At 72.8% G+C, this 115343-nt stretch carries 87 protein-coding genes, 5 tRNA genes and 4 pseudogenes (1 of these 96 running past the window's edge); 47 read left to right on the forward strand and 49 right to left on the reverse strand.

The genetic code is table 11. The annotated features are described in order from the left end of the window. Positions 1–513: 513 nt before the first annotated feature. From AB0J08_RS05620 to AB0J08_RS05635, 4 genes are all read right to left on the reverse strand, one after another. On the reverse strand, positions 514–1188 hold the full coding sequence (locus AB0J08_RS05620) for a nucleoside/nucleotide kinase family protein (RefSeq protein ID WP_360627372.1): 675 nt from the start codon (positions 1186–1188) through the stop codon (positions 514–516). 34 nt (positions 1189–1222) lie between these two features. After that, positions 1223–2179 carry an LD-carboxypeptidase gene (locus tag AB0J08_RS05625; RefSeq protein WP_360627375.1) on the reverse strand — a complete coding sequence of 319 codons (957 nt, stop codon included), beginning with the start codon at positions 2177–2179 and terminating at the stop codon, positions 1223–1225. Between the two features lie 100 nt (positions 2180–2279). Continuing rightward, positions 2280–3425 carry a tryptophan--tRNA ligase gene (gene trpS, locus AB0J08_RS05630; RefSeq protein ID WP_360627378.1) on the reverse strand — a complete coding sequence of 382 codons (1146 nt, stop codon included), beginning with the start codon at positions 3423–3425 and terminating at the stop codon, positions 2280–2282. A gap of 120 nt (positions 3426–3545) precedes the next feature. Next, on the reverse strand, positions 3546–4004 hold the full coding sequence (locus AB0J08_RS05635) for a hypothetical protein (protein ID WP_360627381.1): 459 nt from the start codon (positions 4002–4004) through the stop codon (positions 3546–3548). A 194-nt stretch (positions 4005–4198) separates the two neighbouring features. Between AB0J08_RS05635 and AB0J08_RS05640 the strand changes: the two genes are divergently transcribed. Continuing rightward, a complete protein-coding gene (locus AB0J08_RS05640; protein ID WP_360627384.1) occupies positions 4199–5299 on the forward strand; it encodes an iron-siderophore ABC transporter substrate-binding protein in 1101 nt (366 codons plus the stop codon). Positions 5300–5636: 337 nt separating this feature from the next. Continuing rightward, positions 5637–6695 (forward strand): hypothetical protein, encoded by a 1059-nt coding sequence (locus AB0J08_RS05645; RefSeq protein WP_360627387.1) that lies wholly within the window; start codon positions 5637–5639, stop codon positions 6693–6695. 138 nt (positions 6696–6833) lie between these two features. Here the strand turns inward: AB0J08_RS05645 and AB0J08_RS05650 are convergent, their stop codons facing one another. Continuing rightward, positions 6834–7364 (reverse strand): NUDIX domain-containing protein, encoded by a 531-nt coding sequence (locus tag AB0J08_RS05650; protein WP_360627390.1) that lies wholly within the window; start codon positions 7362–7364, stop codon positions 6834–6836. 127 nt (positions 7365–7491) lie between these two features. Between AB0J08_RS05650 and AB0J08_RS05655 the strand changes: the two genes are divergently transcribed. Next, on the forward strand, positions 7492–8523 hold the full coding sequence (locus AB0J08_RS05655) for an ATP-grasp domain-containing protein (protein WP_360627393.1): 1032 nt from the start codon (positions 7492–7494) through the stop codon (positions 8521–8523). Positions 8524–8597: 74 nt separating this feature from the next. Here AB0J08_RS05655 and AB0J08_RS05660 read toward each other — a convergent pair whose 3' ends face one another. After that, entirely contained in the window at positions 8598–12560 is a 3963-nt protein-coding gene (locus AB0J08_RS05660; protein WP_360627791.1) for an ABC transporter ATP-binding protein, read from the reverse strand. A 582-nt stretch (positions 12561–13142) separates the two neighbouring features. After that, positions 13143–13781: a TetR/AcrR family transcriptional regulator gene (locus AB0J08_RS05665; protein WP_360627396.1), complete on the reverse strand. Its 639-nt coding sequence runs from the start codon at positions 13779–13781 to the stop codon at positions 13143–13145. A gap of 133 nt (positions 13782–13914) precedes the next feature. Between AB0J08_RS05665 and AB0J08_RS05670 the strand changes: the two genes are divergently transcribed. From AB0J08_RS05670 to AB0J08_RS05685, 4 genes are all read left to right on the forward strand, one after another. Beyond that, positions 13915–15648, forward strand: a complete 1734-nt coding sequence (locus tag AB0J08_RS05670) for a carboxyl transferase domain-containing protein (protein ID WP_360627399.1) — start codon at positions 13915–13917, stop codon at positions 15646–15648. A gap of 381 nt (positions 15649–16029) precedes the next feature. After that, complete coding sequence (locus AB0J08_RS05675) at positions 16030–18366, forward strand: biotin carboxylase N-terminal domain-containing protein (RefSeq protein ID WP_360627402.1); 2337 nt, start codon at positions 16030–16032, stop codon at positions 18364–18366. After that, positions 18363–19352, forward strand: a complete 990-nt coding sequence (locus AB0J08_RS05680) for a hydroxymethylglutaryl-CoA lyase (protein WP_360627405.1) — start codon at positions 18363–18365, stop codon at positions 19350–19352. Before AB0J08_RS05675 ends, AB0J08_RS05680 begins: the two co-directional genes overlap by 4 nt. A 189-nt stretch (positions 19353–19541) precedes the next feature. Beyond that, positions 19542–20732 (forward strand): acyl-CoA dehydrogenase family protein, encoded by a 1191-nt coding sequence (locus tag AB0J08_RS05685; RefSeq protein ID WP_360627408.1) that lies wholly within the window; start codon positions 19542–19544, stop codon positions 20730–20732. 154 nt (positions 20733–20886) lie between these two features. Here the strand turns inward: AB0J08_RS05685 and AB0J08_RS05690 are convergent. Then, positions 20887–21318 (reverse strand): annotated as a pseudogene (locus AB0J08_RS05690) (universal stress protein); the annotation flags it as partial. 120 nt (positions 21319–21438) lie between these two features. On the opposite strand from AB0J08_RS05690, the gene AB0J08_RS05695 reads away from it, so the two are divergent. After that, positions 21439–21597, forward strand: a complete 159-nt coding sequence (locus AB0J08_RS05695; RefSeq protein WP_360627411.1) for a hypothetical protein — start codon at positions 21439–21441, stop codon at positions 21595–21597. 729 nt (positions 21598–22326) lie between these two features. After that, on the forward strand, positions 22327–23232 hold the full coding sequence (locus AB0J08_RS05700) for an HAD family hydrolase (protein WP_360627414.1): 906 nt from the start codon (positions 22327–22329) through the stop codon (positions 23230–23232). Positions 23233–23575: 343 nt separating this feature from the next. On the opposite strand, the gene AB0J08_RS05705 is transcribed toward AB0J08_RS05700, so the two are convergent. Continuing rightward, the gene (locus tag AB0J08_RS05705; protein WP_360627416.1) at positions 23576–24379 is read right to left on the reverse strand and encodes a GNAT family N-acetyltransferase; all 804 of its coding nucleotides are present in this window, start codon (positions 24377–24379) and stop codon (positions 23576–23578) included. A gap of 1069 nt (positions 24380–25448) precedes the next feature. On the opposite strand from AB0J08_RS05705, the pseudogene AB0J08_RS05710 reads away from it, so the two are divergent. The 5 genes and pseudogenes from AB0J08_RS05710 to AB0J08_RS05730 form a co-directional block, all read left to right on the forward strand. Further along, a pseudogene (locus AB0J08_RS05710) lies at positions 25449–26429 on the forward strand (helix-turn-helix domain-containing protein); the annotation flags it as partial. An 851-nt stretch (positions 26430–27280) separates the two neighbouring features. Beyond that, entirely contained in the window at positions 27281–27883 is a 603-nt protein-coding gene (gene orn, locus AB0J08_RS05715; protein ID WP_360627419.1) for an oligoribonuclease, read from the forward strand. A 166-nt stretch (positions 27884–28049) separates the two neighbouring features. Next, positions 28050–28125, forward strand: a tRNA-His gene (locus AB0J08_RS05720). A 125-nt stretch (positions 28126–28250) separates the two neighbouring features. Then, entirely contained in the window at positions 28251–28697 is a 447-nt protein-coding gene (locus AB0J08_RS05725; protein WP_360627422.1) for a DUF4442 domain-containing protein, read from the forward strand. Positions 28698–28843: 146 nt separating this feature from the next. Beyond that, positions 28844–29869 carry a hypothetical protein gene (locus AB0J08_RS05730; protein WP_360627426.1) on the forward strand — a complete coding sequence of 342 codons (1026 nt, stop codon included), beginning with the start codon at positions 28844–28846 and terminating at the stop codon, positions 29867–29869. A 136-nt stretch (positions 29870–30005) separates the two neighbouring features. Here the strand turns inward: AB0J08_RS05730 and AB0J08_RS05735 are convergent, their stop codons facing one another. Both AB0J08_RS05735 and AB0J08_RS05740 read right to left on the reverse strand, forming a co-directional pair. Then, positions 30006–30935, reverse strand: coding sequence for a fused MFS/spermidine synthase (locus AB0J08_RS05735; protein ID WP_360627429.1), 930 nt, complete (start codon positions 30933–30935; stop codon positions 30006–30008). 185 nt (positions 30936–31120) lie between these two features. Beyond that, positions 31121–31645, reverse strand: coding sequence for a hypothetical protein (locus AB0J08_RS05740; RefSeq protein WP_360627432.1), 525 nt, complete (start codon positions 31643–31645; stop codon positions 31121–31123). A gap of 514 nt (positions 31646–32159) precedes the next feature. Between AB0J08_RS05740 and AB0J08_RS05745 the strand changes: the two genes are divergently transcribed. Continuing rightward, positions 32160–33800 carry a tetratricopeptide repeat protein gene (locus tag AB0J08_RS05745; protein ID WP_360627435.1) on the forward strand — a complete coding sequence of 547 codons (1641 nt, stop codon included), beginning with the start codon at positions 32160–32162 and terminating at the stop codon, positions 33798–33800. Between the two features lie 109 nt (positions 33801–33909). Here the strand turns inward: AB0J08_RS05745 and AB0J08_RS05750 are convergent, their stop codons facing one another. Continuing rightward, a complete protein-coding gene (locus tag AB0J08_RS05750) occupies positions 33910–34560 on the reverse strand; it encodes a histidine phosphatase family protein (RefSeq protein ID WP_360627438.1) in 651 nt (216 codons plus the stop codon). Positions 34561–34909: 349 nt separating this feature from the next. Between AB0J08_RS05750 and AB0J08_RS05755 the strand changes: the two genes are divergently transcribed. The 6 genes from AB0J08_RS05755 (at position 34910) to AB0J08_RS05780 (ending at position 40815) form a co-directional block, all read left to right on the forward strand. Next, positions 34910–36193: a hypothetical protein gene (locus tag AB0J08_RS05755; protein WP_360627441.1), complete on the forward strand. Its 1284-nt coding sequence runs from the start codon at positions 34910–34912 to the stop codon at positions 36191–36193. After that, positions 36190–37851, forward strand: a complete 1662-nt coding sequence (locus tag AB0J08_RS05760; RefSeq protein WP_360627444.1) for a hypothetical protein — start codon at positions 36190–36192, stop codon at positions 37849–37851. Before AB0J08_RS05755 ends, AB0J08_RS05760 begins: the two co-directional genes overlap by 4 nt. Positions 37852–37859: 8 nt before the next feature. Beyond that, positions 37860–39215, forward strand: coding sequence for an AAA family ATPase (locus AB0J08_RS05765; RefSeq protein WP_360627447.1), 1356 nt, complete (start codon positions 37860–37862; stop codon positions 39213–39215). A 212-nt stretch (positions 39216–39427) separates the two neighbouring features. Next, the gene (locus tag AB0J08_RS05770) at positions 39428–39835 is read left to right on the forward strand and encodes a hypothetical protein (protein WP_360627450.1); all 408 of its coding nucleotides are present in this window, start codon (positions 39428–39430) and stop codon (positions 39833–39835) included. Positions 39836–39933: 98 nt separating this feature from the next. Then, positions 39934–40665, forward strand: coding sequence for a bifunctional DNA primase/polymerase (locus AB0J08_RS05775; RefSeq protein WP_360627453.1), 732 nt, complete (start codon positions 39934–39936; stop codon positions 40663–40665). A gap of 76 nt (positions 40666–40741) precedes the next feature. Further along, a tRNA-Lys gene (locus AB0J08_RS05780) sits at positions 40742–40815 on the forward strand. A gap of 126 nt (positions 40816–40941) precedes the next feature. Here AB0J08_RS05780 and pgi read toward each other — a convergent pair. Then, positions 40942–42603: a glucose-6-phosphate isomerase gene (gene pgi, locus AB0J08_RS05785; RefSeq protein ID WP_360627456.1), complete on the reverse strand. Its 1662-nt coding sequence runs from the start codon at positions 42601–42603 to the stop codon at positions 40942–40944. Between the two features lie 232 nt (positions 42604–42835). Continuing rightward, positions 42836–44419, reverse strand: a complete 1584-nt coding sequence (locus AB0J08_RS05790; RefSeq protein ID WP_360627459.1) for a Na+/H+ antiporter — start codon at positions 44417–44419, stop codon at positions 42836–42838. Positions 44420–44708: 289 nt separating this feature from the next. Between AB0J08_RS05790 and AB0J08_RS05795 the strand changes: the two genes are divergently transcribed. Together AB0J08_RS05795 and AB0J08_RS05800 are read left to right on the forward strand one after the other, a co-directional pair. Next, positions 44709–45617: an NADP-dependent oxidoreductase gene (locus AB0J08_RS05795; RefSeq protein WP_360627462.1), complete on the forward strand. Its 909-nt coding sequence runs from the start codon at positions 44709–44711 to the stop codon at positions 45615–45617. Between the two features lie 104 nt (positions 45618–45721). After that, positions 45722–45795: transfer RNA gene (locus tag AB0J08_RS05800), tRNA-Lys, on the forward strand. Between the two features lie 93 nt (positions 45796–45888). Here the strand turns inward: AB0J08_RS05800 and hemC are convergent. Further along, a complete protein-coding gene (gene hemC, locus AB0J08_RS05805) occupies positions 45889–46824 on the reverse strand; it encodes a hydroxymethylbilane synthase (protein ID WP_360627465.1) in 936 nt (311 codons plus the stop codon). 152 nt (positions 46825–46976) lie between these two features. Next, a complete protein-coding gene (locus tag AB0J08_RS05810) occupies positions 46977–48635 on the reverse strand; it encodes a glycosyl hydrolase family 18 protein (RefSeq protein WP_360627468.1) in 1659 nt (552 codons plus the stop codon). Between the two features lie 212 nt (positions 48636–48847). Between AB0J08_RS05810 and AB0J08_RS05815 the strand changes: the two genes are divergently transcribed. After that, complete coding sequence (locus AB0J08_RS05815) at positions 48848–52249, forward strand: S41 family peptidase (RefSeq protein WP_360627471.1); 3402 nt, start codon at positions 48848–48850, stop codon at positions 52247–52249. 127 nt (positions 52250–52376) lie between these two features. Here the strand turns inward: AB0J08_RS05815 and AB0J08_RS05820 are convergent, their stop codons facing one another. The 5 genes from AB0J08_RS05820 to snpA (AB0J08_RS05840) all read right to left on the reverse strand — a co-directional run bounded on the left by AB0J08_RS05820 (position 52377) and on the right by snpA (AB0J08_RS05840) (position 57274). Further along, positions 52377–52643, reverse strand: coding sequence for a hypothetical protein (locus AB0J08_RS05820; protein ID WP_360627474.1), 267 nt, complete (start codon positions 52641–52643; stop codon positions 52377–52379). A gap of 124 nt (positions 52644–52767) precedes the next feature. Next, positions 52768–54840: a phosphocholine-specific phospholipase C gene (locus AB0J08_RS05825; protein ID WP_360627477.1), complete on the reverse strand. Its 2073-nt coding sequence runs from the start codon at positions 54838–54840 to the stop codon at positions 52768–52770. Between the two features lie 191 nt (positions 54841–55031). Further along, positions 55032–55688: a pentapeptide repeat-containing protein gene (locus AB0J08_RS05830; RefSeq protein ID WP_360627480.1), complete on the reverse strand. Its 657-nt coding sequence runs from the start codon at positions 55686–55688 to the stop codon at positions 55032–55034. Positions 55689–55809: 121 nt separating this feature from the next. Beyond that, the gene (snpA, locus tag AB0J08_RS05835) at positions 55810–56436 is read right to left on the reverse strand and encodes a snapalysin (protein WP_360627483.1); all 627 of its coding nucleotides are present in this window, start codon (positions 56434–56436) and stop codon (positions 55810–55812) included. Between the two features lie 214 nt (positions 56437–56650). Continuing rightward, positions 56651–57274, reverse strand: a complete 624-nt coding sequence (gene snpA, locus AB0J08_RS05840; protein ID WP_360627486.1) for a snapalysin — start codon at positions 57272–57274, stop codon at positions 56651–56653. 177 nt (positions 57275–57451) lie between these two features. Here snpA (AB0J08_RS05840) and AB0J08_RS05845 point away from each other — a divergent pair. Continuing rightward, positions 57452–58444 (forward strand): annotated as a pseudogene (locus AB0J08_RS05845) (LysR family transcriptional regulator); the annotation flags it as partial. Positions 58445–58536: 92 nt separating this feature from the next. On the opposite strand, the gene AB0J08_RS05850 reads toward AB0J08_RS05845, so the two are convergent. Together AB0J08_RS05850 and AB0J08_RS05855 are read right to left on the reverse strand one after the other, a co-directional pair. Next, the gene (locus AB0J08_RS05850) at positions 58537–59751 is read right to left on the reverse strand and encodes a low temperature requirement protein A (protein ID WP_360627489.1); all 1215 of its coding nucleotides are present in this window, start codon (positions 59749–59751) and stop codon (positions 58537–58539) included. A gap of 618 nt (positions 59752–60369) precedes the next feature. Beyond that, on the reverse strand, positions 60370–62076 hold the full coding sequence (locus AB0J08_RS05855; protein WP_360627492.1) for an ABC transporter family substrate-binding protein: 1707 nt from the start codon (positions 62074–62076) through the stop codon (positions 60370–60372). A gap of 319 nt (positions 62077–62395) precedes the next feature. On the opposite strand from AB0J08_RS05855, the gene AB0J08_RS05860 reads away from it, so the two are divergent. From AB0J08_RS05860 to AB0J08_RS05875, 4 genes are all read left to right on the forward strand, one after another. Beyond that, positions 62396–63376: an ABC transporter permease gene (locus AB0J08_RS05860; protein WP_360627495.1), complete on the forward strand. Its 981-nt coding sequence runs from the start codon at positions 62396–62398 to the stop codon at positions 63374–63376. A gap of 19 nt (positions 63377–63395) precedes the next feature. After that, positions 63396–64553, forward strand: coding sequence for an ABC transporter permease (locus AB0J08_RS05865; RefSeq protein ID WP_360627498.1), 1158 nt, complete (start codon positions 63396–63398; stop codon positions 64551–64553). Further along, positions 64550–66685 (forward strand): ABC transporter ATP-binding protein, encoded by a 2136-nt coding sequence (locus AB0J08_RS05870; RefSeq protein ID WP_360627501.1) that lies wholly within the window; start codon positions 64550–64552, stop codon positions 66683–66685. The genes AB0J08_RS05865 and AB0J08_RS05870 overlap by 4 nt, the downstream gene beginning before the upstream one ends. A 192-nt stretch (positions 66686–66877) precedes the next feature. Beyond that, positions 66878–66951, forward strand: a tRNA-Lys gene (locus tag AB0J08_RS05875). 103 nt (positions 66952–67054) lie between these two features. Here AB0J08_RS05875 and AB0J08_RS05880 read toward each other — a convergent pair. Both AB0J08_RS05880 and AB0J08_RS05885 read right to left on the reverse strand, forming a co-directional pair. Further along, a complete protein-coding gene (locus tag AB0J08_RS05880) occupies positions 67055–67900 on the reverse strand; it encodes an alpha/beta hydrolase (RefSeq protein WP_360627504.1) in 846 nt (281 codons plus the stop codon). Between the two features lie 62 nt (positions 67901–67962). Continuing rightward, positions 67963–68889, reverse strand: coding sequence for a DUF998 domain-containing protein (locus tag AB0J08_RS05885; protein ID WP_360627507.1), 927 nt, complete (start codon positions 68887–68889; stop codon positions 67963–67965). A 144-nt stretch (positions 68890–69033) separates the two neighbouring features. Here AB0J08_RS05885 and AB0J08_RS05890 point away from each other — a divergent pair. From AB0J08_RS05890 to AB0J08_RS05900, 3 genes are all read left to right on the forward strand, one after another. Continuing rightward, a tRNA-Lys gene (locus tag AB0J08_RS05890) sits at positions 69034–69107 on the forward strand. 225 nt (positions 69108–69332) lie between these two features. Continuing rightward, positions 69333–71825 carry a transglycosylase domain-containing protein gene (locus tag AB0J08_RS05895; RefSeq protein WP_360627510.1) on the forward strand — a complete coding sequence of 831 codons (2493 nt, stop codon included), beginning with the start codon at positions 69333–69335 and terminating at the stop codon, positions 71823–71825. Positions 71826–72048: 223 nt separating this feature from the next. Beyond that, positions 72049–73152, forward strand: coding sequence for an EamA family transporter (locus AB0J08_RS05900; protein ID WP_360627513.1), 1104 nt, complete (start codon positions 72049–72051; stop codon positions 73150–73152). A gap of 57 nt (positions 73153–73209) precedes the next feature. Here AB0J08_RS05900 and lepB read toward each other — a convergent pair whose 3' ends face one another. Beyond that, complete coding sequence (lepB, locus tag AB0J08_RS05905) at positions 73210–74049, reverse strand: signal peptidase I (protein ID WP_360627516.1); 840 nt, start codon at positions 74047–74049, stop codon at positions 73210–73212. A 357-nt stretch (positions 74050–74406) separates the two neighbouring features. After that, positions 74407–74742, reverse strand: coding sequence for a chorismate mutase (locus tag AB0J08_RS05910; RefSeq protein ID WP_360627519.1), 336 nt, complete (start codon positions 74740–74742; stop codon positions 74407–74409). Positions 74743–75068: 326 nt separating this feature from the next. Here AB0J08_RS05910 and AB0J08_RS05915 point away from each other — a divergent pair, with 326 nt between their 5' ends. Continuing rightward, the gene (locus tag AB0J08_RS05915) at positions 75069–75494 is read left to right on the forward strand and encodes an OsmC family protein (protein ID WP_360627522.1); all 426 of its coding nucleotides are present in this window, start codon (positions 75069–75071) and stop codon (positions 75492–75494) included. 546 nt (positions 75495–76040) lie between these two features. Further along, a complete protein-coding gene (locus AB0J08_RS05920; protein WP_360627525.1) occupies positions 76041–78302 on the forward strand; it encodes an EAL domain-containing protein in 2262 nt (753 codons plus the stop codon). 230 nt (positions 78303–78532) lie between these two features. Here the strand turns inward: AB0J08_RS05920 and AB0J08_RS05925 are convergent, their stop codons facing one another. Next, positions 78533–79636 (reverse strand): LLM class flavin-dependent oxidoreductase, encoded by a 1104-nt coding sequence (locus AB0J08_RS05925; protein ID WP_360627528.1) that lies wholly within the window; start codon positions 79634–79636, stop codon positions 78533–78535. A gap of 495 nt (positions 79637–80131) precedes the next feature. Between AB0J08_RS05925 and AB0J08_RS05930 the strand changes: the two genes are divergently transcribed. Together AB0J08_RS05930 and AB0J08_RS05935 are read left to right on the forward strand one after the other, a co-directional pair. After that, complete coding sequence (locus tag AB0J08_RS05930) at positions 80132–80734, forward strand: hypothetical protein (RefSeq protein WP_360627531.1); 603 nt, start codon at positions 80132–80134, stop codon at positions 80732–80734. A 420-nt stretch (positions 80735–81154) separates the two neighbouring features. Continuing rightward, complete coding sequence (locus AB0J08_RS05935) at positions 81155–82429, forward strand: hypothetical protein (protein ID WP_360627534.1); 1275 nt, start codon at positions 81155–81157, stop codon at positions 82427–82429. 66 nt (positions 82430–82495) lie between these two features. Here AB0J08_RS05935 and AB0J08_RS05940 read toward each other — a convergent pair whose 3' ends face one another. The 6 genes from AB0J08_RS05940 to AB0J08_RS05965 all read right to left on the reverse strand — a co-directional run bounded on the left by AB0J08_RS05940 (position 82496) and on the right by AB0J08_RS05965 (position 88514). Then, a complete protein-coding gene (locus AB0J08_RS05940; RefSeq protein WP_360627537.1) occupies positions 82496–83413 on the reverse strand; it encodes an alpha/beta hydrolase in 918 nt (305 codons plus the stop codon). Continuing rightward, a complete protein-coding gene (locus tag AB0J08_RS05945) occupies positions 83410–84498 on the reverse strand; it encodes a branched-chain amino acid ABC transporter permease (protein WP_360627540.1) in 1089 nt (362 codons plus the stop codon). Before AB0J08_RS05945 ends, AB0J08_RS05940 begins: the two co-directional genes overlap by 4 nt. A gap of 167 nt (positions 84499–84665) precedes the next feature. Beyond that, a complete protein-coding gene (locus tag AB0J08_RS05950) occupies positions 84666–85532 on the reverse strand; it encodes a branched-chain amino acid ABC transporter permease (protein WP_360627543.1) in 867 nt (288 codons plus the stop codon). Then, complete coding sequence (locus tag AB0J08_RS05955) at positions 85532–86308, reverse strand: ABC transporter ATP-binding protein (RefSeq protein ID WP_360627794.1); 777 nt, start codon at positions 86306–86308, stop codon at positions 85532–85534. Before AB0J08_RS05955 ends, AB0J08_RS05950 begins: the two co-directional genes overlap by 1 nt. A 149-nt stretch (positions 86309–86457) precedes the next feature. Next, complete coding sequence (locus AB0J08_RS05960; protein ID WP_360627546.1) at positions 86458–87234, reverse strand: ABC transporter ATP-binding protein; 777 nt, start codon at positions 87232–87234, stop codon at positions 86458–86460. A 5-nt stretch (positions 87235–87239) separates the two neighbouring features. Beyond that, positions 87240–88514 (reverse strand): substrate-binding domain-containing protein, encoded by a 1275-nt coding sequence (locus tag AB0J08_RS05965; protein ID WP_360627549.1) that lies wholly within the window; start codon positions 88512–88514, stop codon positions 87240–87242. A 384-nt stretch (positions 88515–88898) separates the two neighbouring features. Between AB0J08_RS05965 and AB0J08_RS05970 the strand changes: the two genes are divergently transcribed. From AB0J08_RS05970 to AB0J08_RS05985, 4 genes are all read left to right on the forward strand, one after another. Continuing rightward, positions 88899–89660 (forward strand): CoA transferase subunit A, encoded by a 762-nt coding sequence (locus AB0J08_RS05970; RefSeq protein ID WP_360627552.1) that lies wholly within the window; start codon positions 88899–88901, stop codon positions 89658–89660. Positions 89661–89665: 5 nt separating this feature from the next. After that, entirely contained in the window at positions 89666–90439 is a 774-nt protein-coding gene (locus AB0J08_RS05975) for a CoA transferase subunit B (protein ID WP_360627555.1), read from the forward strand. Between the two features lie 634 nt (positions 90440–91073). Further along, positions 91074–93158 (forward strand): cellulose synthase catalytic subunit, encoded by a 2085-nt coding sequence (locus AB0J08_RS05980; protein ID WP_360627558.1) that lies wholly within the window; start codon positions 91074–91076, stop codon positions 93156–93158. Positions 93159–93271: 113 nt separating this feature from the next. Next, positions 93272–95131 carry a galactose oxidase-like domain-containing protein gene (locus AB0J08_RS05985; protein WP_360627797.1) on the forward strand — a complete coding sequence of 620 codons (1860 nt, stop codon included), beginning with the start codon at positions 93272–93274 and terminating at the stop codon, positions 95129–95131. Between the two features lie 119 nt (positions 95132–95250). Here AB0J08_RS05985 and AB0J08_RS05990 read toward each other — a convergent pair whose 3' ends face one another. From AB0J08_RS05990 to AB0J08_RS06005, 4 genes are all read right to left on the reverse strand, one after another. Next, complete coding sequence (locus AB0J08_RS05990) at positions 95251–96411, reverse strand: glycoside hydrolase family 6 protein (protein ID WP_360627561.1); 1161 nt, start codon at positions 96409–96411, stop codon at positions 95251–95253. A 127-nt stretch (positions 96412–96538) separates the two neighbouring features. Beyond that, positions 96539–97216: a uracil-DNA glycosylase gene (locus AB0J08_RS05995; RefSeq protein WP_360627800.1), complete on the reverse strand. Its 678-nt coding sequence runs from the start codon at positions 97214–97216 to the stop codon at positions 96539–96541. A gap of 186 nt (positions 97217–97402) precedes the next feature. Further along, positions 97403–98653: a low temperature requirement protein A gene (locus AB0J08_RS06000; RefSeq protein WP_360627564.1), complete on the reverse strand. Its 1251-nt coding sequence runs from the start codon at positions 98651–98653 to the stop codon at positions 97403–97405. 96 nt (positions 98654–98749) lie between these two features. Next, complete coding sequence (locus AB0J08_RS06005; protein ID WP_360627567.1) at positions 98750–99529, reverse strand: HAD-IIA family hydrolase; 780 nt, start codon at positions 99527–99529, stop codon at positions 98750–98752. 414 nt (positions 99530–99943) lie between these two features. Here AB0J08_RS06005 and AB0J08_RS06010 point away from each other — a divergent pair, with 414 nt between their 5' ends. Further along, positions 99944–101047 (forward strand): Gfo/Idh/MocA family oxidoreductase, encoded by a 1104-nt coding sequence (locus AB0J08_RS06010; protein WP_360627570.1) that lies wholly within the window; start codon positions 99944–99946, stop codon positions 101045–101047. Between the two features lie 130 nt (positions 101048–101177). Here AB0J08_RS06010 and AB0J08_RS06015 read toward each other — a convergent pair whose 3' ends face one another. Beyond that, positions 101178–101600 (reverse strand): type II toxin-antitoxin system VapC family toxin, encoded by a 423-nt coding sequence (locus AB0J08_RS06015; RefSeq protein ID WP_360627573.1) that lies wholly within the window; start codon positions 101598–101600, stop codon positions 101178–101180. After that, positions 101593–101877, reverse strand: a complete 285-nt coding sequence (locus tag AB0J08_RS06020) for a type II toxin-antitoxin system prevent-host-death family antitoxin (RefSeq protein ID WP_360627576.1) — start codon at positions 101875–101877, stop codon at positions 101593–101595. Before AB0J08_RS06020 ends, AB0J08_RS06015 begins: the two co-directional genes overlap by 8 nt. 172 nt (positions 101878–102049) lie before the next feature. Between AB0J08_RS06020 and AB0J08_RS06025 the strand changes: the two genes are divergently transcribed. Both AB0J08_RS06025 and AB0J08_RS06030 read left to right on the forward strand, forming a co-directional pair. Beyond that, positions 102050–102343 (forward strand): DUF6412 domain-containing protein, encoded by a 294-nt coding sequence (locus AB0J08_RS06025; RefSeq protein WP_360627579.1) that lies wholly within the window; start codon positions 102050–102052, stop codon positions 102341–102343. A 90-nt stretch (positions 102344–102433) separates the two neighbouring features. Beyond that, positions 102434–103132, forward strand: coding sequence for a YidC/Oxa1 family membrane protein insertase (locus tag AB0J08_RS06030; RefSeq protein ID WP_360627582.1), 699 nt, complete (start codon positions 102434–102436; stop codon positions 103130–103132). A 57-nt stretch (positions 103133–103189) separates the two neighbouring features. Here the strand turns inward: AB0J08_RS06030 and AB0J08_RS06035 are convergent, their stop codons facing one another. Continuing rightward, positions 103190–103744: a TetR/AcrR family transcriptional regulator gene (locus tag AB0J08_RS06035; RefSeq protein ID WP_360627585.1), complete on the reverse strand. Its 555-nt coding sequence runs from the start codon at positions 103742–103744 to the stop codon at positions 103190–103192. Between the two features lie 106 nt (positions 103745–103850). On the opposite strand from AB0J08_RS06035, the gene AB0J08_RS06040 reads away from it, so the two are divergent. Next, on the forward strand, positions 103851–104282 hold the full coding sequence (locus AB0J08_RS06040; RefSeq protein WP_360627588.1) for a DoxX family membrane protein: 432 nt from the start codon (positions 103851–103853) through the stop codon (positions 104280–104282). A gap of 142 nt (positions 104283–104424) precedes the next feature. Then, the gene (locus AB0J08_RS06045) at positions 104425–105195 is read left to right on the forward strand and encodes a CDP-alcohol phosphatidyltransferase family protein (RefSeq protein WP_360627591.1); all 771 of its coding nucleotides are present in this window, start codon (positions 104425–104427) and stop codon (positions 105193–105195) included. A gap of 58 nt (positions 105196–105253) precedes the next feature. Here the strand turns inward: AB0J08_RS06045 and AB0J08_RS06050 are convergent, their stop codons facing one another. After that, a complete protein-coding gene (locus tag AB0J08_RS06050; RefSeq protein ID WP_360627594.1) occupies positions 105254–105814 on the reverse strand; it encodes a hypothetical protein in 561 nt (186 codons plus the stop codon). Positions 105815–105845: 31 nt separating this feature from the next. Between AB0J08_RS06050 and AB0J08_RS06055 the strand changes: the two genes are divergently transcribed. Further along, complete coding sequence (locus AB0J08_RS06055) at positions 105846–106271, forward strand: DUF397 domain-containing protein (protein WP_360627597.1); 426 nt, start codon at positions 105846–105848, stop codon at positions 106269–106271. A 50-nt stretch (positions 106272–106321) separates the two neighbouring features. Here AB0J08_RS06055 and AB0J08_RS06060 read toward each other — a convergent pair whose 3' ends face one another. From AB0J08_RS06060 to AB0J08_RS06085, 6 genes and pseudogenes are all read right to left on the reverse strand, one after another. Beyond that, positions 106322–107341, reverse strand: coding sequence for an adenosine deaminase (locus AB0J08_RS06060; protein WP_360627803.1), 1020 nt, complete (start codon positions 107339–107341; stop codon positions 106322–106324). Positions 107342–107455: 114 nt separating this feature from the next. Next, on the reverse strand, positions 107456–108751 hold the full coding sequence (locus tag AB0J08_RS06065) for a DUF445 domain-containing protein (protein WP_360627600.1): 1296 nt from the start codon (positions 108749–108751) through the stop codon (positions 107456–107458). 343 nt (positions 108752–109094) lie between these two features. Beyond that, positions 109095–109397 (reverse strand): annotated as a pseudogene (locus tag AB0J08_RS06070) (glycosyltransferase); the annotation flags it as partial. Between the two features lies 1 nt (position 109398). After that, positions 109399–110358: an ATP-binding cassette domain-containing protein gene (locus AB0J08_RS06075; protein WP_360627603.1), complete on the reverse strand. Its 960-nt coding sequence runs from the start codon at positions 110356–110358 to the stop codon at positions 109399–109401. Positions 110359–110408: 50 nt separating this feature from the next. Continuing rightward, the gene (locus AB0J08_RS06080) at positions 110409–111173 is read right to left on the reverse strand and encodes an ABC-2 family transporter protein (RefSeq protein WP_360627806.1); all 765 of its coding nucleotides are present in this window, start codon (positions 111171–111173) and stop codon (positions 110409–110411) included. Between the two features lie 127 nt (positions 111174–111300). Further along, complete coding sequence (locus tag AB0J08_RS06085) at positions 111301–112101, reverse strand: ABC-2 family transporter protein (protein ID WP_360627809.1); 801 nt, start codon at positions 112099–112101, stop codon at positions 111301–111303. 378 nt (positions 112102–112479) lie between these two features. On the opposite strand from AB0J08_RS06085, the gene AB0J08_RS06090 reads away from it, so the two are divergent. Beyond that, the gene (locus tag AB0J08_RS06090) at positions 112480–114876 is read left to right on the forward strand and encodes a transglycosylase domain-containing protein (protein WP_360627606.1); all 2397 of its coding nucleotides are present in this window, start codon (positions 112480–112482) and stop codon (positions 114874–114876) included. A gap of 21 nt (positions 114877–114897) precedes the next feature. Here the strand turns inward: AB0J08_RS06090 and AB0J08_RS06095 are convergent, their stop codons facing one another. Continuing rightward, on the reverse strand, positions 114898–115343 hold the 3' portion of the coding sequence (locus AB0J08_RS06095; protein WP_360627609.1) for a hypothetical protein. It continues 295 nt past the right edge of the window; only the last 446 of its 741 coding nucleotides appear in the window; its start codon lies beyond the right edge, outside the window; its stop codon occupies positions 114898–114900.

Raw genomic sequence — 115343 nt, forward strand, 5'->3', positions numbered from 1 at the left:
GCGTCGAGCGGCACGGCAACCACCGGAATAGGGCGGTCCCGCGCACTGCGTCCTCGCTAGTGTTTACTTCATAAAGGAATCTCCAACCCCGATCAAACGATCGAGGCCGGGGATGTCAACATATCTGGCGTTGACTTTTGGCACGCTGTTGAGTTCTCAAGGAACGGACACTTCCTTCGGACCGCCTTCCAGCGGGCCCTCCGGGCGCTTCGTTCTTTCGTGTTCCCAGCTTACCAGATGTTTTCCGCCCCGTTTCCGGCGCTTCGTTCATCCAACTCGCTGGTGTCTTCTGCGGCTTGACGCCCCGTCCGACGTTTCAAACTCTAGCCGATCCCCGCCCCGAAAGGCGAATCCGGCCGCAATCCATATAAACAGGCACGCCGAATAAGACCCGAGCCGCACCGTCGAAATGACAAAGCGCAACCCAGCCCGAACCGGGAAGTGGTGTTTCTAGGGATTGGCCGCCCCGGGACCGTCCGCGCAGATGCGTGTCCGGTGCTCCCAGCCGAGCGACTAGAGAACACTACGCCCGTTCGGGGCCGCAGGCAAACCGGTGCCGGGCACGACCCGCGTGCAGAGCGAGCGGCCGGCCTTCACGTACTCACCGTTCGGATGGTCGTTGGTGGTGACCCACTGCCGGGCCGCTGCCTCGTCGCGACCACCGGCCCGGTGGCGCCGCAGCAGGCGCTCCTCGCGGACCATGTCGTCGGCGTCGACGTACCAGAGCTCGCGCAACAGTCGCCGGGCCTGCGGCCACGGTTGTTCGGCGGCGGCGAGGTAGTTGCCCTCGGTCACGACGAGGCGGGCGTGCGGCGGGACGACGTGCCGGGCGGCGACGGGTTCGTCGAGGTCACGGTCGAAGTCGGGGACGTAGATGGGCTGGAAGCGGTCCGAGGCGACCCGGCGCAGCAGGGCGACGTAGCCGTGCGCGTCGAAGGTGGCGGGCGCGCCCTTGCGGTGGGCCAGGCCGAGGCGGTCTAGCTGGACCGCCGAGAGGTGGAACCCGTCGAGCGGGAGGTAGGCGGCACTGCCGGGACCTTCCCGGCGCTCGACCTCGGCGACCAGGTGCCGGGCCAGGGTGGACTTGCCGGCCCCTGGCGGGCCGGCAAGTCCGAGGATGGCGCGGGCACTGCTGCCCGGCCCCCGGAGGAGGCCGAGAGCGAGGGTGGTGAGGGTGTCCTCGTTCATGGCCGCACCCTACTGACCGCGGGCGGCCCGGAGCTCAGCGTCCGGCGAGAGCGGGCGTCTCCAGGGTGAGGGTCCCGGTATCGGCATCGAGCAGGGCGGGCACGCCCAGCGGGACGGTGAGGCTGGAGGGGCCGTGGCCGAAACCCAGCTCCCAGATGACGGGTACGCCGAGCGGGCCCAGCCGGTCGAGCATGACCTCCCGCACCCGGTCGAGGCGGCCGCAGCCCTCCCAGGAGCCGAGCGCGATGCCCGCGACCCCCTCGAAGGCGCCGGAGCGCAGGAACTGGGTGAGGAGGCGGTCGAGCTGGTACGGGTGCTCGTTGACGTCCTCCAGGATCAGGATGCTGCCGGCGAAGGAGGGCCGGGCCGCGGGCGTGCCGCGCTCGGCCGCCAGGACGTGGGCGCAGCCCCCGGCGGTGATGCCGCGGGCCCGGCCGGGGACGAGCGCGGAGGCGGTGGGCGAGGTGAGGACCGTCGTGGCCGAGGGGTCGAAGAGGGTGCGGCGCAGGTGCTCGGCTGTCGGTCCGTCGGAGATGAAGGTGGCGCCCGCGCTCATCGGTCCGTACAGCGTGGCGATGCCGAGTCGCTGGGCGACGGCCTCGTGCAGGGAGGAGACGTCGCTGAAGCCGACCAGCACCTTGGGCGGGACAGCACGCATCGCGTCCCAGTCGAGCAGGTCGACGATGCGGTGGACGCCGTATCCGCCGCGGGCGCAGATGACGGCGTCGACGGTGGGGTCGAGCCAGGCGGCCTGGAGGTCCGCAGTGCGGTCCGCGTCGGCGCCCGCCAGGTGGCCGAGGGTGGGATGGGTGTCGAGAACGTGCGGGGCGACGCTGACCCGCAGCCCCCAGGAGCGCAGGATCGCGCACCCGGCGGTGAGCCGCTCGGGGTCGATCGGGCTGCTGGGGGCGACCACGACGACGTGGTCCCCCGGGCGGAGGTGCGGCGGGCGTGTCAGCCCTCGGCCGGGCGAGGTCGGGCGCTGGTCCATGGCCGAGATCCTTCCAGGGGTGCGGGCGGCGGTGTGCGCGGGGTGGAGCGGTTCCAGGAGCTCGGTCGGTCCGCCCCGGGGAAGGTATGCCCCGCCGGCTTCAGACCGACCCCATCACCGTCCTGACCTCGGCGAGCGTGGCCTCGGCGACGGCGTTGGCCCGCTCGGCACCCTCCCGCAGCACCTGCCGGATGTAGCCGCGGTCGGCGGCGAGTTCGGCCCGGCGGGCGCGCATCGGCGCGAAGTGTTCGTTGACCGCCTCGGTCACCGTACGCTTCAACGCGGCGGCGCCGCCGTCGCCGATCTCGTCCGCGACCGGTTCCGGTGCGCGGTCCTGGCAGAGCGCGGCGAGAAGGACCAGGCTGGAGACCTCCGGCCGGGTGGCCGGGTCATAGGTGATCCGGCGGTCGCTGTCGGTCTTGGCGCCCCTGATGAGGCGGGCGGTGGTGTCCGCGTCGGCGGAGAGCCGGACGGCGTTGCCGCGGCTCTTGCTCATCTTGCCGCCGTCGGTGCCGAGCAGTAGCGGGGCGGCGGAGAGCAGCGCCTCCGGTCGGGGGAAGACGCCGGTGCCGTCCGGGTGCGGGTAGCGCTCGTTGAAGCGGCGGGCCACGGTGCGGGCCACTTCGAGGTGGGGCAGCTGGTCCTGGCCGACGGGAACGACGTTCGCCTTGCAGAAGAGGATGTCGGCGGCCTGGTGGACGGGGTACGTGAACATCAGCCCGTTCACGGCCGACTGGCTGGAGTGGGCGATCTCGTCCTTGACGGTGGGGTTGCGGCCCAGCTCGGCCACGCTGACCAGACTGAGGAAGGGCAGCAGCAGCTGGTTGAGGGCGGGGACGGCGCTGTGGGCGAAGATCGTGGCACGGTCCGGGTCCAGCCCGGCGGCGAGGTAGTCGAGGACGAGGCTCTCGCTGTGCTCGGCGAGGCGGTCGGCGATGTCGCGGTCGGTGATGACCTGGTAGTCGGCGACCACGACGAACATCTCGACGCCGAGGCGCTGGAGACGGACCCGGTTCTGCAGGGTCCCGAAGTAGTGGCCGAGGTGGAGCGGGCCGGTGGGGCGGTCGCCGGTGAGGACGCGGTGGGCGCCCGGGTCCCGGCGGATCAGCTCGTCCAGGTCGGCGCCGGCGCGGCCGACGGCCTTTGAGGCCGGGGCGGCTGAGGCGGCGACATCGGCCGGGTGAGCGGGAAGAGGGCGGCCCGCGGGAACGGCGGCGGGAACGGTACGGCCTGCGGGAACGGTCATCGGGACTCTCCTCGGTACGGCGGTGGTGATGGCCGTCCGGGGTTCCGGGCCCGTCCCGTCGGAGAACGCGACAGGGCCGTCCATCCGGACGGCCCTGGTCAGGCGTGGCTGGTGGCCGTCCTAGGACGGCCACCAGTCGAGACCTGCGAAGCGCTTCATGCGTTCGAGGGTAGCGTCAGTCGTCCACGACCTGCGCGGGGGTTTCCCCGCGCAGAGTCTCGCCGCGGAAGAACTCGTGGTGGTCTGCAGGCGGACGGCGGCGCTGGCGGCGACGGCCAGGAAGAGCAGGATGCTCCACGGCGAGCCGAGTACCGGCCGGGCCAGCGCGGAGAAGACGTTGTCGGCCGTGGCCGGGTTGCCGACGCCGGTCCCGGCGGTGCCGACGCCGGCGAACATCCGGGCGGCGATCACGACCAGTAGGAACGAACCCACCAGGGTGACCATGGAGATCATCGCGGCCCGGCCCGGGGTCTTGGCGCTGCCGAGGGTCTCCTCGTTCAGGGTGAGGCAGGTGTCCCAGCCCCAGGACATGAAGATCGAGAGCGACAGCCCGCCGGTGAAGGCGCTGAACGAGCTCATCTGGGAGGGGGTCGAGCCAGGAGGCGGCGAAGCCGACCGAGGGCGGCAGGTCACGGCGGCGGCCTTGCTGACCGCGATGACCGCGATGAGCACCAGGACGGCCAGGTGGAGGCCGACCAGGCTCGATCGGTCTCCCGTCAGACTTCAGATAGGTTTGCCTCACCTAACATCGATCGATCGAGAAGGAGCGTCGCGTGGTCCCCCACCCCGCCGACCGGACCCTCGTCAGCCGCACCCCCTCCCGCCGGAAGTTCCTCGCCGCCGGGCTCACCGGGGGTGCCGTCCTCGGCCTCGGCGGGCTGCTCACCGCCTGCGGCAGCTCCGGCGGGTCCACGAACGGGTCGGCCCAGGCCTCGTCCGGCTCCTCGCCGAACCAGAAGTCGGTCAAGCAGGGCGGCGACGACTACGCCGCCGTGATCGAGAAGATGAAGGACTTCGGCACCGACGCCGCCCCCGGCGTCTACCCGCGCACCGTCAAGCACGCCATGGGTGAGACCGTCATTCCCGCCAAGCCGGTCCGGGTCGTAGTGCTTGACACCGGCGAGCTCGACAACGTCGTCTCCCTGGGCATCCAGCCGGTCGGCGTCGTCCACGCCGACGCCTCCAAGAACATGCCGCCCTACCTCAAGGGCACAGCCGGCGACCCGGCGAGCGTCGGCACCATCAACAGCCTCAACCTGGAGGCCATCGCCGCGCTGAAGCCCGACCTGATCCTCGGAAGCCAGCTGCGCGCACAGGACCAGTACGCGCAACTCTCCAAGATCGCGCCGACCGTCTTCTCGCTGCGCCCCGGCTACCCCTGGAAGCAGAACTTCCAGCTCAACGCGGCTCCGTTCGGCCTGGAGGCGGAGGCCAGGGCCCACCTCGACGCCTACCAGGCCGCGGCCGCCGCGATCGGCGCCAAGCTGGGCGACAAGCGGCCCACCATCACGCCGCTGCGCTTCATGCCCGGCAAGACCCGGCTCTACGCGGAGCTCTCCTTCATCGGCACCATCCTCACCGATGTGCCGCTGCCGCAGCCCAAGATCGAGCAGGTCAAGGAGCTCGCAGTCGAGATCAGCCCCGAGCAGATCGACAAGGCCGACGCCGACTGGATCTTCTACGGCGTGTACGGCACCCCCAGCTCCACCAACCAGGACGCGGTGCTCGGCGGCGCGCTCTGGAAGACCCTCGGAGCGACCAAGTCCGGCCAGGCGCGGCCGGTTTCGGACGAGACGTGGTTCCTCGGCCTCGGCGTCCTCGCCGCCAACGCCGTACTGGCCGACCTGAAGGGGTTCGTCGCCCCGGGCGCCTGAGCCCGGCGACGGGGGCAGACACGGCGCGGCACGGGACGGTGTCCTCGCGCACACCTGCGGGAAAGGCGCTTGGAGCTGGTCCCGGGGTGCGGGAGGATCATCGGGACCGTACCCCGAAGGGCTCATGCCGATGACCGCGCTCGACCAGACCGCTACCGACCTGCCCTCGTGCGGCACGCCCGTGAACGGCGTGACCACGGTCGGCGTGACCCCGCCCGGTACCTCCGACAGCGCGCCCGTGGTCGGTGCGTCCGACAGGGCCTCGTCGCCTGCGTCCGTGTGCGCGCGGGACGGCGGAGCACCGACTCCGGCCGGGCCGGCGGACTCGCGCTGCTCGATGACGGAGACTGTCGGCGACCTTGCCGCCGCCGGGTCGGCCCGCGGCGGCTCCGTTCCGCAGCCGCGGGGCGGCGAGGCCGCCGGAGAGCGCGACCGGGACCTCGGCGGCGGTGTCGACGCCGGCGGTGACGGCGGTGACGGCGGCGGCGGGGCGGTCCGCGGGGTCTCCGGCGGTGCCGCGGATGCCTTCGACGGGTGCGGGCAGACGGCCGCCCGGATCCGGGCCGGCCTGGCCGACCGGCTGCGAACGGCCCACAGTCAGGGCCGCTCGCTCGCCGAACTGGCCGCCGCCTGCCGTCGGCCGGTGGCCGAGATCCGCGCGCTGCTCGCCGAAGGCCTCGCGGGCGTCGAAGCCGGTTCTCGGGCCGCCTCCGAATCTGTTTCCGAATCAGCTTCCGCGTATCCTTCCGCATTTCCTTCCGTCTCGGACACGGAGCCGTTCGTACCGCTCCGGGCGCCGGCAGGAGAGCGAGCCGTCCCCGTCCTGCGAGCCGCGCAGGCGGAGCTGCGGACCGTCCTGTCCAAGCGCCCCTCCCCCTCCCGGCGGCTGCGCCGCATGCACCCGGCCGCCACCGGCCCGGACCGGCCGCAGGACTCCCCCGGCACCGAGGTCGCCCCGTCGGCGTTCGTGCTGCTACCGCTGACACCCCATGGGTCGCAGACCTCGGACCCCCTGATAGACACCGTGGAACCGGCGGCCGGCGACGGTACCGGCGGGACTGCCGAGACGCCGCTGGGCATCCTGATCGGCGGAACCCCCCATCTCCCCGAGGCGGTGGGCCGCCCCGACGAACGACAGCCGGTCCGGGTTGCCGCCGAGCCCGTACGCATCGGACGCGGCACCAGCCTGGTGGTCCTGCCCGCCTGGCGGCCCGCCATCGCCGTCTCGGTGTCGACCGACCAACTGCTGTCCGCGACCGGTCTCACCGTCGACCAACTGGCGGACGCACAGCTGTCGGTGCTGATCAACCCCGGCGCGCTGCACGACCGGGAACTCGACCTGCACGGCTGGCGGTCCGGACGGGCCGGACGACGCGGCGGGGGACAGTCCTCGTAGGGGCGGAAGGCCGGGTCGTCAGGGCTACCTGGGCCTTCGGGTATCGGGAGTGTCGGGCGCCTCAGCCGCGTCCGGAGTGTGGGCGTCCGGAGTGCCCGGGGCGCCGGCGGCGTCGCGGGCCTCGGGCTGTCAGGGACGTCAGGCCGTCGGAGCGTTCGGGATGTAGCCGAGATCGACGGGCACCGGCTCGCGCCGGCCCGCCGCCCAGCCCTCCCGGACATCGGCCAGCAGGTCCGGGAGCCGAGGCGGCCAGAGGGCGTCCGCGTGCTCGTCGGCGAGGTCGTCCACGGTCCACCAGCGCCAGTCGAGAATCCGGTCGGCAGCGTGCACCGCGCTGACGTCGCCGACCGGGCCCCGGTGCGGACCGCTGGTCAGGTAGATGTGCTCGTGCTGGCGGACGGGTGTGCCGTGCCAGGTGAAATCGTGTTCCCAGGTGCAGAGCAGCGGACCGGGTTCGAGGTCGGTCCAGCCGGTCTCCTCCCAGAGTTCCCGACGGGCTCCCGTCCACGGTGTCTCGCCCTTCTCGATGCCACCGCCGGGCATGGTCCAGTGGACGCCGACCTCGCTGTTGTCCGAACGGAGGAGGAAGACCGACCCGCTCTCGTCCAGTACCACCGTCCTGGCCGCCTGCCTCGGGATTCGCTTCGCGCGCCGCAACAGATTTCGCATCGGGTCACTCTCCCAGCGCAGGCCCTGGGGCGTCGAGTGGATTGTCACCCGCGGGGAAGGGCACCGCCCCTGCGGAGATGCGGTGCTGGCATCGCCGGGAACGGCCGGTGGACGTACTCTGACGCCCATGCCCGCACCCGCGCTCCTCTTCCCGGCCGACCCGCTCAACCCCCGCCGGCCCGACCCGCACTTCGCCTGGGAGGCACGGGTGCTACGGGACGTGGGTGGCGAGCGGTACCTCGTCGACCACGACGCGCTGCTCGCGGGGCATGCGGAGGAGGCGGTCCGTCAGGTGCCGCAGGACTGCGGCCCGCTCTGGTACCGGGGTTGGATGATCCCGTCGGCCGATTACGCGGCCTTCGCCCGGGCCCTGGCCGGGCGCGGCGCCAACCTGCTGACCAGCGCGGCCGGTTATGCCTCGGCACACGAACTGCCCGGCTGGTACCGCGTGTTCGAAGGGGCGACCCCGCCGAGCGTCTGGATCCCGGTCCGAACGGCGGCCCAGCCCGGGCCGGAGGAGCTGGCCGCCGCCGTCGAGCGGCTCGGTGGACGCGGTCCGGCGATCGTCAAGGACTACGTCAAGTCACGAAAGCACGAGTGGCACGAGGCCTGCTACGTCCCCGAACTGGCCGACCTGGCCGCCGTCGGGCGGGTGGTGGCGCGCTTCGTCGAGCTGCAGGGCGAGTACCTGGCCGGCGGGGTGGTGCTGCGGCGGTACGAGGAGTTCCAACGGGCCGGGCGTGACGAGACCGGGCCTGACGGGACCGGGCCGGCCCGGAACGCGAGCGGGCAGGACGGGAGCCCGCAGGGTGGGAACCGGCGAGACGGGAACGGAGGGAGCGAGGGCGGGGTCGGTGGCGCGGCCGGGGGTCGTGGTGGCGGGGACGGGCGGGCCGTGGAGGCCCGGGTCTGGTGGCTGGACGGCGAACCCGTGCTGGTCGGGCCGCATCCGGACATGCCCGGCCAATCCGCCGAACCCGACCTCACCGAGATCCGGCCGCTGGTCCGCGCTCTCGGCTGCCGCTTCGTCACCACCGACCTCGCCAGCCGGGCCGACGGCTCCGGCTGGCGGGTGGTGGAGGTGGGCGACGGGCAGGTCAGCGACCTGCCACGCGGAATCGACGCGTCCGGGCTGCTCACCTCACTGATCGCCGCCTGATCACCGCCGCGCCCAGCTGATCGGCGGGGCGGGGCGCGTCAGTGGAGTGGCGGGCCGGCGGGCGGCAGGTGGGCTCAGCGGCCGGCCACCACGTCGGGCGCCGGATGCCCGTCGGCGACGAACGCCTGCCAGAGCCGCGCGTACACACCTCCCTGAGCGAGCAGTTCGGTGTGCGTACCGTCCTCGACCACCGTGCCGTGGTCCAGGACGACGACCCGGTCCGCGCGTTCCGCGGTGGTGAGGCGGTGGGCGATGACCAGTGTGGTGCGGCCGCCGCTGAGCCGGTCCGCCGCATGGTTGACCGCCGCCTCGGTGGCCAGGTCGAGCGCGGCGGTGGCCTCGTCGAGGAGCAGGATGTCCGGATCGACCAGTTCGGCCCGGGCCAGCGCGATCAGCTGGCGCTGCCCCGCCGAGAGGTTCCGCCCGCGACCGGTGACCTCGTGGTCGTAGCCGTCGGACAGGCGGAGGATCATGTCGTGCGCACCGACCGCCCGGGCCGCCGCCTCCACCTCGGCCGCCGAGGCCGAGGGCCGACCGTACGCGATCGCCTCGCGCACCGTGCCCGCGAACAGGTACGCCTCCTGCGGCACGACGCCGAGCCGGTGACGGTACTGCGCGAGGTCGTACCGGGTCAGATCGACACCGTCCACCCGGACGGTGCCGGCGGTCGCGTCGTAGAACCGGGCGACCAGCTTGACCAGGGTCGACTTGCCGGCACCCGTCTCGCCGACCAGCGCCACCGTCTGGCCCGCGGGGATGCGCAGATCCACGCCGGTGAGCACGTCCCGAGCGCCGTCGGCCCCGCCGTTGTAGGCGAAGCTGACTCCCTCGAACTCGATCTCGCCGCGAAGCTCCGCCCGCACCGGCACCGGGTCGGCGGCCTCCGCGGTGGTGGTCGGGGTGCGCAACAGCTCACGGATCCGGCCCAGGCCCACCGCCGCCTGCTGGTAACCGTCGAACACCTGCGAGAGCTGGTTGACCGGTGCGAAGAAGAGGTCGATGTAGAGCAGGTACGCCACCAGCGCGCCGACGGTCAGCGTCCCGGAGTCGACCCGCGTCGCCCCCACGATCAGCACCAGGGCCGCGGCGACGCTGGAGAGGAACTGCACGAACGGGAAGTACAACGAGATGTAGAACTGCGCCCGGACCCTGGCCTCGCGGTAGGCCATCCCCCGGGCGACGAAGCGGTCGGTGTTGGCGTCCAGCCTGCGGAAGGCCTGGACGATCCGCATGCCCGCGACGTTCTCCTGGAGATCGGCGTTGACCGTGCTGATCAGGTCCCGGGAGATCTCGTACTGCGTCTTGGACTTCCTGCGGAACACCAGCGTCGCCACGACCAGCAGCGGCAGCACCGCGAAGACCACCAGGGCCAGGCCCGCATCGATGATCAGCAGGGCGGCGAAGATGCCGAGGAAGGTCAGCAGGCTGACCACGGCCGTGACCACTCCGGTCTGCAGGAAGGAGGTCAGCGAGTCCAGGTCCGTGGTCATCCGGGTCATGATCCGGCCGGACAGCTCGCGCTCGTAGTAGTCCAGGCCGAGCCGGTTGAGGTGCGCGAAGATCTTGAGCCGGAGGGTGTAGAGCACCCGTTCGCCGGTGCGGCCGCTGACCCGGCTCTCGGCGCTCTGCACCACCCAGTCCAGCAGAACGATCACCAGCGCCACCAGCGCGGCGACGGCGACACCCGACATCAGGGCCTTGCTCACGCCGTCGTCGATGCCGTGCCGGATCAGGATCGGCAGGACCAGCCCCGCGCCCGCGTCCAGGGTGACCAGGAGCAGGGCGAGGGCGAGCGGGCCGCGGAACGGGCGCAGCAGGCGGCGGAGGCTGAAGTCCGGGTCGCCGGCCTCGGCGTCGGCCCGGGAGACCGCCGGGGTGTCGACGGCCGGCGGGAGGGCGGCCACCTTGGCGAGGAGCGCCGGGTCCGCAGTACGGGCCGCCTTGGAAAGGGCCGGCGTCGCCAGAGCCGGCGTCGCCAGGCCCGGGGCGGGCGATACGGGGGCGTCCCCGGACAGGGTCTCGGGGGCGGGTGCCCCTGCGGTGTCCGCGGGGGCGGTTGTCGCGGGAGTCGCCGCAGCTGCGGAAGCCGCCGCGACTACGGGAGCCGCCGTGGCCGCGGGAGTGGCCGCGGCTGCGGGAGTGGCCGACGGCTGGGTCCGGCCGGCCTCCGGGTCGGAGATCAGCGCGCGGTACTGGGGACATCGGACGTCGAGTTCCTCGTGCGTACCGATGTCCAGCAGGCGGCCGTGATCCAGAACGGCGATCCGGTCGGCCAGCTGGAGGGTCGACCGGCGGTGGGCGATCAGCAGCGTGGTGCGGCCGGCCATCACCGAACGCAGGGCGTCGTGGATCTCCGCCTCGATCTGCGGGTCGACCGCCGAGGTGGCGTCGTCGAGCAGCAGGATCCGCGGGTCGGTGAGGATGGCCCGGGCCAGGGCGATGCGCTGGCGCTGACCGCCGGAGAGGGTCAGGCCCTGCTCGCCGACCTTGGTCGCGTACCCGTCGGGCAGCTCCCGGATGAACTCGTCCGCCTGGGCGGCACGGGCGGCCGCCACGACCTGCTCGTCGGTGGCGTCGGGCCGCCCGTACGCGATGTTGGTGCGGACCGTCTCGGAGAACAGGAAGCTCTCCTCGGGAACGATGCCGACGGCCGCCCGCACCGAGTCGAGGGTGAGATCGCGCAGGTCGTGACCGTAGAGCCGGACCGCGCCGGCCGCCGGGTCGTAGAACCGGGGCACCAGCTGCGCCACCGTCGACTTGCCCGACCCGGACGCGCCGACCAGGGCCAGCGTCTCGCCGGGGGCGAGCTTCAGATCGAGCCCGTGCAGAACGGGCGCCGGGTGCTCGGGGTCGTAGCGGAACTCGACCTGGTCGAACTCCAGCGCCACCTCGGGCGTACGGGGGCCGGCTGGCCGACCGGACCGGTCCTCGGCCGCGCCCTGACCGGGTTCGACGGCTCGACCCGGTTCGGGCTCCGACGGGCCGGTGCCGCCCCGGGCGGGATCAGAGCCATTGTGCGTGGGGTCGGTACCGGCGTGCGCGGGGTCGGTGCCGGCGTGGGTGAAGTCGAGGGTGAGCGCATCCGGGCGCTCCTGCACCAGCGGGCGCTCGTCGATCAGCTGGAGCACCCGCTCCACGCCCGCCCGGGCCTGCTGGCCCACGGTGATGACCATGGTCAGCATCCGAACCGGGCCGGTCATCTGCGCCACATAGGTGGAGAAGGCGACGAAGGTGCCGAGGGTGACCTGGCCCTCGACCGCCAGCCAGCCGCCGAAGGCCAGCACCGCGACCTGCGCGAGCGCCGGGATCGCCTGCATCGCCGGGTTGTAGCGACTGTTGAGCCGGATCGAGCGCTGCCGGGCCGCGAAGAGGTTGCGCGAGGCCGCCTCCAGCTTGTCCAGCTCCTGGGCCTCCTGGCCGAAGCCCTTGACCACCCGGACGCCACCGATCGACTCGTCGACGACGCCGGCGACCGCAGCCGCCTCCTGCTGCGCGGCCCAGGTCGACGGGAACAACCGCTTGCGGCTCAGCACGGAGACCCACCAGAGAGCCGGTCCCATGACCAGCGCGACCAGGGTGAGCGGCGGGGACAGCCAGAGCATCACGGCCAGCGACATGACGAACATCAGCAGGTAGCCGGTCATCATCGGCAGCATCGAGAGCAGGCCATTGATCAGCTGGAGGTCGGACGTCGCACGGCCGACCACCTGGCCGGTGTCGAGACGGTCCTGCCGGTGGCCGTCGAGCCGGCCGAGCGAGCGGAAGAGGTCGCTGCGCATGTCGTGCTGGACGTCGAGGGCGAGTTGGCCGCCGTAGTAGCGGCGCACCTGGGTGCAGGCGAACACCAGAGCGGCCGCCAGCAACAGCACCACGGCCCAGGGGGCCAGGGACCGGGTGTGTGCGGTGATGACGTCGTCGATGATCAGCTTGGTGACCAGTGGCACCAAGGCCGTGACGGCCATCCCGACGATCGAGGCACCGAAGGCCAACAGTACGCTGCGCCGGGAGTGCCAGCAGTAACCGATCAGCCGGCGCAGCCAGCCCGCGCCGGTTGCGCCCCGGTAGGCCTCGACCTTGCCCGGGTTTCTGCCGCCGCCGTTCGACGCGCCGGCACCGCTCTCCTGGTTTCCGTGCCCGTGCTGCCTGTCGTCCTTGCTGCTGGGCACGCCCGTACCGCCCCGCTCGCCCTTCCTGCCCCGGGGGCCGGTTCGGGTGCCGCTCGGGGAAAGCTCCACCGTAGATCCATGAGTCTCAGGCATATTTAGGGATGCTAACCATTCTGTCGAGTGGCCGCCATGGAGTTTCAGGCCAGAGCAGGCCGGATGATCCGACCCGGCTGAGGGGCCAACAGCCTGCGGCCTGCGGTGATTCCCGACCGGCCCAGGCCCGGCCTTCACTGTCCAGCGTGGACGACATCGCGCCGGATGCCCACCGGCCGCCGACGCAGCCGGCCGCCGTCCTTTGGACCTAGGGCGAACGGCCGACCCCCGGCCCCTTCGACGTTCGGCCCTGCGCTTCTTCAGCCCTTCGCCTCGCCGGCCCCTCGCCTCTTCGCTTCTCGACCCTTCGCCCGCCGGCCCGGTCGACGTGCCGGGCGCACGGGTGGGCGGCGCCCCGCCTCAGCCGCGCGCCGCGGCGTCGGCGGCCGCGGAGAAGGCGCCGTGCGCCAGGCTGTGCAGCAGGGCGGCCATGCCGTCGCGCTGGAGCGCGACGCGGTCGTCCTGGGCCGGACTCGGGCCGAGGCTGTGCGGGGTCGAGTTGATCAATCCGAAGACGGCGTGCACGGCGGCTCGCGCGACCGGCTCGGCGTCGGGGCCGGCCAGCGGTGGATGGGCTCGCCGGACCACGTCCACCCACAGTTCGACATAGCCGCGCTGGAGGCGGCGGACCGTCCGGCGGTCCTCCTCCTTGAGGTTCAGCAGCTCACGGTCGTGCAGGGTGATCAGGTCGCGGTCGTCGAGCGCGAAGTCGACATGGCCGCTGATCAGCGCGTCCAGCGCGTCGGCGGCGCCGTCGCCCCCGTCGGCCCGGCGACGACCCTCCTCCAGGAGGCGCTCACTGATGCCGATCAAGAGGTCGGCGAGCATCGCGTCCTTGCCGGCGAAGTGCCGGTAGAGCCCTGGCCCGCTGATGCCGACGGCTTTGCCGATCTCGTCCACGCCCACACCCAGGAAGCCCCGGGCCGCGAACAGTCGCGCGGCCTCCCTGCGGATCTGGTCACGGCGTGGGAGCGCGGAGGCGGCTGGGACGTTCGGCATGCTGCCCATCGTAGACAGTCGGGTTATCGCCCGTTAACCTGGGCGGCACGAGTTAACGCTCATTAACGTGGGGGTCGCAGGCTCACCCAGGCTCTGCTGCCCACCTGGTGCCGAGGGCAAGGGAGCTCTTGGGATGATCATCTCCACCGCCGGTGTACCCACCGGCGTTCATGGCATCGCAGCGGTCGGAGCCACGACGGGCGGCACGGCGTCCGGCGCCGCAGCCGGAGTCGTTCCACCGGGAGCCGCTGCGCCCGCCCCCCGGCTCGGCACCGCCGCCGACCCGGGCTCCGAGGCCTACCGGGCCAACACCGAGGCACACCGTGCCCTGGTCGCCGAACTGCGTGAGAAGCTCGGCGCGGCCGCTCTCGGCGGCGGCGCCAAGGCCCGGGCCCGCCACACCGCCCGCGGCAAGCTGCTCCCCCGCGACCGGGTGGACACGCTGCTCGACCCGGCCTCGCCGTTCCTCGAACTGGCGCCGCTCGCGGCCGACGGGATGTACGACGGAGCCGCACCGGCGGCCGGCGTCATCGCGGGCATCGGCCGGGTCGCCGGGCGCGAGGTGGTCGTCGTCGCCAACGACGCCACCGTCAAGGGCGGTACGTACTACCCGATGACGGTGAAGAAGCACCTGCGCGCCCAGGAGGTCGCGCTGGAGAACCGCCTGCCCTGCGTCTACCTGGTGGACTCCGGCGGCGCCTTCCTCCCGATGCAGGACGAGGTCTTCCCGGACCGCGACCACTTCGGCCGGATCTTCTACAACCAGGCCCGCCTCTCCGCCGCCGGCATCCCGCAGATCGCCGCTGTGCTCGGCTCCTGCACGGCCGGCGGCGCGTACGTGCCGGCGATGAGCGACCAGGCCGTCATCGTCCGCAACCAGGGCACGATCTTCCTCGGCGGACCGCCCCTGGTGAAGGCCGCCACCGGTGAGGTGGTGACCGCCGAGGAACTGGGCGGCGGTGAACTCCACTCCCGCACCTCCGGCGTGACGGACCACCTCGCCGAGGACGACGCCCACGCCCTCGCCATCGTCCGCACCATCGTCGCCGGGCTCGGCCCGCGTCCGGCCAGGCCATGGCCACTCACCCAGGCCGAGCCGCCCGCCGTCGACCCGGCAGGCCTGTACGGAGCCGTCCCGGTCGACCCGCGCACGCCCTACGACGTCCGCGAGGTGATCGCCCGGCTGGTCGACGGCAGCCGGTTCGCCGAGTTCAAGTCCGAGTACGGCGCGACCCTGGTGACCGGATTCGCCCGGATCCACGGCCACCCCGTCGGGATCGTCGCCAACAACGGCGTGCTCTTCGCGGAGTCCGCCCTCAAGGGCGCCCACTTCATCGAGTTGTGCGACCAGCGGGGCATCCCCCTCCTCTTCCTTCAGAACATCACCGGGTTCATGGTCGGCCGGCAGTACGAGGCGGGGGGCATCGCCAAGCACGGCGCCAAGATGGTGAACGCCGTCGCCAGCACCCGCGTCCCGAAGCTGACGGTGGTGATCGGTGGCTCGTACGGAGCCGGCAACTACTCGATGTGCGGCCGGGCCTACTCGCCTCGCTTCCTGTGGATGTGGCCGGGCGCGAAGATCTCCGTGATGGGCGGCGAGCAGGCTGCCTCAGTGCTGGCCACCGTCCGGCGCGACCAGCTCGAAGCACACGGCGAGGCCTGGCCCACCGAGGCGGAGGAGGAGTTCAAGCGCCCCGTCCGCGAGCAGTACGAGCAGCAGGGCAACGCCTACTACGCCACCGCGCGGCTCTGGGACGACGGAGTGATCGACCCGATGGACACCCGCACCGTCCTCGGGCTCGCTCTCACCGCCTGCGCCAACGCCCCGCTGCCGCCGCCCGGCCCGTACGGCGTCTTCCGGATGTGACGTCCGCCCGGGTACGGCTGCCCGTCCGAGCTTCTCCGGGCGGGCAGCCGTACCGGGGCCGGACACCCGTCTGACCTGTACGCCCGACCCGGCCGACCCCGGTCCCGCTCGGTCCCGCTCGAACTCTCGCATCACTCCGCTCGGGTCGGTTCGGCTCATCGGTTCGGCTCGGCCCATCGGTTCGATTCGGCTCATCGGTTCGGCCCATCGAATCGGCCCATCGGCCCGGGTTCGGCTCCACCAGCGGACCGGGCACGGACTCCGCCCCGACCCGCAGGCCTTCCGATCCGGCGGCCGGCCCGGCCGCACACGACGCGTCGCTGCTACCGCCTCCCACCACCTCCTTCATACGGCTCCCCTCGACCCGGAGGATCGCCTCCCATGTTCGACACAGTTCTGGTCGCCAACCGTGGCGAGATCGCCGTCCGGGTGATCCGCACCCTGCGGCGGCTCGGCATGCGCTCCGTCGCCGTGTTCAGCGACGCCGACGCCGACGCACCGCACGTCCGCGAGGCCGATGTCGCGGTGCGGCTCGGCCCGGCCGACCGCAGCGACAGCTCGGCCACCGAGACCTACCTGCGGACCGACCAGATCCTCGCCGCGGCCCGACGCACCGGCGCCCAGGCCGTTCACCCCGGCTACGGCTTCCTCGCCGAGAACTCCTCCTTCGCCCGCGCCTGTGCCGACGCGGGCCTGGTCTTCATCGGGCCTCCTCCCTCCGCGGTCGAGCTGATGGGCGACAAGATCAACGCCAAGGAAGCCGTACGGGCCGCCGGCGTTCCGGTGGTTCCGGGCAGCCAGGCTTCCGCGCCCACCGACGGGGAGCTCGTCGCGGCCGCTGACGAGATCGGCTTCCCCGTACTGCTCAAGCCGTCCGCCGGCGGCGGTGGCAAGGGCATGCGCCTGGTCCGGGACCGGGCCGAGCTGCCGACCGAGATCGCCGCCGCACGGCGGGTCGCCCGCACCGCCTTCGGCGACGACACCCTGCTGCTGGAACGGTGGGTCGACCGACCCCGGCACATCGAGGTCCAGGTGCTCGCCGACGCCCACGGCACCACCGTCCACCTCGGCGAGCGCGAGTGCAGTCTGCAGCGCCGTCACCAGAAGCTGATCGAAGAAGCACCCTCCGTTCTCCTCAATGCCGAGACCCGCGCCGCCATGGGACTGGCGGCCGTCCGAGCCGCAGAGTCCTGCGGCTACACCGGGGCCGGCACCGTGGAGTTCATCGTCCCCGGCCTCGCCCCGGACTCCCCCGTCCCCACCGAGGGGGTGCGGGACTTCTTCTTCATGGAGATGAACACCCGCCTCCAGGTGGAACACCCCGTCACCGAACTCGCCATCGCCATCGGCGGCACCACCGACGACCCCGCCGGGCCAGGAGCCGCTCGGCCGCAGCGGCTGGACCTGGTCGAGTGGCAGCTGCGGATCGCCTCGGGCGAGCGCCTCACCTTCGCCCAGCCGGACATCTCCTTCCTGGGCCACGCCATCGAGGCCCGAATCTGTGCCGAGGATCCGGAACGGGAGTTCCTCCCCACCGGCGGCCGCATCCTGGTCCTCGACGAGCCGCGGGGCGAAGGCATTCGGGTGGACTCGGGTGTCGCCCCGGGCACCGTCATCACCAGCTCCTACGACCCCATGCTCGCCAAGGTCATCGCGTACGGGCCCGACCGCCCGACCGCGCTGCGCCGACTCCGCGCCGCGCTGGCCGACACCCGGATCCTCGGCGTGACCACCAACACGGGCTTCCTGCGGCGACTGCTCGCACACCCCGACGTCACCGCAGGCCGGCTGGACACCGGGCTGGTGGAGCAGACGGCCCAGCAGCAGCCCGCCCTGCTCGCCTCGCCCTATGCTCCGGCCAACGCCGCCTCCGCCGCTTCGGCGGCCCCCGTTGCCGAGCCCGCCGAGTCCACCGAGGCTCCGACGCCCACCCACCTCCTTTACTATGCGGCCGCCCTCGCACGGCATCTGAGCCTCACCCCCACCGCCGACAGTGGCGGCTGGACCGACCCCTTCTCCCTTCCCTCCGGCTGGCGCATCGGCGGCGACCCGGCCTGGACCACCCATCGACTCCGTACCCCCGGCCAGGATCCGGTGTCGGTGCGCATTCGCCCGATCACTGCGGGCAACGTAGTCGAGCCCACTGACATTCCCCCGGGCGTCACTCCTGAGGTGGACATCCGGCTCGACTCCGGACCGGTCCACCGCGCCCGGGCCGTCCGGTCGGGCGACCGGCTGCACCTCACCGCCGACGGCCTGCAGACGACGTTCGCCCTGGCCACCGACGACGCCCCCGGCCATGCCACCGGTCCGGTGACCTGGCTCGGGATCGACGGTGACGCCTGGCCGGTGCACGGCCACGACCCGGTCGGCGAGAGCAGCGCGGCCGGCGCGGCCCACCACGGCGCCCTCACCGCCCCGATGCCCGGCACCGTCACCGTCGTGAAGACCACGGCCGGTGAGCAGGTCCGGAAGGGCCAACCACTACTCGTCCTGGAGGCCATGAAGATGGAACACGTGATCGCCGCCCCGCACGACGGCACCGTGAGTGAGCTGCGGGCCACCGCCGGAGCCACGGTGGCGATGGAGGAAGTGCTGGTCGTGGTCACTCCGGCCGAGGACGGACCGGCCGGGGCGGAACCCACCGGGGCGGAACCGGAGAACGGCGGATCGGTCGGCCGGACGCTCGGCGCGGTCTCCGCCGAGGTGCGGTCATGACCGCCGCCCCCGCGCCGGAGCCGGACGCGCTCGACCTGGGCCTGCCTGCGGAGGTCCGCGCTCCGGGCCTGCCCGAGGAGGTCCGGATCCACGAGGTCGGGCCGCGCGACGGCCTGCAGAACGAGGGCGCCCTCGTCCCCGTGGAGGTCAAGGCCGAATTCATCGCCCGGCTCGCCGCCGCCGGACTGCGCACGGTCGAGGCCACCAGCTTCGTTCACCCGAAGTGGGTACCGCAGCTCGCGGACGCCGAGGAGCTCGTGCCCCGGCTCGCCGGGCTGCCCTCCCGTCACCCGGGCCTGCGGTTGCCGGTCCTCGTGCCCAACGAGCGCGGGCTGGACCGCGCGCTCGCCCACCACTCCACCGACATCGCGGTGTTCGCCAGCGCCACCGAGACCTTCGCCCGTCGCAACCTCAACCGCTCGGCGGACGAGGCGATGGCGATGTTCCGACCGGTGGTGGAACGCGCCACCGAGGCCGGGATCCGCGTGCGCGGCTACCTCTCGATGTGCTTCGGCGACCCGTGGGAGGGCCCGGTGCCGGCCGAGCAGGTGATCGGCTTCGGCGTGCAGCTGCTGGAGATGGGCTGCACCGAGCTGAGCCTCGGCGACACCATCGGCGTCGCCACCCCGGGCCAGGTCTCCGCGCTGCTGGACGGCTTCGGCCGGGCCGGAGTACCGGTGGACAGGCTCGCGGTGCACTTCCACGACACCTACGGCCAGGCGCTCAGCAACACCCTGGCCGCCCTGCGCAGCGGCGTGACCACGGTCGACGCCTCGGCGGGCGGCCTGGGCGGCTGCCCGTACGCCAAGAGTGCCACCGGCAACCTGGCCACCGAGGATCTGGTCTGGATGCTGCACGGCCTCGGCATCCGGACCGGCGTCGATCTCCGTGCCCTGGTCTCCACCAGTGGCTGGATGGCGCGGCAGCTCGGCCGGCCGAGCCCGTCACGCACCGTCCAGGCACTGCTCGGCGACGGCCGGGACTGACCGCTCGGCACTGCCCCGCAACGCCACAGCCCCACAACGAACCGGCGCCGGCCGCGACCCGGCCGGCCGGGTCCCCACCGCACCACCCGCCCCGCTCAACACACCGCATGCCCATCACATCATCGGATTGACATGCGGTCATCCCGATCACGCCCGCGGCCACCCCGGCCGGGCCCCAGGAGGATCACCATGCTCGATCACCGACTGAACAGCGAGTACGAGGAACTGCGGCGCACTGTGGCGGAGTTCGCCCAGGACGTGGTCGCGCCGAAGATCGGCGAGTTCTACGAGCAGGGCGAGTTCCCCTACGAGATCGTCCGGGAGATGGGACGGATGGGCCTCTTCGGCCTGCCGATCTCCGAGGAGTACGGGGGCATGGGCGGCGACTACTTCGCGCTCTGCCTGGTCCTGGAGGAGCTCGCACGGGTCGACTCCTCGGTCGCGATCACCCTGGAGGCCGCGGTCTCCCTCGGCGCGATGCCGATCTACCGCTTCGGAACGGAGGAGCAGAAGCGCGAGTGGCTGCCCCGGCTGACCTCCGGCGAGCTCCTCGGGGCGTTCGGCCTGACCGAGCCCGAGGGCGGTTCCGACGCCGGTGCGACCCGCACCACGGCGCGCTACGACGAGGCCACCGACGAGTGGGTCATCAACGGCACGAAGTGCTTCATCACCAACTCCGGCACCGAGATCACCGGCCTGGTCACGGTCACCGCACTCACCGAACCGATCGCTCGTTCGAGTGAAGAGGGCGCATTCCCCTCGCCACGGCGCGAAATCTCTTCCATCATCGTACCCACCGGAACCCCGGGGTTCCAGGTGTCGAAGAAGTACTCGAAGGTCGGGTGGAACGCATCCGACACCCGCGAATTGTCCTTTACCGACTGCCGCGTTCCCGCGGCCAACCTGCTGGGCGAGCGCGGCCGCGGCTACGCCCAGTTCCTGCGGATCCTCGACGAGGGCCGCATTGCGATCGCAGCCCTGGCCACCGGCCTGGCCCAGGGGTGCGTCGACCAGTCAGTTGCCTACGCCGGCCAGCGCCGGGCCTTCGGCCGTCCTATCGGTGCCAACCAGGCCATCCAGTTCAAGCTCGCCGACATGGAGATGCGCGCCCACACCTCCCGCCTGGCCTGGCGGGACGCCGCATCTCGGCTGCTGCACGCCGAACCGTTCAAGAAGGAGGCCGCGATCGCCAAGCTGTACTCGTCCGAGGCCGCCGTCGACAACGCCCGTGAGGCGACCCAGATCCACGGTGGGTACGGCTTCATGAACGAATTCCCGGTCGCGCGCTTTTGGCGCGACTGCAAGATCCTCGAAATCGGTGAGGGCACCTCGGAGGTCCAGCGCATGCTCATCGCCCGTGAGCTCGGCGTCACCTCCTGAGGCACCCGCACCAGCCCTGGGCGCTGCAGTGCCCTGGTTCCCCCGTTCCTCGCCCCGTCGGTGCACCGGCAGGTCGAGGAGCGGGGGAACCGGGGCAAGGCTGCCGTCACCTGGCAACCGACGGCGTCCGGCAGCACAAAGGGCGGACGGACCGTCAGGGAATAACGATCACTGGGCGGTTGGCGCGACGGGCAAGCCGACCGGAGACCGAGCCGAAGATCTTGCCGAGCAGGCCGTGTGTGCTGCCGACCACGATCGCGTCCGCAGCGTACTCGCGGCCGACCTCTTCGATCTCATGACAGATGTCGCCGCCCCGCTCGACCAGGATCCAGGGCACCCCCGCGAGGAAGTCCGCACAGGCCAGCTCCAGGCCGAGCACCTCGGTCCGGTGGTCGGGAAGGTCCACGAAGACAGGAGGTTCGCAGCCGGCCCAGACCGTAGCGGGGAGGCGATTGGCGACGTGCACGATCACCAGACCGCACTGGGAGCGACGAGCCATGCCCACCGCGTAGGCGAGGGCGCGCTCGCTCGACAGCGAGCCGTCGAAACCGACCACCACGCCGTGCTGAAAGGCGGGATCGCACGAGCCGCCAGGCGTCGCCTGCACCACCGGCTCGCCCGAGGCGCTCGGCAGGCCGGAGCCTCCCGGATGGTCGGAACCCGGACCAAGGCGGCCCGTCATCGCCGACTCCGTGCGGTCGGGTCGATGATCGCCACGCTGCTGGCGGGACCCGAGGCGACTCCGGCGCGCAATGTCGCGGAGCAGGCGGGAGAAACCCCCGGCATCCACGGCGTCCGCGCCCGCATCAGGGTCCGCGCCCGCACCGGGCTCTGCGCAACCGCCGCCGCCTCCGCCGGCCGCTGAGCCCGCACTGCGGACCGCTTCCGGCTCAACCGGTCGGGAGGACTCAAAACCAGCCATGGCTCAAAGCTCTTCGAAGGAGATGGGCCGACAAGAGAGGACAACGCTGCCCGGGCAGCAGGTCCGCCTGCGGGAAGACGTCGGTCTGCGCCGAGCACCACCGTTTGTGACCTGTTCCTTTCAGCGTACGACGGGCAGGAGACTCAGCCCAGCGGCAAAGCCTCGGAACGGCTTTGTTACCGCGAATGGAGGATGCGCCCGCCGCCGGCGATGCGCCCCTGCCAGTGCGGTCCCGCCCCCTCTGGCAAAGGAGGTTCTCTGGAGCTTGACTGAGCGAACGGGGCGATGCAACAGGCCACCGCGACACCGTGACCGGACTGTCATTGATCGACAACGATCCGTCGCCGACCGACCGTCGGACCGGGCTGTCGCGGACGCCACATCGGGCACGGTCACGCGTCCGTCTACGCCCTCCCCCGACCACCGGTCCCGAGCCGTTCCGAGACACTCCGAGCCGTTCCGATCGACTTCGGGCCACTGCGGACGGCCTCCGGGCAGTGCTCCGCCGCGACCGCGTCGCCGCCCACTCCACCGCGGTCGTCCGCGCTGCGCAACCGTTCCCCAAGCCCAGCTCACCCGCACCGGTATCCGTTTCGGCCAATGCGCACGGGTTCGCGACGGCGTCTGGCATTTGCCAGGTGCATACGCGCACCCGCTGGCACCATGCTCGGCATGCCCTTGCTCCTGTTCGACCTCGACAACACGCTGCTCCCCAGGGACGCCGCTTTCCGGGCCTGGGCTCGGGACTTTCTGACCGAACGAGGCCTTCCGCCGGGCGACCTCGACTGGCTCGTCACCATCGACGGCGGCGGCTACGTGCCGCGCAGCACCGTACTGTCCGCGACCCAGCGCCGCTACGGGCTGGACGACTCCCTCGACTTCCTGCTCGCGCACTATCGACGCGGCATCAACTCCCACATCCATTGCCCGTCCAGAAACATCGACGCACTGCGGGCGGCGCGCGCGGCCGGGTGGACGCTCGGCATCGTCAGCAACGGCAGCACCCGGCCCCAGTTGGAGAAGATCCGCCGGACCGGGCTGGCCCCGATGGTCGACGGCTGGGTCATCTCGGAGGAGGCCGAGTGCGTCAAGCCGGATCCGCTGATCTTCGAGATCGCCGCACAGCGGTGCGGCATCGCGCCCACCGGTGACTGGGCCTCGAACACCTGGATGATCGGGGACCACGCCCCCGCCGATATCGCGGGCGCAGAGCTGGCCGGGCTGCGCAGTGTCTGGCTGCACCACGGCCGGCCCTGGGCCGAGCCGGGCTACCGGCCGACGCTGAAGGCGACCGGTCTGCCGGAGGCCGTCGGGCAGGTGCTTTCCGCGCGGAACGCACCGGGAGTCCGGCCGGGGATCCGGGCCGCCGGACCGGGCCGCCGGCGGACGGTCGGCACGGTGGCGGGCAGCCGCTGGCTCCGGGGCCACGTCAACACGGCGCTGGCCGGCACGGGGCTGTCCGGCGCGCGACCCGGCGCACAGCTCTCGCTTTCCGCCCCGGACGGCCTGCGTGCGCCCGTTCCCGGCGACCGCCCGGACGGCAGCGCCCCGGCCACCGCGGCGGCCTTCGGTGTCTGAAACCATTCAGGCGGAGTTGCCACCACCGGCGTCGGCATACCTGCCGAGGAGGAGCGTCCGATCTCCCTCGGCCGGAGCGTCGGCACCGGTCGGACCGCCTCGCCGCTCCCTCTCCTCACCGCACCCCGCCGGGCCACCCTGTGTAGAGCCACCCCGGGCCAGAGCGCTCTACGGCCCCCGACCGACCGGCGCGCACCCGACTCGCGGCGGCGCCGTCGGGCGTGCTTCGGCCACGACCCAGCGGCGTCCGGGCGGCCCATGCGGGCCACGCGGCCACACGGGCCCTCCCGTGCAACCCCTTGCCCGGTGAGGCATCGGCCGGCGGCGCGGGCTCGGGCGGGCGCTACGGCTTCGAGGGCTCGGGCAGCGACCACCAGTGGCTCCGGCCCTCCACGGCGAAGCCGAGCTTGCGGTAGAGCGGTTCGCCGAGCATGGTGGCGACCAGGGTCGCCGGACGGTGGGGGTCCGCAGCGGCCAGCGCGGTTTCCAGAACGGCGCGCGCCACGCCCCGGGAGCGCTGCTCGGGGAGCGTCGCGACCCAGTACACCCCGGTGGCCCGGCCGTCGTCGTAGGTCAGGCAGGCGCCCGCCAGATCTCCACCGATCCTGGCTCGCCAGGCCCGCAGGCCCGACTCGTGCCGAAGGCGCTCGGGCAGCATCCCGCCCCGCGTCCAGGGCTGGCGGTCCGTGATCGGGAAGCCGTCGACCACCGCGCGCTCTACCTCGGCGAACGCCTCGGCGTCCAGGGCCTCATCGACCATCAGATCACCGCCGCCCAAATCCCCGGAGGAGGGCAGCGCACCGAGCAGAGGCGCTTCGAGCGGACCGGGCTCTCGGACCATCACGGGCATCGCCCGGCCGTGGACGCAGCCGTACCGCGTCATGTCCAGCCGGAGGTAGGGGTCCTCCAGCGTGAGCCGGGTGGTGGACCAGTCCTCCAGAAGGGACGCCAGTTCCCCCTCCAGCAGCGCCGGTTGCTCATAGGGTCGGGTCACCACGACGCGGTGGGCGTCGTTCGGAGTACGAGCGCAGCGGACCGCGGTGAATCCGGGGCGGATGAGCTGACGCCATCCGTGCGCACGGGCTTGGGCGAGCCAGAAGGCGGCGGCGTTGTCGTTGGCCTGTTCGAGCCGGCTGAGGTTGTCCACGACAGGACGGTAGCGCGGACGATCAACGACCGATCCATAGCCCCGGCACTGGCCGGATGAAGCCAGGGAGGCGCACACATCGAGATTCGTGCGCCCTCATGTGCACCGCCTATTTTCGGTCAATCTCACGCGGCTCCCCCGTCCTTGGGCAAAGCCGCAGCCCAGACCCGCCGGCCGGGCACGCCGAAGCCGGGTGCCCCAGGACCAGCCCCACGACAACCAGCCACCGTTGCACCGGCCCCCTTCCCAGAAGGGTCGACGGGTGCCACGCTTCGTGATCGAATGCATCACGCCAAATTGCCATGTCGACATAGCGTCGGATGGTGAACTTGTCACAACGGCAACGGTCCACCCGATAGATTCGATCTTGGCTAGCAGTGCCGCACCACCACACCACACCACCGAGGGGGCTTGAGCGCCTTGAGCAGGGTGAGCAGGAGCGACGCGGGTCCTGACAGCGACCAGGCCGTGGTCGGCATCGCGGGTCGGTCCGCGAGAGGCACCGGCGTTTCGGCCCCCGCTGCCAACGCCCGTTCCTCCGGCACCTCCAGCGCCACCCCATACGTCTCATACACCTCGGTGGGCACTTCGACCTCACCGGCCTCAGCCGCCACATCGACAGCGACGCCTTCCGGCGCCGGCGCCTTCTCCTCGGCCTCGGACCATGCCGGACGCCCAGTCAGCCGACCTGGCGTCAGCTCGGTGACCTCGCAGGGGCCGGGAGTGGGCGGGCATCCGGGTCCGTCGGTTCCCGGCCATCCTGGCGCCCATGCCGTAGCCCAGGTCGGAGTCCAGGCCGGCGGACACCCGTTCGGCCAGGCGCTCGCCCATCCCGGTCAGGACTCGGCGTTCCCGGCCTCCTCCGGTACGAGCGTCGGCATGACGGCGCCCGGCCTGCCGGGCGGCACGCCCGGTCAGGGCCAGAGCAACCAGGGCCAGAACAGCCAAGGCCCGAGCAACCAGGGGCAGAACAGCCAGAGCCTCAACGGTCACGGCCCCGGCGGGCACGGTACCGGCGGCGGGTCCGGCCTGAACGGCCCCTCGATGCCCATGATGTCCACCGCCCCCCCGGAAGCTCTCGGGCCGGCGCCGGCGCGAGACCGTCGCGGTGCTGATCTTCGGCGGCGCTCCGATCTTCGAGAGCTCGATCCCGCTCTCCGTCTTCGGCGTCGACCGCCAGGACGCCGGAGTCCCCCGCTACCGCCTGCTGGTCTGCGCCGGCGAGGACGGGCCGCTGGCCACGACCGGCGGCCTCACCCTCTCCGCGCCGTACGGGCTGGAGGCGCTCGCCCGGGCCGGCACCATCGTCGTACCGGCCTGGCGCTCGATCTCGCAGCCGCCGCCGGTCGAGGCGATCACCGCACTGCGCAAGGCGCACCACGAAGGCGCGCGGATCATCGGCCTCTGCACCGGCGCGTTCGTGCTCGCGGCCGCCGGTCTGCTGGACGGCCGCCCGGCGACCACGCACTGGATGTACGCGCCGACCCTGGCCAAGCGCTACCCCCGGGTCCACGTCGACCCGCGTGAGCTCTTCGTCGACGACGGCGACGTGCTGACCTCGGCGGGCACGGCCGCCGGCATCGACCTCTGCCTGCACGTGGTGCGCAGCGACCACGGTGCCGAGGCCGCCAACGCGCTGGCCCGCCGACTGGTGGTGCCCAGCCGCCGCAGCGGCGGAGGCCAGGCCCAGTACATCGATCAGTCTTTACCGGAAGAGATCGGCAACGACCCGCTTGCCGAGGTGGTCACCTGGGCGCTGGAGAACCTCAACCAGCAGTTCGACGTCGAGGTACTGGCCGCGCGTGCCTACATGAGCCGGCGGACGTTCGATCGCCGGTTCCGCACGCTGACCGGCAGCGCCCCGCTGCAGTGGCTGATCACTCAGCGGGTGCTCCAGGCGCAGCGGCTGCTGGAGACGTCGGAGCTGTCGGTGGACGATGTCGCCCGTCGTTGCGGCTTCCGGTCTCCGGTGGCGCTGCGCGGGCACTTCCGGCGCCAGCTCGGGGTCTCGCCCGCTGCGTACCGGACCAGCTACCGGGCCCGTCGCCCCGGGTCGGCCTCGCCGACGCCGATGCCGACGCACCCCGGTGACCTCCGGCTGGCCGGTGCCGTGCCGCAGTCGGCCGCGGCCCATGCCGCGGCAGCCGCTGCTGCTGCCGCCACGGCGGCCGGCGGGGCGGTGCTCGGGCAGCACGGGCAGCCGCCCGCGGTCCCGTACCCGGCCGGCGGCCCGGCGTATTCCGGCCAGCACGGCCCGCCCGGGCAGCACGGCCAACACGGCCAACACGGCCAGCCGGCCGCGCAGGGGGTCCATGCCCGCGCCGCCCAGCCCTACCCGCATCCGCAGGCGGCCCACCAGTCGCAGCCCGGCCAGTCGGGGGCGGGGCGTGGTCCGGCGCGGCCGCCACTGGTCCCGGCGCAGGCCGGTCCCGGGGCGGGTCGTCCGCCGCGCACGGCGGAGCACGCCGCGGCGGAGGACGGTCAGCCGCAGCCCGGGGCGCGTGGTCAGGGTCAAGGACACCGCAGCGCGGCCGAGCGGCCCTCGGAAGAGGGCGCCGGCGCCCGGGGTCACGGTGCGGCCGGCGGTCGGGCGGCGTCGGCGTCGGCTGCTCCGGTGACCCCGGAGGGGCGGGCCCGTCAGGGCCGCGCGCCCCAGGTCCGGCCGCAGGGTGGCCGCACGGTCAGCCCGGACGGAGCCCGCGAGCCGCGTGACCCCCGCCCCGCCCGGGACGGCCACCAGGCGCATCCGGTCCACCCCGCCAACCAGGCCGGTCAGGCCTGGGAGGCGCACGAACCGGACCGCCACGGCCAGGACGCGCACGGCGCGGAGGCCTGCGCCCCGGCACCCCGCTCGGCTCCTTCGGTGCCCGTGGCGCGTGATCGCGCCGTAGGGTGAGTGACGTGAATGACCGTTTGGTATGGATCGACTGTGAAATGACAGGCCTCGACCTCGACCGGGACGCCCTGGTCGAGGTCGCGGCACTGGTGACGGACTCCGAGCTGAACGTCCTCGGTGAGGGCGTCGACGTCATCATCCGCCCGCCCGCCAAGGCCCTGGCGAACATGCCCGAGGTGGTGCGCACGATGCACACCTCCTCCGGGCTGCTCAACGAGCTGGAGCACGGCGTCACGCTCGCCGAGGCGGAGGCGCTCGTCCTCGCCTACGTGCGCGAGCACGCGCCGGAGGCCGGGCGGACGCCGCTGTGCGGGAACTCCGTGGCGACCGACCGCGGCTTCCTGGCCCGGGACATGCCCGCCCTGGAAGGCCACCTGCACTACCGGATCGTCGATGTCTCCTCGATCAAGGAGCTCGCCAGGCGCTGGTACCCGAGGGCGTACTACAACAGCCCGCAGAAGGGCGGCAACCACCGGGCGCTCGCGGACATTCGCGAGAGCATCGACGAACTGCGGTACTACCGCGAGGCGGTGTTCGTCCCCCAGCCCGGCCCGGACACCGACACCGCGCGCGCGATCGCCGAGAAGTACCGGGCCCCGGCGGACTGACCAGTCCGCACCTCCCGGGCGGGTGCCTGCGCGGAGGCGGCCGTCGGACCCGGGAGGGCGCCCGCATCGGGCTGATCAAAACCCTGGCGCGAGCACCCTCTCGGATCCTGTATTGTTCTTCCTGTCGGAACGGGAACGCGAAGAGCGGGAACGGGCCGGACAGATGGTGGGTGTAGCTCAGTTGGTAGAGCACCTGGTTGTGGTCCAGGTGGCCGCGGGTTCGAGTCCCGTCACTCACCCCAGAGCCTGAGGGGCCGATCTCTTCAAGAGATCGGCCCCTCAGGCGTTTTCGCGTTCCCTCACATTCCTGCGGTTTCCCTTCCGGGAGACCTGCCACCAGAAGCTACCGACTAGTAACATTGCTGCCATGACCACACCTTCGATCGGCCAGCTGCTCGACTCGACCGTGCCGATGGCACACACCCTCAAGCTGGAGTACCTGGAGACGACGCCGGAGCGTGCCGTCCTCCGGCTGCCCGACCAGCCCGAGTACCACAACCACGTCGGCGGGCCGCACGCCGGCGCGATGTTCACCCTCGCCGAGTCCGCGAGCGGCTGCATCGTGTTGGCCGCCTTCGGGGACCAGCTCTCGCGCGCCGTGCCGCTCGCGGTGAGCGCCGAGATCTCGTACAAGAAGCTGGCCATGGGCACCGTCACCGCCACCGCGGTGCTCGGCCGACCGGTCGCGGACATCGTCGCCGAGCTCGACAAGGGTGAGCGCCCGGAGTTCCCCGTCACGGTCGAGATCACCCGTGCCGACGGCGCTGTGACCGGCGTCATGACCGTCATCTGGACCCTGCGCCCCAACTCCTGACTCTCGCAGGAGCGCTGGTCCCGCGGCCAAGGCCCGTCACCGAGCCCGCCGGTGGTACCCGCCGCCTGGCGACCCCCGGCTCGGCGTGATGACTGTCCGTGACGGCGGCCGTGACCTCACGGCCCGTCCGCTCGTTCTCAACTCACGTGCGAGCCAATCACGCGACCAAGGCCCCGGAACCCGTCCGACGTGCCGACGGCGCCGCCCGGCGCCCGGGCGGCCGGTGGCTGCCCCGCCCGCGCCTCGTCGCGGCGGGCGGGGCGCTTCTCGCACAGCTCTGGGGGCTCGGGGCATCCGGCGCCTACGCGGCGGCCATCGGGCCGCTGCCGGAACCGGTGAACCGCACCGTCGGCCGGACGCTGGGCGGCGGCCCGGTCCTCGACGGGGAGTCAGCCGGACACCCCGCCGGCGCGGCCGGCCAGGACGCACCGGCGCACGAGTCGTCGGCGCACTCCCCCGGCCAGAAACCGAGCGGCCGGACATCCACCGACCAGACACCCGTCGACCAGACACCCGCCGGCCAAGCACCCTCCGGCCAGGCGGCCCCCGGACAGGCGGCGTCGCCCGGCGTCCTCGGACAGCTCACCGGCCCGGCCGCCACAGCCGTACCCGTACCCGTGCTGGACGCGGCGACCGTACCCGTCGGCGGCCTGCTCCAGGACCGGATCAGAGCGGGCGGCCTGCCGCTGCCCGGACAGCGGGCCTCCGTCCCGGACGCGTTCGCGATCGCCTCCGGACTGCTCGGCACCGCACCCGCCCAGACCCGCTCCGGCGGGGTGCGCGCCTCCCGGGACGGCGACACCGGCGGGCCGGTGGCCGAACCCGGGCGGGCGGGCGGCTCCACCGCCCCGACCGCCCCTACCGCCCGGCCCGCCCCAGCGGCCGGTGGGCCGCACGACCTCGCCGCTGCGCCTCCCGTCCGCGAACCCGCCGACCACCGGGACCGCACCACCGGTCAGCCAGGCCCGGACGGCGCCGAGGCCACCGCCCGGGCGGCCGCCGCCGACCACTCCGCACCGCACGAGAGTCTCGCCGCGACCGGCCCCGTCGCCGCCCCGGCCGGGTACGGCCTCGCCGGCACCGGGACGGCCGTGCTCGCACCCATCGCGGCCGGGCTGCTGCTCACCGGCGCCGCGATGTGCAAGCACCGCGGACTGCCGCGCGGACACTGACCCGGCCCGCGGCGAGGCGGCGCGGCCACCGGACCGGACGGGCCGACCGGGTCCGGCGTCCGGGTAGCGCCCCGGGGGCCCCGGACGGCTTCCAGGAGTCGGCCCGACCGCGTTCGGCCGCCGGAAGAACCTTCGACTACCGGAAGACCTCCGGCGGCGGGGCCGGGGAGGGGGCTGCGGTGACGTCGGTGGCAGGGGCCGCACCGGCGGCGAAATCGGCCAGGGCACGGCCGTTTTCGACCCGGCCGAGGGCCGCGTCCGAGGCCACCTTGCGACTCAGTTCGGCGATCGGGAGCGGCGTGTGCGCGGCGGCCAGGATCAGGTTCCCGAAGCGCTTGCCGCGCAGCACCGCCGGGTCAGCGACCAGGCAGAGCTCGGGGAAGACCGCGCCGAGGGTGGCGATCTGCGAACGGGCGAAGGACAGCGCCGAACCGTCCGCGATGTTGACCGCGTACCAACCACCGGGGGCGAGCGCCCGGGCCGCCAGTGCGGTGAACTCGACGGTGGTGCAGTGGGCCGGGACACGGGCGCCGGAGAAGACGTCGGCGATCACCAGGTCGACGGTGCCCTCGGGAGTCCGCTCCAGGACGCTCCGGGCATCCGCGCCGCGGACCTTGATCTGCCAGCCGCGCTCCAGCGGGAGTTCCGCGCGGACGAGTTCGGTGAGCGCGGTGTCGATCTCGGCGACCTGCTGGCGCGAGCGTGGGCGGGTGGCCGCGACGTAGCGGGCCAGGGTGAGGGCGCCGCCGCCGAGGTGCAGGACGGTGAGCGGCCGCCCGGCCGGGGCGGCCAGGTCGATCAGGTGGCCGAGCCGCCGCTGGTACTCGAAGCCCAGGTGGGTCGGGTCGGCGAGGTCGACCATGGACTGCGGCGCGCCGTCGATCAGCAGCGACCAGGCGGCGGAACGGTCACGGTCGGGGCGGAGTTCGGCCAGCCCGGAGTCGACGGGGCGGGTCAGCGCCCCCTGGGCGTGCGTGCGGCCGCCGGGGCCGGTGGCCACCGGCTGCGGCTCCACCGCCGTACGGCCCTTGTCCGCGCTGCGGCCGGCCCTGCTGCTTCGTCCCATACCGGTCATTATCGCCGCCACGCCGAAAGGCTCCGCAGCTCGGCGGAGGACCCGGGGGGAGGGAGGAAGGGGGAGGGGCGGGGAGGAACGGTGGCGCGAGCCTCCCGGACGGGTCTTCGGACGGCCTTCGGACGGCCTTCGAAGGGGCTCGACAACCCGGGCGGGATCGGGTGCGCGGTGCGAGCTCAGAACGGGCCGAGGCCGCCGGCGGTCAGGGTGCAGGCGGCCTCGCAGAGGGCCGAGCGCAGGACCCAGGCGTCGGTGAGGCGGACGGCGAAGTCCGCCCCGGCCGGAGGCATCACCCAGCGCGGATCGGTGGCGGGCAGGAGCAGGGCGCCCGCGGTACACGAGCTGCCGGGCAGGTGCCACGTCTCCGAGGTGCCGGCCGGGACGAAGAAGGAGACCGCGCTGCCGTTGCGGCTCTGCAGCACCGCGCCGCAGGCCCGGCGCAGCCGCAGGATGTCGACCGTCTCCAGACCGTGCCGCAGGGCCACCGTGACGGTGTCGCAGCCGGTGACGACCACACCACTGCCGTCCGCTCCGATCCGGCGGACCGGACCGCTGCCGCCGCCGCACGGGGCCCGGCCGCCTTCCAGGGCCCCGCGACCCGGACCGCGGTCGTCTGCCGCCTCGGGCAGCAGGGCGGGAGCGGCGCCCGCGAGCACCCCTCCGGCGACCAGGCGGTGGTACTGCGGTACTCCGGTGGCCATCACGGGCTCTCCTGTCACCTCGTCCGATCGGAAGTGCCGCCGCTCCGAGGGGTGGGGGCCGCCGCTGCGGGCGGTGGGCCTGGGCGACGGCCGGGGCTTCCACGTATCAGGACAACGCCGGGGATGCGGTCGAGGCCACGGGGCGCCTTACAGCAAGGCATGGCATTTCATGGCAGATCCAGGCAACCACGCCCGTTTTGACCGCAATTGACAGCACATCATCCATAAACACGCTGTGGCCGGCTGGTAACTCCGGGTACTGTCAGCTGCACGTCCGGGGCCCATCCCGCCCCACCCGGCCCACCCGTGGCCGGACTTCGCAGCATCGGCCCCACCGGGCCACCCGTGGCCGAACGGAGTCCGGCCGAGCAGAGTCCACCCCGACCGAACAGATCCGGACCGGCCGAGCGGAGTCACGACACCGTCCGGCCGAAGCCCACCGTACGCAGGACCGACACCCACCGGAACCGCCCCACACCTCGTACCAGCACCCCGCACGACCACGGAGCGCACCATGGCAGCCACCCCACCGGCCGAGCCGAACCGCCCGTCGCCCAACACCGTGATGCGCGCACTGCGCGGCGACCGTTCGCCGGGCGAGTTCGCGATGGCCGTACGCCGGGCCGCCCGCGAGATCGGTGAGCACGTCTCCTGCGACGCCCGCTATGTCGGGCGGGTCGAGGCGGGCGAGATCCGCTGCCCCAACTACGCCTACGAGCGGGTCTTCCGGCACATGTGGCCGGACCGCTCGCTGACCGACCTCGGCTTCGCCCCCCGCACCGCCGTCCGCCGCCGCTCAGCGGACGGAGGCGGGGGCTCCGCCCCACCCCGACTCCACCCGCAGTTCCCTCCCCTGCCCGCCCCGCGCTCGCCGCACTCCATCCAACTCCCGTACGCTGCCTCGCCGTACGCGGAACCGCTCCCACCGGACGGACCGGCGTCGCCGAAGTCCGCGGCGTCTCTCCGGGGGCCCGATGGACCGCACCATTTCGACGAGGAGAACGACGACGTGCGTCGCCGTACGTTCCTGGCCGGCGGCCCGGCCGCGCTGGCCACCGTGATCGACATCGACCGGCCGGCCGGGGCCGCCGGCCGCACCGCACCGGGAACGCCCGGGGCCGGGGAGGCCGCCACCCGGTTCATCCCGGCCCAGTCCGGGCCCGGTACCGGTCGGCCCGGCCCGGCTCCGGGCCTGTTCGACCCCGGGTCCGCCCTGGTGCCCGGTCGGCCAGGGCCGGTGCCGCCGCTCCGCCGGATCGGTACGGCCGAGGTGCTCGGCGTCGAGCAGGCCGTTCGGGACATCCGGCTGGCCGACGACGTCTACGGGGCCGACGCCCTGTTCGAGCGGGCCGGGCAGTCGCTGCGCACCGCCTACGTACTGCTCAACGAGGGCGAGTACAGCGCCGAGACGGAGCGAAGACTCCAGGCCGGGGCCGGCGAACTCGCCATCTCGGTGGGCTGGTTGGCACACGACTCGAACCGGCTGGCGGACGCCCGGTCGCTCTACGCCGAGGCGCTCGCCACCGCCCGGATGGCGAGCGACAGTGCACTGGAGGCGCACGTGTTCTGCAACAGCGCCTTCCTCGCCCGCGACGCCGGCCGCCCCCGCGAGGCGCTCCGCGCCGCCCAGGCCGGACAGGCCGCCGCCCGGCACCTGGACTCCGACCGGCTGCTCTCCCTGCTGGCCATGCGCGAGGCCGGCGGCTGGGCACTCCTCCAGGACCGCGCCGCCTGCGAACGGGCGCTCGGCCGCGCGTACACCCTGTTCGACCGCGGCCCCTCCGAGGCCGACCCCGAGTGGATGTCCTTCTTCGGCGAAGCGGAGATCGCCGGGCTGCAGTCCCAGTGCTGGTCCGCGCTCGGGGACTTCGACCGTGCCAGCGAGCAGGCCGGGCTGGCCATAGCCCTCCAGGAACCGCACTTCGTGCGCAACCGCGTGCTGTACACCGCCGAGCTGGCACACGATCGACTCGGCCGGGGCGACGTGGCCGGCGCCGCCGACCACGGCACGGCCGCGGTGGCCCTGTTCGGCGAGGTCCGCTCGGCGCGGATCCGCAGCATGCTGGCGGACACCGCCGAGCGGCTGCGCCCGCACCGGGCCGTCCCGGAGGTCGGCCGGTTCCTGACCGAGTACGACCTCGCGGTGGCGGCCTGAACGGCCCTGCGGCGGTGTTCGCCGCGGCCGCACACAGCTCGGCAACGGCCGATCACCCGTACGGCGCCGGGACCTGACGGATCGTCGTGGCCCGGCGCCGCAGGGCGAGTCAGTGCTTCAGGCCCTCCAGGTGGCCGAGGTCGTTCCAGACCTCGACCGCCGGCGCACCGTACTCCCAGGAGAGCACGCAGAGCGCTGCCGTTCCGAGCTTGAACCGCTGGGCGTACTCGGGCGGCAGCCCGAGCCAGCGGGCGGTCAGGATGCGCAGCAGGTGACCGTGGGCGAAGAGCACCACGTCGCGGTCGGCGCAGTGCATGACCGTGGTCTCCGAGTCCGGCACGCCGTGCTCGTCGTTGAGTTCGGCGAGGAAGGCGTCCACCCGGGCGGCGACGTCGGCCAGCTTCTCGCCGCCGGGCACGCCGTCCCGCCAGATCAGCCAGCCGGGCCGGTCGGTGGCCCGGATGTCCTGGCCGGTCCGGCCCTCGTACTGGCCGTAGTCCCACTCCAGCAGTTCCGGCCGCTCCACGGCGCGGTCGCCGAGGCCCGCCAGGGCGCAGGTCTCCTTGGCGCGGTCGAGCGGGCTGGTGTAGACGAGGGCGTCCGGCAGGCCGTTCCAGGGGGCCTTGGCGAGGCGGGCACCGAGCGCCCGGGCCATCGCGCGCCCCTCCTCGGTCAACGGGATGTCGGTCCGGCCGGTGTGGCGACCGGTGGCCGACCACTCGGTCTCGCCGTGGCGGACCAGGACGATTCGGGCGGGCATGGGTGGCTCCTCGCAACGGGGCGGTGACAACGGTCGGTCTCGCCATTGAGCACCGGCACTCCATGATCCCTCACCCGCGGGCCGCCCACGATCCCGCCCCGGCGCACCGCGGCCGGAGCAGGGCAGCCACCGCCGGCGGCATCCGGTACGCCCGGGTGCTCCCCGCCGCAACCGCCCGCCTCAGCGCCCGTCGGCCGGCGCCGCCCCGCGAAGCGCCCCCGGTCCCACCCGAGAAACGCCCCGCTCCCACCCGCGAAGCGCCCGGATACCGCCCGGAATCGGCGCGGATGGCCGAGGATCGCCGGGCCGGACCGGATTGTCGGACCCGGGTGCGACACTGGGCCGCACCATGAACGTCTCGACGAACGTCCCGTCCACCGGGCACTTTGAGCCGCTCGCCCAGCGGCTCGCCGACCTGCGCGGTCCGGCGCCGCAGCGCAGCCTGAACGCCCGCGCGCTCGCCGCGCTCGCCGCCAATCCGGGCTGTCACCGCCGCGCCGTGCTCGACGCCGCCGGGGTCGACAAGTCGGCGCTGGCCGCCCGGCTCGGCCGCCCCGCGCCGTTCGGGCAGTCCCCGTTCGCCCTCGCCCGCGGTGTGATCTTCGAATCACGGCTGAAGGAGGACGACTACACGGCGTTGCTGGAGCCGCTCCGCCGCCACCTCGGCCTGCCGGCCGACGGCGGCGCCCCGCTCGCCGTGCCCGATCTGCTGCGCCGCTCCGGTCCGGCGGTCCGGGCCGAGCGGACGGCCGCCGCGCTGGCCGAGGCCGCCGCCGATCCGCAGGCCTGGACGCTGCTCGACCACCCGCTGCTGCGGCTCACCGTGGCCGGCAGCACCGCGTACCTGGAACCGGACGCCGTCGTGGTGCACGACGGGCGGTGCACCGTGATCGAGATCAAGTCCTTCCCGGTGCTCGACGGCAGCGCGGACCCGGCCAAGGTCGGTGCTGCCGCCCGCCAGGCCGCCGTCTACGTGCTGGCACTCCAGGAGACGGCCGCCACGCTGGCCGGCCGGGAGGCGGACCGGAACCCGTACGTCGAGCAGCGGCTGCCGGGCAGCCCCCGGCTGAGCGTGCTGCTGGTCTGCCCGAAGGACTTCAGCAACCGGCCCACCGCGGTGACCGTGGACGTCCGGCGTGAGCTGGCCACCACCCGCCGCCAGCTCAGCCGGATGACCGGCATCGGCCGGCTGCTGGACGCGCTGCCGCCCGGCGCCGGCTTCGACCTCACGTCGGACGGGACAGGGGCGCCCACCCGCTCGGCCGAACAACTGGCCGAGTCGGTCGAGGCGGTGCCGGCCGCGTACAGCCCGGACTGCCTCTCCACCTGCGAGCTGGGCTTCCACTGCCGTGCCCGGGCCCGCTGCGGGGACCGGGTCGAGCAGCTCGGCCGGGGCGTGCGCGGCGAGTTGGGCAGTATCCGGACCGTCACCGAGGCGCTGGCCGCCGCCGGGGCGGGCACCACCGCGGAGCGCGGCGCCCGCCCCGACACCTCCCCCGGAGACGACGAGGACAACGCCGACGAGGCCGCCGCCAGGCTGGCGTACGCCGCCGCGCTGCGCGCCGAGGCGCTGGGCCGGCCGCTCGCTGCGGTGACGGCCGACGCGCCGGCCGGGGCGGGAGCCGCCCGGTGAGCCTGCTCGGCACCCTCGCCCGGTTGGAGGCCGTCCGCAGCGGCCGGGCCGAACCGCTGGCCACGGTCCGCCACCGGCACCTCTCCGACCGCCCGATGGTGGTCGTGCCGCTGACCGCCGCCGGCGAGGCGGGCGCGCCACTGGCCGTGATGCTGGGCACCGACCGCTCCGCGCCCCGGCTGCACATCGTCCCGCAGCCGCTCAACCGCACCCTGCGCTTCGACTTCCTGGCCGAGCTGGCCGCCGATCTGCTGCCCTACCTGGAGTCCTTCGCCACCGAGGTGGAGCAGATCGAGGGCTCCGAGAAGGATCCGGAGACCGGTGAGAAGTCGCAGGTCTTCCGCGAGCTGTGCACCGACGCGCCGCAGCTGATCGTGCCCAACAGCGCGGGTGTGCACCACCTCGCCCTGCTCGGCCGCTCCACCCGCTTCCGCCGCACCGTCGAGGACGACGAGCCGGGCCCCTACCCGGCGCCGGCCCGGGTGCCACTGCTCGGCCGCTGGCTGACCCATCTCACCGACCGGGCCCAGGTGCCCGGCTCCAGCCTGCTGCTGGCGATGACCGGCCTGCTCTCCCGGCACTGGGCGACCGGTCAGAGCCACCTGGAGGACCAGCACCTCGCCGCCCGGCTGGCCTGGCACGCACCACCGGCCGGCCTGACCGGGGCCGAGGCCGCCGAGCGGGCCGAGTCCGCCCGGGACGAGGCCGGCCAGCTGCTCCACCCGCCGGCCGGCCCGGCCACCGACCCGCGCTTCGACGAGCTGGTGCTGGGCCCGGCGATCGCCCGCTACGACGCCGCCGCGGCCGCGCTGCTGCACACCGTCCAGGAGCCGGGCGGCACCGACGCCCGGCAGGCCCGGGCGGCCGTCCGGACGGCGGTCGAGCAGCTGCGCACGGTGCTGTCCCAGGTGCTGCTGCCCACCTGGCACGACGTCTGGCACGGCCTGGACCTGCTCCGCGCTCTGCCACCGGGCGGGCACCTGGCGGAGCGCTGGACGGGGGACCGCTGGTCCTACACCGGCCACCGGGACCGGCTGGCGGCCGGCGAACCGCCGCAGCCCCGGCAGGACGACGCCGTGACGGCCGCCCGGAAGCTGGCGCAGCGCGAGCGCGAGCAGGCCCGGCTGGACGTCCAGGAGGCCCTGGACGACCCGCTGGCGATGGCCGAGCACCGGCTGGCAGGCGAGGCGTTCTCGGGCGTGGTGACCGAGGTGGTGCCGGACTACGACACCTCGGGGCGCTCGCCCAAGCCACGTCCGCTGGTCACCGTGCGCACGGCCGACCGGCCGCACGCGGACCTCGGCCGGGAGGCGCACCGGGTCCGGGAGGCCGCCTCGTCGGAGTCCGGCGGCGGGCCGAGCGCGCAGAAGGCGGTGATCGCCGCGGTCGACCCGGCGGAGGGCACCATCACGCTGCGGATGCTGTCCGGCATGGGGCGCAGGAAGGAGCCCGAGCCGGGCAGCCTGCCCGAGCCCGGCGAGCGGGTCACCTTCACCCTGTTCGAACTGACCGTCCGCCAGTCCGCGCCGCTGCCCGAGCCGGACGACACCCCGTGGACGCACGGCGGCCCGCCCGGCGCCGCCTCCGCGCCCGGCCCCGTCCCGGCCGCCACCGCCGGGTCCACCGCCGGGTCCACCGCCACCGAGGAATGGGAGTGATCCGGCCGATGAACAGCGAACAGGCCCCCGGTGCGGCCGCCGACGCGGCGGTGGCCAGGATCCTGGAGGCCACCGTCCGCCCGACCGTCGGCGCCCCGCGCGGCGTGGTGGTGGACTCCCCGCCCGGCGCCGGCAAGTCCACCCTGGTGGTGCGCGCCGCCCGGGAGCTGGTCGAGGCCGGCGAGCGCCTCATGATCGTCGCCCAGACCAACGGCCAGGTGGACGACCTGGTCGACCGACTGGCCGGGAAAGCGCCCGAGTTGACGATCGGCCGGCTGCACGCGGCGGACTCCCGGCCGGGGACCGAGGTGCTGCGGCACCCCAATGTCACGCCCTCCGACAAGGTGACGGACCTCGCCGAGCTCGACGTGGTGATCTCGACCGCCGCGAAGTGGCAGTGGGTGAAGACCGAGGCGCCGTGGCGGCACGCGATCGTCGACGAGGCCTACCAGATGCGCTCGGACGCCCTGCTCGCGGTGGCCCGACTGTTCGAGCGGGCCCTGTTCGTGGGGGACCCGGGCCAGCTGGACCCGTTCACGGTGGTCGGCACCGAGCAGTGGGCGGGGCTGTCGTACGACCCGTCGAGCAGCGCGGTGGTCACGCTGCTCGCGCACAACCCGCAGATCGAACCGCACCGGCTGCCGGTCTCCTGGCGGTTGCCGGCCAGCGCGGCGCCGCTGATCTCCGACGCGTTCTACCCGTACACGCCGTTCCGTTCCGGCACCGGGCCCGGCGAGCGGCGGCTCAGCTCCTCGGTCCGGCCGGACGGCTCCGCCCTGGACGCGGCGATCGACCGGGCGGCCGAGCACGGCTGGGCGCTGCTGGAGCTGCCCGCCCGGCACACCGTCCGGACCGATCCGCAGGCGGTGGCCGCCGTGGCGGCGACCGTCCGCCGACTCCTGGAGCGCGGTCTGACGGCCCACTCCGAGCAGGGCTCCGTCCCGCTCGCCCCGGGCCGGATCGCGGTCGGCACGGCCCACCGGGACCAGGCGGCCGCCGTCCGGGCAGCGCTGGTCAGGGCCGGTGTCCCGGTCGACCCGGCGATCGGGCCGGCCGTCACGGTGGACACCGCCAACCGGCTGCAGGGGCGCGAGTACGACGTCACGGTGGTGCTGCACCCGCTGTCCGGGCGACCGGACGCGACCGCCTTCCACCTGGAGACGGGCCGGCTCTGCGTGCTCGCCTCCCGGCACCGGCACGCGTGCATCGTGGTGGCCCGAGCCGGCATCGCCGAGCTGCTGGACGAGCACCCGGCCACCGAACCGGTCCAGCTGGGCGTCTCGGTCACGTTCCCCGACGGGTGGGAGGCCAACCACCAGGTGCTGCAGCATCTCGCCGGGCACCGGGTACGGCTGGCACGCTGACCGGGCCGGCGGGCCGCAGCAGGCCTCCGGCGGGCCGGGGCGGCCGTCCGACGGGTGCACGCCCCCGGCGCGCCGGGTGGGAATAGCGCCCGGACTCGCACCGTTCCGTTACCGGCTGCCGCCGCGAGACAATGGACGACGGCCAGGACCGGGCGGCGGCGTCCCCGGCTGCCGTCGTCCGCCCCCCACCGAGCACCCGGAGGTGTCCGTCCATGCCCGACTCCCACGCCCAGGCGTCCGACCCGAGCGGTTCGACCGTGCCGGCCGGTCCGGGCGCAGGCGCCGGTGAAGCGCCCGCCCGACGCCGGCGCCCGGTCCAGCTGCTGTTCGAGCCGCACCTCGCCGAGCCGGAGCCGGAGCGCTTCTTCGACCTCGAGTCGATCGAGGATCCGGCGGAGCTGCTGCGCCGTTCCACGGAGCTGGCGCTGGCCTTCCGCACGGCCGCCGAGCGGGCCACCGACTTCCAGGCCGTCGCCGCCGCACAGCTCGCGGACACCCGCCGGTTCGACGCGCTCTCCGACGCCGAGATCGCCGAGCGGGCGGACTGGACGCCGGACTACGCGAACAAGATGATCGAGTACGGCCGCAGCCTGCTCCAGCCCCGGCGCCACGACGGCTAGCGGCTAGCGACCGGCAGCCGGCCCTCGGCGGCTGACGCCCGGCCCGGCGGCTCCGGAAGCCGGTGGGGTCACCGAGGTCGCTGAGGTCGTTGAGGCTGATGAGGTCGCTGAGGCCGGTGAGGCTCGGGCGCAGTCGGCCCGGGCGCCCGATCCGGCCCGGCCCGGAAACCTCGCCAGTGGCATATGCAGCGCGGCAGGGTACGCCGCTCCCCGCCGCGCTGTCCGGTAAACCGCGCTTTCCCTCCCGGACACCCCGCGGACGCCCCACGCTGCTGTCCGTGGACATCTGGACCTATCAGTCGGTGGAGTACGTCACCGTGGCCGGGGAGGCCTGGCTGGCCTCCGCCAGCGAGTACCCGCGCAGCATGCGCGCCCTCTGGGAATCGCGCCCCTGGGCGCCCTCGGTGCTGCCCTGCGGCCGCACCTTCGACGCGATCAGCATGCCGTCCCTGTTCGGCCGCAGGGTGCTGGACGAGCTGTGGACCTCCGGCCCCGGCTGCGGGCCGGTCGCCGCGTACCGGGGGCGCACGCTGCTGTTCGTCCGGCCGGGGGCGGCGGCCCGGCTGCGCCGGCTGCTCGCCTGGGAGGAGTGGGCCCGGGACGTCCCGCCGCTGCTCTGCCACGGCCGTGGCGACGCGGTGACCGTCCCGCCGGTGCAGCGGATGGTGCACAGTCCGGACTCTCCCGGCCTGGGTGCCGGGCGGTGGATCGTCGCCCCGGAGAGCCGGGAGCCGTGGCTGCCGGGCGCCTCGGTGGTGCTGTGGGCCTGTGTCCGGGCGGCCCGCGAGCCCGCCGAGCGGGCCGCGTCGGCGGCTCTGCCCGTCGGCTGAGCCCGCCCTCCCCCGGCTTCGATTATTCGATTTTGGCCGGGCCGTGCGCCGCTGCTAAAGTCTTCTCTGTCAGCAGGCGCCGCTAGCTCAGTTGGTTAGAGCAGCTGACTCTTAATCAGCGGGTCCGGGGTTCGAGTCCCTGGCGGCGCACAGACAGCCGGAAGGCCCCTTGCGAAAGCAAGGGGCCTTCGGTGTTTCCGGGGCCGCCCCCGGGGAACCGCCGCCCACCGGACGAATCCGGCGGGCGGCGAACGGCGGGCGGTTGGCGAACGGGGCTCAGCGGCCGCGCAGCGAGCGGTAGCGCGCGACCAGCCCCGCGGTGGAGCTGTCCAGCGCGTCGACGCCCTCACCGGTCAGCAGCACCGGCTCGATCCGCTTGGCGAGCACCTTGCCGAGCTCGACGCCCCACTGGTCGAAGGAGTCGATGTTCCAGATCGCGCCCTGGACGAACACCTTGTGCTCGTACAGCGCGACCAGCTGGCCGAGCACCGACGGGGTCAGCTCGCCGGCCAGGATGGTGGTGGTCGGGTGGTTGCCCTTGAAGGTCTTGTGCGGGACCAGCTCGGCCGGCACCCCCTCGGCCGCGACCTCCTCGGGCGTCTTGCCGAAGGCCAGCGCCTGGGTCTGGGCGAAGAAGTTGGCGAGCAGCAGGTCGTGCTGGGCGACCAGGCCGGCGGGCAGGTCGGCGACCGGCCGGGCGAAGCCGATGAAGTCGGCCGGGATGACCTTGGTGCCCTGGTGCAGCAGCTGGTAGTAGGCGTGCTGGCCGTTGGTACCGGGCGTGCCCCAGACCACCGGGCCGGTCTGCCAGCTCACCGGGTTGCCGTCGCGGTCCACCGACTTGCCGTTGGACTCCATGTCCAGCTGCTGGAGGTAGGCGGTGAACTTCGACAGGTAGTGCGAGTACGGCAGCACGGCGTGCGCCTGGGCGTCGAAGAAGGCCCCGTACCAGACGCCGAGCAGGCCGAGCAGCAGCGGGACGTTCTCCTCGGCGGGCGCCGTGCGGAAGTGCTCGTCGACCAGGTGGAAGCCGTCCAGCATCTCGCGGAAGGCGGCCGGGCCGATGGCGATCATCAGCGAGAGGCCGATCGCCGAGTCGTAGGAGTAACGGCCGCCCACCCAGTCCCAGAACTCGAACATGTTGGCGGTGTCGATGCCGAAGTCCGCGACGCCCTCGGCGTTGGTGGACAGGGCGACGAAGTGCTTCGCCACCGCCTCGGTGTCCGCGCCCAGGCCGGCGAGCAGCCAGCTGCGGGCCGAGACCGCGTTGGTGATGGTCTCGATGGTGGTGAAGGTCTTGGAGGCGACGATGAAGAGCGTCTCGGCCGGGTCGAGGTCGCGGACGGCCTCGTGCAGGTCGGCACCGTCCACGTTGGAGACGAAGCGCACGTCGAGGTCGCGCGCGGCGTAGGAGCGCAGCACCTCGTAGGCCATGGCGGGGCCGAGGTCGGAGCCGCCGATGCCGATGTTGACGACCGCCTTGATCCGCTTGCCGGTGTGGCCGCGCCAGGCGCCGCTGCGGACCTGCTCGGCGAAGGCCGCCATCTTGTCGAGCACGGCGTGCACGGCGGGCACCACGTTCTCGCCGTCGACCTCGACGACGGCCCCGCGCGGGGCGCGCAGCGCGGTGTGCAGGACGGCGCGGCGCTCGGTGTTGTTGATCTTCTCGCCGCGGAACATCGCGTCCCGCAGCCGGGCGACGCCGGTGGCCTCGGCGAGCTCGCGCAGCAGGGCCAGCGTCTCGTCCGTGACCAGCTGCTTGGCGTAGTCCACGTGCAGGTCGCCGACCTGGAGGGTGTAGCGGCGGCCGCGCTCCGGGTCCGCGGCGAACAGCTCGCGCAGGTGCGTCTCGCCCAGCTCCGCTCGGTGCTTGCCGAGGGCCGCCCACTGCGGGGTGCGGTCCAGCGGGGTACGGGCGTCGGCACGGGGCTGCGACATCGGTGGCTCCTCGATTCATCTGGGTGCAGAAACCGGCAGGGCCAGGCGGGAGGGTTTCGCGAGGTCGTGCGGGTACTGGTGGTACGCCGACTCCGTTGACGGCCTGCCCGGGGCCAGCCTATGCAACGTCGGGACCGGCGGCGCACATTCCGTTCGCGGACGCTCCCCCGCCGCCGTCCGGACGCTCCGCCGCCGCCCTCCCGACGGCCGGGTGACGTTTGCGGACTCCGTGTCACTTCCGTTCGGACCGCAGGTCGAGCCCGCGCAGCACCTGGTCGACCAGCTCCGGGTCGGCACCGAGTTCGCTGCGGGCGGCCAGCATCTCGCGCCGGGAGGCGGCGATCATCTCCTGCTCGACGCTGTACGCGGCACGCCACTGGCTGAGCCGCAGCCTGGCCTCGCCGGCCTCCTCCTCCGCGTACTTCTCCGGGCAGAGCCGGGCCAGCCGGTCGTGCTGACGGTCCCGCAGGCGGTCGGCGACCTCGGCGGGCAGCTTGTCCTGCTCCTCCAGTTCGCCGAGCCGCAGGAGCCCGGCCCGGGCGGCCCGCCACCAGAGCTCGCGCACCGCCTGCTCGTGCTTGTCGTGGTCGACGTCCAGCTGCAGGCGCTTGGCCAGCCACGGCAGGGTCAGGCCCTGGACCAGCAGGGTGAAGAGGACGACGCTGAAGGCGACGAAGACCAGCCGGCCGCGCTCCGGGAAGCCCTCGCCGGAGTCGACGGTCAGCGGAACGGCCAGGGCGAGGGCGACGGTGGCCACCCCGCGCATCCCGGACCACCAGAGCACCACGCTCTCCTGCCAGCTGATCGGGGTGTCCTCGTCGGCCCCGGCCCGCAGCTTCTTGGAGAGCCAGCCGGCCGGCAGCAGCCAGAGCAGCCGGACCACGACCACGACGGCGATGACGACGGCCGCGTCGCCGAGCATGCTCGTCCAGCCGGTGCCGGCCTCCTTCAGGACGGTGGCCAGCTCCAGGCCGATCAGGCCGAAGGCGACACCGGTGATCAGGATCTCGACGATCTCCCAGAAGGCGTTGCCGACCAGCCGGTAGGAAACGGCGTCGGCCTCCGCGGCGCGCTCGGCGAGGTAGAGCGCGCAGACCACGACGGCGAGCACACCGGAGCCGTGGATCTCCTCGGCCAGACTGTAGGCGGCGAACGGCACCAGCAGGTTGAGCGCCACCTGCTGGGTCGGGTCCTCCAGGAAGGAGGCGAGCTTGGCGTTGAGCCAGCCGAGCCCGATGCCGATGACGACGGCGAGGACGGCCGAGAGCACGAAGCGCAGCACCGCGTGACCGGGCGAGAAGTCACCGCTGACCACCGCGTCGATGGCCAGCGAGTAGATGACGATCGCGGTGACGTCGTTGAACAGGCCCTCGCTCTCCAGGATCGACACCAGTCGGCGCGGCAGGCCGACACTGCCGGCCACCGCGACGGCGGCGACCGGGTCCGGCGGGGAGACCAGCGCGCCGACCGCGACGGCGGCCGCGACCGGCAGCGCGGGCAGCAGCACGTGCACGGTGCCGGCGACCGCGGTCGTGGTGACCACCACCAGCGCGACCGCGAGCAGCAGGATGGAGCGGACGTTGGCCCGGAAGTAGCGGACCGAGGAGCGCCGGGCGACGGCGAAGATCAGCGGCGGCAGGACCAGCGGCAGGATCAGGTCCGGATCGAGGGAGATGTCCGGGATCTGCGGGACCAACGCCATGACGATGCCCAGCAGGGTCATCAGCACGGGTTGCGGCACGCCCGTCCTCCGGGCGAGCGGCATGGTCACCACGGAGGCGAGCAGCACCACGAAGAGCAGGGGCAGCTGGCCCACGGGGAGGTTCCTCTCGGCGACGAACGGTTTCGGACGGAGATCGGGCGCCGCGACGGCGGCGGCGGACGGACAGCGGGGCGGGCAACGGCGACGGTCCGCGGGGACGGCCGACAGGGGCGCGGCCGGACGCGACTCGGGCCGCCGTCGAGGATAAATCCGACAATGCTCTCAACTGTCGCAACACGCCGGAGGGCCCTTGACCTCAAGTCCGCTTCACCTCTGATGATCGGAGCGCAGGCAGGACCGGGCACAGCGGCCGGGCACACGGACCATGAGGCAGGAGCTCCAGATGAAGGCTGTCACCGTCTGCCGTTTCGGCGGCCCCGAGGTACTGCGGGTGACCGAGGTACCCACCCCCGCCGCCGGACCGGGTGAGGTGCGGGTCCGGGTCTACGCGGCCGGGGTGCAGCCCGCCGACCTCGCCGTCCGCGAGGGCTGGACGCCGCCGGGGGCCCAGGTCGAGCTGCCGACCGTCCCGGGCAACGAGTTCGCCGGGGTGGTCGACCAGCTCGGGCCGGACAGCCACGGCTGGGAGGTCGGCGACGAGGTGCTGGGCTTCCGGCTGCTGCACAGCCACGCCGAGTTCGTCACCGTCGACGGCTCCCAGCTGGTCCGCAAGCCGGCCGGCATGCCCTGGGAGCAGGCGGGCTCGCTCTCCGCCTCCGGCCAGACCGCCCATGTCGCACTCACCCAGTTGGGGGTCGGCCGGGGCGACACCGTCCTGGTCCACGGCGCCTCCGGCGGAGTCGGCACGGTCGCCGTCCAGCTCGCCCGCTCCTGGGGGGCCACGGTGATCGGCACCGCGAGCGAGCGCAACCACGACTACCTGCGCGAGCTCGGCGCGATCCCGGTCGCGTACGGGGACGGACTGGCCGAGCGGGTGCGGACGGCGGCGCCGCAGGGGGTGGACGCGGCCTTCGACGCGGCCGGGCGCGGCGCCCTGGAGGCCTCCGTCGAGCTGGTCGCCGACCGGGACCGGATCGGCACCGTGGTGGACCACGCCACCGCCCAGCGGCTCGGCCTGCGCGTCCTGCGGGCCCAGCGGACGGAGGCCCGGCTGGCCGAACTGGTCGAACTCTGGGAGGCCGGCGGCCTGCGACTGGAGATCGCCGACACCTTCCCGCTGGAGCGCGCGGCGGACGCCCACCGGATGGTCGGCACCGGGCACGTCCGGGGAAAGGTGGTGCTCACCCCGTGAGGCCCGTGGACCCCGCGCGCCCGGGGCCGGGGGGCCGCAAACCCGGCCGAGCCCTCGATTGTGAGTTTCGGCTGCTGACCAGGTAATGTTCTCCGCGTCAGCAGGCGCCGCTAGCTCAGTTGGTTAGAGCAGCTGACTCTTAATCAGCGGGTCCGGGGTTCGAGTCCCTGGCGGCGCACAGACAGCCGGAAGGCCCCTTGCGAAAGCAAGGGGCCTTCGGTGCTTCCCGAGCCCTGCGGCGCCGGGAGCCCCCGGGTGGGGCCCGGTCCGCTCAGTGCGGGATGGCCGCGATCAGCTCGGACGCCCCCTGCCGCTTCAGGGCCAGGGCGGTCGCGGTGCCCAGGTCCTCCGGGGTGAGCGAGCCGGCCCACTCGTGGGCGTCCAGGATCCGCTTGCCGTCCGGGGAGAAGACCCGCCCGCGCAGCGAGAGGCGGCCGTCCTCCTCGGCCTTGGCGTAGCCGGCGATCGGCGAGTTGCAGTGGCCCTGGAGGACGTGCAGGAACATCCGCTCGGCGACGGCCTCGCGCCAGGTCGGCTGGTCGCCCAGGCCGGTCACCGCGTCGATGGTGGCGGCGTCCTCCTCGCGGCACTGGAGGGCGAGGATGCCGGCGCCGATCGGCGGGCACATCGACTCCGGCGGCAGGATCTCGCTGATCCGCGCCTCCTCCCCGATCCGCTCCAGCCCGGAGACCGCGAGCAGCAGCGCGTCCGCCTCGCCTGCCGCCAGCTTGGCGAGGCGGCTGTTGGCGTTGCCGCGCATCGGCACGCAGACCAGGTGCGGGTGGGAGGCGGCGAGCTGGGCCCGGCGGCGGACCGAGGAGGTCCCGATCCGCGCTCCGGACGGCAGCTCGTCGAGGGTGAGGCCGTCGGGGTGGACCAGGGCGTCGCGGATGTCGTCGCGTCGCAGGTAGGCGGCGAAGACCGTGCCGGCCGGCAGCGGGCGGTCGGCGGGCACGTCCTTGAGGCAGTGCACCGCGAGGTCCGCCTCCCCCGCGAGCAGCGCCGCGTCCACCTCCTTGGTGAAGGCGCCCTTGCCGCCGAGTTGTGCGAGGTCCCCCATCCAGCGGTCTCCGGAGGTGGTCACCGGGACGACCTCCGTCCGCAGCCCCGGGTGGAGTGCGGCGAGCTCGGCCCGGACCCGCTCGACCTGGGCGAGCGCCATCGGCGAGGAGCGGGACACGATTCTGATCAACTCGGCAGTGGACATGGCCCGATGATAGGTCGTCACCGACGTCGTCCCGGTGACGCGCGACGGCCGAGCGCGCCGCCCACCGGCGCACGGCGAACGGCACCCGGCGAACGGCGCGGGGCGCGGGGCGCCGGGCGGGGCGGTCCCGTCCGGCGCCCCGCGGGGATCGGTCAGCGGCGGAAGTAGCCGTCGAAGTTCTTGGAGAACTCCCGGCCGCCGAACTGGTCCCAGTTGATCGACCAGGTCATCAGGCCGCGCAGGTCGGGCTGGGCGCCGGCCCTGGGGACGTAGCTGCCGCAGTTGGTGGCCTTGGTGAGGCAGTCCAGCGCCTTGTCGACCTCGGCGGGGGCGACGTAGCCGTTGCCCGCGTTGGTGGTGGCCGGCATGCCGATCGCGAGCTTGGAGGCGGGCAGCGCCGGGAACACGTTGCCGGTGTTGCCCGCCACCGGGAAGCCCTTGAGCAGCATGTCGGTCATGGCGACGTGGAAGTCGGCGCCGCCCATCGAGTGGTACTGGTTGTCCAGGCCCATGATGGAGCCGGAATTGTAGTCCTGGACGTGCAGCAGGGTGAGGTCGTCGCGCAGGGCGTGGATGACCGGCAGGTAGGCGCCGGCGCGCGGGTCCTGGCCGCCCCACGGGCCGGAGCCGTAGTACTGGTAGCCGAGTTGGACGAAGAAGGTCTCCGGGGCCATGGTGAGGACGAAGTTCGGGCCGTACTTGGCCTTCAGCGTCTTCACGGCGGAGATCAGGTTGACGACGACCGGGCTGGTCGGGTTCTTGAAGTCGGTGTCACCGGTGTTCAGCGAGAGCGAGTGGCCCTCGAAGTCGATGTCGAGGCCGTCCAGGCCCCACTTGTCGATGATCGCCGAGACCGAGCCGACGAAGGCGTCGCGGGCGGCCGTGGTGGTGAGCTGGACCTGGCCGTTCTGGCCGCCGATCGAGATCAGCACCTTCTTGCCCTTGGCCCGCTTGGCGGCGATGGCGGCCTTGAAGTCCGCGTCGGACTCCACCCCGGGGCACTCGGTGACCGGGCAGCGGTTGAACCGGATGTCGCCGGACGTGACGGAGGTCGGCTCGCCGAAGGAGAGGTTGATGAAGTCCCAGGAGTCCGGGATGTCGGCGACCTTGGTGTAGCCGGCGCCGTTGGCGAAGCTGGCGTGCAGGTAGCCGACCAGGGCGTGGCTGCCGGCCGGCCCGGTGGGCGTAGCCGTCGGCGTCACGGTCGGGGTGACGGTGGGCGTGACGGTCGGGGTCACGGTGGGTGTGGGCGTCGGGCTGGGCGCGCCCGGTCCGTCCAGTGAGACGTCGTCCGCGTAGTAGGTGCCCTGGCCGTACCAGCCGTGGGTGTACACGGTGGCGCTGGTCTGGTTCGCGGCCGTGGTGAAGCTGACGCTGAGCTTCTGGTAGGCGCCGCCGGTGCCCGGCGTCCAGGTGCTGGTGCCGCCGTCCACGCCGAGGTAGACGTACGCGCCCTTGAGGTACGCGCTGAGGGTGTAGGTGGTGTTGGGGGCGACCGTGACGGTCTGGGCGCAGCGGGCCGTGTCACCGGCCGAGGCGGCCCCGGCGAGTGCGTAACTGCCGCCGTGGGCCTGACCGGTGACGACGCTGCCGGTGCCGGCGGAGCAGCTCCAAGGGCCGGTGGCACCGGTCTCGAAACCGCCGTTGACCAGGAACTCCCCGGCCGAGGCGGCCGGCGCCAGGCCCAGGGTCAGGCCGACCACGGTCGCCGCGGCGACGGCCGAGGCGGTACCGGCGGCGAGCAGCGTACGGGGGCGGCGGCCCCGAGCGGGCGAACAGCGGTCGGGTGCGGCTACAGGTGTTCTGCGCATGCGGGGACTCCTGCGGGGGCGCGGGTCGTGGGGGACGTCCGAGGGCGCGGCGACGGTACGTGCCAGTGGGGGTTCGGCCCGACCGCGCACCCTAGTTGGACTAGACCACTGAAGTGGATTCGGCCGTGCGGTGTCAATGGTCCAGACCGCTCAGGCCCTTCCGCCCGGGGCGTCCGGTTGCCGGGCGTGACACCCCGTCGAACCATGGAGGGGTGACGTCACCCGGCTACCTCCGCTACCCGCACCTGCGCGGGGGCCTGCTGGCGTTCACCGCCGAGGACGACGTCTGGATCGCGCCGCTCTCCCCCGACGGCACCGCCGGCCGGGCGTGGCGGGTCAGCTGCGACCGCACCCGGGTCAGCCACCCCCGGATATCGCCCGACGGTCGCACCCTGGCCTGGACCGGCTGGCAGAGCCCGACCCCCGAGATCTGGACCGCCCCGGTCGAGGGCGGCGAAGCCGTCCGGCTCAGCTACTGGGGCAGCCAGGACACCCGACTGCGCGGCTGGCTGCCGGACGGCGAACTCCTCGCCGTCACCTCCCACCACGAGCCCTTCGGCCACTACACCTGGGCGCACGCGCTGCCGCCGGACGGATCCCCCGGCCGCCGGATGCCCTGGGGGCCGGTCGGCGACGCCCAGCTGAGCCGGGCGCACACCGTGCTGCTCACCGGCTCGGCACCCCACGAGCCCGCCGCCTGGAAGCGCTACCGGGGCGGCGCCACCGGCCGGCTCTGGGTGGACGGCGAGCAGATCCTGCCCGGTCACCGGGGACACCTCGCCTCCCCCATGCCGGTCGGCGACCGGATCGCCTTCCTCTCCGACCACGAGGGCGTCGGCAACCTCTACTCCTGCCGCCCCGACGGCACCGACCTGCGCCGGCACACCGACCACGCGTCCTACTACGCCCGCGAGGCCGCCACCGACGGCACCCGGATCGTCTACCAGCACGCCGGCGACCTCTGGGTGCTGGAGAGCCTGGACGCGCCCGCGCCGCACCGGCTGCGCGTGCCGCTGGGCGGCGCCCGGGCCGGCCGGCGGCCCTACCAGGTGAGCGCCGCCTCCCACGTCAAGGACCTCGCCTGCGACCACACCGGCCGTGCCGGGGTGATCACCGTACGCGGCAGCCAGTACTGGCTCACCCACCGGGACGGTCCGGCCCGGGCGCTCGCCGACACCCCGGGCGTGCGCACCCGGCTGCCGGTGGTGCTCGGGCACACCGGCGAAGCCGCCTGGATCACCGACGCGGAGGGCGAGGACGCGGTCGAGATCGTCCCGCTGCCCGGCCACGACATCCACCTCCACGGGGACGCGACCGACGGGCACGGGGCCGACGGGCACGACGGACCTGGGGCGGACGGCCACGGGGCCGACGGGCATGACGGACCTGGGGCGGACGGCCACGGGACCGCCGGGCGCGAACCCGACGGACCGGGGGTGGACGGCGCGGCGGCGGCCGGGGACCGGACGACCGGTGGTGGCCGGACGGCCGGGAGGCACCGCCACCGGGTGCTCGCCGGCGGCCGGCTCGGCCGCGTCCTGGAGCTCACCGCCTCCCCCGACGGCGCCCACCTGGCCGTCGCCGCCTCCGACGGGCGGCTGCTGCTGGTCGCCGCCTCCGACGGCTCCGTCCGCGAGCTCGCCGCCTCCGACCACGGCCCGGTCAGCGGCGCCCGCTTCTCCCCCGACTCGCACTGGATCGCCTGGTCCCAGCCGGTGGCCGGGCGCTCACTGCGCCGGATCCGGCTCACCCGCACCGACCCCGCACCGATCACCGAGGTCACCGACGGCCGGTTCGAGGACGAGCAGCCGGTGTTCACCCGGGACGGCCGCTACCTGGCCTTCCTCTCCTGGCGCGGGTTCGACCCGGTCCACGACGTGCACACCGGCGACCTCTCCTTCCCGCTCGGCTGCCGCCCGTACCTCGTCCCGCTCACCGCCGACACCCCGTCCCCGTTCGCCGCCCCCGCCGAGGACGGCGCCCCGCGCGGCAACGGCGGCGGGGACGGCACCGTGCACGTCGACCCGCAGGGCATCGGCGAGCGGCTGCTGCAGTTCCCGGTGATCGCCTCCAAGTACTCGGCCACCGACGCCGTGCGGGGCGGCCTGGTCTGGCTGCGCTGGCCGATCTCCGGCACCCTCGGGCAGACCTTCACCAACCCGGACGACACCTCCGGCCGCCCCTCCCTGGAGTACTTCGACCTGGCCCGGGGCACCCGCAGCACGCTGGCCGACAAGCTGGACGGCTACGCCGTCTCGGGCGACGGCGGCTCCGTCGCCGTCTACTCGGCCGGCACCCTGCGGATCGTCCCGGTCGCCGCACCGTCCGCCGGCACCACGGTGGACCTGCGCCGGATCACCCACACCGTGCAGCCGGCCGCCGAGTGGCGCCAGGCGTACCACGAGGCGGCCCGGATCGTCCGGGACCAGTTCTGGGACGCCGGGATGTCCGGACTGGACTGGCCCGCGCTGGTCGCGCAGTACGAGCCGCTGCTGGAGCGGATCGCCGGCCCGGACGACTTCGCCGACCTGCTCCGCGAGCTCCTCGGCGAGCTGGGTACCTCGCACGCGTACGTCACGCCGTCCCGGCGCGGCGAGGGACCGGCGCTGGTCCAGCAACCGCTCGGTCTGCTCGGCGCCAACGCCCGCCGCGCCGCGGACGGCCGCTGGCTGGTCCACCGCATCCTGCCCGGTGAGTCCTCCGACCCGCGCGCCCGGGCCCCGCTCGCCTCCCAGGGCGTCCGGGACGGCGACGAGCTGCTGGCCGTGGCCGGACGCCCGGTGGACCGGGTGCGCGGCCCGGCCCCGCTGCTGGCCGGCACCGGTGGCACCACCGTGGAGCTGACCCTGCACAGCGCGGAGGGCCCGAACCCCGGGATCCGCCGGATCACCGTCACCCCGCTGACCGACGAGCGGCCGATCCGCTACCAGGACTGGGTGGCCAAGCGCCGCTCCCTGGTCCGGGAGTTCAGCGACGGCCGGTGCGGCTACCTGCACATCCCGGATCTCGGCGGCTCCGGCTGGGCCCAGTTCAACCGGGACCTGCGGCGGGAGCTCGACAAGCCCGCCCTGGTGCTGGACGTCCGGGGCAACGCCGGCGGCAACGTCTCCGAGCTGGTCCTGGAGAAGCTCACCCGGCCGGTGCTGGCCTGGGACTTCAGCCGGGGACGGCAGCCGGTGCGGTGGCCGCGCTACGCACCGCGCGGACCGATCGTGGCACTGGCCGACGAGGCGACCAGCTCGGACGGCGACGTCATCATCGCCGCGATCAAGCTGCTGCGGCTGGGCCCGGTGGTCGGCAGCCGCACCTGGGGCGGAGTGGTCGGCATGACCGGGCGGCACACGCTCGGCGACGGGACGCAGATCTCGGTGCCGAAGAACGCCTCCTGGTTCACCGGCGGGCTCGGCTGGTCGGTGGAGAACCGCGGCGTGGAGCCGGACGTGCACGTGCTGCGCACCCCGCAGGACTGGGCCAGGGGGCAGCACCCGGAGCTGGCCACCGCGGTCCAGCTGGCGCTGGAGCTGCTGGAGGACGCGCCGGCCGCCGTCGCGCCGCCGGACGACACCCCGCGCCCGGACCTGCGGCGGCCGCCGCTGCCGCCGCGCGACCGCTGAGCGGGCGGGCGGGCGGCAGCGGGTCACGCCGAATCGGCAGCGGGTACGCCGAAGGGACGCGCCCGGCGGCGGGTGCGTCCCTTCGGCGTGGTCGGCGTGACCGGCGTGCTGCGGTCGGTTCCGGCCGTCAGTCCCAGGGGTCCCCCTCGGCCGTCATGTCCTCGCGGGCCCGCTCCTCGGCCTCCTGTTCGGTGACGCCGGCGGCCTCCCGGGCCCGGCGGGCCCTCTCGGCCTCGGCGCTGAACGCGTCGGCGGCCTCGTCGTGGGCGAGCGCGGCCCGCTGGGCGGCCTCCGTCATCGCGGTGGTGTCCTGCTCGTGGCTCCCGCCGAGGGAGGATCTGGCCTCCTCGCCGGCGTCGTGCGCCTTGTGGCGGAACCTGTCGAAGATGCCCATGACTCCTCCTCCGGACGACTTCCGGGCTGCCACCACTCTCACACCGGGACCCGGCGCGCGCATCCGCTGGCGATCCGCCCTGCGCGCTCCCGTCGGCCCGGGCCCCGGGCCGACGGGAGCGTTGTCAGCCGCTGACGCTGGCCGCGCCGGTCTCCAGGTGGCCGGTGAAGCGCTGCGACCACGAGCCGTCGGCGTCCACCGTGACGGTGAAGTCGTACCAGCCGTTGGTGTAGGCGACGGCGTTGAAGAAGTCGCTCACGCTGCCGCCGGCCGGCACCTGGTACGTCCAGGGACCGTCCGTGCGGTAGTTGTTCGAGGCGATGGTGAAGGTCAGCGGCGTGGTGCCGGTGTTGGCGAGCCTGAAGTACAGCGCCGGCTTTCCGGTGCCCGGCTCGACCGCGTACGAGGCGGTGACGGCCGCGTTCCTGCCCGCCTTGGTGGCGTCGCCCTTGAATCGGCGCAGGAAGCGGTTGGGGCCGACGACGGAGAGGTCGTACGGGCCGCCGCCGAAGCCGGTCCCGCAGTTGAAGAAGTCGCTCTGGTTGCCGCCCGGGTCGACGGTGTACTGCCAGGGCCCACCGCTGCGGTAGGCGTTGGCGTAGGCCGCGAAGTGGGCCGACTTCTGGGCGACCGCACCCTCGTTGGCCATCGTCAGCCAGACCTTGACGGCGCCGGCGGAGCCGAACTCCAGGCGGTCCAGGTTGGCGTTCGGCTGGTACGGCAGGGCACGGGCCTGGCGGGTGCCGGGCTCCTGGACGGGCAGCTTGTTGTCGACCGGTGCCGGGTTGGGCAGCGGGCCGCAGCTCGACATGCCGATCACCGCGTCGGTGTTGGGCAGGGCGGGCAGGCCGTAGACCGGGTTGGCGAAGTCGAAGGCACTGGTGAGGTCGCCGCAGACGCGCCGGCGCCAGTCGGTGATGTTGGGGCAGGTGGCCGGCTTGCCGATGGCGGCCGTCCACTTCTCCAGGAAGCGCAGCACCGAGGTGTGGTCGAAGACCTCGGAGTTGACCCAGCCGCCGCGGGTCCAGGGCGAGATGGCGATCATCGGGACGCGGAAGCCGAGGCCGATGTTGGTCCCGCCGTAGAACTCGCCCGGGGTGCCGGCCGGGGCGGCGGGCGGCGGGACGTGGTCGAAGAAGCCGTCGTTCTCGTCGTAGTTGAGGAAGAGGACGGTGGAGTCGAACACGTCCGGGTTGGCGGCCAGCGCGTCGATCACGTTGTGGACGAAGTGCGCGCCGTCCTGGGGGGTGGAGTACGGGTGCTCGGAGGAGCCCTGGTCGGGGACGATCCAGGAGACCTGCGGGAGGGTGCCGTTCAGCGCGTCGGCCTTGATCGCGGCGACGATGTCGTCCGGGGTCCGGCCGGTCACCTTGGGAACGGAGCCCATGCCCTTGACCGCGAGCGGACTGCCGGCCGGGGCGGAGCTGAACCGGGTGAAGTAGGCGAGGGCGTTGTCGCCGTAGTTGTCGGCCGCGTTCTGGTAGACCTTCCAGCTCACGCCGGCGTCCTCCAGCGCCTCGGCGTAGGTCTGCCAGCGCAGGCCCTTCTCGTCGCCGCCGTCGTACGCCGGGCCGCCCGCCTTGCCGTCCGGGTCGATCTGACCGGACCAGTGGTAGGTGCGGTTGGGTCCGGTGGCGCTGATCACGGAACAGAAGTAGGCGTCGCAGATCGTCCAGTTCTCGGCGAGCGCGTAGTGGAACGGGATGTCCTGGCGGGTGAGGTACCCGAGCGTGCGGACGTTGCCCTTGGCAGCGACCCAGGAGTCCATCTTGCCGCCGTTCCACGCCCGGTGCTGGTCGGACCAGCCGTGGGCGAGGTCGCCGTTGCACTGCGCCAGGCGCTCGGGGTCGGCGCCGCCGGCCGGCTTGGTGGCGCTGAACTGCCACGGGTACTGCCGCCCGAGCCCGTTGGGCTGGTTGAAGACGCTGTAGCCGTTGGCGATCTGGATCGCGCTGCGGTCGGCGAAGCCGCGCACGCCGCGCAGCATCCCGAAGTAGTGGTCGAAGCTGCGGTTCTCCTGCATCAGGATGACGATGTGCTTGGCGTCCGCGATGGTGCCGGTCTGCGACAGCGCCGCCGACGACGCTGCGGCGGGCGCGCCCGGCGCCGCCCCCGCACCGGTGGCCCCGGCTACGGCCAGGCCCGCCGCAGCGGCTCCGGACAACGCGACGAACTTCCTACGACTCAGCTCGGCCATCAGCCCGGCCCGTCCCTTCACTGGCGATGTTGTGCACACAAGTTGGGCCCATCAATCGCGCAGCATCCTCCCCCCGCCCGGACCGCCCCCACCAGAGGGCCGGGGCAGGGTTGGCGGACTGTTCGCCCGGCCGTCACCGAGCGACGCCCGCCTGAACGGCAGGGCCGCGAACGGCGGCTGGGCGATGGCGCTCAGTCCTTCACCGTGATCCCCAGGGCGTGGGCGAACTGAGGCGCCAGTTCGAGGAGTTGGGGGGAGCTGATGATGGCGCCCCGCAGGCCCTGGTGGCCGTCGGGCAGGCCCAGCCGGACGGCGTCGCGCAGATCCACCCCGGTCAGCCTGGCGCCGCGCAGACGCACCTCCTCCAGGGTGGAGCCCGGGAAGGAGACGTCGGTCAGCTTGGCCTCGCCGAAGTCCACGTCGCGTAGCAGGCAGTCCTCGAAGACGACGTCGCGCAGGACCGCGCCACGCAGGTTGACCGCCTCCAGCTTGCAGCCGCGCAGGACCGTACGGCGCAGCGCCGAGCCGTGGGCGGCCACGCCGGCCAGCACGCCGCCGGTGACGGCGCTGTCCTGCCACTCGGTGTCGCTGAGGTCGCAGCCCACCCAGCGGCCCGCCTGGGCCCACACCTCGTTGAAGCGGGCCCGGCGGAGCTTGACCCCGCTCAGCGCCACGCCGGTGAACGCGCACTCCAGGAAGGTCGCGCCGGCGGCGGACTGGTCGGTGTACTCGCCGCCGTCGAAGTGGACGGTGTCGTAGCGCTCGTCGCTGCGCAGCGGGCCGGTGTGCGGGCGCAGCAGGTGGGCGTACGGCAGGTCGGTCAGACGGTCGGGGACGGAGAGCGGCATGGTGGTGACACCTCGGGTCGGCGGACTGGTCCTCGCCCGCATGCTCGCACGTGCCACCGACAGGGCCCGGCCGCCCGGGGTGGGCGGCCGCCCCTGTCGGTGGTCCACGCGGCGGCGATGGTCAGCCGCGGAGCCAGAGGGAGTTGACCCGGCTGCGCTCGGTGCTGTTCGGGTACGGGTTGGTGCAGGACGTGCCCGGGCCGCCGCCGGACATCAGCTCGCTGCACGGGCCCGAGTAGTGGTCCGGCAGGCCGAGCACGTGCCCGGTCTCGTGCGCGGTGACCCGGGTGGAGTTGTACTGACGGTTCTGGGCGTAGTCCAGGAAGATGTAACCGGAGCCGTGGCCGTCCGTGCTGGCGTAGGAGCCGCGCGTGTCGTTGCCCTCGTAGTAGCGGAAGTCGGCGTTGGTGCCGGAGCGCAGCTGGACGTTGGTGACCGAGCCGTTCCAGATCTGGGCGCTCTGGGATATCTGGGTGCGGAAGGTCGGCGCGCTGCTGGCGTCGTAGGTGACCACGACGGCCTTCAGGTACGGCGTGGCCGCCTGCTTGGCCAGCGCGGACTTCATCACGGCCGCGTAGAACGCCTGGTTGTCCGCGTCCTCGGCGGCCGAACCTGCGTAGCCGGTGGTGGCCGTGTAGCCCTGGACCGCCGGAGCGGGCGCGGCGGCGGCCGTGGTGGGCAGGGCCGCCAGGCCGGCGGCGAGCACCAGGCCGACGGCGGCGGAGAGCGTGCGGGAGATGCGGTTCATGTGGGGGCTCCTGTTCGCGGGTGCCGGGGCCGCTTGGGGGTGGGCCACGGCGAACGGGTGAACGGGTGAACTGATGAACGGCGGTGCGGTGAGGCGGTGGTGCGGTGGGGCGAGGGCAGCTCAAGGGGGCCAGGGCCGGCCGGCCGACCGGGACGTCGGAGTCCGGGCCCGGGTCGGCGGGTGGCCGTGGTCAGCGCGCGGTGGCCGTCAGGCCTCAGCGCCAGAGGGAGTTGACCCGGCTGCGCTCGGTGCTGTTCGGGTACGGGTTGGTGCAGGAGGGGCCGGGGCCGCCGCCGGACATCAGCTCGCTGCACGGACCCGAGTAGTGGTCCGGCAGGCCGAGCACGTGACCGGTCTCGTGCGCGGTGACCCGGGTGGAGTCGTACTGCTCGTTCTGGGTGTAGTCGAGGAAGATGTAGCCGGAGCCGTGGCCGTCCGTGCTGGCGTACGAGCCGTTGCTCGGGTCGTCGCCCTCGTAGTAGGAGAAGTCGGCGTTGGTACCGGCCTGGAGGCGGACGTTGCTGACCGAGCCGTTCCAGATCTGGGCGCTCCGGGATATCTCGGAGGCGAAGGACGGCGCGTTGCTCGCGTCGTAGGTGACCACCACGGCCTTCAGGTACGGCGTGGCCGCCCGCTTCGCCAGGGCGGACTTCATCACGGCCTCGTAGAACGCCTGGTTGTCGGCCTTCCCGGTGCCCGGGTGCGCCGACGCGGAGGCGGTGTAGTGCTGGGCCGCGCCGGTGGCGGGCGCCGCGCTCGCGGTACCGGGCAGGGCGGCGAGGCCGGCGGCGAGGGCCAGCCCGACGGCAGCGGAGAACGTCCGCGCGATGCGGTTCATGTGGGGGCTCCGATTCACGGGTGCGCCGCGACCGGTGGGGGCCGGCCGCGGGCATCGGATGAACGCTTGCTGTCCCCAGAGCTTGGGTCAGCGCGGCGGCGCGGCGGATGATGTCAACCGGCGATAGCACCGGCCAATCACCCCCGGACCGGGAGCCCTTGCGACTGATGACATGTCATGTCCCTGGCGCCACACCGAATTGACCGTTATGCTCCCGACGTGGAGCTCGACGTGAGACACCTCCGGGTGCTGTGCGCGATTGCCGACAGCGGCAGCCTCCGCAAGGCTGCGCTGCACCTCGGCATGACCCAGCCCTCCCTCACCACCCAGCTGCACCGCATCGAACGGGCCGTCGGCGGCACGCTGTTCACCCGCGAGCAGACCGGCAGCAGTCCCACCGCGCTCGGCCACTCGGTGCTCTCCCGGGCCAGGCCGGTGATCGCCGAGATGGCCGCACTGGTCGCCGCCGCCCGCCAGGAGGCCCGCGAGGCCGCCAGCAGCGAGCGAGCCGGGCGGCTGCGGATCGGCAGCGTCGGAAGCCGGGCGGTGGCGGCCTGGCTGCGCCGGGTGCACGACCGGCTGCCGGAGACGGACACCACCATCCACATCGACATCTCCGCCAACGCCCTGCTGCGGATGGTCGCCGCCGACCAGTTGGACGTCGCCTTCGTGCACGAGAGCGAGGGCTTTCCGCTGAAGGTCCCGCCGGGCGCCGAACACCGCGTCCTGATGGCCCGCGAGCCGCAGTTCGTCGCGCTCGCCGCGGGCCACCCGGCCGCCGCCCGCCCGGTGGTCCACCTGGCCGATCTCGCCGAGGACACCTGGATGGTGGACCCGACGGCCGATCACGAGTACGCCGCGATGCGCCGGGTGTTCACCGAGGCCGGACTCAACCCCCGGGTGGTGCAGGTGCGCGACAACGCGACCGCCGCCGAACTGGTCGCCTCCGGCGAGGCCGTCCGCCCCTGCCAGCCGACCTCCGCCCCCGGGCCGGGCACGGTCGTCCGGCCGGTGCACGGCGATCCGCTGGCCGTCCGGCTGCTGCTCACCTGGCGGCCGCGCGCGATCGGCCCGCCGGCCCTGGACGCGCTCTACGGAGAGCTGCGGGCCGCCTACCTGGACCTGGCGCGGGTCAGTCCGACCTACCTCGCCTGGCTGTCCCGGCACGACCAGGCACTCCAGCACCTGGTCGGCCACACCCACGCCGCCCCCGTGCCGCCGCCCCCGCGCGAGCCGGCGCCCGGCGCCCCGTGGCCGGCGCCTCAGACCTCGCTCGGGCCGGCGGCCCCGCTCTCGCGGGCGTGCAGTGCGACGCCCGCCGCCACCGTGGCCGCGGTCACCAGCCCGGCCACCAGGACACCGGAGCCGCCCGCCGCCGTGCACGCCAGTACCACCACCGACGCGACGGGCAGCAGTACCTGCGCCGCCCCGGCCTTGGTGTGCCGCGCGTGCAGCAGCCAGACGGTGAACAGGTAGATCGCGGTGGGCACGGTCACCGCCGCGGTGGCGGCCGTCTCCGAGACGTGCGCCTTGTGCACCGCCGACTCCACCGCGACCTCCAGCCCCGCGCCGATCGCCGCCGCCGAACCGAAGACCAGGTAGTGGCCGTAGCCCCAGACGAAGGCCTGCCGGCTGGAGTGCAGGTGGTCGTGGATCGGCCGGGCGAAGTAGATCCACCAGGCCGAGAAGCAGATCAGCAGACCGCCGCCGGCCACCGGCAGCAGCCGGCCCAGCCCCTCGTGCTCGTCCGCCGCCGACTGCACCGCCACGGTCGCCGCCGCCACCGTCTCGCCGAGCACGATGAGGGTGAACAGGCCGTACCGCTCCGCGATGTGGTGCGGGTGCCAGTTGGTCCGGAGCCGCAGCTCGGCGATCACCGGCACGGACAGCTCGGCCAGGATGCCGAGCGGGATCAGGTACGACCGGACGTCGTGCGGCAGCAGCAGCACCACCACCCACGCGATCTGGCAGAGCGTGATGCCGACCGCGTAGCGCAGCGCCACCCCACGGGCCGGGCCCTCCTCGCTGGCCGCCGCACGCAGCCACTGGGTGACCATCGCCAGGCGCATCACCACGTACCCGACGACCGACAGCACCAGGTCCTGCTCGGCGAACATCCGGGGCACACCGGCGGCGAGGATCAGCACACCGGCGATCTGGACCAGGGTGGTGACCCGGTACGGGACGTCGTCGCAGTCGTACGCGGAGGCGAACCAGGTGAAGTTCATCCAGGCCCACCAGATCGCGAAGAACGCGAAGACGTACCCGGTCAGGCCGTCCCCGTAGTGCCCCGCGCCCAGGTCGTGGGCGAGTTCCCGGCCCGCCTGGCCGACCGCGACCACGAAGCAGAGGTCGAAGAAGAGCTCCAGCGGGGTGGCGACCCGGTGCGGCTCGTTCCGGCTGCGCGGGACCATCCGGCGCACCGGGCGCGGGTCGACGTGGTGCGGGCGGGGTGTTGCGGCGGATTCGCCGGTCATGAGCGGGTCTCCGGGCTCCGGGGCGGGCGGGCGGCGCTGTACCGCCGCATCCTGGCAGCGACCGGGGCCCGGCGCACGCACCGGCGCGAACACCCCGCGGCGGGCGGGCGACGGCCGGACCGGCCGGTTCAGGGTACCCGTACCGGTGCCGCGCCTCGTCGTGGCGGCCGGCCCCCGCGGCGACTCCCCCACGGGTGGCCCCGGCGCCATACCGGCGCCGCACGCCCAAGCCGCGGCCGCACGCCGCGTCCGCGCATCGCACCCGCAATGTCGCGTACGCCCTATATGCCTTGCCGTCAGCGAGAGTTGACGCCCCGGTGCGCGAACCGGGTGACAGCGCGACGGGTTTGCGGCGCGCCCGCGCCGGACGCCCCGACCGCCCGGATCACCCCGCTAGATTCGTCCCCGGTTGGAGGCACACGGGTCCGGACGGACCTCACGACACGGGCGGCCTGCGGGCATCGCGGAAGGTCAAGACCGGTGGCAGGACAGCGGGGGCGGCAGAGCCGTCCCCCCGTGTCCGCACCACCGGCCTCGTGATCACCGCGCTGCTCGCCAGCGCCTGCCGTGCTGTCGGCGCCCGCCGCACCGCCGGCGCCACCACCGCCGCGGTGGCGGCTACTTCTCCCAGCCCACCGTGGCGTAGTCGACGCCCGCGAGACCGAACGCGCCGTAGTTCGCGAGACCCTTGCGGCTCGCGATCACGGTCGGCCGCTGGTACAGCTCGACAGTGTGGCCGAGCTCCCAGATCTTGGCGTCCGCCTGGTTGTAGAGCTTCGCGGCCTCCGCCGGTTCGGTCGTGCCGGCCGCCTTCTTGAGCAGCGCGTCGATCTCGGGCGTACCGAGCTTGGAGAAGTTGCCGAAGACGTTGTCGCCCTGCGGCAGCCGGAAGTTGCCGAGGCTGCTGGAGAGCGGGAACGAGTCGGTGTTGCGCCAGCTGGCGACGTCGAACTTGCCCGTGTTGACGTACTTGGTGAAGAAGTCGTTGCTCGGGACCTTGTCGAGCTCGACCTTGACCCCGGCCGCCAGCCACATCGACTGGGCGGCGGCGGCGAGGTCGAGCTGGGCCTGCGGGGTGGCGTCGTTGAGCACCCAGTGCAGGGTCAGCGGCTGGCCGTCCTTGGTGCGCGGCTGCCCGCTGCCGGCCTCCTTCCAGCCCGCCTCGTCGAGCGCCTTCTTGGCGGCGGCCAGGTCGAACTTGGCCCACTCGCCCGAGTTGTCCTGGTAGCCGACCTGGTTGGGCATGAAGATGTGGTTGCCGAGCGGCTTGAACTCCACCGGCACACCGTTGTTCGCGATCTTGATCAGCGAGGAGCGGTCCAGCGCCTTGCCGAGCGCCTGGCGCACCTTCTGGTCCGCCAGCGGACCGCCGCCGCCGAACGAGATGTGGACCTCGTCCCACGGGCTGGCCGTCCGGATCACCGCGTCCTTGGCGTCCTTGAGCTGCCCGTACGCGGTGGCGGTACCCGCCGCGGCGAAGTCGATCTCGTTGTTCAGGAACGCCTGGGTGGTCGCCGACTGGGACATCACCCGGAAGGTGATCTTCTCCACCTTGGGCTTCGTGCCCCACCAGGCCGGATCCGGGACCAGCGTGATGGTCTGCGCGGTCTTGTCCGCCGTACCGATCTTCAGCGCGCCGGCGGTGATCGGGATCTTCTCGACCCAACCCTTGTTGAAGTCGTCCGCGGTGCCGATCCCGGCCGCCGGGATCAGCGGGCGGAACAGGTTCTGCCAGTCCGCGTACGGCTCCGAGAAGGTGACCTTGACCTCGCTCGGGTCCGCGCCCTGCTCGACGCCGGAGATCAGCTCGTAGCCGGAGGAGTCGGCGATGTTGTAGCCGTCCTTCTTGCCGTTGGTGGCTTCCCAGTCGGCCTTGAAGTCCAGGTAGCCGAGCGGCTTGCCGTCCGACCACTTGGCCTTCGGGTTGAGCTTGTAGGTGATCACCTGCGGGGAGGTCGAGGTGACCTTGGCCTCCAGCAGGTAGTCGGTGACCGGCTTGAAGGTGCCGGTCTCGTCCGTGGTGAAGAGCTCCGGCTCCAGGGCCCGCATGATCTCGACCGCGTCCCCGTAGCGGCCGTCCACCTGGAACGGGTTCCACTGGGTGATCCACTGGTAGAGCGGGAACCGGACCTCCCCGCCGTCGCGCAGCTGGTCCGGCGACTTGGCGTTGATGTCGATCGCGCCCTGTCTCGGTGGTTCGCTCTTGGCCACGTTGTCGGCCGAGCCGCTGCCGCCCGAGCTGCACGCGGTGGCCGCGAGCGTGACGGCGAGCGCGAGCGCGGCGACCCGGCCGAGACGGCGTACGGGCGTGGTGGAAGCGTCCATGAGGGTTCCCCCCGGTGAAATCCGACAGGTTGGTGAGGATTGAGCGTCGCGAGGTGTGGCGAAGATTGAGCGTGGGCAGCCAAGTCGCTGCCGGCCGACCGAACGTAACAGCGGATCAGTACGAGTACCAGGGGGCGGAGTTCACACCTGATCCAAACGAAACAGGTGGCAACACTGCCGCAACACCCCGGCCGCGCGCCGGTGCAACACTCTTGACCTGCACATTCCCTCACCGGCCCCAACCAGGGCCATCGACCGAAGGCCACCCACCGATGCCCACCCGACGCGTCGGCCCCGCCCCCACCCCGGGCGGCCGTTGATGCTCCGCTACCTCGCGAAGCGGCTCAGCTACTACGCGGTGCTGCTGGTAGCCGCCGTGTTCCTGGCGTACGCGCTGTCCGCCGCCGCCCTCCAGCCGCGCGCCTACTTCGAGGCCAAGGTGCCACGACCGGCCGCCGCCTCGGTCGAGCGCCAGCTCACCGACCTCAATCTGAACGACCACACCCCCGTCGTCGAGCGGTTCGGCCGCTGGGCCGGTGACCTGCTCCACGGGGACCTCGGTCGCACCATCCACGACACCCCGGTGCTGGACGACTTCCGCCGGCGGATCTGGGTCTCCCTGCGTCTGCTGCTGGTCGGCAGCCTGCTCGGGATGGCCCTCGGCGTCGCCGCCGGCGCCTGGAGCGCGGTGCGCCAGTACCGGATATCCGACCGGCTGCTGACCGTCTTCTCCTTCGTCCTGCTCTCCACCCCGGTCTTCCTGGTCGCGCTCTTCCTCAAGAACGGCGCCATCGCCGCCAAGGACATCGCCGGCCACGAGGTGGTCCCGTTCACCGGCTACGAGACGCCCGGACTGACCGGCGGGATCGGCACCCACCTGGGCGACTGGGCACTGCACCTGCTGCTGCCCACCCTCTCGCTGGCGCTCGGCGGCCTCGCCACCTACAGCCGCTACCAGCGCGGCACCATGCTCGACGTGCTCGGCTCCGACTACCTGCGCACCGCCGAGGCCAAGGGCCTCACCCGCGGCCGCGCCCTGGTCAAGCACGGGCTGCGGACGGCGGTGATCCCGATGTCGACGATGTTCGCCTACAGCTTCCTGGGCATCTTTACCGGCGCCGCCTTCACCGAGACCATCTTCGGCTGGCACGGGATGGGCGAGTGGTTCATCCAGTCCATCAACGAACAGGACGTCAACTCCGTCGTCGCCGTGAACCTGTTCGCCGCCGTGGTGGTGCTCGCCTCCGGCTTCCTCGCCGACACCCTGCACGCCGCCCTCGACCCGCGTGTGCGGTCCTGACCGGAGGAGAGCCGCTGCCATGACCGCCGTCGTCACGGAACCCGCCGAGCCCGCAGAGCCCTCGGAGCCCTCCGAGCCCTCCGAGCCCTCCGAGCCCTCCGAGCCCTCCGAGCCCTCCGGGTCCACGAACTCCGCCGCCGCCCCTGCCGTGCCTGCCGCCGTGCCTGCGGTATCCGGCGCCACCGCCGGGTCCGCCGTGTCCACCGCCCCGGTGGGCCCGGACGCGCTCGACGTTCCCGCCGTCGCGGCCGCACCGGGCGTCACCCCGGTGCCGGTCCGCGCACCCGAACCGGCCGGCCGCGGCCGGCTCGTCCTCGCCCGGCTGCTCGCCGCCCGCTGGGCGGTGGCCGGTACCGTCGTCGTCCTGCTGCTGTTCGCGCTCGCCTTCGGCGGCCAGTACCTCACCCCGTGGGACTACGCCGCCCCCGACTACACCGCCCTGCGCCAACCCCCCTCCGGCACCCACTGGTTCGGCACCAACGGAGTCGGCCAGGACGTCTTCGCGCAGACCGTCCGCGGCCTGCAGAAGTCGCTGGTGATCGGCCTGCTGGTGGCGCTCTTCTCGACCGTACTGGCCTCCCTGGTCGGTGCCTGCGCCGGCTACTTCGGCGGCTGGACCGACCGGGTGCTGATGTTCCTGGTCGACCTGATGCTGGTCTTCCCCAGCTTCCTGATCATCACCATCATCTCGCCCCGGCTGAAGGGCACCGGCTGGCTCGCCTTCGTCCTGCTGCTCGCCCTCTTCAACTGGATGATCACCGCCCGGGTGGTCCGCTCGATGACCATCTCGCTGCGCGAACGCGAGTTCGTCCGCGCCGCACAGTTCATGGGCGTCCGGCCGCTGCGGATCATCACCCGGCACATCCTGCCGAACGTCGCCTCCTTCCTCATCATCGACGCCACCATCGCCGTCGGCGGGGCCGTGATGAGCGAGACCGCGCTCTCCTACTTCGGCTTCGGCGTGAAGGCCCCCGACGTTTCGCTCGGCACCCTGCTCGCCGCCGGAACCAGCGACGCCCCGGTCTTCCCCTGGCTGTTCTACTTCGCCGCCGGGCTGCTGGTGCTCTTCGTCCTGGCCGTCAACCTGATCGGGGACGGGCTGCGCGACGCCCTCGACCCGACCACCGAGGTGGCCCGTACTCCTCGTAGGACTCGTAGGAAGCGCGAAAGAAAGTGACCACCACCGTCGAAACCCCGCTGCTGGCCGTCCACGACCTGCGGGTCGACTTCGCCGGACCACGCGGCGCCACCGTCCCCGCCGTCCGTGGCGTCGACCTGAGCCTGCGGCGCGGCGAGACCCTGGGCATCGTCGGCGAGTCCGGCTCCGGAAAGTCCGTCACCGCGCTGGCCGTGCTCGGGCTGCTGCCGGGCACCGCCCGGGTCCGCGGCTCGGTCACGCTGGACGGCAGGGAGCTGGTCGGACTGCCCGGCCGCGAGCTCGCCGCCATCCGCGGCCGCCGGGTCGCCATGGTCTTCCAGGACCCGCTCTCCGCCTTCACCCCCGTCTACCGGATCGGCGACCAGATCGTCGAGGCACTGCGCATCCACCAGCGCCTCGACAAGCCGTCCGCGCGTAAGCGGGCCGCCGAACTGCTCGACCTGGTCGGCATCCCCGCCCCCGACCGAGCGCTGGACAGCTTCCCGCACGAGTTCTCCGGCGGCATGCGCCAGCGCGCGATGATCGCCATGGCCATCGCCAACGACCCCGACATCCTGCTCGCCGACGAGCCCACCACCGCCCTGGACGTCACCATCCAGGCCCAGGTGCTCGACGTCCTGCGCACCGCCCAGCGGGAGACCGGCGCCGCGCTGGTCCTGGTCAGCCACGACCTCGGGGTGATCGCCGGAATGGCCGACCGGGTCGCCGTGATGTACGCGGGCCGGGTGGTCGAGACGGCCGGTGTGGACGAACTGTTCGCCGCGCCCCGTCACCCCTACACGCTGGGGCTGATCGGCGCGGTCCCGAGGCTGGACGGCCGGGGCGGGCCGCTCGTGCCGATCCCCGGCGCGCCCGCGCCGATGGCCGAACTGCCGACCGGGTGCCCGTTCGCCGCACGCTGCCCGCTGGTCGAGGAGCGGTGCCGGACCGCGGAGCCGGGGCTGGACGGGCTCGGGGCGCCCCGGGTCGGCGAAGGCGCGGGCGCGGGCGTGGGTGCGGGCGTTGGCGTGGGTGCGGGCGACGTGGACGGGCATCTGGCGGCGTGCGTCCGGGCCGACGAGCTGGCCGAGCGCCGGCCCGCACCCTCCGACGTGTACCCCGTACCGCCGGTGCCACCTGCGCCGACCACCGTGCCCGCACCACGCGAGGAGCGCCCGGCGGTACTCTCCGTCAACGGGCTCACCAAGACGTTCCCGCTGCTCAAGGGCACCGTCTTCAAACGCCGGATCGGCGAGGTCTACGCGGTGGACGGGGTCGACCTGGACATCCGGCAGGGCGAGACACTCGGCCTGGTCGGCGAGTCCGGCTCCGGCAAGTCCACGACCCTGTTCGAACTGCTGCGGCTCGCCAGGCCCGAGTCCGGCCGGATCGAGCTGCTCGGACGGGACACCGCCGGGCTCTCCCGGTCGGACGCCCACCGGATGCGCTCCCAGCTGCAGATCGTCTTCCAGGACCCGATGGCCAGCCTCGACCCCCGGATGCCGATCGGGGACATCGTCGCCGAACCCCTGCGGGCCCAGCGCACCGACCGCACGGAGATCGCCCACCGGGTGCCCGAACTGCTGCGCCAGGTCGGCCTCGACCCCGCGCACGCCGTCCGCTACCCGCACCAGTTCTCCGGCGGACAGCGCCAGCGGATCTCGATCGCCCGCGCGCTGGCCGTCCGGCCGAAGCTGCTGGTACTGGACGAACCGGTCTCCGCGCTGGACGTCTCCATCCAGGCCGGCGTGCTCAACCTGCTCCAGTCGCTCAAGGCCGAGCTGGGCCTCTCGTATCTCTTCGTCTCGCACGACCTGTCGGTGATCCGGCACCTCGCCGACCGGGTCAGCGTGATGTACCTCGGGCGGACCGTCGAACAGGGCGAGGTCTCCGCCGTCTTCGACCGCCCCCGGCACCCCTACACGCGCGCACTGCTCTCCGCCGTCCCGCTTCCGGACCCGGCGGCCGAGCGGGCCCGCAGCCGCATCCTGCTGGCCGGCGACCCGCCCTCCCCGACCGCGCGGCGCACCGGCTGCCCGTTCCGTACCCGCTGCCCCGTCTACGCCGGGCTCGACGCCGGGGCGCGCACCCGCTGCGAGACCGAAGCCCCGCCGCTGACCGGTCCGGCGCCGGGCCCGGACCACCAGGCGGCCTGCCACTTCCCGGAGTAGGGGGAGCGGGACTCCGTCGACGACGCCGGGGCGGCGGAGCCGGGCCATCAGGTCGGTGGACTGTCGGGGTCGAGGCGTCGGGGGGCGGGGTCGGGGCGTCGGGCCAGGGACCTCGACCGTCACCGAGAGTGGCGGGATCGTGCCGATTCGGCAGATCGGCCCGACTCCGTGTAATGTCTTCCGGGTCAGCAGGCGCCGCTAGCTCAGTTGGTTAGAGCAGCTGACTCTTAATCAGCGGGTCCGGGGTTCGAGTCCCTGGCGGCGCACATGGCAAGGTCTCAGGCCGTCCACTCCGGTGGGCGGCCTGAGGCGTTTCCGGGGGCCGGCGGCGCGATCCCCACCGGGGCCCGCCGAGGAGCGTCGGTGGTGTCAGTGGGTGTCCAGGATCGCCGAGGCCACCGCGTCCGGGCGGTCGAACATCAGCAGGTGCCCGGCCGGGGCAGTGCTGCGGAACTCACCCCCGAGCAGCGCGGCGAGGCCCCGCTGGTCGGCCAGCCAGTCCCGGGTGCGGCGGCTGCGGCACCCGTCGTCGGCGGCGAGCACGGTGACCGGCAGCCCGGCCGGCAGCGGTGCGGTGCGACGCAGTTCGTCCAGCTCGGCGGCCATGTCCAGGTATTGCGCGTTCTCCCGGAGCAGTGCGCGCAAGGACCGCCCGGTCCGGTAGCAGTGCCGGACCAGCGGCTCCGGAGCGAGATCCTCACGGCGGACCGTCGACGCCCGGGCGACCAGCCGACGCGCCGTGGGGCCGAGCAGGTACGGCGCCGCGACGGCCGCGGCCCCAGCCGCGACCGCACGGGCCGCCAGGTCGCGCAGCCCGGGCGCCGGCAGGGGCCGCGGGGCGGGCTCGACGCTGCCGTCCAGCAGGACCAGTCCGGCCGTCCGGCCGGGGTGCAGCCGCGCGAAGGCCTCGACATGGAACCCCGCCAGCGAGTGGCCCACCACCGTGCACGGCGCCCGCAGCCCGAGACCGTCCAGCACACCCCGGATGCGTGCCGCCTCCCCCGCCGCCGTCGGGACCGGCCGGGTGGCCGGCTCGGGTGCGCTCAGCCCGTATCCGGGCCGGTCGAACCGGACCACCGTGCGGTAGGGAGTAAGGAAAGGGACGACGAGGTCCCAGTCGAACCAGCAGCTGCCGAGCCCGCCGGTGAGCAGGCAGACCGGTCCACTGCCCTCGGTGCGCACGTGCAGGGGCGTCCCGTCGATCCGCAGGAACATCGCGGAGCGGTGTGCCCCCGGTCCTCGCTGATCCGGTCCCCGCGGGGCCGCTCCCGGCCCGGTCATCGCGCTTCCACCCCGTCGGCTCCGGCCCGGGTGCGCCCCGGAACGCCCACGGTCGCCGTCGAGCCGCCGCGGATCCGGGCGAGGCTCGCGGCCAGCGCGGCCAGCCAGAGCGCGACCAGGACGACCTGGAGCCGCTGCCCCGCACCGAGCGACCAGGTGCCGTGGCCGGCCTCGAAGGCGGCGATCGCGGCCAGGCTCCAACCGGTGGCCAGCAGCTCACCGGCCAGCAGCCACGGCCCGTACCGGCGGAGGGACGGCCACCAGCCGTAGCAGCGGGCCGCGACGGTGAGCGCGATCAGCCCGCCGAGCGCACCGAGCATGGCGAGGCTGCTGGTCACCGCGTGTGCGGTGTGGGTGGCGGGAACCAGGCCGGCCGTCTCACGGGCGGCGCACATCTCGTCGCTGGTCGGTGCGCAGCTCAGCGGCAGTCGGGAGTCGGCCGCGGTCGCGGCCCCGAACAGGGCGAGCGCCGCCCAGCCGGCCACCGCCCACGAGTGGCGGCCGAAGAGGCGACGGGCGCCCGGCCGGCGGGCGGCGCTCCGACGGTCGGAAGCGGCATCGTCGGAAGCGGCACGACCCGGGGCGCTGCGGTCGGGCGCGGCACCGTCGGGGGCGGCAGCGTCGGGGGCGGCAGCGTCGGGGGCGGCAGCGTCGGGCGCGGCACCGTCGGGGCCGTACGAGCCGGTGAGCAGCGCCGTGCCTGCCGCCGCGAGGACGGCGAGACCGGCGACCAGATCGGTGGCCCGGAACAGGCCGCCCAGCGGCTGGTCCTCGGCGGCGAGTTCGCTGATGTACGCCTGGACCGGGTCGAGGCCGGTGCTCAGCACCACCTCCAGCACCCAGGCCGTGTACGCCACCGCACTGAGCAGCAGCAGGGCGGCGACGAGCCGTGCCGTCCGGCGGCCGGGGTGGGAGCTGCGCACGTTCCCACCCTAACCGGGGGGAAACTCCTCCCCAACCGGGCGGAAACAGGCATCGAGACGGGGCGGGGCGCTCCGGAGGAGCACCGTCGCCCCCGGTGGTGCGAGGCACCCTTGCGGACCGTGTATTGTTCTCCAGGTCAGCAGGCGCCGCTAGCTCAGTTGGTTAGAGCAGCTGACTCTTAATCAGCGGGTCCGGGGTTCGAGTCCCTGGCGGCGCACAGACACTTGGGGAGCCTCTCGCAGCAGCGAGAGGCTCCCTGATTTTTTGCCCTCCGACGTCCGTTTTGCGTGTGATGTCGGTCTCGCTTGCCGCCCCGACGGAGTCAACCGACCCGTTCGGCACGTCCTGGGCTGTACACCGGAAACGGGACAAAGGTCCCCCACCCGTCGACATTCCCGTTTGTGCAGGCTGGCACGGTTCGCCCGCAGGAAAGGCCGCCGCTTTGTCCCGAAACACCCAGAGCGGCCGTCGCACGCCGTCCCTCGGACTCCGCCCGGTCAAGCGCTGGAAGCGCACCTCCGGGCTTCCGGCCGGCGGCCGCAAGCCCCGCCGCCCGAAGCGCACCGGCTGGCGCCGGCTGATCCCGACCTGGCGGATGAGCCTGCTCGGCCTCGCCGCCGCGCTGCTGCTCGGCGTCGGCCTGTTCGCCCTGGGGATCGCCCTGGTGAAGGTGCCGGACGCGCATGCCGCCGCGACCGCCCAGAGCAACACCTGGCTCTACCAGGACGGCTCGGTGGTCGCCCGGACCGGCCAGACCAACCGGCAGAACGTCGGCCTGGACAAGGTCTCCCCCGCCGCCCAGCACGCCGCGCTGGCCGCCGAGGACCGCAACTTCTACCACGAGGGCGCCGTCAACGTGCCCGGCCTGGTCCGCGCCGCCGTCAACACCGCCAAGGGCCAGGGCACCCAGGGCGGCTCCACGATCACCCAGCAGTACGTGAAGAACACCTACCTGAGCCAGAAGCAGTCCATCACCCGCAAGGTGAAGGAACTCTTCATAGCGATCAAGGTGGATGCCACCGAGAGCAAGGACGACGTCCTCTCCGGCTACCTCAACACCTCGTACTACGGGCGTGGCGCCTACGGCATCCAGGCCGCCGCCCAGCAGTACTTCGGAGTCGACGCGTCCGCGCTCGACGCCGCCCAGGGCGCCTACCTGGCCGCCCTGCTGAACGCCCCGAGCGCCTACGACGTGGCCACCGCCACGCCCGCGGGCAAGCAGAACGCGGTCAACCGCTGGAACTACGTCCTGGACGGCATGGTGAAGGAGGGCTGGCTCTCCGCCGAGGAACGCGCCGCCACCACCTTCCCCGACGTCAAGGACCCGCAGGCCCAGCTCGGCCTCTCCGGCCAGGCCGGTTACCTGGTCAACGCGGCGACCGAGTACCTCGCCGCCAACCAGATCATCACCGAGTCGGAACTGGCCAAGGGCGGCTACACCATCAAGTTGAGCGTCGACCCGGCGCGCCAGCAGGCCCTTCAGGACTCGGTCCAGGCGCAGCTGCACGACACCCTCGACCCGGACAAGCGGAAGAAGGACGCCGCCGCCCAGGCCGGCGCCGTCTCGGTCGACCCGAAGACCGGCGCCGTGGTCGCCCTCTACGGCGGCGTCGACTACACCAAGCACTACGTCGACAACGCGACCCGCCGCGACTACCAGGCCGGCTCCACGTTCAAGGCGATCGCCCTGGCGGCAGCGCTGGAGAACGACGCCAAGACGCAGTCCGGCCAGACCGTCACCCCGCGCACCGTCTACGACGGCACCAGCGGGCGCAAGGTCCGCGGCGGCAAGGGCATCCCGTACGCGCCGCCGAACGAGGGCGACAAGAGCTACGGCCAGGTCACCCTGCAGCAGGCGACCGACTGGTCGGTGAACTCGGTGTTCGCCCAGCTCGCGCAGGACACCGGACTGCAGAAGGTCCGCGACACCGCGATCGCCCTCGGCCTGCCCGGCAGCACCCCCGGCCTCGACCCGGTGCCGTCCATCCCGCTCGGCGCCGCCACCCCGAGCGTGCTCGACATGGCCGGCGTGTACGCGACGCTGGACAACGGCGGCGAGCAGATCACCCCGTGGCTGGTGCAGTCGGTGGACCGCGAGGGCGAGGCCCTCCAGCTGCCGGCCCACAAGACCACCCAGGCGATCAGCGAGGAGACCGCACGCCAGGTGACGTCGATGCTGCAGGGCGTCGTCAGCGACCCGGGCGGCACCGGCTGGCGGGCGAAGTCGCTGGGCCGCCCGGTGGCCGGCAAGACCGGTACGACGGACGACCAGAAGTCGGTCTGGTTCGTCGGCTACACCCCCGAGCTGGTGACCTCGGTGGCGCTGTTCGGCCAGGACCCGGGCAGCGGCGCCCAGGTCAGCCTCAGCGGCACCGGTGGGATCGACGGCGCCGCGGGCGGCCAGTACCCCGCGCAGATCTGGACCGGCTACATGAAGGCCGCGCTCAAGGGCCAGCCGGTCACCGACTTCGCCTCGCCCCCGGGTGCGGACTGGTCGGGCGGCGGCACGTCCTCGGGCGGCCCGGACAGCTCGTCGACGCCGTCCGGAGCGGCCTCGCCGCCGGCCACGCCCGGCAGCGGCGCGACGAGCGGCACCACGGGCGGCCCGGGCAACGGCTCCGGCGGCGCGACCGGCACGCCGGGTGGTTCGTCCGGCGCGGGCTCCGCCGGGACTCCCGGGTCTGCCGGCTCGAACGGCGGCGACTCGGGCGGCTCGCAGTCCGGCGGCGCGACCACCGCGCCGACCCAGCAGCCGACCTCCCAGCCGACCAGCCGGCCCACCCGGACGCCAGCGCCGACCACCGCGCCCACCACGGCGCCGACCACCGGCCCGACCACCGCGCCCCAGCCTTCGGGCGGCGCGGGCGGCGCGGCGTCGGGTACGGACTCGGGCGGGGGTTCGGGCGCGCTGGCGGGGGCCGGGGCGGGGCAGTAGGCCGCCCACAAGCCTTTCCCGTTCCCAGCCTGTCCCGGCCGGTCCCGGCCGGTCCTGCCCCCGTGCGCTCGGGACAGGCCGGGGCGGGACCGGGCGGGGCGGAAGCCGGGGCGTAAGCAGAGGCGGACCCTCCGCGGATCTGCCGCTGCGCACAGTTCAGTGCAGGACCAAATGACGGAATGGCGCCTTACCGAACCAGCGGTATGACTGTCACAATGCCTCGGTGCACAGCTCAAAGTCCCTGCCCGGCCGCTCCCCGGGCAGAACCCTCGGTCTCACCCTCGCCCTGGTCTCCGCGTTCGCCTTCGGCGGCTCCGGCACCGCCGCCAAGCCTCTGATCGAGGCCGGCCTCTCACCGCTGCACGTGGTCTGGCTCAGGGTCACCGGTGCCGCCGTGGTCCTGCTCCCGCTGGCCTACCGCCACCGTGCCGCGGTACTTCGACGGCCCGGCCTGCTGATCGGCTTCGGCCTGCTCGCCGTCGCCGGCGTCCAGGCCTGCTACTTCGCGGCGATCTCCCGGATCCCGGTCGGCGTCGCCCTGTTGATCGAATACCTCGGCCCCCCGCTGCTCATCGGCTACGTGAAGTTCGTCCAGCGAAAGCCGATCAGCCGGGGCGCGGCGGTCGGCGCCGCCGTGGCCGTGGCGGGTCTGGCCTGTGTGGTGGAGGTCTGGAACGGCCTCGGCTTCGATGCGTTGGGCGTGCTGTTCGCCCTCGGGGCGGCCTGCTGCCAGGTCGGCTACTTCGTCCTGGCCGACGCCGGAAGCCAGGGCGACCGACCGGTCGACCCGATCGCCGTCAGCGCGTACGGGCTGCTGATCGGCGCGGTCGTGCTCACCGCGTTCACCCGCCCCTGGGAGGCCGACTGGGGCCTGCTCGGCGGGAACGTCGTGATGGACGGGCACTCGCTGCCCGCGCTGCTCCCGGCCGCCTGGATGATCCTGGTGGCGACCGTGCTCGCCTACCTGACGGGGGTGATCGCCGTCCGCCACCTGTCGCCCCCGATCGCCGGGGTGGTGGCCAACCTGGAGGCCGTCGTCGCCACCGTCCTGGCCTGGATCCTGCTCGGCGAGCACCTGGGGCTGCCGCAGATGGCCGGCGGACTGCTCGTCCTGGCCGGCGCCTTCGCGGCCCAGGCGAGCAAGCCGTTCACCGCACCGGTCACGGCGGACAACGCGGCGGGCCCGAACACGGCGGATGCTGCCGGGTCCGTCGCCGTGGGTGCGACGGCCCTCGGCGAGCGCCTGGCGCGAGCTGCCGAAGGACCGGCGGCCGGGGACCAGGTGGTCGGGGGCCGGGAGGCCAGGGACCAGGTGGTCGGGGGTTAGGTGGTTGGGGGTCAGGTGGTAGGGGGCCGGGTGGCTGCCGAGCGCGGACCACCGGCGTCAGCGGCCGACCCAGCCGAACCAGTCGAGGTGATTGAGCGGCCAGACGACGGCCGACACCGGGCCGACCACGTTGTCCACCGGCACGGCACCGCCACCCGGGCCCCGCTGGTGGTAGCGCGAGTCGGCGGAGTCGCTCCGGTGGTCGCCCTCCACCCAGACGTACCCCTGGGGCACCGTCACCGGACCGAAGTCCAGCCCCGCGCAGGAGTCGTCCCCCGGGTGGAGGTACGGCTCGTCCACCTTCGCCCCATTGACGGTCAAGATGGTGCCCGAGCACTGCACGGTCTGGCCGCCCGTCGCGATGACCCGCTTGACCAGGTAGTTGTCGTCCTTCGGCGGGACCAGACCGACGAAGCTGAGCACCGAGCCCACCGCGTTGGAGACCGGGTTCCCGTCGGTCGGCTGGGGCGGCAGCCAGTCGCCCGGGTCCTTGAACACCACCGGCTGGCCGGGCTCCGGCTTCCAGCCGGTGAGCGGTGCGAGCTTGTTCACGCCGACCCGGTCGCCGATCCGCAACGTGTTCTCCATCGACCCGGAGGGGATCATGAACACCTGGAACAGGCAGGTCTTGATCAGCAGCGCGACCGCCAGCCCGATCGCCGCCATCACCGGGATCTCGATCCACCAGGGCCGCTGACGACGCCTCGCCCTGCGGTCCTTCGAGCCCTTGGGAGCCCTGGAGCCCTTCGAGGCCTTCCGCGACCGCGCCCGGCGCGCCTCGGCACGGCCTCCGTTGCCGGGGGCCCCGTGGGCACTGCCACCACCGTGTCCGGCGCCGGTGGCCGGGGGCTGACCGGTCCCGGCATCGCTGGGCGTTTCGGGCAGGTTCACCGCCATCGTCGCTGCTCCACCTCTCCGGCTGGGGGAACCTGCACGCTACGCCAACCCTGAAGCCACGCGAAATCGGGCATTTACCCGTGCCAGACATCACGGCCCCGTCCCGCCGGGGCCCGGCCGGGTACCGGAGCGCCTCGCGGACGACGGCACGCGACGTGCTCCGGGCGGTGGCAGGCGACTCCCGAGCCGGCCTTCGGGCACGAAGCACGAGTCCGCACACGGGTATGCCCGGGGGTGTCATCCAGGCGTGTCGGGCCGGACGTGTCGGGCCGGAGGTGGTCGGGATTGGGGATGCCGGGCTTGGGGTGTCGGCTTGGGGTGCCGGGCAGGCGCGTGCAGAGGCGCGAACGAACGCGTTCAGGCCCGGGCGATGGCCTCGTGGTGCCGGATGACCTCGGCGATGATGAAGGTGAGGAACTTCTCCGCGAACACCGGATCCAGATGAGCCCCGGCGGCGAGCTCCCGCAGACGCCGGATCTGGTCGCGCTCGCGTGCCGGATCGGCCGGGGGCAACTTGTGCTCGGCCTTGAGCCGGCCGACCCGCTGGGTCGCCTTGAACCGCTCCGCCAACATGTGGACCACCGCGGCATCGATGTTGTCGATGCTCTCGCGCAGGCTGGTCAGCTCGGCCCGCACGGCGTCGTCGATCCCGTCGGACAGTCCGGTCTCGGGGGTCGTGGGGTGATCCGTCATCGGGGCGGCTCCGCGGCTCTGTGGTGGTGGGCACCCGACCGTCCGTCGGCCGAGACTCGGGCCCGGGCCAATCTAACAGGGCACCCGGCGCGGATCCGCACCGTTCCGCGGATCCGTCCACGATCCGGACGGCACATGGACCGGCGGCCGCCCGGCAGGTCAGGCGCCCGGCCAGGGCGATCGCCGAACCACGGGAGGCCCGGCGACCCTCTGACGCGGCGCCCCACGGCATTACTTGTGATCGACACCCGGCCTGCCCGTAGGCTGGTGCGCGGCATGACCGGAAGTGACGAGACAGCAGTCCCTCAGTAATGGAGGTACCGATCGTGGCAACCACCCGCACCGCACGCACCGCGTGGGAAGGCAACCTGCTCGACGGCAAGGGTCAGGTGACCTTCGCTTCGTCCGGCATCGGCGAGTACCCGGTCTCCTGGCCGGCCCGCGCCGAGGAGCCGAACGGCAAGACCAGCCCGGAGGAGCTCATCGCGGCCGCGCACTCCGCGTGCTTCTCGATGGCCCTTTCGCACGGCCTGGCCGGCGCGGGCACCCCGCCCACCAAGCTGGACACCCAGGCCGATGTCACCTTCAAGCCCGGCACCGGCATCACCGGCATCCACCTGACCGTCACCGGCGAGGTGCCCGGCCTCGACGAGGCCGGCTTCGTGAAGGCCGCCGAGGACGCCAAGGCGAACTGCCCGGTGAGCCAGGCCCTGACCGGTACGACCATCACGCTCACGGCCGCGCTGGCCTGACGCGGCGACGTCCGCCGCATCACGTCGGACGTACCGGCGCATCGCTGTTCGGGCGTCCAGTCGGTCCGACAGCTGGTGCGCGGCCTCCGGCGACCGGCGCTGCGGCGTTCTGACGACCTGCCGCCCTGACACTTCGCCCGGGCCTCCGGCGCTCGGGCGAAGTGCGCCGCGCGTTCCCAGCGCTCAGTAAGCGCCCAGGGGCGCACTTTTGGAGCACACGCCCCTGGCGCACATCATGTGATGTGCACCGGGGGCGTCTGCATGTACCGCCACACATGCCGTGAAAACGGGCGAATCACTCTGGCGGCGGTCACCGCGCGTTGCCGTCGCGTCCTATGATCGGCCGCAGCGCCCTGTTCTTCACGCGGATCCCCACGCGAGCGCTCCACCGCGAGCGTTGCGCATCGGACCGCGAGGACCTCGACAGAGTGCGGGAGCCGGTCACCGCAGTTCCAGGTGCCGGCCGGACCAGCATCAAGCGTCAGCAGCGGACGGGAGCATGCCGTGCCGGGCCAGAACGAGGGGGCCGACGCACACCACCCAGGCGTGCGGCACGAACAACCGCAACACCACCGCCACCTCATCTCTCCGACCCTCCTCCCGGCCAACGGCTCCGCCGTCACCGCCCTCAACGACTCGCCCGGTGCCCCGGGCTCCCCCGCCACCGGTACCGGTACCGGTACCGGCCCAGGGTCCGATGCGACCGCCGGCACTCGCCCCGGCGTGCCACCCGGCTCCGGGTCCGACGGTGCGGTCGGCACCGGCGTCGTCCTCTGCCCCACCTGCTCGACCCCGCTCGCCAACGGGGTGCACCGTCCGGCCGAAGGGCCCGACGCCACCCCCGGGAACACCGACCGCCTGCTGGCAGCGCTCAGCGCCAGCGAGTCCCGGCTCCGGGCCGCCTTCTGTGACGCCGGCATCGGCATGGCCCTGATCGACCCCGACGACCGGATCATCGAGGTCAACCCCGCCTTCGCCACCCTGGTCGGCTGCGCTGTCGGCGACCTGGTCCGCACCCACATCCACGACGTCCTCGACCCGGAGGGCATGCCGGACCGGCTCTTCCCCGACCTCGTCCGCAGTGACCGTGGGCGGCTACGCGTGGAGAAGCAGCTCAAACACCGTGAGGGGCGCACGGTGTGGAGCAAGGTGACCATCTCCCTGATCCGGGACGGCAACGGCAGCCCGCTCTACACGCTCGCCATGGTCGAGGACATCACCGAACAGCGACGACTGGGCGACCGCCTGGAGTACCAGGCACTGCACGACCCGCTGACCCGGCTGCCCAACCGGGCCTTCTTCTTCGAACGGCTCGACGCCGCCTGCCTCACGGCCGGTGGAACGACCGCGGCCGAGATCCCGGGGACCGCGCCGGACGCGGCGCAGACGCAGGCGGTGAAGCCCGGCGGACCTGCGTCGGGCCTGATGGGATCGGATCCGGTGGGATCGGGGCCGGTGGGATCGGACCCAGTGAGGTCGGGGTCGGCCGGATCCGGCTCTGCGGGAGCCGGCCCGACGGAGCCGGATCGGTCTGACGGCCGTCGGGTGGGCGTCTGCTACCTGGACCTCGACGGGTTCGCCGCGATCAACGAGACCCTCGGCCACCACATCGGCGACCAGCTGCTGATCGCCGTCGCCGCCCGGCTCCGGCACGGCCTCTCCGATCACAGCTCCCATCTGGTCGCCCGGATGGGCGGCGACGAGTTCGCCGTCCTGGTGACCGACAGCCAGGGCAGCGAGCAACTGATCGAGCTGGCCGCCCGGATCCTCGAAGCGCTGGAGCGCCCCTTCGACGTGGCCGGGCACCGGCTGGTGGTCACCGCCAGCGTGGGCGTCGTGGAGCGGTCGGTACACGAGACCACGCCCGCCGACCTGGTCAAGGACGCCGACTCCACCCTGTACTGGTCGAAGGCCGACGGCCGGGCCCGCTGGACTCTCTACGACCCGGACCGGGGCGCCCACCAGCTGACCCGCCAGTTGCTCGCCACCGCCCTCCGACCGGCCCTGGAGCGCGGCGAGTTCACCATCGAGTACCAACCGCTCGTCGGCCTCGCCGACGGCGCGGTACACGGCGCCGAGGCCCTGGTCCGCTGGCGCCACCCCTGCTACGGGACGCTCTCACCGGACCGGTTCATCCCCCTCGCCGAGGAGTCCGGCGCGATCGTGCCGCTCGGCAAGTGGGTGCTGGAGGAGTCCTGCCGCCAGGCCCAGCGCTGGCTCACGGAGTTCCCCGACACCGAGACCTTTGTGAGCGTCAACCTGGCCGCCCGTCAGATCTGGGACTCCGACGTGGTCGCCGATGTGGCCCAGGCGCTCGACAGCACCGGTCTGCCGGCCCGACTCCTGCAACTGGAGATCACCGAGAGCGCGCTGCTCGGTCCCGGCGGGCGACCGCTCCAGGCCCTGCAGGCCCTCGCCGACATGGGCGTCAGGATCGCGATCGACGACTTCGGCACCGGCTACTCCAACCTGGCCTACCTCTCCCGACTGCCGGTGCACGTACTGAAACTGGACGGCACCTTCATCGAGGGCTTCCGCGATCCGGCCCCGGCCGGCCGCGCCGACCTGCCCGGGGCCGGTTCCCGCCGGAGCGACGCCGACGAGCAGATCGTCGGCGCGATGGTGCAGTTGGCCCACACGCTCGGCCTGACCGTGACCGCCGAGGGCATCGAGAGCGCGGCACAGGCCGAGCGGCTGCGGCTCACCGGCTGCGACACCGCGCAGGGCTGGTACTTCGCCAGGCCCGGTAAGGCGGAGCACGTCGCGGCGATACTCCGCGAGAGCCGCTCAGGGCCGGACAAGCGGTAGCGGCAGCACGGCAGTTCGCAGTTCCGCGGTCCGCAGCCCCGACTGCTCGACTGCTCGACTGCTCGACTGCTCGACTGCTCGACTGCTCGACTGCTCGACGATGAACGTCGGGGAGGGCGACGAGCGACGGCTGCCGCGTGACTCAGTGGCCCGAGGGTGGGTGCGGCACCGAAGCCGTCGGCGGGCAACGGGACATCGCCGCCCGCCGACGAGTTCGGACGCCTGCGACTTCAGGCGGTTTCGGCCGCCTGGCCGGTGAGCCCGTAGGCATGGGCGATCAGCCCGTAGGAACGGTGCCTGGCCTCATGGCCGTGGATGTGCGAGGTGACCATCAACTCGTCCGTCCCGGTCCGCTTGCGCAGCGCCTCCAGCCCGTCGGCGACCTCACCTGGCGAACCGAGGACGACGTTGCCCAGCCAGTCGTCGACGAAGTCGGCCTCCACCGGGCTGTACGGGTAGCTCTCGGCCTCCTCGGGGGTGGGGATCGGCCCCGGATTCCCCCGGCGAAGCCGGAGCATTCCGAGCGCCGAGGAGCGCGCGAGCCGCCGAGCGGCCTCCTGGTCATCGGCTGCGACCGCGTTCACCCCGATCAGCGCATAGGGCTCGTCGAGGACGGCCGAGGGGCGGAACGACGAGCGGTAGAGGTCGAGGGCCGGGATGGTGTTGGTGCTGCTGAAGTGGTGCGCGAACGCGAACGGCAGGCCGAGCCGACCGGCCAGCTGGGCACTGAAGCCGGACGATCCGAGCAACCAGATCGGCGGCCGCCCGTCACTCCGGGGGACGGCCGTGAGACGGGCGTAGGGGTGGCCGTCCGGGAAATCGCCGTCGAGGAAGTGGGTCAGCTCGGCGAGCTGCTGGGGGAAGTCGTCGGCCCCTTCGGTGAGGCCGCGCCGCAGGGCCCGGGCGGTCGCAGGGTCGGTGCCGGGGGCGCGGCCGAGCCCGAGGTCGATCCGGCCGGGGTGCAGCGCCTCCAGGAGACCGAACTGCTCCGCGATCCCCAGCGGAGCGTGATTGGGCAGCATCACTCCGCCGGACCCGAGTCGCAGCGTCGTGGTGTGGGCCCCGAGGTGGGCGAGCAGGACGGCGGGGGTGGAGCTGGCGACGCCCGGCATGCCGTGGTGCTCGGCGACCCAGAACCGGTGGTAGCCCCACTCCTCCGCGCTGCGGGCCAGGGCCGTGGTCGAGGTCAGTGCCTCGGCCGGGGTGTAGCCGACGCCCACGGTAGCCAGGTCGAGGATGGAGAGCGGCGCGGGCGCCGTACCCCGGACGGTGCCCCGGACCGCCGCGTGGGTCTGCGGTTGGGGCCCGCGCTCCTGCTGGTCGTCGGTGGTCATGCCGTCCGCCCTCCTGGCCGTCCTGGTGCTGTCCGTATGGCGCGTCGGACGACCGCTCGTCTGGCCTGCGGTCGCCACTGCCAAGGGAGGTCAACCACGTCGCCGGCCCGGGTGTTCCCGGTACGCAGTGCCACTGTGCGACGGATCGCCTACCGACCGTTCGACTGACTCAGAGCCAGCAAGCGGACACGCGTGGCGACTTCACGCCAGCGCGGGAAGTCGCCAGCCACAGGGCTCGCGATCGGCGGGCGGCGTCCGGCAGGCTATGGATCAGAGCGGATCACCTATACCGGATCCGCCCCCACCTGCAAGGTCATCGGGCTGGACCAGCGCCGATCGATCCCCGCGAGCCCCCGGAACGGCACCCCGCTCCGGGGGCTCGCGTCTTGTGACGCCCAGCACAGCCGGGGTGCTTCATGGCATGAAAAGTCGAGGCGCTAGCGTTGTCCCCTGCAGCCATCTGCTCCCCCGGGCAGCCTGGAGGGAGTACCTACCTTGGACATCGCAACGGTGATCGGATCCTCATGGATCTGCGCCCTGGCGCTCTGCGCCGTACTGGGAGACGCCTTTCTCCCCTTCATCCCCAGCGGAACACTGGTCATCCTGGCCGTGCTCAAGACCGCGCAGATAGACGGTGCGCCGGTGGTGCTGGGGCTCGGCGTCGCCATCGCCTCGTTCCTCGGAGACCTCCTGCTGCTCTCGCTGGCCCGCCGGGGTGCCCCCTCGGTCCAGCGACGGCTCGAACACCGTCCGCAGCTGGCGGCCAGCGTGGCCCGGGTCCAGCAGGCGCTGGACGGACGGACCACCGGGGCGGCAGCTGCCATGGTGGTGGTGGCACGATTCGTACCGGCCGGCCGGACCATCCTGGACCTGGCCATCGGTCACTCCCCCACCCACGCCCACCCGCACCGTTTCCTCCGCTGGTCGGCCCTGGCCGCCCTGATCTGGGCCGCCTACATCGTCACGCTGGGCTGGCTCAACAGCCACTGGTTCGACACCGCCTGGTTGAGCCTTGCGGTCTCCTGCACCGCCGCCACCATGGTCAGCACCGCCATCGCCCGGATCGTGCGGCGCAACCGTCGGCTCGTCGTCAACTGACTCCCGAACGCCCCGCGACACCGGAACCGCAACCGCGACCGGAACAGGCCGCACCGGGACCCCGGGGCACCTGACCCTAGGAGCGGCAGGCGGCACCTGCGGACCGCGCACGTCGCGACACCCAGCCACGGTTCGACGACCCGACGCTCCGGGCCGCGACGACCGGGCGGCCGACCGACTCTCCCCACCGGTGGCGATCCACCCAAGACCGCGCAAACCGTCACAGGACCGCAACAGAAAGCTGGTCGTTGCAGCCCGGCCGGGCCGGGTAGGCGTGTTCTCTGTCGATGGACCTCGGCACCTTGGTGACCTCTGCGTCCACATGACATGCTAACGGCGGATTAATCATCAATTGCCCGATTTGACCGGTGCGGCCTACTGACGCCACCTCGACCCGGCCAGCGGCACCCAGGGGAGACCATGACCAGCATCTCGCGCAGGACCGTGCTCACTGCCACCGCCGCGACCGTGGCACTCGGGACGGTCGCGGCGTGTTCGAGTGGCGGATCCGGTTCGGGGTCGAGTTCCTCCGCGCCCGGTCCTGGCGGCACCGGCACCGGCACCGGCGGGCCGACGGAGAGTGGCACTCCGACCGCCAAGGGCAGTCCCATCGGCGACGGCTCCACCTCCGACACGGGCCCCCAGCCGAATCAGCCCAAGGCGGAGAAGCTCAAGCCCGGCGAGCGGCCGCCGCAGTTCGTGGTGTTCTCCTGGGACGGCGCCGGCGGCACCGACGACGGCCAGTTCCCCCGCTTCCTCAAGCTGGCCGAGGAACACAAGGCCGCCATGACCTTCTTCCTCTCCGGGATCTACGCCCTCCCGAAGGGCAAGGCCGATCTCTACCACCCGCCGAAGCACGCGGTCGGCGCGTCCGACATCCCGTACCTCTCGGACGGCGCGGTCAAGACCACGCTCAAACTGATCAGCCAGGCCTGGTCGGCCGGCCACGAGATCGGCACCCACTTCAACGGGCACTTCTGCTCGACCCGTTCGGACGGCAACGGGGTGAACAAGTGGACCCCCGAGGACTGGCAGAGCGAGATCGACCAGGCGGTCTCGTTCGTGACCCAATGGCGCACCAACACCGGCTTCACCGACGTCGACCCGCTCCCCTTCGACTACAAGAAGGAGCTCATAGGCGGCCGCACCCCGTGCTTGGAGGGGCAGAAGGCCCTGCTGCCGACCGCCGCCGCCATGGGGTGGAAGTACGACGCCAGCTCCTCCGGAGGTCAGCAGATATGGCCGCAGAAGGTGCAGGACGGCAAGATATGGGACTTCCCGCTGCAGAGCATCCCGTTCCCCGGGCACACGTTCCAGGTGCTCTCGATGGACTACAACATCCTCGCCAACCAGTCGGCGGGCAGCACCAAGGGCGACCCCGCCAAGTACAACGACTGGCGCTCCCAGGCCCGGGACGCCTATCTGGCCGGGTTCGACCGCGCCTACAACGGCAACCGCGCGCCGTTCTTCATCGGCAACCACTTCGAGCAGTGGAACGGCGGGATCTACATGGACGCCGTCGAGGAGACGCTCAAGACCATCGCCGCCAAGCCGGAGGTCCGACTGGTCTCCTTCCGCCAGTTGGTCGACTGGCTGGAGGCCCAGGACCAGTCCACCCTCCGCAAGTTGCGTTCGCTGAACGTCGGGCAGGCGCCGGCCGGCGGGTGGCAGACCTTCCTCGGCGCCGCCGGGTGAGCAGTTCACGGAGCTGACTCCGCGGGGGACGGCCGGCGTAGTGACGATGCCCCGCCGGCTGATCCGTTACGGGACCCGCTGCCCGGCGGCGGGTCCGGCGCCCAGCAGGCTGCGCACCACGGCCTCGGCGCCGGCCACGCTCCAGAGGATCGAGTAGTGGTTGGTGTCCGGCACGAGGGTCGCGGCCACCCGGGCCGGGGCCAGCCCGGACGTGGCGATCCGCTTGCTGTCGTAGAGCCCCTGCGGCTCGTCCAGCAATCCGCGCTCCGCCCACAGCAGCTCACCGGGGCAGTGCAGTCGATGCACGGCAGCGGCTGCGTCCTGGTCCAGCAGGACCTGCTCGCCGTCGACCTGAACGGCCTCCAGCACACAGGAGGAGCGGAGTTCGGGCTCGGCGCCGATCAGGTCGCGCTGGGTGTAGGCGTCGATGCCGTCCGACCAGTCCGCGCTGAAGGCCGGGTGCCGCTGCCAGAACGCGCGGTAGGCCGCGCGATCCGGAAAGGTCGTCGACAGCCTCGCCAGCGCCGGGCCGAGAACGGCGGCCAGCGCGTCCTCGGGCCGGACACCGTCCGGGAGCGGGAAGCTGATCGCTCCGTCGACCAGCAGCACGCGGCTGACGAGCTCCGGATGCCGCACCGCGGTCAAGGCCGTGATCCAGGCGCCCATGGAATGGCCGACGACGAGGGTCGGCCCCAGGCCGAGCGCGCTGATCAGGGCCGCCACGTCGTCCGCGTGCCGAGCCAGGCCGTACGGCCCGCCGACCGTCCGGCTGGCCCCACGCCCACGGAGGTCCGGCGCGATCAAGGTGGCCCGGCCGGCGAGCACACGGGCGACCTCGAACCAGGCGAGGCCATGGGCGGTGATGCCGTGCAGCGCCACAACAGTCGGCGCTCCGGGCACGGCCGCGGGCCAGCGGAGTACCGCCAGATCCCCGCCGGGCACGGGGACGGTCAGCGCTTCGGGGTGCTTCGGTGACGCGGTCACGTGGGACCTCCTGTGGGTCGGGCGCTGGGGGCGCCGGCCCGGCCCATGGCTCGGGCGGAGCGGACGGAACGGGCGGCGTGGACGCGGGCGGGGAGTCTGGCCAGGCCCCCGGGCAACAGATAGACCACGGCGACGAAGAGGCCGCCCAGCAGGAACAGCGGCTGGGAGAGCGGGACGCGCAGCACCGCGGGCAGGTCCGCGATCGTCTCCGAGTTGGCGAGGTCGCCGAGCCGGTGGCCCGCCCAGGTGTAGATGACACCGCCCAGCAACGGACCCCAGCGCGTGCCGGACCCCCCGAGTACGACCATGACGAGCAGCGAGAGAGTCGCATCGGAGGTGGCGGCCTGCGGCGTGGCGCCCCCGGTCAGCAACAGGTAGACGACTCCGCCCACCGCGGCGAGGCCTCCGGCGAGGACGAACGCGACCAACTTGTAGCCGTAGGGCCGAAGTCCGAGCACCTCGACCCGGCGCTCGTTCTCCTTGATGCCCTCCCACACCCGTCCGACCGGTGAGCCGACGGCCCAGTGGACGGCGGCGAGGGTGAGGGCCAGGTAGGCGACGGCGATCCAGTAGAGGTTAGCGGTGTTCTCGATGCCCAGGAGGGCGGAGGGGAGTTGATCCGCCGGGGCGGACCGGCCCTCCTCGCCACCGGTCAGGCCCCCCGGGTTGCGCTGGACGAGGATCGAACCGGCCTGTGCGAAGGCCAGGGTGACCATGGAGAACCCGATTCCGGTGACGCGGAGGCTCACCGAGCCGAGCAGCAGGGCCAGCGCGACGGCGCAGGCGACACCGAAGAGAGCCGCTGCGGCGAACGGCAGTCGGAGCTCCAGCATGCCGAGGTTGGTGGCGTAGAGGCCGGTGGCGAAGTAGAGGGCGTGACCGAAGGAGAGCAGTCCGGTACGGCCGAGCAGGAGGTCGTAGCCGGTGGCGAGCGCCCCGTAGAGCAGGCACAGGGCGATGAGTTGGAGGCTTCCGGGGCTGCCGAGCGGGCCGTCGAGCAGTCCCGGAACGGGAAGCGCACTGTATGGGGCGACAAGGAACAGGATCAGCAGAGCGATCGGCCACCAGCGTAGCGCTCGGTGCACCGCTGTCGAGCGCTCGGTGATTGATTCACCTGTTCGAGGGATGGCGCGGATCTCCCCCGCCCGTCCAGAATGTCTCTCGGCAGGGCTGGTGTCAGTCCCCCCTGCCGAACCGGCCGCGGCGCGGTCGGCCGCGGTGCCATCGGTGCTCGTGTCGGGGGTCTTGGTACTCACGCGAGCCTCCCGGTGAGTCCGCGGGGTCGTACGAGAAGCAGTACGGCCAGCAGGACGACGACCGAGAGGTCGCCGAGTCCCGCAGCGGTGTAGTAGTTGGCGAACTGCTGGACGAGACCGACGCCCACCGAGGCCACGGCCGCCCCGGTGACAGAGCCCATGCCACCCATCACGACGACGACGAAGGCGAAGATGAGCAGACCCGTCCCCTGGCCCGGATTGATCGAACCGAAGTAGAGGCCGCAGAGGGCCCCGCCGAGCGCGGCGGCGGCACCACCGATGGCGAAGACGAGAGTGAACGCCCTGCGCACGTCGATGCCGAGCGCCGTGACCATCGCCCGGTCCTCGACGCCGGCCCGGACGATCAGCCCGTAGCGGGTACGGGCGAGGAACAACAGAAGAGCGAGCAGCAGCACCCCGGCCGCGGCCACCAGCACGAAGCGGTTGACCGGGACGGTCGCACCGAGCAGGTGCCAGGTGCCGGAGAGCAGAGCCGGCTGTGGGAAGGGGCGGGCGTCCGCGCCCCAGATACCCATCAGGAGAGCGGGCACGGCCAGCCCGACGCCGACGGTGGCGAGGATCTGGTCCCGCGGGCTGCTGTAGAGCGGCCGGATCAGGAAGAGCTCCAACAGGACGGCAGCCGCCGTCCCCACCAGAGTGCCGAACGGCACCGCGAGCCAGAGGGGGAAGCCGGCCTCCGTGCCGGCCCACCAGGTCGCATAGGCGCCGATGGAGAGCAGGGCGCCGTGCGCGAAGTTGAGTACGTCCATCAGACCGAAGATCAACGAGAGACCGGAGGCCACCAGGAAGTACAGCGCCCCCAGACCGAGTCCGGTACAGGAAAGGAGAACGACCGTGTCCATCAGGGGTTCACCTCCGAGGTGACGGAAGGGGCAGTCGGCGCCCGCCCGGCCGTCGAGGGGCCGACCGCCGAGGGGCCGGCCGCCGGGCCGGCGCCCGCCCGTTTGCTGCCGACGCCCAGCAGGCGGCGGGCGGCTTCCTCATCGGCCAACAGCTCGGCGGTGTCGCCCTGGTGGGCGGTGCGACCGTCGGCGAGGACGGCGCAGGTGCCGGCCAGACGGCGGACGAGGGCGAGGTTCTGCTCGACCAGGAGGACGGGAACGGCCTCGGCGGCCCGGGCCAGGACGTCCGCCACCTCGGCGACGATCTTCGGCGCCAGACCCTTGGTCGGCTCGTCGGCGATGATCAGCCGGTTGCGGTTGAGCAGCGTTCGGCCGATGGCCACCATCTGCTGCTGGCCGCCCGAGAGTGTTCCGGCCAACTGACCGGCCCGTTGCTTGAGTTCGGGAAACAACTCATGGACGAGGCGATAGGCCGGCTCGGTGGCTCGGTCCCGCTCGGCAAGGCGCAGGTTCTCGGCGACCGTGAGGCCGGCAAAGATCCCGCGGTCCTCGGGGGCGTACCCGATGCCCCGGCGGACCACGAGATGGGTGGGGAGAAAGGAGAGTTCGGTCCCGTCGAACAGGACGCTGCCGGTGCGCGGCACGAGACCCATCACGGCCTTGACCGTGGTGGTCTTGCCTGCACCGTTGCGTCCCAGGAGGGCGGTGACACCGGTCCTCGCAACGTCGAAGTCGACCCCATGCAGGATGTGCAACCCGTCGATGACCACCCGCAGATCACGAACTGAGAGGAGCGAGTTGGCCGGAGCCTGAGCAAGGGCGGCGCCCGGGCCGCCCAGGCCGGTGCCGGTGCCGGTGCCGGTGCCGGTGCCAGCGGAAGTCAAGGCGGCCGAGCCGGAAGCAGCAGCGGGGAAAGGAGAGTCGGTCACAGCGCCTCGCCCAGGTAGGCCTGTTGGACCGTGGCGTCCGCCATCACTGCCTCGGGGCCGTCCAGCGCGAGCAGCGTGCCGTGGTGCATCACGGCGAGGCGGTCGGCCAGGCCGAGCAGGACGTCCATATGGTGCTCCACCATCAGTACCGTGCGACCGAGGTCGCGGTGGACCGAGCGAATCAGCTCGGTGAGAGCCGGTACCTCCTCCGCGCTGACCCCGGCCATCGGCTCGTCCAGCAGGATGAGCCGGGGGTCGGAGACCAGCAGGACGGCGAGTTCGAGCTTGCGCTTCTCACCATGGGAGAGGGCACTCGCCAAGGTCCCGGATCGATGGGCGAGTTCGGTGCGTTCCAGGGTCGCGCCCACCTGGTCCGCATACCGGTCGGCGCGGCGCCAGAGCCGGTACGAGGCGCGCGGTCCGGCGGCGGCCTGCGCGGCCAGACGGACGTGGTCGGCAACCGTCATCCCCGGCCACAGAGAGGAGGTCTGAAAGGTACGGCCGAGTCCGCGGCGCGCCCTGGCGTGGACGGCCTCGGCGGTGATGTCGGCGCCGTCGAGTTCCACACTGCCCTGGCTCGCCGGGTAGATGCCGGAGATCAGATTGAAGAGGGAGGTCTTCCCAGCACCATTGGGTCCGATGAAAGCGATGAACTCGCCTTCCCCCACCGAGAACGAGACGTCCTCGACGATCGGAACACCGCGAACGGACCAGCCGAGGCCGGTCAGCCGCAGGACCGGCCGGGGCACGGTGGACGGAGCGGGACCGGACACGGCGGTCAGCCCGCCATCGGGGTGACCGGGGGCGCCACCTCGTCCGCGGCCAGCGTCTTCTCCACCGACGGCCTGGCAGCCGCACCGGTACCGGTCAGCCGGACTTGGAACATCGGCTGGAGGAGGGCGTGGTCCTCGGCCCGCACCGTGGTCCGCCCCTTCACTCCGTCGAAGCTCCAACCCTCCAGCGCCTTCACCAGAGCCGACGTGTCCTCGGCGGAGCCACGGTTGGCCTCCACCGCGTGCACGATCATCTGGGCGGCGGTGAAGCCGTCCGGGGTGAAGATGTCGGATCTCCCGCCGCCGGCGGTGACGGCCTCGTCCATGGCCTTCTCCACCGGGGTGCCGGCGGCTCCGCCGAAGTAGTGGTTCAGGAAGGAGATCTTCTCAGCCGCCGGGCCGAAGAGCGGGTACGAGGCGGCGAGGTCGAGCCCGGTGACGACCTTGGTGTCGGCGAACACGTCCTGCTGGTTCAGCGCCGTCCACAGGGCCGACGAGGTCTCGCCGGCCCAGGCGACGAACAGCAGGTCGGGCTTGGTGGCCTTGGCCTGGGTGGCGAACGGGGTCAGGTCGGTCGCGCTGGGCGGGGCGAGGACCGAGTCGACCGTGGCGCCCTGGGCTCCGAGCACGGCCTTGACGGCGGCCACGTTGGCCTGGCCGAAGGCGTTGTCCTGGGCCAGCACGACGACCTTCCTGCCCTTGGCGTCCCCGATGAACGAGGCCGCGGTCCTGATGTCCTGGTAGGACTGACGGCCGGAGCGGAAGGTGTAGGTGTTCAACCCGGTGACCTTGTCGGCGGCGGCCGGTCCGCTGATGAAGAGCACCTTGTTCTGGGCGGCGATCGGTCCGACCTGGAGAGCGACGCCCGAGGCGGTGGAGCCGGCCAGGATCTTGTGGCCCTTGCCGATCAGGTCCTTGGCGGCCGACACCGCCTTGGCCGGGTCTCCCGCGTCGTCCTGCTCCTCGAACTCGATCTTGTGCCCGTCGACCGCGCCGGTGCCCTTGGTCGCATAGGCCAGCCCGGCCTTGAAGCCGTCGAGGTACTGCTTGCCGTACGCGGCCAGCGGCCCGGTCTTCGAGTACACCAGGCCGACCTTGACCACACCCTTGGAGCCGCCACCGTCCGCCGCCGTGGTACCGGCGGTACCGGCCTTGGCGCAGCCGGCCGCGAGCAGGACACAGGCCGCCACGGCGGCGAGCTTGCGCCCCGGCCCGCGCGAAGCGGCCGGGCCTGTGGAACCACCGGAGGCGGTCCTGGTGAGGGCTGTCGAGCTGGGCATGGTGACCGACTCCTGAGGGTGCGGCGGGGGTGGATGCCGGAACCGTAGGTGTGGTGTGGAGGCTGCAACATGTTCCTGGGCGCCGTATCAGCGCGCCCGGTTATGGCCCTGCCCGCCATACCACCGGGCCCGGGCCTTTCCGCCGGCCCGTGGGTGTGGGCGCCGGCCATGTGTCCGTCGCCGGGCGTGGCGACGGCCGCCATGGCCGGCGCGCCCCGCACCCGGCGACGGTGGTGGGGCGCGGGTCGGGGGCCATGCCGGAGTGAAGGCTCGTCGCCCCGTGTCCCCACGGGCCCACGGGCCCACGTCCTCACGTCCCCGACGGCCGTGGCCTCGCCCGCTCCCTTTCCTCCTGCCACCCCTCCCCCCTCATGAGGTGACCCTTTGGACAAGGTCCTGGACTCCGCCGCCGAAGCGGTCGGAGACATCCCCGACGGAGCCGTGCTGGCCGTCGGCGGCTTCGGCCTCTGCGGCATCCCCAGCACTCTGATCGGCGCCCTGGCAGCCACTCGCACCACCGGCCTGCACGTCGTCTCCAACAACTGCGGGGTGGACGACTGGGGGCTGGGCCTGCTGCTGCGAGCCGGCCGGATCGCCCGGACGACCTCTTCCTACGTCGGAGAGAACAAGGAGTTCGCCCGGCAGTACCTGTCCGGCGAGTTGGAGGTGGAGCTGACCCCGCAGGGCACGCTCGCCGAGCGGTTGCGGGCCGGCGGCGCGGGCATCCCCGCGTTCTTCACCCCGGCCGGGGTCGGGACCCAGGTCGAGGAGGGCGGGCTGCCCCGGCGGTACGGCGCGGACGGTTCGGTGGCGCTGGCCTCGCCACCGAAGGAGGTCAGGGAGTTCGGTGGCCGCCGCTACCTGCTGGAGGAGGCGATCACCGCCGACTTCGCGCTGGTCCGCGCCGAGGTCGCGGACCGGCACGGGAACTGTGTGTTCCACGCCGCCGCCCGCAACTTCAATCCGCTCTGCGCCATGGCCGGCCGGGTCACGCTGGTCGAGGCGGACCGGATCGTCGAGCCAGGTGCGCTGGAGCCGGACGCCGTCCACCTGCCGGGCGTCTACGTCGACCGAGTGGTCCCGGCCGATCCCGCCGACCGCCGTATCGAGCGCCGAACCGTCGTCACCGCACCCCAGGGAGCCTGATCGCGATGACCACCGAAACGATCGCCGCGAAGCCCGCAGACACCTCCTTCACCCCCGCCCCAGCCACCACCTCGCCCACCGCCGACCGGGCGCTCGACGCGCGGAACACGCTCGCCGCACGAGCCGCCCGGCAGCTCCGTGACGGGCAGTACGTCAATCTGGGCATCGGCATTCCGACCCTGATCCCCGATCACCTCCCACCGGACGTCCATGTGGTGCTGCATTCGGAGAACGGCATCCTCGGCGTCGGCCCGTACCCGGCGGACGGAGCCGAGGACCCCGATCTGATCAATGCGGGCAAGGAGACCGTGACGGTCGCCCCCGGCGCCTCGTACTTCGACTCGGCGTTCTCCTTCGGCATGATCCGGGCCGGGCGGATCGATGTCTCGGTACTCGGTGCGATGCAGGTATCGGCCTCCGGGGACCTCGCGAACTGGATGATCCCGGGCAAGATGGTCAAGGGCATGGGCGGCGCCATGGATCTCGTGCACGGCGCCCGACGGCTGATCGTGGTCATGGAGCACACCGCCAGGGACGGCTCGCCGAAGATCGTCGAAGAGCTCTCACTTCCGGCTACCGGCCGGGGAGTTGTCGACCGCATCGTCACCGACCTGGCCGTCATCGACGTCACCCGCGACGGGCTGCGTCTGGTCGAAACGGCCCCGGGCGTGTCATTCGACGACGTCCGGGCCGCGACCGGTCCCGGCCTGTTGCCACCGCACTCCGCCCCGCTCCCCAGCGGGCGCATCGGGGCACAACACCGGGCACCCGGGGCCTGAGCCAAGAGCCGCCAACCCAGAGCCCGTAGCCCCCAGCCCCCAGCCCGGAGCGACGGCACGAAGCCCGGAGCCCGGAGCGACGACCCGGAGCAACGGCACGCGGCGGACGACTACGGCAAGGCCCGGGGCGAAAGGCCCGACCGAAGGCCGGACAACCCACAGGGGAGTCCGGCCTTCGTGCATCCATTCGACTAACCCGGGACGCCCGATAAACGATTCCCTCTCCATAACAGCCCCTGGGACCCACATGGCCGGGAATCGTCATATCTTCACTCTCGCGCAATGATCATTTCTCGGATCGGTTGCGATCACGCCAGCGCTCCGGGAGAGTTGGGGCAGCCAAGGATCCCGCACATCCCGAAGGGGAGTCCGGAGAACGTGCCGGGATCTCGCATTCGAAGCGGCCCAGTATATGTACGACATAATCGATCGTACACGTTTTAATGATTGGCGACCTGGAACTGTCTGGAACCAGCACAGTTGACCGGGTGGCGGTCTGCTTCGAAAGCCAGGCTCCGGGGGGAGCGGTCGTCCAGAACACCCAGGTCGCAGCACAGGGCGCTGGATCGCGTACCCCGGTCGGAGCACGCACGAACGAGTCGGCCCGACCGGCCGGCCACGGGGGGAGCCACACATGATCAAGCTGTTCTCGCGACGCACGGGCGCAGAAGGCCCACCCGGTCGTCCCCCGATACCCCGCGTCACTCCGCCCTCCGCGTCACCCCCGCGCGCGGGCGCGCCCGACACCAACTCCGCGGCCGCCACCGGCGGTGCCCTGATATCCCTGTCCGTCCCTGAAGCCCCTTACGACTACGCCCACTTCAGCCGCCTCGCCGGGCCGGCCACCACCCCCGACGCCACCGCCCCCTACCGCATCCAGTACCGCAGCCTGCTGCGCCGGGAGCCGCACCGGATCCGCGCAGCACTGCTCATGCTGGCCGCCCCGACGGTCGAGACCGTGCTGCTCGTCTGGCTGCTGCTCCCCGACCACTGGCCGGTCCGGCCGGGCGAGACACACTCCTGGTTACCGATCGCCGACAAGGTGATGATCGCGATCATCGCGGTCGTCGAGGTGTTCCGGCTGGTCAACGTCGTCTCCAACACGCATGCCACGCTGGTCGCCCGCGACCCCGTCCCGGTCACGCCCGAGTCGGGCACCCGGGTCGCGTTCCTCACCACCTGCGTGCCGGGAAAGGAGCCGCCGGAGATGGTGCGCAGGACACTGATCGCCGCACTCGCCGTCCGGCACGAAGGCCCGTACGACGTCTGGCTGCTCGACGAGGGAAACGATCCTGCGATGCGCGCGCTCTGCGCCCACCTGGGTGCGCGGCACTTCAGCCGACGCGGCGTCGAGCGCTGGAACCAGCCCAAGGGCCGGTTTCGCGCCAGAACCAAACACGGCAACTACAACAGCTGGCTCCAGTCCCACGGCGCCGACTACGACTTCTGGGTGTCGGTGGACACCGACCACGTCCCGCTGCCGGAGTTCGGTGAGCGGATGCTGGGGTACTTCCGGGACCCGGACGTGGCGTTCGTGGTCGGCCCACAGGTGTACGGGAACTACCGCAGCTCGGGTTCGGCCGTCACCAAGTTCTCGGAGAGCCAGCAGTTCCTCTTCCACGCGCTGATCCAGCGGGCGGGGAACCGTTACGGCGCGCCGATGTTCGTCGGCACCAACAACGCGGTGCGGATCAGCGCGCTGCGGTCGATCGGAGGGCTGTACGACTCGATCACCGAGGACATGGCGACCGGGCTGGAGTTCCACCGTCGTCGCAACCCGGCCACCGGCGCGCGCTGGAAGTCGGTGTACACGCCTGACGTGCTGGCGGTCGGCGAGGGACCGTCCTCCTGGACGGACTTCTTCTCCCAGCAGCTCCGCTGGAGCCGGGGCACCTACGAGACGCTCCTGACCCAGTACTGGCGCGCGGCCTGGGGGCTGTCGCCCGGCCGGCTGCTCAACTACACGCTGATGGTCTGCTTCTACCCGATGGCGGCGCTGACCTGGTTGCTCGGCGGGGTGTCGAGCGTGCTCTACCTGGGCTTCGGGGCGTCGGGGGTCCACGTCTCCTCGGAGATCTGGATGATGCTGTACAGCGACGCGGCCGCTCTCCAGGTGCTGCTCTACACCTGGAACCGCAAGCACAACGTGAGCCCGCACGAGCCGGCCGGGTCGTCCGGCGTGGCGGGCATGGTGATGTCGGCACTCTGCGGGCCGATCTATGCAGCATCGTTCCTGCAAGCGCTGCTCCGCCTCCGCAGCCGCTTCGTGGTGACACCGAAGGGCCACTCGGCCAGTCCCGACCGGGTGGCGACGTTCCGCATCCACCTGTTCTGGACGCTGGTGTTCGGCGCAGCGATCGCGGCCTCCTTCTTCACCGGCCACGACCACGTCGCCATGCGCACCTGGGCCTTCCTGGCACTCCTTCTCAGCCTGCTGCCGATGCTCGTGCTGGCTGTCGATGCGATCCGCCGCAGGCGCGCCCGGCCCACCTCGACCCTCTCCGTCACCGGCGGCGGGACCACCACAGCGGCCGTCACCACGGCGGCCGAACCCGCCACCACCGTCCCGACCGTGCCGCGTCAGGGCCGCTCCGGTACCCCCACCGCCTGGGTACCCACCCCCGGGGCCTCGACCACCAAAGCCCCCACCACCGAGGCCCTCACCACCCCAGCCACCACCGCACCAGCCGCCACTGCACCAGCCACCACCGCCCGTTGAGCCCGCGCCCTCGGACCCGCAGCAGGAGGGGACCAACCACCGTGAAGATCCGCAATGCCGGCCGGACCAGGCGCTTCGCCCTCGGCAGCACCGTCGCACTGACCGTGGCCGGGATGAACGCGCCGGCCGTGCTCGGTTTCGCCAACGAGCAGTACCACCAGTACGTGATCAACCGCCCGGAGTACAGGGCCGAGTACGGCCACTGGCAGACCGTCGTCCTCCCCGCCGAGTTCCGGATCAACGCCGTCCATGCCAGCCTGCTGCGCACCGGCAAGGTCCTGATCATCGCCGGTTCCGGGAACGACCGACGGAGCTTCGACGCGGGCTCCTTCAAGAGCCTGCTCTGGGACCCTGCCGCCAACACCTACAAACGGATCCCGACCCCGGCCGACATGTTCTGCGGCGGCCACACCGCCCTGCCCGACGGCCGGCTGCTGGTGGCCGGCGGCACGCTGCGCTACGAGGCGCTGGACGGGGCGGTGAAGAAGGCGGCCGGCACCATGCGGGTGCGCAACGAGAGCCCGGAGGCGGCGCACACGTTCCCCAAGGGCACGGTGTTCACCGCCCCCGACGGCCACGCGTACGTGTCCACCGCCGAGGTGACCGTCCCGGCCGCGGTGAAGACCGGTTCCGGCGAGCGGACCGTCGTGACGGCCGGCGAGCAGCACGTGTTCGTGGAGGCGGTGACTCCGGGCGGCGCGTACGTCGAGAACTCCCCCGCCCAGTACGCGATCAAGGGCCTGACCGGGGCCGACGCCCGCAACCTCTACGGCATGGCCGACCGGATGACCCTGGAGAAGCAGGACTTCCAGGGCATCCGCTCCGCCTTCGAGTTCAACCCGGACACCGAGCTGTACGAGCAGGTCACCGACATGACCTACGCCCGGTGGTACCCGACGCTCACCGGCCTGGGCGACGGGCGGGTGGTCACCGTCTCCGGGCTGGACGACACCGGGCAGATCCTCAGCGGCAACGACAATGAGATCTACGACCCGACGCGCAAGACCTGGTCGAAAGCGCCCGACCGCTACTTCCCGACCTACCCGTCGATCTTCCTGACCGCCTCCGGCAGGCTCTTCTACTCCGGCTCCAACGCGGGCTACGGCCCGGCGGACAAGGGCCGCGAGCCCGGACTATGGGATCTGGAGGACGACAGCTTCCAACCGGTCCCGGGCCTTCGCGATCCCGACCTCACCGAGACCTCGTCCTCCGTCCTGCTGCCGCCCGCCCAGGCGCAGAAGGTGATGGTGCTCGGCGGCGGGGGCGTCGGCGAGTCCCCGCTCTCCACCGCCCGCACCGACATCGCCGATCTCTCCGCAGCGAAGCCCGCCTTCACCGCGGGACCGGACCTGCCCGCCGGGGGCACCCGCTACCTCAACAGCGTCATCCTGCCGAACGACACCGTGTTCACCACCGGCGGCTCGCGCGACTACCGCGGCAAACACCGGAGCGACCTGCTCAAGTCGCAGGTCTACCACCCGGACACCAACACCTTCAGTACCGCCGCCGAGCCGACCGTCGGACGGAACTACCACTCGGAGGCGCTGCTGCTGCCCGACGGCCGGGTGGTGGTCCTGGGCTCCGACCCGCTCTTCGCCGACAGGGCCGACACCGAGCCGGGCTCCTTCGAGCAACGGATCGAGATCTTCACACCGCCGTACCTGTTCCACGGCGAGCGCCCGCAGCTGACCGGCGCGCCCGCCACCGCGAAGCTCGGCGGCACCGTCACGGTGGACACCCCGAAGCCGGACGCCGTCGTCACCGCCAAGCTGATCCGGCCGAGTTCGGTCACCCACGCGACCGATGTCGAACAACGCTCGGTGGCCCTGGACGTCGGTGCGCGCTCGGTCGGCGGTGTCACGCTCACGCTGCCCGGCAACCCCGATCTGCTGCCGCCCGGCTGGTACATGCTGTTCGTGACGGACGCCGCCGGAACCCCGTCGGTCGCGCGCTGGATGCACGTGACCGCCTAGCGCCCGCCCACTGCGCCCCCGGCCTCCTCCTACGCCCCGCCTCCTCCGTCGCCGTCGGCGCGGTCAAGGGGGAGGCGCGGCCAAGCGGCCCGCGCGGACGCGGCTACGCCGTCGGCGGGCTACGCGCCTCCGCGCGCCAGCCCCAGGGCGTACGGCAGCCAGAACTCGCCCGCCCGGGGCTCGCCCCGGCCGCACTCGCCGTCGGACTCGCCGGGGTTCTTGATCCACAGATAGGCGTCGACGCCGGGCCGGCCGGTGTCGGCGGTGGGCGGCTCGCCGAGCGCACGGCCTGCCGGGTTGCACCAGGCCTCGCTGCTCAAGGGGCCGTTGCCGTTGCGGCTGGTGTCGATGACGAAGTGCTTCCCGCCCAGAGCGGCGGAGAGCTCCGCCCCGTACGCCACGTTCCGGTCGGTGCTGTAGAAGTTGGAGACGTTCACGGCGAAGCCGTCCGCCACGGCGGCACCGGACTTGCTCAGCGCCTCGGCCATCGCCGACGGGTCCTGCGCCCAGCCGGGGTTGCCCGCGTCCAGGTAGACCCGGACCTGTGGACGCCTCTTCAACTCCTGTACGGCGAAAGCCAGCAGACCGTACCGCTCGGCGGCGGCCGCGCCCTTGACCCCGCAGGTGTCCAGGGTGTGCGCGATGGCGTCCGGCTCCAGCACCACCCAGGCCTTGCGGTCGCCCAGCGCCTGCGCCACGCCGCTGATCCAGGAACGGTAGGAGGCGGCGTCGGCCGCGCCGCCGGCCGAGTACTGGCCGCAGTCACGGTGCGGGATGTTGTACGCGACGAAGACCGGGGTGCGGTCCACCTCGGCGGCCCGGCGGCCGACCTGCTCGACGATGCCCTTGGCCGCCTCGTCCCCGAGCCACTGCGAGGAGGGCTGGGCGGCGATCCTGGCGAGGGTGTCGGCCTCGGCCGTCCGACCCTGACCGCGCAGGGTGACGAGTTGCCGGGCGGCGGACGTCCGGTCGGAGACGTAGAACGTCTGGCCCGGCAGTTGGGCGGGACCGGAACCGGATGAACCGCCGCCCGCCGCTCCTGCCCCGCTCGGAGCGGGAGCCGCCCCCGAACCGGCACCCGCGCCGGCACTGGAACCGGCGCTCGCCCCGGCACCCGAACCCCCGCCGGCACCCCCGCCGGCGCAACCCGCCACACCTGCCGTCAGCCCCAGCACCGCCGCCCCCGCGACCAGCCGGAACCCCGCCCCTCGCCACACCCGGCGCACGTACCGCCCCTCCCAGACCCGGTCCGGCGACCAGGTCGGCACCCAGCTTCGCACACCGGGTACCGACCGTCGGCCGAGGTCGGTGAACAGCGGACGCCGACGGCACGTGGACGGAGCGTCAGCCCGCCGCACGGGTCGGTCCTGCTTCAAGTTGCGGGCCGGTCCAGCTTCCAGGTACGGGTCAGCCCTGCTTCAGGCTCGGCACCTGCCAGTCGATCGGGTCGACACCGAAGCCGTCCAGCGCCTCGTTGATCTGCGAGAACGGCCGGCTGCCGAAGAACAGCTTGGCGGAGAGCGGCGACGGGTGGGCACCCTGGACCACCACGTGCTTCGTGGTGTCGATCAGCGGCAGCTTCTTCTTCGCGTAGTTGCCCCAGAGCACGAAGACCACCGGCTCCTCGCGCGCGCTCACCGCCTTGATCACCGCGTCGGTGAACTTCTCCCAGCCCTTGGCCTTGTGCGAGTTGGCCTCGTGCGCACGCACCGTGAGCACCGCGTTGAGCAGCAGGACGCCCTGCTCGGCCCAGTGCATCAGGTAACCGTTGTCCGGAGCGGGGATGCCCAGGTCGGCGTCCAGTTCCTTGAAGATGTTGCGCAGCGAGGGCGGCGTCCTGGTGCCCGGCAGCACGGAGAAGCTCATGCCGTGGGCCTGGCCGTCGTCGTGGTACGGGTCCTGGCCGAGAACGAGCACCCGGACCTTCTCGTACGGCGTGGCCTCCAGTGCCGAGAACTCCTGCCCGCTCGGGGGGAAGACCTGGTGCTGCGCGCGCTCCGCCGCCACGAAGGCCGCCAGCTCTGCGAAGTACGGCTTCTCCGCCTCGGCGCCCAACACCTCGCGCCAGGACTCCGGCAGCTCCAGCCCGCCACCCGCTCCGGCCCCGACCGCTTCCGTCTCGACCACGCCTGCCTCGACCGTGTCCGTCACGACATCAACCTCCCACCGGACGGCCGCTCACCGCAGCACCGCCCCGACCACCGGCGTACTGCGGCCCTTGCGCCGCACGCCCTCTTTCCACACCGAACGCTACACAGCCCCACCGACAACTCACTCCGCCGCGACCACCGGGGCCGCCGGAGCCGCCGCACCCTCCGGAGCGCCCGGAACCGCAGGAACCGCAGGAACCGCCGCACCCTCCGGAGCCGCCGGCCCCACGGCAACCACCGGATCCGGCTCGGCGCTCCGGGCAACCGCCGCGGCCCTCCCCACCCGGACGTGCTCGACCACGTTCAGCGCCACCACCAGCGCCGCCAGCACCACCAGCACCACGATCGCCGGCAGCCGCACCATCGCCGGCAGCAGGCCGAGCACCACCACCGCGGCCACGATCCGGGTGGTCGACACCGCGCGGAACATCATCCACCGGGTGTACCCGAAGGTCAGCAGATACAGCCCGCAGCCCCCGTACAGCAGCGCCACCGAGCCCGCGCCGAGCGCCTGGCGCGGGTCGGCCACCGTCTCGCCGAAGCCGACCGCGACCGCGATCACGCCGGCCACCAGCGCCAGGTGTCCGTACTGGAACACCCGGCGGATCACGTCCCGGCGCGAGTCGGCGACGGTCACGGCGTGCCGCATGGCGTCCGCCGCAAAGACGAAGTACTGCCACCAGAGCCCGCAGGAGATGGTGAACGCCGCGGCCACCGCGGCCAGTTCGGTCGCGTCGAGGCGGACGGCGGCGGCCGTGGCGCCGATCCCGACGATCGACTCGCCGAGCGCGACCAGCAGGAACAGCGCGAACCGCTCCGGCATGTGCGACGGGTGGTACGCCACATTGGCCAGCCGGTTGCGGAACACCACCGGGCCGGACAGGTCACAGAGCGCGCCCAGCGCCCAGAGCACCGTCCGCGGCCCCTCCGGCAGCAGCCCGCCCACGAACAGCAGCGGCCCGCTGACCAGCACGCCCACCCCGTACGGCCCGCGCCAGACGCCCGGGACGCGGATCAGCAGCACCAGCAGGACCACCCGGGCCGCCCAGTACCCGGCACCGAGCAGCACGCCCCGGCCCCCGTAGGCGCCGGGCACGGCCAGCGCCATGAAGAGGCCGGCGAGTCCGACGGCGAGGATGCCGAGCCGGTCCCTCGGGGTGTCCACGTCGCGGATGTTGGCCTGGACGGTGGTGCCGACCCAGCACCAGTACACCGGGACGAACACCACCAGCGCCCGGGCGACCCCGCCCCAGTCGTGATGGTGGTGCAACAGGCCGGAGACCTGGGTGATCGCGAAGACGAAGACCAGGTCGAAGTAGAGCTCCGCCCAGGTCACCCGCTTCTCGTCGATGAACTCCCCCGCCGAACCCATCCCGCCCCCTCGTCCGCATACGCAACAGGCGCACGCAACAGACAGGCCCTGCCCCGGCCGTCGGCCGGGGCAGGGCCCGCGTCATCAGAGCAGAGGCTAGACCAGGTCGACCAGGTCCGCGATCGACTGGACGACGCGGGTCGGCCGGTACGGGAACCGCTCCACGTCGGAGGCGGCGGTGAGGCCGGTGAGCACCAGGATGGTCTCCATGCCGGCCTCCATGCCCGCCACGATGTCGGTGTCCATCCGGTCGCCGATCATCACGGCGGTCTCCGAGTGGGCGCCGGCCGAGTTCAGCGCCTCACGCATCATCAGCGGGTTGGGCTTGCCGACGAAGTACGGCTCGACACCGGTCGCCTTGGTGATCAGTGCCGCGACCGAGCCGGTGGCCGGCAGCACGCCCTCGGTGGACGGGCCGGTCTCGTCCGGGTTGGTGCAGATGAAGCGGGCACCCTGGTTGATCAGGCGGATCGCCTTGGTGAGCGCCTCGAAGCTGTAGGTGCGGGTCTCACCGAGGACGACGTAGTCCGGGTTGTTGTCGGTCAGCACGTAACCCGCCTGGTACAGCGCGGTGGTGAGGCCCGCCTCGCCGATCACGTACGCGGTGCCGCCCGGGCGCTGGCCCTTGAGGAACTTCGCGGTGGCCAGGGCCGAGGTCCAGATGCTCTCCTCCGGCACCTCCAGGCCCATGCCGGCCAGGCGGGCGCTGAGGTCGCGCGGGGTGTAGATCGAGTTGTTGGTGAGCACCAGGAAGGGCTTGCCGGACTCCCGCAGCCGGCGCAGGAACTCCTCCGCGCCGGGGATCGGCGTGCCCTCGTGGATGAGGACCCCGTCCATGTCGGTCAGCCAGGACTCGATGGGCTTGCGGTCTGCCACGTGCGTGTCTCCCGAAGTCTTGCAACGTCTTGCGATGGTCGTACGAAATCTGCGGCGCACCGCCGTCACCGTTGCGCCTCCCACCGGCCGGACCCTCCTCGGGACACCGGACCGCCGGGGGTACTGCCGGCCGCCCCAACGGGGCACAGCCTAATCCGCACACCAGCCCGACGGCAGTACGTCCCGCCCACCGGAACATTCCACGGGACGGGACGGGCCACCAGGCCGCCGACGCCACACCTGCCGCCCCCGCCCCCACCGGCTGAGCACGCCGCCGGTCAGTCCGGTCACGCCGCTCGCGCTGCTCACGTCGGCCGCGTCGGCCGCACCGGCGCCCGGTCACGACAGCCGCACGTGCGGCGCCGGCCGCACCGAAACCGGGGCCAACCCGGACACCGTGATTGAGTGAGGCACATGAGCCCCTCCTCGCGCCCTCTCCGCCACCACGACGACCCCTTCCGTGTCGGCCTGATCGGCTACGGCCTGGCCGGCTCCGCCTTCCACGCCCCGCTGATCGCCACCACCCCCGGGCTCCGGCTGGACGCGGTGGTCACCGCCAACCCCGACCGTCGAGCCCAGCTGCACCGCGAGCACCCCGGCGCCCGGGCCGTCGACACGCCGGAGCAGCTGCTCGCCGACCCGGACGCGCTCGACCTGATCGTGATCGCCTCGCCCAACCGCACCCACGTCCCGCTCGCCCGGGCCGCGCTGCGCGCCGGGCTGGCCACCGTCGTCGACAAGCCGCTGGCCGCCACCGCCGCCGACGCGCTGGAGCTCTGCACGCTGGCGCGGGCGCAGGACGTCCTGCTCTCCGTCTTCCAGAACCGGCGCTGGGACGGCGACTTCCTCACCGCCGCCCGTCTGGTCCGCGAGGGCGCGCTGGGCCGGGTGCACCGCTTCGAGTCCCGGTTCGAGCGGTTCCGCCCGAAGCCCAAGGCGGGTTGGCGCGAGCTGGCCGACCCGGCCGAGGTCGGCGGCACGCTCTACGACCTGGGCAGCCACCTGGTCGACCAGGCGCTCACCCTGTTCGGCCCGGTCGAGACGGTCTACGCCGAGATCGACGTCCGACGGGACGGCGCGGTGGTCGACGACGACGCCTTCCTCGCCCTCACCCACGCCTCGGGCACCCGCTCCCACCTGTGGACCAGTGCCATCACCCCGCTCGTCGGCCCCCGCCTGCGGGTGCTCGGCGACACCGCCGGGTACGTGAAGGCCGGCATGGACCCGCAGGAGGCGGATCTGCGCGCCGGTCACCGCCCGGACGGCACCGGCCGCGACGGGACGCCGTGGGGCGCCGACCAGCCCTCCCGGTACGGCACCCTCGGCACCGACGAGTCGGCGACCGTCCTCCCCACCGACCCGGGCGACTACCCCGCCTTCTACGCGGGCATCGCCGCCGCCCTGGCCACCCCCGGCACCACGCCGCCGGTCGACCCGCGCGACGCCGTCGCCACCCTCACCGTCCTGGAGGCCGCCCGCACCTCGGCCGCCACCGGCACGACCGTCCGGCTCGACTGACCTGCCCCTGGACTCCCGCGCACCACGGCCGCTCCCCCGGCTCCGCCACTCCGACGCTCCGACGTCCGGACACCCTGACGCCCGGACGGGGCCGAGGGGCGGCGGAGCCGGGGCGACGACGCCCGCCCGGTCAGATCGCGATGACCTCGACCGCCGAACCCAGCCCCCGGAAGTCCGCCACGTTGCGCGTGTACAGCGGCAGCCCGTGCGCGGAGGCGATGGCCGCGATCATCAGGTCGATCCGGCGCGGGCGCGGCTGGCGCCCGGCGGCGATGGTCAGCGTGACGAGCGTCCCGTACCTGGCGGCGGCGGCCGCGTCGAACGGCAGCGGGTCGAAGTCGGCCATCGCCGCGCCCAGCACCTCCAACCGCGCCGCCCGGCTCACCGCGTCCCGAGCCATCGAGACGCCCTGCTGCAACTCCGCGAAGGTGATCGCGGTCAGCTCCGGCACGGCCGGCAGCTCGGCGGGGTTGAGCAGCGCCAGGTCGATGTAGACGCAGGTGTCCAGCACCCCGGCCGGCCGCCGCCGGGACGCCCTGCGCCGCTCAGCCACGCCGCCGCTCGAACGGGTCGTCGCCCTCGTCCCCCACCAGCTCCTCGGGCCCGAAGTACTCCTCGGCCTCCTTGCGCATCTGCTGGTAGTCCACCCGCGGCAGCTTCACGTGCCGCGCCACCAGTTCCTCCGCCGTGAGCCGCCGCCGCTCCGCGACCGGCCGCAGCTCCGCGACCTCGACCCCGTTCCTGGTGATGTGGAAGATCTCCCCCGCCTCCACCGCGTCCATCACCGCGGCGGAGTTGTTCCGGAACTCCCGCTGGGTAATCGTCTTCATCCTTCCAAGGTAGCCCCGGGTAGCACCCCTGGCTACGGCGCGGAAGCGGCCCGCTCCGCTCCGCCGCGGCGTACGCGGTGAACACGGCCTGACCCGGGAACTCCCGGCGTCGTACTATCGTCCTCAACGTCTGACTGGTCGGTACGTCCGGAGCGCGGGAGAGGAGCACGCCATGGGATTCGTCGCGATGCTGCTCGGGCTGCTCCGGGTGCTGACCGGGGATGTGCTCACCGAAGGCGGGACGCTGACCTCGGTGGCCGCCACCGCGGCCGTGGTGCTGCTGGCCGGGGCGATCGCGGGGACGCTGGTCGCCGCGCGACTGCTGGGCGCACGGGCGCCGGCCGCCGTACGGGACGGGACGCTGCGGCGTCGGGCGTTCCGGACGGCCTTCCTCCCGCAGCGTGATCCCGATGCCCGGGGCAGGCGACGCCCCAGGGCGCCGGGCGCGGCCCCGGCGGCCGCGTAACCACCCCCTTCTCCACCGCCGTCCACGCGGCCGCCCTCCGTAGACCACTCATGTCCTGAGACGCTGAGACCCCGGAGGGCTCGCTCCACCATGTCCGTTTTCGCTGTGCTCGACCCGGCCGTCGGCCTGGCCCACGATGTCGTCGCCACCCTTGCCCAGCTGGTGCCGACGGCGCTGGCGATCGTCCTGTTCACCGTCTGCGTCCGGCTCGCGCTGCACCCGCTGGCGCGGGCGGCGGCGCGCGGCGAGAAGTCGCGCGCACGACTCGCGCCGAAGATCGCCGAGCTGAACCGCAAGCACAAGGGCCGGCCGGAGAAGCTCCAGGCCGCGCTCGCCGAGCTGTACCGGGAGGAGAAGGCCTCGCCGTTCGCGGGGTGCCTGCCGATGCTGGTGCAGATCCCGTTCTTCTCGGTGATGTACCGGCTGTTCACCACCCCGAACGATCTGCTCGGTCACACGCTGTTCGGTGTCCCGCTCGGCCTGCACGTGGGCGGCGCGCAGGACGTCGCGCAGTGGGTGGTGTTCGGCGCCCTGTACGCGGGGCTGGCCGCCGTGGCGTTCGTCAACTTCCGCCGGGCCCGTCGGGCGCAGGCGGCCGCTCCCCAGCAGGCCGCGCAGCCCGGGCTGAGGTTCCTGCCGTTCCTGTCGTTCGGCACGGTGCTGTTCGCCGCGCTGGTGCCGCTGGCCGCCGCCGTCTACCTGCTGACCACGACCGCCTGGTCCGCCGCCGAGCGCGGTTGGCTGCACCGGGGCGGGGGCGCTCCGGTGCCGGCAGTGGCGCTGATCTGAGGGTGCGCGCCCCGGCCGGGGCGGCGGCGGGTGGGTGATCGCCCGCCGCCGGGCCGGTCAGGTGCGGAGCAGGTTGCCGATCACCGCGCGGGCGATGGTCGCCGGGTCCTCCCCCGACCGGTCGCCGAGGCTCCCGCTGTTCCACAGCTGGGCGAAGCCGTGGACGATCGACCAGGCCGCCAGTTTGAGCTCGTTCTCCGCCGCGCGTTCCGGGGCGGACGCCGCGAGCGCGGCGGAGAGGGCCTGGTCGGCGCGGGCCCGGGCAGCGACCAGGTGTGGGTCGTCGGGGTGGTAGAGGCCGGGTTCGAACATCACCGTGAAGTGGGCACGGTGCCCGACCGCGAACCGGACGTAGGCGATCCCCGCCTCCGCCAGGTCCGGCCCGGCGGCGCGCACGGCGTCGGCGAGGAGCTCGTAGCCCTGGGCGGCGAGCTCGGTGAGCAGTCCCGCCTTGTCGCCGAAGTGGTGGGCGGGGGCGGCGTGGGAGACGCCCGCGCGGCGGGCCAGCTCGCGCAGGCTCAGCGCGGCGGGCCCGCTCTGTTCGATGGCCTCGGTGGCGGCGGCGAGCAGGGCATTCCTCAGGTCACCGTGGTGATAGGGCTGGGCAGGCATGCTCCGATCATAACTTGTCATTGACAAGATAGCTCGGCCGCCCCTAACTTGATGGTGTCAAGATGCTCTGCGCGCAGGGCACCACCCCGCACCTTCGGAGGCCGAGATGGCACCCCTGATCGCTCTTGTCGCCGGATTCCTGGCAGCCCTCCTGGCCGGACTGGCGGGTGTGGACGTGCTCGACGGCTGGCACCCCGCCCTGCAGGTCGGACTGGCCGCGATGTTCCTGCTCACCGCGTTCGCGCACTTCTTCCCGCGCCTGCGGACGGGACTCGTCGCCATGGTCCCGCCCGGCCTGCCCCGGCCGGAGCTGCTGATCACCCTGACCGGCCTGCTGGAACTCGCGGGTGCCGTGCTGATCCTCGTTCCGGCCACGACCCGGTGGGCGGCCGGCGGTCTGATCCTCATGATGATCGCGATGTTCCCGGCGAACGTCTCGGCCGCCCGGCGCGGAGTGCCCGGCGCCACCGCACTGGCTCCCCGCACCGCCCTGCAGGTGCTGTTCGTCGCGGCCGCCGCACTCGCCTTCGCGGGCTGAGCCCGGACACGGTGGATCTCCACTCCGGAAGTCGAAGCCCCGCCCCGAGCGGCGGCCGAGGCAGGTCGTAGCCTTTGCTGATCGTTTCCGAGTCTCGCTCCCGAGCCTCGCTGCTGAGTCCGGCCGGACAGTGGAGGAATTCGTGAAGGTCGCCGCCCCGACGTTGGCCGAGTTGCGCGAGGTCTGCCAACCGCAGGCCAAGCTGCAGAGCCGCAACGGCGAGCACTGGGCGGGCCGCCTCTACATGCGCCGGATCTCGCTGCGGACGACGCGGCAGCTGGTCCGCACCTCGGTCTCGCCGAACACCCTGACCTGGGTGATGGTGGTCTGCGGCGTCGGCGCCGGGGCGGCCCTGCTGATCCCCGGGCTGACCGGCGCGGTGCTGGCGGCCCTGCTGTTCCAGGGCTTCCTCCTCTTCGACTGCGTCGACGGCGAGGTGGCCCGCTGGAAGCGGCAGTTCAGCACGGCAGGCGTCTACGTCGACCGGCTCGGCGCCTACCTGGCCGACGCGGCGCTGATGATCGGCGCGGGCGTCCGGGCGGCCCGGGGAGGGTCCGACCTGTGGGTGTCGGTGGGGCTGGCGACAGCGCTCGGCGTCGTCCTGCTGAAGGCCTCGACCGACCTGGTCGACGTGGCCCGGGCGCGCAGCGGGCTGGCGCCGGCCGACGAGGAGTCGACCCAGCCGCGTTCGCAGGGCATCGCGACCGCGCGGCGGTTCGCCTCCATCTTCAAGATCCACCGGGTGACCAACGGCATCGAGGCCTCCCTGGTGCTGCTGGCGACGGCGGTCGCGGACGCTGCGGTCGGGAACGTCGGGCCGACCCGCATCGCGCTCGCCGCGATCGCGGTGATCACCTGGGGCATGGTGGTCGCCCACCTGGCCTCGATCCTCTCCTCGTCCCGGCTGCGCTGAGCAACCATTCCGGCCGCGGCCCGCGACAGCGGACCGCGGCCGGGGAGCGGGCCGAAGGTCAGACCTTCTTGAAGCACAGCGTGTAGTCGGTGGATCGCCTGCTGGAGTACCTGATCCCGTAGTCGTACGCCGACCCGCAACTCCGGTCGGGGCCGTAGAGGGTGTCGGCCATCCTGTACTGGGCCTCGGCGGACTTGCAGTCGACGATCACCGGCAACGGATCGCCCTGGGGATCCTGGATCCTGACGCAGTCACCGACCTTCGGGTCGTACTTCTTGTTCTCTTCGGCCTGCGCGGACCGGGTGGCCTCCGCCTTGGCCTTGCCGCCGTTGGGGTCCGTGTTGTACTTCCACACGTACCAGGCGCCGCCGCCGAAAACCGCCAGGACGACGGCGACCGAGAGAACCGAGTGCAGCGGACTCCGGCGCCCGGGCCCCTGCGGGGGCCGGGGATCCGATGGCGCCTGAGGGACATACGGCTGCTGGGCGTACGGCGGCTGGGCGTACGACTGCTGCTGGCCGTACTGAGGCTGCTGGCCGTACGGCATCTGCGGCGGCGGCGCGTATCCGTAGGGCTGCTGCGGCTGCTGGTTCTGATAGGGCGGCGGCGGTGCGGACATGGCTGTGATCCCCGTGACGACTGCATGATGGTTGGTCAACACGCTGTTGACCGATGCAGGCTACCGTCCGGCGGCCACCCGTCGATCATCAGCCCGCGCCGCGGTCGCGGTCGGAGCGACCAAGGGCCTCGGTCCGCAGCCGGCAGACGGCACCGACACCAGCCGCAAGGTTGATCAGCGCCAGGAGTCCGAGCACAACGGTGTTCACGCGGCGGCGTCCAGTTCGAACCAGGTGCTCTTGCCGCGCTTGCAGGGCTCGGCGCCCCGGCGATGGAAGACCCTCTCTTGGATGCGTCCTGCCTCATGCGCCGATTCCAACAACTGCCCGGAGGTGGCCGTCACCGCTGACGCCGTCCATGTGCGAAGCAGCCTTCAGCCCCCTGCCGTAGCCCGACTGACCACGGACGAATGGCGTGACCTCGTCGCCGGTGTCCGCAACGGGGAGTTCGACGTCTAGCTGTCCGGGTGGTCCTCCGCGTACACGCGGAGGACCACCCCGGAGCAACCTCAGCCCTTGTCCCACCCGGCGAGGTAGGCGTCGATCTCGCCGACGATCCGGGCCTTGCCGGCCGCGTCCAGGAAGGACGCCTCCACGGCGTTGCGCGCCAGCCCGGCGACGCCCGCCTCGTCCAGGTCCAGCAGCTTGGCCGCGACCGCGTACTCGGTGTTGAGGTCGGTGCCGAACATCGGCGGGTCGTCGCTGTTGACGGTGACCAGCAGGCCGGCGTCGACCATCTGCCGGATCGGGTGTTCCTCGATCCGCTCCACCGCGCGGGTCGCGATGTTCGAGGTCGGGCACACCTCCAGGGGAATCCGGTGCTCGCCGAGGAAGTCCAGCAGGGCCGGGTCCTTCACGGCCTGGGTGCCGTGGCCGATGCGCTCGGCGCCGAGCACCCGCAGGGCGTCCCAGACCGTCTCGGGCCCGGTGGTCTCGCCGGCGTGCGGGACGCTGCGCAGACCGATCGCCCGCGCCCGGTCGAAGTACGGCTTGAACTGCGGGCGCGGCACGCCGATCTCCGGGCCGCCGAGCCCGAAGCTGACCAGGCCCTCGGGGGCGAGGTCGACGGCCAGCCGGGCGGTCTCCTCGGCGGCGGCCAGACCGGCCTCGCCGGGGATGTCGAAGCACCAGCGGAGCACGACGCCGAGCTCCTTCTCGGCCCGCAGCCGGGCGTCCTCGATGGCCTCCATGAAGGCGACGTCGGGGATGCCGCGGCTGACCGAGGAGTACGGCGTGACGGTCAGCTCCGCGTACCGGATGTTCTGCCGGGCCATGTCCTCCGCGACGCCGTAGGTCAGCGCGCGGACGTCCTCGGCGTCGCGGATCAGGTCGACGACGCTGAGGTACACCTCGATGAAGTGGGCGAAGTCGGTGAACGTGAAGTACTCGGCGAGGGCGGTCGGGTCGACCGGCACCTTGGACTGGCCGCGGTGGCGGGCGGCCAGCTCGGCGACCACCCGCGGCGAGGCCGAGCCGACGTGGTGGACGTGCAGTTCTGCTTTGGGCATGCCGGCGATGAACGCCTCGATGCCCCGGTTCTGAACGGGGTTTCCGATCCGACTTCCGTCCGGCTGGACCACGGTGGTGCCCTCTTCCTCTACGCGCGTATCGGTGGTGTCCGCAAGGATAGGCACACCCGGGGCTCACCCCCCGAGCGCGACCGCCACGGTGTGGATGAGCAGGCCCGCCAGGGCGCCGACCACGGTGCCGTTGATCCGGATGAACTGCAGGTCGCGGCCGACGTTGGCCTCGATCTTGCGGGAGGCGTCGTCCGCGTCCCAGCCTGCCACGGTCTCGGAGATCAGCGAGGTGATCTCGGCCCGGTAGGTGTCGACGAGGTACTGGGCGGCGTCCTGGAGCCAGCCGTCCACCTTGGCCTGGAGCTTCGGATCGGTCGCCAGGCGCGCGCCGAAGTCACGCACGCCGTCCCGGATGCGCCGGCGCAGCTCGCTGTCCTCGTCCTCGGCCGCGGTCAGCACCAGGGCGCGCACGGCGGCCCAGGTGGAGGCGATCAGGTCCTGCACCTCCGGGCGCACCAGCAGGTCGGCCTTGGCCCGCTCGACCCGGGCGATGGTCTCGGGATCGGTCTGCAGCTCGGTGGCGAAGTCGGCGAGGAACTTGTCGACGGCACCGCGCGCGGCGTGGTGCGGGTCGTCCCGGATGTCGGTGACGAACCGCATCAGCTCCTTGTGGACCCGCTCGCCGACCTGGTGGTCGAGGAACTTCGGCGTCCAGCCCGGGGTCTTCCGGGTGACCCGCTGGACGACCTCCTCGTGGTTCTCGGTCAGCCAGTCGTGCGCCCGGACGGCGACCAGGTCGACCACGCCGTGGTGGCCGCCGTCGGAGACCACCTTGCCGAGCATCCGGCCCATCGGCTCGGCGACCGAGGTGGCGGCGGCCCGCCTGGTCACCGCCTCGCCGACGACCGCCTGCACGTCGTCGTCGCGCAGCACCGCGAGGACGCCGCGCAGTGCCGCCGACGCCTCCTTGGTGACCCGCTCGGCGCTGCCGGGTGCGGCCAGCCACTCGCCCAGCCGGCGGGCGATGCCGAGCGCGGCGAGCCGGCCGCGCACCACGTGGCCGGAGAGGAAGTTGTCGCCGACGAAGTCGCCCAGCGACTTGCCGAACGCGTCCTTCTTGGTCGGGATGATCGCGGTGTGCGGGATCGGCAGGCCGAACGGTCGGCGGAACAGCGCGGTCACGGCGAACCAGTCGGCGAGCGCGCCGACCATGCCCGCCTCGGCGGCGGCGGCCAGATAGCCCGCCCAGGCACCGGCTCCGGCCGCCTTCGCCCAGGTGGCGAGGGCGAAGACCAGGGTCGCGAAGGCCAGCAGGCCGGTCGCGATGGTCTTCATCCGGCGGACGCCGCGTCTCTTCTCCTCGTCGGCCGCGGTGAACCGGACCCCGGGCCCGGTCCCGCTGAAGGCATCGTCACTCACCCCGCCAGTCTGCCCGCTGCCCGGCGCGAGCGGAGGGCGCGCCCCACCCGAACGCGCCGGGCACGTGCCGCCGTGCGCGGCGCGGACGCCACCCGTCGGCGCCCGCGGGCCCGGCCGGGCCCAGCTACGCGCCGCCGAGGACGATCCGCCGCACCCCCGCCACGTCCCACCGCTGCGGGTCGGTGCAGCGGCGGCAGTCCAGCAGGACCCGGACGCCCGGGAGGTCGGCCGGTGCCAGCTCGCGGTACTCGGGGTGGTCGGCCTGGAGCACCGCGGCCGCCAACGGTTCGCCACCGTAGGGGGGCAGGCCGAGCGCCGTGAGTTCCTCGGCCCGGTAGAGCGGAACGTCCGACTGCCAGCTGTCGGCCGCGGCCACCATCCGGGCCGGCGCCCCGACCCCGAGCCAGTCGTCGGCGCCGAGGAAGAGCACGTGGCGGCCGCGGGCGAGGGCGTGCCCCCGGTTGGTCGGCGCGGCCGGGCCGCCGGAGTCGGCCTGGTGCAGGACGGTGAACAGGCCAGGATGGCGGGCGGCGTACTCGTCGAGGACGGCGCCGCCGCCGTCCGTCGAACCGTCGTCGACCGCGACCACCTCCATGCGCGCCGGCCCGATGGTCTGTGCGACGAGCGAGTCCAGGCAGGCCGTCAGGTCAGCCGATCGCGACCTCCGCGTACATCCGGGCGATCACGTCCTCGATGGCCGGCTCGCGGACCGACAGGTCGACCATCGGGTACCGGTCGGCGACGGCGGCGACGATCGGGGCGGCGCTCTGCTGGGCCGGGAAGGCCAGCCACTGGCGCGGGCCCTCGACCTTCACCACCCGCGCACCGGCCACCTCGATCGGCGGCCGCGCCTCGGCGAGGTCGACGACCAGGGTCCGCTCGCTCTCGCCCGCCGCGTGCAGCCCGTCCAGGCCGCCGTCGTAGACGACCCGGCCGTGGTCGATCACCATGACCCGGTCGCAGAGCTGCTCGATGTCGGTGAGGTCGTGGGTGGTGAGCAGCACGGTGGTGCCCCGGTCGCGGTTGACCTCGCGCAGGAAGTCGCGCACCCGGCTCTTGCTCACCACGTCCAGCCCGATGGTGGGCTCGTCCAGGTAGAGCACCCGCGGGTCGTGCAGCAGCGCCGCCGCCAGGTCCCCGCGCATCCGCTGGCCGAGCGAGAGCTGGCGTACGGGGGTGTCCAGCAGGGCGCCGAGGTCGAGCAGTTCGACGCAGCGTTCGAGGTTGGTGCGATATCGGCGCTCGGGGATGCGGTAGATCCGGCGGGCCAGTTCGTAGGAGTCCCGCAGCGGGAGGTCCCACCAGAGCGTGGTGCGCTGCCCGAAGACGACGCCGATCCGGCGGGCCAGTGCGACGCGCTCCCGCGCCGGGTCGACGCCGGCGACGCGCAGCCGGCCGCCGGAGGGCACCAGGATGCCGGTGAGCATCTTGATGGTGGTGGACTTGCCCGCGCCGTTCGGGCCGATGTAGCCGACGCATTCGCCGGCCTGAACCGTGAAGCTCAGCCCGTCCACCGCGCGGACCTCGCGCTTCTCGCGCTTGAGCCGGCCGACCTTGGCGCGGACGGTGAAGGTGCGGCGGACGTCGTCGAGTTCGATCAGTGCCATGGGAGTGCTGCTTTCGGGAGGGGTCGGGGGGGCCGGGCCGAGGCCCGGGATCAGCTGCCGGTGCCGCGGTAGGCGCGCAGCCCGGCGCGCCAGGCCAGCCCGGCCGCCACCAGCGCGAGCACGGCGGCGAGCGGCGAGGCGTACTGGAAGGCTGCGGGCAGGCCGAGCGGGTCGGGCCGGTCGAGGATGTGCAGCGCGGGCAGCCAGTTGACGAAGGCCAGCGGGATGCCGAACACGGTGCCCGCCACCAGTTCCTTGGCGAACACGGTCGGCGGGTAGTGCAGCACGGTGGCCCCGCCGTAGGTGAAGGCGTTCTGGATCTCCTTGGCCTCGCCCCACCAGAACTGCAGGGCGGCGAAGCCCACGAAGATCGCCGCGAAGATCGCCGTGCCGCAGACCAGCAGGACCGGCACGAGCAGCGCCCGGTCCCAGGTCCAGGACACGTCCAGTGCGGTCAGCGACCAGGCGAGGACCGCGATCGCCTGCGCCGGCCGCCCGAGCCGGCGCAGCGAGAAACGCTCGGCGCAGACCTGGGCGAGCGCGGGGGCGGGCCGGATCAGCATGGTGTCCAGCGTGCCGGCCCGGATCCGCTCGCCGAGGCCGTCGACGCTGCCGACCAGCAGGTTGGCCATGCCGAGCGCGAAGCCCGAGGTGCCGTAGAGGAAGCCGAGCTCGGCCAGGGTCCAGCCGCCGAGTTGATCGGTGTGCCGGAACATCAGGATCACCACGACGAAGTCGAGGAAGGTGACGACCAGGTTGGCGGCGAGCATCAGCACGAAGGACGCCCGGTAGGACATGATCGCCCGGGTCCACATCGCGGCGGTGAGCCACCAGGCGCGCAGCGCCCAGCGGGTGCGGGCGGTCAGGCCCCGCTCGGTCGGGAGCAGGTCGTTCGCACCGGCGGCGAGGGCCGGATCGACCGGACCGGCGGCGAGGGTCGGGTCAGCCACCCTGGACCACCACCTTGCGGGTCGCGAGCAGCTGGACGCCGCGGCCGGCGGCGACCAGCACCGTGGCCCAGGCGAGTTGGAAGCCGAGCTCGCGGGCCAGCGCCGTCCCGGTCGCCCGCTCCAGGAAGACGTCGGTCGGCACCTGGACCAGCGCGGCCCACGGCAGCACGGGCGCGACCTCGCCGAGCAGGCCGGGGAAGAGCGCCAGCGGAAGCAGCATCCCGGAGAAGAACATCGACACCACCAGCATCACCGAGCGCACCCCCTCCGAGTCGTGCAGCCAGAAGCCGGTGAGCGAGACGAGGAAGCGCAGCCCGAAACTGACCAGCACCGCGAGCAGGACCGAGAGGAGGAAGAACAGCCAGGTCAGCGGCTGTTCGGGCAGCCTGATCCGGAAGACCAGCGCGCCCGCCAGCATCGGCAGGGTGCCGCGGGAGAGCAGGTGGAAGCCGGCTCGGCCGAGGTCGGTGGCCAGCCACCAGCCCTGGAAGTCCACCGGGCGGTAGAGGTCGACGGCGATGTCACCGCTGCGGAACCGGTCCTGGACGTCGTCCTGGAAGCCGCCGCCCCAGACCGCGACGGTGATCAGCAGCGCCTGGCTGACCCAGATGTAGGTGACGGCGGCGGTCTGGTCGTAGCCGCCGAGGCCGGGGCGGGCCTGCCAGAGGGCGACGAAGGTGTAGGCGAGGATGAAGCCGAAGACGGTGTTGGTGAAGGCCCCGGCCAGCGTGGCGGCCCGGTAGGTGCTGTAGCGGCGGAAGGCTCCCCGGGCGATGGCGAGGTAGAGCGCCACCGCGCCCCGGGCCCCCTCGGCGGCGCCGTCGACGCCCCCGTCGGCGAGGCCCGGAGCGCCGCCGGGAGCACCTCCCGCGGCACCCCCCGGAGCACCGTCGGGATCGGGAGGGTGCCGGAACTGCGGCTCAACGGGTACGGCGTTCGACATATTGTCTCCTTGTCGACAAATAGGAGCGGGCAAGTGTCCCCGGGGACACCGGCGCACGCGGACCGGCTCCGGCCGGCCCCACCCGGGGGGGTACCGGGTCAGGTGGGCGGAGCTGCCCGAACTGGGTGCGCTATATGGTTCGCACCCTTCACCGTACCGCCGACGATCTTCTTGCGCACCCGGTTATTCCAACACCTGATCACGGGTCAAATAGCACATAATCGCGGCATGACCTTGAGGGCAGACCACCGCACCCGGCGTCAGGCCCGACGGGCCGCCCGCCGCGAAGCCCGCCGCGCCAGGCCGCTGTGGCGCCGGCTCCTGCCCACCTGGCGGGTCACCCTCGGCGCGCTCACCGCCGCCCTGCTCCTCGCCGTCGGCTCCTTCGCCGTGCTCTACCTCATCGTCCCCGTACCCGACGCCAACGCCCACGCCGTCGCCCAGAACAACATCTACCTCTACGCCGACGGCACCACCGAGATCGGCCGCACCGGCGCCGTGAACCGCACCGACGTGACGATAGAGCAGATCCCGCTCCACACCCAGCACGCCGTCGTCTCCGCCGAGGACCGCAGCTTCTACCGCAACCGCGGCATCGACCTCAAGGGCATGGTCCGGGCCGGCTGGAACACCCTCACCGGCCGCGGCAAGCAGGGCGGCTCCACCATCACCCAGCAGTACGTCAAGAACTACTACCTGACCCAGGACCGGACGATCGAGCGCAAGGGCCGCGAACTCTTCATCGCCCTCAAGGTCGACCAGCAGCGCAGCAAGAACCAGATCCTCGCCGGATACCTCAACAGCAGCTACTTCGGCCGCGGCGCCTACGGCATCCAGAGCGCCGCCCACGCCTACTACGGCGTCGACGTCTCCGGGCTCACCCTCCCCCAGGGCGCCTACCTCGCCGCCCTGCTCCAGGCCCCCAGCTCCTACGACGTCAAGACCGCCACCCCTGCCAACCGCGACAAGGCCGTCGCCCGCTGGAACTACACCCTCGACGGCATGGTCCAACTCGGCTTCCTCACCGCGGCCGACCGCGCCGCCATCACCTTCCCCGACCCGATCGACCCCCAGCCCGCCACCGGCCTCGCCGGCCAGTCCGGCTACCTGGTCGGCGTCGCCGACGACTACCTCGTCTCGGCCGGCATCATCGACACCGCCACCCTCAAGGCCGGCGGCTGGCGCATCACCACCACCTTCGACAAGCCCCGCCAGGACGCCTTCGTCAGCGCCGTCCAGCAGGAGCTCACGGAGGAGCTCGACCCCAGGGCCCGGCCCACCACCGACACCGACGTCCGCGTCGCCGGTGCCTCCGTCGAACCGGCCACCGGCCGGGTCGTCGCCGTCTACGGCGGCGCCGACTACGCCAAGCAGCCCTACAACGACGTCCTGCGCCAGGACAACCAGATCGGTTCCACCTTCAAGGCCTTCGACCTCGCCGCCGGCCTCACCTCGGGCCGCAGCAGCGGCGACGGTCGCCCGATCACCACCGAGACCCGCTACGACGGCACCAGCGAACGCCCCGTCACCGGCGGTCCCACCCCGTACGCGCCGCCCAACGAGGACGACATCGACTACGGCGACATCACCCTGCGCCACGCCATGGTGAAGTCCGTCAACTCGGTGTACGCGCAGGAGGGCGTCGACGCCGGACTCGCCCACGTCCGCGAGACGGCCGTCCGGCTCGGCATCCCCGACAACGTCCCCGGCATGGACCCGGCCAACACCTCGATGACGCTCGGCACCGCCACCCCGAGCGCCCTCAACCTGGCCGGCGCCTACGCCGGCTTCGCCAACCACGGCCAGGCGTACGCCCCGTGGTCGGTCAGCAAACTCGAACGCGTCAACACCGGCGGCGCCATCGACGTCCCCAAGATGCCCGAACACGTGCCCACCAACGCACTCGACCGGGGTGCCGCCGACGCCGTCACCGACGTCCTGCGTGACGTCGTCAGCCTGCGCGGCACCGGCGCCGCCGCCCTCGGCCTCGGACGCCCCGCCGCCGGCAAGACCGGCACCACCGACTCCAACCTGTCCGCCTGGTTCGCCGGCTTCACCCCCGAACTCGCCACCACCGTCGGCCTGTTCCGGGAGAACCCGAAGACCCACGCCAAGGAACCGCTGTCCGGCACCGCCGGCTACGAGCGGATCAACGGCGGCGCCTTCCCCACCCGGATCTGGACCGCCTACATGGCCGACGCGCTCGACGGCACCGACGTCCAGCGCTTCGACCTCCAGCCCGGCCGCGGCAACACCCAGACCGGCGGACCGACCGCCAGCGGCTCGCCCTCCCCGTCACCGTCGCCCAGCGCCACCGCCAGTGCCACCACCAGTGCCACCACCACCGCGGCGCCGAGCATCCCGACGCACTCCGCCCCCACACCGACCGGCCCGAGCAGCCGGCCCACCGAGACCGCGCCGACCCCCACCCCCGAGGCCCCCGCCCCGACGCCCACCGCCGAACAGCCGCCCGCACCCACCAGCCGCCCCACCGCGCCGCCCCGGCCGACCCCGACCCCGACGCCGCCCCCGAGCACCCCGACCCCGGCCCCCGAAGCGACCGCGCCGCCGACCCACCAGGTGACCGGCCAGCCCGCCGGACCGAACGCCAGCCGGACCCCGTAGGTCAGGCCGGGCAGTACCCGGTCACATGTGGGCGCTGATCTCGCCGCCGGCGCTGAGCACGATGTAGACGCCGTTGGCGACCGCTCCCGCGTCGTGCTGGTTCGCCTCCAGCGTGCCGTTCACGGCGTTGTCGCTGCCGAGGATCTGGGCGCGGTACCGGAGTTCGCCGACCTTCGTGACCTTGGCCGTCCACCCGCCCGCGAGCTTGAACGTGCCCGGCCCCTGGTGCTCACCGCCCATCCAGGAGTGCACCTGGCCGTCCAGCGAGAGCACGACGAACATGCCGTTGCCGTCCAGCCCGGCGTCGGAGTCGTGCGTCTCCAGCGTGGCGAGGACGGCACCGCTGTTGACGATCCTGGCGACGTAGTTCTGGTCCCCGACCGCCTGCACCTCGGCCGTGCTCCCGTCCACCAGGGTCTGCGTGCGGACCGGGGACTTCGTCTTGGCCGGCGTGGTGGCCGGTGCGG

This window comes from Kitasatospora sp. NPDC050463 (assembly GCF_040655255.1).
Classification (GTDB): Bacteria; Actinomycetota; Actinomycetes; order Streptomycetales; family Streptomycetaceae; genus Kitasatospora.

Excerpts from the sequence above, each read along its gene's own strand:
- AB0J08_RS05910 (WP_360627519.1), bottom strand. The coding sequence starts at position 74,742 with ATGACGGATCACCCCACGACCCCCGAGACCGGACTGTCCGACGGGATC.
- AB0J08_RS05650 (WP_360627390.1), bottom strand. The coding sequence starts at position 7,364 with ATGCGAAATCTGTTGCGGCGCGCGAAGCGAATCCCGAGGCAGGCGGCC.
- hemC (WP_360627465.1), bottom strand. The coding sequence starts at position 46,824 with ATGTCCACTGCCGAGTTGATCAGAATCGTGTCCCGCTCCTCGCCGATG.
- AB0J08_RS05825 (WP_360627477.1), bottom strand. The coding sequence starts at position 54,840 with ATGGCCGAGCTGAGTCGTAGGAAGTTCGTCGCGTTGTCCGGAGCCGCT.
- AB0J08_RS05935 (WP_360627534.1), top strand. The coding sequence starts at position 81,155 with ATGACCAGCATCTCGCGCAGGACCGTGCTCACTGCCACCGCCGCGACC.
- AB0J08_RS06010 (WP_360627570.1), top strand. The coding sequence starts at position 99,944 with ATGAGCCCCTCCTCGCGCCCTCTCCGCCACCACGACGACCCCTTCCGT.
- snpA (WP_360627486.1), bottom strand. The coding sequence starts at position 57,274 with ATGAACCGCATCGCGCGGACGTTCTCCGCTGCCGTCGGGCTGGCCCTC.
- AB0J08_RS05755 (WP_360627441.1), top strand. The coding sequence starts at position 34,910 with ATGAACGTCTCGACGAACGTCCCGTCCACCGGGCACTTTGAGCCGCTC.
- trpS (WP_360627378.1), bottom strand. The coding sequence starts at position 3,425 with ATGACCGTTCCCGCAGGCCGTACCGTTCCCGCCGCCGTTCCCGCGGGC.
- AB0J08_RS05975 (WP_360627555.1), top strand. The coding sequence starts at position 89,666 with ATGACCACCGAAACGATCGCCGCGAAGCCCGCAGACACCTCCTTCACC.
- AB0J08_RS05765 (WP_360627447.1), top strand. The coding sequence starts at position 37,860 with ATGAACAGCGAACAGGCCCCCGGTGCGGCCGCCGACGCGGCGGTGGCC.
- AB0J08_RS05775 (WP_360627453.1), top strand. The coding sequence starts at position 39,934 with ATGAGGTCGCTGAGGCCGGTGAGGCTCGGGCGCAGTCGGCCCGGGCGC.
- AB0J08_RS05700 (WP_360627414.1), top strand. The coding sequence starts at position 22,327 with ATGCCCTTGCTCCTGTTCGACCTCGACAACACGCTGCTCCCCAGGGAC.
- AB0J08_RS06090 (WP_360627606.1), top strand. The coding sequence starts at position 112,480 with ATGACCTTGAGGGCAGACCACCGCACCCGGCGTCAGGCCCGACGGGCC.
- AB0J08_RS05830 (WP_360627480.1), bottom strand. The coding sequence starts at position 55,688 with ATGCCGCTCTCCGTCCCCGACCGTCTGACCGACCTGCCGTACGCCCAC.
- AB0J08_RS06050 (WP_360627594.1), bottom strand. The coding sequence starts at position 105,814 with ATGTCCGCACCGCCGCCGCCCTATCAGAACCAGCAGCCGCAGCAGCCC.
- lepB (WP_360627516.1), bottom strand. The coding sequence starts at position 74,049 with ATGGCGGTGAACCTGCCCGAAACGCCCAGCGATGCCGGGACCGGTCAG.
- AB0J08_RS05880 (WP_360627504.1), bottom strand. The coding sequence starts at position 67,900 with ATGTTCCTGCGGATCGACGGGACGCCCCTGCACGTGCGCACCGAGGGC.
- AB0J08_RS06080 (WP_360627806.1), bottom strand. The coding sequence starts at position 111,173 with ATGTGGACCCGGGCGATCATGTCCTACCGGGCGTCCTTCGTGCTGATG.
- AB0J08_RS05985 (WP_360627797.1), top strand. The coding sequence starts at position 93,272 with ATGAACGCGCCGGCCGTGCTCGGTTTCGCCAACGAGCAGTACCACCAG.
- AB0J08_RS05625 (WP_360627375.1), bottom strand. The coding sequence starts at position 2,179 with ATGGACCAGCGCCCGACCTCGCCCGGCCGAGGGCTGACACGCCCGCCG.
- AB0J08_RS05635 (WP_360627381.1), bottom strand. The coding sequence starts at position 4,004 with ATGAGCTCGTTCAGCGCCTTCACCGGCGGGCTGTCGCTCTCGATCTTC.
- AB0J08_RS06075 (WP_360627603.1), bottom strand. The coding sequence starts at position 110,358 with ATGGCACTGATCGAACTCGACGACGTCCGCCGCACCTTCACCGTCCGC.
- AB0J08_RS06040 (WP_360627588.1), top strand. The coding sequence starts at position 103,851 with ATGGCACCCCTGATCGCTCTTGTCGCCGGATTCCTGGCAGCCCTCCTG.
- AB0J08_RS05865 (WP_360627498.1), top strand. The coding sequence starts at position 63,396 with ATGACCGCCGTCGTCACGGAACCCGCCGAGCCCGCAGAGCCCTCGGAG.
- AB0J08_RS05675 (WP_360627402.1), top strand. The coding sequence starts at position 16,030 with ATGTTCGACACAGTTCTGGTCGCCAACCGTGGCGAGATCGCCGTCCGG.
- AB0J08_RS05665 (WP_360627396.1), bottom strand. The coding sequence starts at position 13,781 with ATGCCGAACGTCCCAGCCGCCTCCGCGCTCCCACGCCGTGACCAGATC.
- AB0J08_RS05855 (WP_360627492.1), bottom strand. The coding sequence starts at position 62,076 with ATGGACGCTTCCACCACGCCCGTACGCCGTCTCGGCCGGGTCGCCGCG.
- AB0J08_RS05850 (WP_360627489.1), bottom strand. The coding sequence starts at position 59,751 with ATGACCGGCGAATCCGCCGCAACACCCCGCCCGCACCACGTCGACCCG.
- AB0J08_RS05980 (WP_360627558.1), top strand. The coding sequence starts at position 91,074 with ATGATCAAGCTGTTCTCGCGACGCACGGGCGCAGAAGGCCCACCCGGT.
- AB0J08_RS05925 (WP_360627528.1), bottom strand. The coding sequence starts at position 79,636 with ATGACCACCGACGACCAGCAGGAGCGCGGGCCCCAACCGCAGACCCAC.
- AB0J08_RS05810 (WP_360627468.1), bottom strand. The coding sequence starts at position 48,635 with ATGCGCAGAACACCTGTAGCCGCACCCGACCGCTGTTCGCCCGCTCGG.
- AB0J08_RS05770 (WP_360627450.1), top strand. The coding sequence starts at position 39,428 with ATGCCCGACTCCCACGCCCAGGCGTCCGACCCGAGCGGTTCGACCGTG.
- AB0J08_RS05685 (WP_360627408.1), top strand. The coding sequence starts at position 19,542 with ATGCTCGATCACCGACTGAACAGCGAGTACGAGGAACTGCGGCGCACT.
- AB0J08_RS05745 (WP_360627435.1), top strand. The coding sequence starts at position 32,160 with ATGGCAGCCACCCCACCGGCCGAGCCGAACCGCCCGTCGCCCAACACC.
- AB0J08_RS05680 (WP_360627405.1), top strand. The coding sequence starts at position 18,363 with ATGACCGCCGCCCCCGCGCCGGAGCCGGACGCGCTCGACCTGGGCCTG.
- AB0J08_RS05950 (WP_360627543.1), bottom strand. The coding sequence starts at position 85,532 with ATGGACACGGTCGTTCTCCTTTCCTGTACCGGACTCGGTCTGGGGGCG.
- AB0J08_RS05620 (WP_360627372.1), bottom strand. The coding sequence starts at position 1,188 with ATGAACGAGGACACCCTCACCACCCTCGCTCTCGGCCTCCTCCGGGGG.
- AB0J08_RS05670 (WP_360627399.1), top strand. The coding sequence starts at position 13,915 with ATGATCATCTCCACCGCCGGTGTACCCACCGGCGTTCATGGCATCGCA.
- AB0J08_RS05820 (WP_360627474.1), bottom strand. The coding sequence starts at position 52,643 with ATGGGCATCTTCGACAGGTTCCGCCACAAGGCGCACGACGCCGGCGAG.
- AB0J08_RS05860 (WP_360627495.1), top strand. The coding sequence starts at position 62,396 with ATGCTCCGCTACCTCGCGAAGCGGCTCAGCTACTACGCGGTGCTGCTG.
- AB0J08_RS05655 (WP_360627393.1), top strand. The coding sequence starts at position 7,492 with ATGCCCGCACCCGCGCTCCTCTTCCCGGCCGACCCGCTCAACCCCCGC.
- AB0J08_RS06025 (WP_360627579.1), top strand. The coding sequence starts at position 102,050 with ATGGGATTCGTCGCGATGCTGCTCGGGCTGCTCCGGGTGCTGACCGGG.
- AB0J08_RS05695 (WP_360627411.1), top strand. The coding sequence starts at position 21,439 with ATGATCGCCACGCTGCTGGCGGGACCCGAGGCGACTCCGGCGCGCAAT.
- AB0J08_RS05725 (WP_360627422.1), top strand. The coding sequence starts at position 28,251 with ATGACCACACCTTCGATCGGCCAGCTGCTCGACTCGACCGTGCCGATG.
- AB0J08_RS06035 (WP_360627585.1), bottom strand. The coding sequence starts at position 103,744 with ATGCCTGCCCAGCCCTATCACCACGGTGACCTGAGGAATGCCCTGCTC.
- AB0J08_RS05795 (WP_360627462.1), top strand. The coding sequence starts at position 44,709 with ATGAAGGCTGTCACCGTCTGCCGTTTCGGCGGCCCCGAGGTACTGCGG.
- AB0J08_RS05645 (WP_360627387.1), top strand. The coding sequence starts at position 5,637 with ATGACGGAGACTGTCGGCGACCTTGCCGCCGCCGGGTCGGCCCGCGGC.
- pgi (WP_360627456.1), bottom strand. The coding sequence starts at position 42,603 with ATGTCGCAGCCCCGTGCCGACGCCCGTACCCCGCTGGACCGCACCCCG.
- AB0J08_RS06000 (WP_360627564.1), bottom strand. The coding sequence starts at position 98,653 with ATGGGTTCGGCGGGGGAGTTCATCGACGAGAAGCGGGTGACCTGGGCG.
- AB0J08_RS05735 (WP_360627429.1), bottom strand. The coding sequence starts at position 30,935 with ATGGGACGAAGCAGCAGGGCCGGCCGCAGCGCGGACAAGGGCCGTACG.
- snpA (WP_360627483.1), bottom strand. The coding sequence starts at position 56,436 with ATGAACCGCATCTCCCGCACGCTCTCCGCCGCCGTCGGCCTGGTGCTC.
- AB0J08_RS05740 (WP_360627432.1), bottom strand. The coding sequence starts at position 31,645 with ATGGCCACCGGAGTACCGCAGTACCACCGCCTGGTCGCCGGAGGGGTG.
- AB0J08_RS05965 (WP_360627549.1), bottom strand. The coding sequence starts at position 88,514 with ATGCCCAGCTCGACAGCCCTCACCAGGACCGCCTCCGGTGGTTCCACA.
- AB0J08_RS06030 (WP_360627582.1), top strand. The coding sequence starts at position 102,434 with ATGTCCGTTTTCGCTGTGCTCGACCCGGCCGTCGGCCTGGCCCACGAT.
- AB0J08_RS05750 (WP_360627438.1), bottom strand. The coding sequence starts at position 34,560 with ATGCCCGCCCGAATCGTCCTGGTCCGCCACGGCGAGACCGAGTGGTCG.
- AB0J08_RS06020 (WP_360627576.1), bottom strand. The coding sequence starts at position 101,877 with ATGAAGACGATTACCCAGCGGGAGTTCCGGAACAACTCCGCCGCGGTG.